Origin of the sequence: Prochlorococcus marinus CUG1417, assembly GCF_017695975.1 — a bacterium.
Taxonomy (GTDB): domain Bacteria; phylum Cyanobacteriota; class Cyanobacteriia; order PCC-6307; family Cyanobiaceae; genus Prochlorococcus_A; species Prochlorococcus_A marinus_AG.
Map to the genome: position 1 here is coordinate 519,045 of NZ_JAAORN010000001.1, position 115,343 is coordinate 634,387.

General features: G+C 31.8%; 123 protein-coding genes and 2 tRNA genes (2 of these 125 cut by a window edge). 64 read left to right on the forward strand and 61 right to left on the reverse strand.

All coding sequences use genetic code 11. The features are described from left to right. Positions 1-265, reverse strand: partial view of a non-canonical purine NTP pyrophosphatase gene (locus HA140_RS02930; protein ID WP_209039656.1) — the beginning only. The gene continues 320 nt to the left of window position 1, outside the view; 265 of the gene's 585 nt are visible here — the first part of the coding sequence; the start codon lies at positions 263-265; its stop codon lies off the left edge, out of view. Positions 266-591: 326 nt separating this feature from the next. Here HA140_RS02930 and HA140_RS02935 point away from each other — a divergent pair, with 326 nt between their 5' ends. The 8 genes from HA140_RS02935 to HA140_RS02970 all read left to right on the forward strand — a co-directional run bounded on the left by HA140_RS02935 (position 592) and on the right by HA140_RS02970 (position 7,573). Then, positions 592-903 carry a BMC domain-containing protein gene (locus HA140_RS02935; RefSeq protein ID WP_002807869.1) on the forward strand — a complete coding sequence of 104 codons (312 nt, stop codon included), beginning with the start codon at positions 592-594 and terminating at the stop codon, positions 901-903. A gap of 69 nt (positions 904-972) precedes the next feature. Continuing rightward, complete coding sequence (locus HA140_RS02940) at positions 973-2,388, forward strand: form I ribulose bisphosphate carboxylase large subunit (RefSeq protein ID WP_002805854.1); 1,416 nt, start codon at positions 973-975, stop codon at positions 2,386-2,388. A gap of 92 nt (positions 2,389-2,480) precedes the next feature. Continuing rightward, positions 2,481-2,822, forward strand: coding sequence for a ribulose bisphosphate carboxylase small subunit (locus tag HA140_RS02945; protein ID WP_011376108.1), 342 nt, complete (start codon positions 2,481-2,483; stop codon positions 2,820-2,822). Positions 2,823-2,903: 81 nt separating this feature from the next. Continuing rightward, positions 2,904-5,201: a carboxysome assembly protein CsoS2 gene (csoS2, locus tag HA140_RS02950; protein WP_209039657.1), complete on the forward strand. Its 2,298-nt coding sequence runs from the start codon at positions 2,904-2,906 to the stop codon at positions 5,199-5,201. 7 nt (positions 5,202-5,208) lie between these two features. Then, positions 5,209-6,738 carry a carboxysome shell carbonic anhydrase gene (locus HA140_RS02955; protein WP_209039658.1) on the forward strand — a complete coding sequence of 510 codons (1,530 nt, stop codon included), beginning with the start codon at positions 5,209-5,211 and terminating at the stop codon, positions 6,736-6,738. Between the two features lie 2 nt (positions 6,739-6,740). After that, positions 6,741-6,992, forward strand: a complete 252-nt coding sequence (locus tag HA140_RS02960; protein ID WP_002805244.1) for a carboxysome peptide A — start codon at positions 6,741-6,743, stop codon at positions 6,990-6,992. 18 nt (positions 6,993-7,010) lie between these two features. Beyond that, the gene (locus tag HA140_RS02965; protein ID WP_025969106.1) at positions 7,011-7,259 is read left to right on the forward strand and encodes a carboxysome peptide B; all 249 of its coding nucleotides are present in this window, start codon (positions 7,011-7,013) and stop codon (positions 7,257-7,259) included. Between the two features lie 74 nt (positions 7,260-7,333). Further along, entirely contained in the window at positions 7,334-7,573 is a 240-nt protein-coding gene (locus tag HA140_RS02970; protein WP_209039659.1) for a 4a-hydroxytetrahydrobiopterin dehydratase, read from the forward strand. 6 nt (positions 7,574-7,579) lie between these two features. Here HA140_RS02970 and HA140_RS02975 read toward each other — a convergent pair whose 3' ends face one another. The 3 genes from HA140_RS02975 to gloB form a co-directional block, all read right to left on the reverse strand. Further along, entirely contained in the window at positions 7,580-7,807 is a 228-nt protein-coding gene (locus HA140_RS02975; protein WP_209039660.1) for a DUF3136 domain-containing protein, read from the reverse strand. Between the two features lie 85 nt (positions 7,808-7,892). Continuing rightward, complete coding sequence (locus HA140_RS02980) at positions 7,893-8,285, reverse strand: Rid family detoxifying hydrolase (protein ID WP_209039661.1); 393 nt, start codon at positions 8,283-8,285, stop codon at positions 7,893-7,895. Between the two features lie 24 nt (positions 8,286-8,309). Then, positions 8,310-9,050 carry a hydroxyacylglutathione hydrolase gene (gene gloB, locus HA140_RS02985; protein WP_209039662.1) on the reverse strand — a complete coding sequence of 247 codons (741 nt, stop codon included), beginning with the start codon at positions 9,048-9,050 and terminating at the stop codon, positions 8,310-8,312. 40 nt (positions 9,051-9,090) lie between these two features. Here gloB and hisG point away from each other — a divergent pair, with 40 nt between their 5' ends. Genes hisG through HA140_RS03000 form a run of 3 tightly spaced genes read left to right on the forward strand, consistent with a single transcriptional unit; the run spans position 9,091 to position 12,068 of the window. Next, entirely contained in the window at positions 9,091-9,729 is a 639-nt protein-coding gene (gene hisG, locus HA140_RS02990; protein WP_209039663.1) for an ATP phosphoribosyltransferase, read from the forward strand. A 12-nt stretch (positions 9,730-9,741) separates the two neighbouring features. Beyond that, on the forward strand, positions 9,742-11,538 hold the full coding sequence (locus tag HA140_RS02995) for an ABC transporter ATP-binding protein (protein ID WP_209039664.1): 1,797 nt from the start codon (positions 9,742-9,744) through the stop codon (positions 11,536-11,538). Continuing rightward, entirely contained in the window at positions 11,538-12,068 is a 531-nt protein-coding gene (locus HA140_RS03000; RefSeq protein ID WP_209039665.1) for a GNAT family N-acetyltransferase, read from the forward strand. The genes HA140_RS02995 and HA140_RS03000 overlap by 1 nt, the downstream gene beginning before the upstream one ends. Here HA140_RS03000 and HA140_RS03005 read toward each other — a convergent pair whose 3' ends face one another. After that, positions 12,069-12,752, reverse strand: coding sequence for a TIGR04283 family arsenosugar biosynthesis glycosyltransferase (locus HA140_RS03005; protein ID WP_209039666.1), 684 nt, complete (start codon positions 12,750-12,752; stop codon positions 12,069-12,071). It lies immediately after the preceding gene. Beyond that, on the reverse strand, positions 12,745-13,365 hold the full coding sequence (locus HA140_RS03010) for a TIGR04282 family arsenosugar biosynthesis glycosyltransferase (protein ID WP_209039667.1): 621 nt from the start codon (positions 13,363-13,365) through the stop codon (positions 12,745-12,747). The genes HA140_RS03005 and HA140_RS03010 overlap by 8 nt, the downstream gene beginning before the upstream one ends. Positions 13,366-13,559: 194 nt before the next feature. Between HA140_RS03010 and dnaA the strand changes: the two genes are divergently transcribed. Then, positions 13,560-14,954: a chromosomal replication initiator protein DnaA gene (gene dnaA / locus HA140_RS03015; RefSeq protein ID WP_209039668.1), complete on the forward strand. Its 1,395-nt coding sequence runs from the start codon at positions 13,560-13,562 to the stop codon at positions 14,952-14,954. Positions 14,955-14,962: 8 nt separating this feature from the next. Here the strand turns inward: dnaA and HA140_RS03020 are convergent, their stop codons facing one another. After that, positions 14,963-16,192, reverse strand: coding sequence for a glutathione S-transferase (locus tag HA140_RS03020; RefSeq protein WP_209039669.1), 1,230 nt, complete (start codon positions 16,190-16,192; stop codon positions 14,963-14,965). 52 nt (positions 16,193-16,244) lie between these two features. On the opposite strand from HA140_RS03020, the gene gorA reads away from it, so the two are divergent. Then, positions 16,245-17,609, forward strand: a complete 1,365-nt coding sequence (gene gorA, locus HA140_RS03025; protein ID WP_209039670.1) for a glutathione-disulfide reductase — start codon at positions 16,245-16,247, stop codon at positions 17,607-17,609. Positions 17,610-17,611: 2 nt separating this feature from the next. On the opposite strand, the gene HA140_RS03030 is transcribed toward gorA, so the two are convergent. Next, complete coding sequence (locus HA140_RS03030; RefSeq protein ID WP_209039671.1) at positions 17,612-18,691, reverse strand: calcium/sodium antiporter; 1,080 nt, start codon at positions 18,689-18,691, stop codon at positions 17,612-17,614. Positions 18,692-18,809: 118 nt separating this feature from the next. On the opposite strand from HA140_RS03030, the gene pyrC reads away from it, so the two are divergent. The 5 genes from pyrC (at position 18,810) to trpA (ending at position 21,553) form a co-directional block, all read left to right on the forward strand. Then, positions 18,810-19,859, forward strand: coding sequence for a dihydroorotase (gene pyrC / locus HA140_RS03035; RefSeq protein WP_209039672.1), 1,050 nt, complete (start codon positions 18,810-18,812; stop codon positions 19,857-19,859). Between the two features lie 103 nt (positions 19,860-19,962). Continuing rightward, positions 19,963-20,048 (forward strand) — tRNA-Leu (locus HA140_RS03040). A 77-nt stretch (positions 20,049-20,125) separates the two neighbouring features. Then, positions 20,126-20,359 carry an NAD(P)H-quinone oxidoreductase subunit L gene (locus tag HA140_RS03045; protein ID WP_025892975.1) on the forward strand — a complete coding sequence of 78 codons (234 nt, stop codon included), beginning with the start codon at positions 20,126-20,128 and terminating at the stop codon, positions 20,357-20,359. A gap of 4 nt (positions 20,360-20,363) precedes the next feature. Further along, complete coding sequence (locus HA140_RS03050; protein ID WP_209039673.1) at positions 20,364-20,684, forward strand: DUF3007 family protein; 321 nt, start codon at positions 20,364-20,366, stop codon at positions 20,682-20,684. A gap of 26 nt (positions 20,685-20,710) precedes the next feature. After that, positions 20,711-21,553, forward strand: a complete 843-nt coding sequence (gene trpA, locus HA140_RS03055; protein ID WP_209039674.1) for a tryptophan synthase subunit alpha — start codon at positions 20,711-20,713, stop codon at positions 21,551-21,553. A gap of 83 nt (positions 21,554-21,636) precedes the next feature. Here trpA and HA140_RS03060 read toward each other — a convergent pair whose 3' ends face one another. Beyond that, on the reverse strand, positions 21,637-21,993 hold the full coding sequence (locus HA140_RS03060; RefSeq protein ID WP_209039675.1) for an AbrB family transcriptional regulator: 357 nt from the start codon (positions 21,991-21,993) through the stop codon (positions 21,637-21,639). Positions 21,994-22,090: 97 nt separating this feature from the next. On the opposite strand from HA140_RS03060, the gene HA140_RS03065 reads away from it, so the two are divergent. Further along, the gene (locus tag HA140_RS03065) at positions 22,091-22,360 is read left to right on the forward strand and encodes a YciI family protein (protein ID WP_209039676.1); all 270 of its coding nucleotides are present in this window, start codon (positions 22,091-22,093) and stop codon (positions 22,358-22,360) included. Positions 22,361-22,556: 196 nt separating this feature from the next. Here the strand turns inward: HA140_RS03065 and HA140_RS03070 are convergent, their stop codons facing one another. From HA140_RS03070 to hisIE, 4 genes are all read right to left on the reverse strand, one after another. After that, complete coding sequence (locus tag HA140_RS03070; protein WP_209039677.1) at positions 22,557-22,877, reverse strand: hypothetical protein; 321 nt, start codon at positions 22,875-22,877, stop codon at positions 22,557-22,559. Further along, positions 22,878-23,246, reverse strand: coding sequence for a YkvA family protein (locus HA140_RS03075; RefSeq protein WP_209039678.1), 369 nt, complete (start codon positions 23,244-23,246; stop codon positions 22,878-22,880). 37 nt (positions 23,247-23,283) lie between these two features. After that, a complete protein-coding gene (locus HA140_RS03080; RefSeq protein WP_209039679.1) occupies positions 23,284-24,207 on the reverse strand; it encodes a sigma-70 family RNA polymerase sigma factor in 924 nt (307 codons plus the stop codon). Positions 24,208-24,369: 162 nt separating this feature from the next. Continuing rightward, positions 24,370-25,029, reverse strand: coding sequence for a bifunctional phosphoribosyl-AMP cyclohydrolase/phosphoribosyl-ATP diphosphatase HisIE (gene hisIE / locus HA140_RS03085; RefSeq protein ID WP_209040229.1), 660 nt, complete (start codon positions 25,027-25,029; stop codon positions 24,370-24,372). Positions 25,030-25,092: 63 nt separating this feature from the next. Between hisIE and HA140_RS03090 the strand changes: the two genes are divergently transcribed. Then, the gene (locus HA140_RS03090) at positions 25,093-25,563 is read left to right on the forward strand and encodes a 6-carboxytetrahydropterin synthase (protein ID WP_209039680.1); all 471 of its coding nucleotides are present in this window, start codon (positions 25,093-25,095) and stop codon (positions 25,561-25,563) included. Positions 25,564-25,612: 49 nt separating this feature from the next. Here HA140_RS03090 and HA140_RS03095 read toward each other — a convergent pair whose 3' ends face one another. From HA140_RS03095 to HA140_RS03135, 9 genes are all read right to left on the reverse strand, one after another. Beyond that, positions 25,613-28,195 carry an ATP-dependent Clp protease ATP-binding subunit gene (locus HA140_RS03095; protein ID WP_209039681.1) on the reverse strand — a complete coding sequence of 861 codons (2,583 nt, stop codon included), beginning with the start codon at positions 28,193-28,195 and terminating at the stop codon, positions 25,613-25,615. Positions 28,196-28,262: 67 nt separating this feature from the next. Next, a complete protein-coding gene (petE, locus tag HA140_RS03100; protein WP_209039682.1) occupies positions 28,263-28,613 on the reverse strand; it encodes a plastocyanin in 351 nt (116 codons plus the stop codon). Between the two features lie 59 nt (positions 28,614-28,672). After that, on the reverse strand, positions 28,673-29,656 hold the full coding sequence (locus HA140_RS03105; protein WP_209039683.1) for an NAD-dependent epimerase/dehydratase family protein: 984 nt from the start codon (positions 29,654-29,656) through the stop codon (positions 28,673-28,675). A gap of 8 nt (positions 29,657-29,664) precedes the next feature. Then, entirely contained in the window at positions 29,665-30,705 is a 1,041-nt protein-coding gene (hemE, locus tag HA140_RS03110; protein ID WP_209039684.1) for a uroporphyrinogen decarboxylase, read from the reverse strand. 118 nt (positions 30,706-30,823) lie between these two features. After that, positions 30,824-33,088, reverse strand: a complete 2,265-nt coding sequence (gene glgB / locus HA140_RS03115) for a 1,4-alpha-glucan branching protein GlgB (protein ID WP_209039685.1) — start codon at positions 33,086-33,088, stop codon at positions 30,824-30,826. 59 nt (positions 33,089-33,147) lie between these two features. Then, the gene (locus HA140_RS03120; RefSeq protein WP_209039686.1) at positions 33,148-34,722 is read right to left on the reverse strand and encodes a CocE/NonD family hydrolase; all 1,575 of its coding nucleotides are present in this window, start codon (positions 34,720-34,722) and stop codon (positions 33,148-33,150) included. A 7-nt stretch (positions 34,723-34,729) separates the two neighbouring features. Next, a complete protein-coding gene (locus HA140_RS03125) occupies positions 34,730-34,924 on the reverse strand; it encodes a hypothetical protein (protein ID WP_374939235.1) in 195 nt (64 codons plus the stop codon). Between the two features lie 112 nt (positions 34,925-35,036). Next, the gene (locus HA140_RS03130) at positions 35,037-35,456 is read right to left on the reverse strand and encodes a DUF4332 domain-containing protein (RefSeq protein WP_209039688.1); all 420 of its coding nucleotides are present in this window, start codon (positions 35,454-35,456) and stop codon (positions 35,037-35,039) included. Beyond that, positions 35,446-35,910: a DUF2518 family protein gene (locus tag HA140_RS03135; protein ID WP_209039689.1), complete on the reverse strand. Its 465-nt coding sequence runs from the start codon at positions 35,908-35,910 to the stop codon at positions 35,446-35,448. The genes HA140_RS03130 and HA140_RS03135 overlap by 11 nt, the downstream gene beginning before the upstream one ends. Positions 35,911-36,025: 115 nt before the next feature. Between HA140_RS03135 and HA140_RS03140 the strand changes: the two genes are divergently transcribed. The 4 genes from HA140_RS03140 to HA140_RS03155 all read left to right on the forward strand — a co-directional run bounded on the left by HA140_RS03140 (position 36,026) and on the right by HA140_RS03155 (position 42,271). Next, entirely contained in the window at positions 36,026-39,922 is a 3,897-nt protein-coding gene (locus tag HA140_RS03140) for a translocation/assembly module TamB domain-containing protein (RefSeq protein WP_209039690.1), read from the forward strand. A gap of 66 nt (positions 39,923-39,988) precedes the next feature. After that, positions 39,989-41,299 (forward strand): glutamate-5-semialdehyde dehydrogenase, encoded by a 1,311-nt coding sequence (locus HA140_RS03145; RefSeq protein ID WP_209039691.1) that lies wholly within the window; start codon positions 39,989-39,991, stop codon positions 41,297-41,299. 11 nt (positions 41,300-41,310) lie between these two features. Then, a complete protein-coding gene (locus HA140_RS03150) occupies positions 41,311-41,673 on the forward strand; it encodes a dihydroneopterin aldolase (RefSeq protein ID WP_209039692.1) in 363 nt (120 codons plus the stop codon). A gap of 4 nt (positions 41,674-41,677) precedes the next feature. Continuing rightward, positions 41,678-42,271 (forward strand): esterase/lipase family protein, encoded by a 594-nt coding sequence (locus tag HA140_RS03155; RefSeq protein WP_209039693.1) that lies wholly within the window; start codon positions 41,678-41,680, stop codon positions 42,269-42,271. Here HA140_RS03155 and HA140_RS03160 read toward each other — a convergent pair. From HA140_RS03160 to HA140_RS03190, 7 genes are all read right to left on the reverse strand, one after another. Then, positions 42,261-44,351: a M3 family metallopeptidase gene (locus HA140_RS03160; RefSeq protein ID WP_209039694.1), complete on the reverse strand. Its 2,091-nt coding sequence runs from the start codon at positions 44,349-44,351 to the stop codon at positions 42,261-42,263. The two genes, HA140_RS03155 and HA140_RS03160, sit on opposite strands and share 11 nt — an antisense overlap. Before the next feature lie 13 nt (positions 44,352-44,364). Then, a complete protein-coding gene (locus HA140_RS03165) occupies positions 44,365-45,906 on the reverse strand; it encodes an NAD(P)H-quinone oxidoreductase subunit 4 (RefSeq protein ID WP_209039695.1) in 1,542 nt (513 codons plus the stop codon). A 79-nt stretch (positions 45,907-45,985) separates the two neighbouring features. Next, entirely contained in the window at positions 45,986-46,933 is a 948-nt protein-coding gene (thrB, locus tag HA140_RS03170; protein ID WP_209039696.1) for a homoserine kinase, read from the reverse strand. A 5-nt stretch (positions 46,934-46,938) separates the two neighbouring features. Further along, on the reverse strand, positions 46,939-47,976 hold the full coding sequence (locus tag HA140_RS03175; RefSeq protein ID WP_209039697.1) for a glucokinase: 1,038 nt from the start codon (positions 47,974-47,976) through the stop codon (positions 46,939-46,941). 10 nt (positions 47,977-47,986) lie between these two features. After that, complete coding sequence (gene thrS / locus HA140_RS03180; RefSeq protein ID WP_209039698.1) at positions 47,987-49,903, reverse strand: threonine--tRNA ligase; 1,917 nt, start codon at positions 49,901-49,903, stop codon at positions 47,987-47,989. A 3-nt stretch (positions 49,904-49,906) separates the two neighbouring features. Continuing rightward, entirely contained in the window at positions 49,907-50,923 is a 1,017-nt protein-coding gene (gene trpS / locus HA140_RS03185) for a tryptophan--tRNA ligase (protein WP_209039699.1), read from the reverse strand. Next, a complete protein-coding gene (locus HA140_RS03190; protein ID WP_209039700.1) occupies positions 50,913-51,335 on the reverse strand; it encodes a hypothetical protein in 423 nt (140 codons plus the stop codon). The genes trpS and HA140_RS03190 overlap by 11 nt, the downstream gene beginning before the upstream one ends. 165 nt (positions 51,336-51,500) lie before the next feature. Here HA140_RS03190 and HA140_RS03195 point away from each other — a divergent pair, with 165 nt between their 5' ends. Genes HA140_RS03195 through HA140_RS03215 form a run of 5 tightly spaced genes read left to right on the forward strand, consistent with a single transcriptional unit; the run spans position 51,501 to position 56,577 of the window. Beyond that, the gene (locus tag HA140_RS03195; protein WP_209039701.1) at positions 51,501-52,835 is read left to right on the forward strand and encodes a YcjF family protein; all 1,335 of its coding nucleotides are present in this window, start codon (positions 51,501-51,503) and stop codon (positions 52,833-52,835) included. 20 nt (positions 52,836-52,855) lie between these two features. Next, complete coding sequence (locus tag HA140_RS03200; protein WP_209039702.1) at positions 52,856-53,755, forward strand: metal ABC transporter substrate-binding protein; 900 nt, start codon at positions 52,856-52,858, stop codon at positions 53,753-53,755. Between the two features lie 3 nt (positions 53,756-53,758). Continuing rightward, positions 53,759-54,523, forward strand: coding sequence for a metal ABC transporter ATP-binding protein (locus HA140_RS03205; RefSeq protein ID WP_025979645.1), 765 nt, complete (start codon positions 53,759-53,761; stop codon positions 54,521-54,523). A gap of 12 nt (positions 54,524-54,535) precedes the next feature. Next, the gene (locus HA140_RS03210; protein WP_209039703.1) at positions 54,536-55,408 is read left to right on the forward strand and encodes a metal ABC transporter permease; all 873 of its coding nucleotides are present in this window, start codon (positions 54,536-54,538) and stop codon (positions 55,406-55,408) included. Beyond that, positions 55,405-56,577 (forward strand): DUF4336 domain-containing protein, encoded by a 1,173-nt coding sequence (locus HA140_RS03215; RefSeq protein WP_209039704.1) that lies wholly within the window; start codon positions 55,405-55,407, stop codon positions 56,575-56,577. The genes HA140_RS03210 and HA140_RS03215 overlap by 4 nt, the downstream gene beginning before the upstream one ends. A 6-nt stretch (positions 56,578-56,583) precedes the next feature. Here HA140_RS03215 and HA140_RS03220 read toward each other — a convergent pair whose 3' ends face one another. Together HA140_RS03220 and lepB are read right to left on the reverse strand one after the other, a co-directional pair. Further along, on the reverse strand, positions 56,584-56,919 hold the full coding sequence (locus tag HA140_RS03220) for a DUF760 domain-containing protein (RefSeq protein WP_012007422.1): 336 nt from the start codon (positions 56,917-56,919) through the stop codon (positions 56,584-56,586). Between the two features lie 45 nt (positions 56,920-56,964). After that, positions 56,965-57,549 (reverse strand): signal peptidase I, encoded by a 585-nt coding sequence (gene lepB, locus HA140_RS03225; protein ID WP_209039705.1) that lies wholly within the window; start codon positions 57,547-57,549, stop codon positions 56,965-56,967. 50 nt (positions 57,550-57,599) lie between these two features. Between lepB and menD the strand changes: the two genes are divergently transcribed. From menD to HA140_RS03245, 4 genes are read left to right on the forward strand one after another with little or no spacing between them, the layout of a single operon-like run. Then, a complete protein-coding gene (gene menD, locus HA140_RS03230; protein WP_209039706.1) occupies positions 57,600-59,363 on the forward strand; it encodes a 2-succinyl-5-enolpyruvyl-6-hydroxy-3-cyclohexene-1-carboxylic-acid synthase in 1,764 nt (587 codons plus the stop codon). Positions 59,364-59,398: 35 nt separating this feature from the next. Further along, the gene (menB, locus tag HA140_RS03235; RefSeq protein WP_209039707.1) at positions 59,399-60,256 is read left to right on the forward strand and encodes a 1,4-dihydroxy-2-naphthoyl-CoA synthase; all 858 of its coding nucleotides are present in this window, start codon (positions 59,399-59,401) and stop codon (positions 60,254-60,256) included. Between the two features lie 36 nt (positions 60,257-60,292). Then, complete coding sequence (gene glgA, locus HA140_RS03240; protein ID WP_209039708.1) at positions 60,293-61,744, forward strand: glycogen synthase GlgA; 1,452 nt, start codon at positions 60,293-60,295, stop codon at positions 61,742-61,744. 12 nt (positions 61,745-61,756) lie between these two features. Next, positions 61,757-63,130, forward strand: coding sequence for a UDP-N-acetylmuramoyl-tripeptide--D-alanyl-D-alanine ligase (locus tag HA140_RS03245; RefSeq protein ID WP_209039709.1), 1,374 nt, complete (start codon positions 61,757-61,759; stop codon positions 63,128-63,130). A gap of 1 nt (position 63,131) precedes the next feature. On the opposite strand, the gene glmU is transcribed toward HA140_RS03245, so the two are convergent. From glmU to aroA, 3 genes are read right to left on the reverse strand one after another with little or no spacing between them, the layout of a single operon-like run. Next, positions 63,132-64,481, reverse strand: a complete 1,350-nt coding sequence (gene glmU / locus HA140_RS03250) for a bifunctional UDP-N-acetylglucosamine diphosphorylase/glucosamine-1-phosphate N-acetyltransferase GlmU (RefSeq protein WP_209039710.1) — start codon at positions 64,479-64,481, stop codon at positions 63,132-63,134. 25 nt (positions 64,482-64,506) lie between these two features. Then, on the reverse strand, positions 64,507-65,412 hold the full coding sequence (locus HA140_RS03255) for an MnmC family methyltransferase (RefSeq protein ID WP_209039711.1): 906 nt from the start codon (positions 65,410-65,412) through the stop codon (positions 64,507-64,509). 12 nt (positions 65,413-65,424) lie between these two features. Then, positions 65,425-66,741, reverse strand: coding sequence for a 3-phosphoshikimate 1-carboxyvinyltransferase (gene aroA / locus HA140_RS03260; RefSeq protein WP_209039712.1), 1,317 nt, complete (start codon positions 66,739-66,741; stop codon positions 65,425-65,427). A gap of 130 nt (positions 66,742-66,871) precedes the next feature. Here aroA and HA140_RS03265 point away from each other — a divergent pair, with 130 nt between their 5' ends. From HA140_RS03265 to acs, 6 genes are all read left to right on the forward strand, one after another. After that, positions 66,872-67,600: a 2-phosphosulfolactate phosphatase family protein gene (locus HA140_RS03265; protein WP_209040230.1), complete on the forward strand. Its 729-nt coding sequence runs from the start codon at positions 66,872-66,874 to the stop codon at positions 67,598-67,600. Positions 67,601-67,630: 30 nt separating this feature from the next. After that, positions 67,631-68,458, forward strand: a complete 828-nt coding sequence (locus HA140_RS03270) for a carbon-nitrogen hydrolase family protein (protein WP_209039713.1) — start codon at positions 67,631-67,633, stop codon at positions 68,456-68,458. Continuing rightward, complete coding sequence (locus HA140_RS03275; protein WP_209039714.1) at positions 68,458-69,543, forward strand: N-acetylmuramoyl-L-alanine amidase; 1,086 nt, start codon at positions 68,458-68,460, stop codon at positions 69,541-69,543. Before HA140_RS03270 ends, HA140_RS03275 begins: the two co-directional genes overlap by 1 nt. Then, a complete protein-coding gene (gene murI / locus HA140_RS03280) occupies positions 69,540-70,334 on the forward strand; it encodes a glutamate racemase (RefSeq protein WP_209039715.1) in 795 nt (264 codons plus the stop codon). Before HA140_RS03275 ends, murI begins: the two co-directional genes overlap by 4 nt. A gap of 27 nt (positions 70,335-70,361) precedes the next feature. Next, the gene (gene sds, locus HA140_RS03285; protein WP_209039716.1) at positions 70,362-71,333 is read left to right on the forward strand and encodes a solanesyl diphosphate synthase; all 972 of its coding nucleotides are present in this window, start codon (positions 70,362-70,364) and stop codon (positions 71,331-71,333) included. Between the two features lie 95 nt (positions 71,334-71,428). Beyond that, entirely contained in the window at positions 71,429-73,411 is a 1,983-nt protein-coding gene (gene acs / locus HA140_RS03290; RefSeq protein WP_209039717.1) for an acetate--CoA ligase, read from the forward strand. On the opposite strand, the gene HA140_RS03295 is transcribed toward acs, so the two are convergent. Continuing rightward, positions 73,408-74,130, reverse strand: a complete 723-nt coding sequence (locus tag HA140_RS03295) for a DUF1350 family protein (protein WP_209039718.1) — start codon at positions 74,128-74,130, stop codon at positions 73,408-73,410. The genes acs and HA140_RS03295 overlap by 4 nt on opposite strands. 117 nt (positions 74,131-74,247) lie before the next feature. On the opposite strand from HA140_RS03295, the gene HA140_RS03300 reads away from it, so the two are divergent. Beyond that, positions 74,248-75,027 carry a 3'-5' exonuclease gene (locus HA140_RS03300; protein WP_209039719.1) on the forward strand — a complete coding sequence of 260 codons (780 nt, stop codon included), beginning with the start codon at positions 74,248-74,250 and terminating at the stop codon, positions 75,025-75,027. A gap of 30 nt (positions 75,028-75,057) precedes the next feature. Here HA140_RS03300 and HA140_RS03305 read toward each other — a convergent pair whose 3' ends face one another. Beyond that, positions 75,058-75,480: a hypothetical protein gene (locus HA140_RS03305; RefSeq protein ID WP_209039720.1), complete on the reverse strand. Its 423-nt coding sequence runs from the start codon at positions 75,478-75,480 to the stop codon at positions 75,058-75,060. Positions 75,481-75,578: 98 nt separating this feature from the next. Between HA140_RS03305 and hisS the strand changes: the two genes are divergently transcribed. From hisS to HA140_RS03325, 4 genes are all read left to right on the forward strand, one after another. Then, on the forward strand, positions 75,579-76,859 hold the full coding sequence (hisS, locus tag HA140_RS03310) for a histidine--tRNA ligase (RefSeq protein ID WP_209039721.1): 1,281 nt from the start codon (positions 75,579-75,581) through the stop codon (positions 76,857-76,859). A gap of 140 nt (positions 76,860-76,999) precedes the next feature. Then, a complete protein-coding gene (locus HA140_RS09370) occupies positions 77,000-77,149 on the forward strand; it encodes a hypothetical protein (protein WP_245156184.1) in 150 nt (49 codons plus the stop codon). A 2-nt stretch (positions 77,150-77,151) separates the two neighbouring features. Continuing rightward, positions 77,152-77,451, forward strand: a complete 300-nt coding sequence (locus tag HA140_RS03320; protein ID WP_209039723.1) for a TIGR02450 family Trp-rich protein — start codon at positions 77,152-77,154, stop codon at positions 77,449-77,451. Positions 77,452-77,587: 136 nt separating this feature from the next. Then, entirely contained in the window at positions 77,588-77,821 is a 234-nt protein-coding gene (locus tag HA140_RS03325; RefSeq protein ID WP_209039724.1) for a hypothetical protein, read from the forward strand. Between the two features lie 44 nt (positions 77,822-77,865). On the opposite strand, the gene HA140_RS03330 is transcribed toward HA140_RS03325, so the two are convergent. Beyond that, positions 77,866-78,042 (reverse strand): hypothetical protein, encoded by a 177-nt coding sequence (locus HA140_RS03330; RefSeq protein ID WP_209039725.1) that lies wholly within the window; start codon positions 78,040-78,042, stop codon positions 77,866-77,868. 330 nt (positions 78,043-78,372) lie between these two features. On the opposite strand from HA140_RS03330, the gene HA140_RS03335 reads away from it, so the two are divergent. From HA140_RS03335 to HA140_RS03345, 3 genes are all read left to right on the forward strand, one after another. After that, complete coding sequence (locus HA140_RS03335) at positions 78,373-79,431, forward strand: chlorophyll a/b binding light-harvesting protein (RefSeq protein WP_011818131.1); 1,059 nt, start codon at positions 78,373-78,375, stop codon at positions 79,429-79,431. 93 nt (positions 79,432-79,524) lie between these two features. Next, positions 79,525-80,913 (forward strand): sodium:solute symporter, encoded by a 1,389-nt coding sequence (locus HA140_RS03340; protein WP_209039726.1) that lies wholly within the window; start codon positions 79,525-79,527, stop codon positions 80,911-80,913. Positions 80,914-80,949: 36 nt separating this feature from the next. After that, on the forward strand, positions 80,950-81,207 hold the full coding sequence (locus tag HA140_RS03345) for a hypothetical protein (RefSeq protein ID WP_011862645.1): 258 nt from the start codon (positions 80,950-80,952) through the stop codon (positions 81,205-81,207). Here HA140_RS03345 and HA140_RS03350 read toward each other — a convergent pair. Beyond that, the gene (locus HA140_RS03350; RefSeq protein ID WP_209039727.1) at positions 81,204-81,863 is read right to left on the reverse strand and encodes a glutathione S-transferase; all 660 of its coding nucleotides are present in this window, start codon (positions 81,861-81,863) and stop codon (positions 81,204-81,206) included. The two genes, HA140_RS03345 and HA140_RS03350, sit on opposite strands and share 4 nt — an antisense overlap. A 74-nt stretch (positions 81,864-81,937) precedes the next feature. Between HA140_RS03350 and HA140_RS03355 the strand changes: the two genes are divergently transcribed. Then, a complete protein-coding gene (locus HA140_RS03355) occupies positions 81,938-82,480 on the forward strand; it encodes a GIY-YIG nuclease family protein (protein ID WP_032515764.1) in 543 nt (180 codons plus the stop codon). On the opposite strand, the gene HA140_RS03360 is transcribed toward HA140_RS03355, so the two are convergent. Both HA140_RS03360 and crtL read right to left on the reverse strand, forming a co-directional pair. Further along, positions 82,477-83,184: an SDR family NAD(P)-dependent oxidoreductase gene (locus HA140_RS03360; protein ID WP_209039728.1), complete on the reverse strand. Its 708-nt coding sequence runs from the start codon at positions 83,182-83,184 to the stop codon at positions 82,477-82,479. The two genes, HA140_RS03355 and HA140_RS03360, sit on opposite strands and share 4 nt — an antisense overlap. 7 nt (positions 83,185-83,191) lie before the next feature. Further along, positions 83,192-84,475 carry a lycopene beta cyclase gene (gene crtL / locus HA140_RS03365; protein ID WP_209039729.1) on the reverse strand — a complete coding sequence of 428 codons (1,284 nt, stop codon included), beginning with the start codon at positions 84,473-84,475 and terminating at the stop codon, positions 83,192-83,194. Between the two features lie 223 nt (positions 84,476-84,698). Between crtL and HA140_RS03370 the strand changes: the two genes are divergently transcribed. After that, a complete protein-coding gene (locus HA140_RS03370; protein ID WP_209039730.1) occupies positions 84,699-85,700 on the forward strand; it encodes an SDR family NAD(P)-dependent oxidoreductase in 1,002 nt (333 codons plus the stop codon). On the opposite strand, the gene HA140_RS03375 is transcribed toward HA140_RS03370, so the two are convergent. Then, the gene (locus HA140_RS03375) at positions 85,671-86,702 is read right to left on the reverse strand and encodes a mechanosensitive ion channel family protein (protein WP_209039731.1); all 1,032 of its coding nucleotides are present in this window, start codon (positions 86,700-86,702) and stop codon (positions 85,671-85,673) included. The two genes, HA140_RS03370 and HA140_RS03375, sit on opposite strands and share 30 nt — an antisense overlap. A 78-nt stretch (positions 86,703-86,780) precedes the next feature. Next, positions 86,781-87,347 carry an isochorismatase family protein gene (locus HA140_RS03380; RefSeq protein ID WP_374938796.1) on the reverse strand — a complete coding sequence of 189 codons (567 nt, stop codon included), beginning with the start codon at positions 87,345-87,347 and terminating at the stop codon, positions 86,781-86,783. A 119-nt stretch (positions 87,348-87,466) separates the two neighbouring features. On the opposite strand from HA140_RS03380, the gene HA140_RS03385 reads away from it, so the two are divergent. Next, on the forward strand, positions 87,467-87,919 hold the full coding sequence (locus HA140_RS03385; protein ID WP_025906563.1) for a Fur family transcriptional regulator: 453 nt from the start codon (positions 87,467-87,469) through the stop codon (positions 87,917-87,919). Between the two features lie 6 nt (positions 87,920-87,925). Here the strand turns inward: HA140_RS03385 and arsS are convergent, their stop codons facing one another. Both arsS and stpA read right to left on the reverse strand, forming a co-directional pair. Next, positions 87,926-88,858 (reverse strand): arsenosugar biosynthesis radical SAM (seleno)protein ArsS, encoded by a 933-nt coding sequence (gene arsS, locus HA140_RS03390; RefSeq protein ID WP_209039733.1) that lies wholly within the window; start codon positions 88,856-88,858, stop codon positions 87,926-87,928. 40 nt (positions 88,859-88,898) lie between these two features. Next, the gene (gene stpA, locus HA140_RS03395) at positions 88,899-90,119 is read right to left on the reverse strand and encodes a glucosylglycerol 3-phosphatase (protein ID WP_209039734.1); all 1,221 of its coding nucleotides are present in this window, start codon (positions 90,117-90,119) and stop codon (positions 88,899-88,901) included. Between the two features lie 163 nt (positions 90,120-90,282). Between stpA and HA140_RS03400 the strand changes: the two genes are divergently transcribed. From HA140_RS03400 to HA140_RS03415, 4 genes are all read left to right on the forward strand, one after another. Then, on the forward strand, positions 90,283-91,791 hold the full coding sequence (locus HA140_RS03400) for a hypothetical protein (RefSeq protein ID WP_209039735.1): 1,509 nt from the start codon (positions 90,283-90,285) through the stop codon (positions 91,789-91,791). A gap of 92 nt (positions 91,792-91,883) precedes the next feature. Then, positions 91,884-92,543 carry a hypothetical protein gene (locus HA140_RS03405; RefSeq protein WP_209039736.1) on the forward strand — a complete coding sequence of 220 codons (660 nt, stop codon included), beginning with the start codon at positions 91,884-91,886 and terminating at the stop codon, positions 92,541-92,543. Between the two features lie 71 nt (positions 92,544-92,614). Next, positions 92,615-93,943 (forward strand): O-acetylhomoserine aminocarboxypropyltransferase/cysteine synthase family protein, encoded by a 1,329-nt coding sequence (locus HA140_RS03410; RefSeq protein WP_011376198.1) that lies wholly within the window; start codon positions 92,615-92,617, stop codon positions 93,941-93,943. Positions 93,944-93,956: 13 nt separating this feature from the next. Next, positions 93,957-94,847 carry a homoserine O-succinyltransferase gene (locus HA140_RS03415; protein WP_209039737.1) on the forward strand — a complete coding sequence of 297 codons (891 nt, stop codon included), beginning with the start codon at positions 93,957-93,959 and terminating at the stop codon, positions 94,845-94,847. Positions 94,848-94,853: 6 nt separating this feature from the next. Here HA140_RS03415 and HA140_RS03420 read toward each other — a convergent pair whose 3' ends face one another. Then, positions 94,854-96,419 carry a SulP family inorganic anion transporter gene (locus HA140_RS03420; RefSeq protein WP_209039738.1) on the reverse strand — a complete coding sequence of 522 codons (1,566 nt, stop codon included), beginning with the start codon at positions 96,417-96,419 and terminating at the stop codon, positions 94,854-94,856. A 30-nt stretch (positions 96,420-96,449) separates the two neighbouring features. Further along, entirely contained in the window at positions 96,450-97,730 is a 1,281-nt protein-coding gene (locus tag HA140_RS03425; RefSeq protein ID WP_209039739.1) for an FAD-binding oxidoreductase, read from the reverse strand. 47 nt (positions 97,731-97,777) lie between these two features. Here HA140_RS03425 and HA140_RS03430 point away from each other — a divergent pair, with 47 nt between their 5' ends. Next, positions 97,778-98,932, forward strand: coding sequence for a sirohydrochlorin chelatase (locus HA140_RS03430; RefSeq protein ID WP_374938791.1), 1,155 nt, complete (start codon positions 97,778-97,780; stop codon positions 98,930-98,932). A 350-nt stretch (positions 98,933-99,282) separates the two neighbouring features. Then, on the forward strand, positions 99,283-99,540 hold the full coding sequence (locus tag HA140_RS03435; protein ID WP_209039741.1) for a DUF2811 domain-containing protein: 258 nt from the start codon (positions 99,283-99,285) through the stop codon (positions 99,538-99,540). On the opposite strand, the gene HA140_RS03440 is transcribed toward HA140_RS03435, so the two are convergent. Further along, positions 99,518-101,167: a GMC oxidoreductase gene (locus HA140_RS03440; RefSeq protein ID WP_209039742.1), complete on the reverse strand. Its 1,650-nt coding sequence runs from the start codon at positions 101,165-101,167 to the stop codon at positions 99,518-99,520. The two genes, HA140_RS03435 and HA140_RS03440, sit on opposite strands and share 23 nt — an antisense overlap. Before the next feature lie 106 nt (positions 101,168-101,273). Here HA140_RS03440 and HA140_RS03445 point away from each other — a divergent pair, with 106 nt between their 5' ends. Continuing rightward, positions 101,274-101,747 carry a pentapeptide repeat-containing protein gene (locus HA140_RS03445; protein ID WP_209039743.1) on the forward strand — a complete coding sequence of 158 codons (474 nt, stop codon included), beginning with the start codon at positions 101,274-101,276 and terminating at the stop codon, positions 101,745-101,747. A gap of 2 nt (positions 101,748-101,749) precedes the next feature. On the opposite strand, the gene HA140_RS03450 is transcribed toward HA140_RS03445, so the two are convergent. The 3 genes from HA140_RS03450 to gloA form a co-directional block, all read right to left on the reverse strand. Next, complete coding sequence (locus HA140_RS03450; RefSeq protein ID WP_209039744.1) at positions 101,750-102,142, reverse strand: LEM domain-containing protein; 393 nt, start codon at positions 102,140-102,142, stop codon at positions 101,750-101,752. A 2-nt stretch (positions 102,143-102,144) separates the two neighbouring features. Continuing rightward, positions 102,145-102,642: a VHS domain-containing protein gene (locus HA140_RS03455; RefSeq protein WP_209039745.1), complete on the reverse strand. Its 498-nt coding sequence runs from the start codon at positions 102,640-102,642 to the stop codon at positions 102,145-102,147. Between the two features lie 157 nt (positions 102,643-102,799). Further along, on the reverse strand, positions 102,800-103,189 hold the full coding sequence (gene gloA, locus HA140_RS03460) for a lactoylglutathione lyase (RefSeq protein WP_209039746.1): 390 nt from the start codon (positions 103,187-103,189) through the stop codon (positions 102,800-102,802). Between the two features lie 132 nt (positions 103,190-103,321). Here gloA and HA140_RS03465 point away from each other — a divergent pair, with 132 nt between their 5' ends. Then, positions 103,322-103,756 (forward strand): Tic20 family protein, encoded by a 435-nt coding sequence (locus HA140_RS03465; RefSeq protein ID WP_209040231.1) that lies wholly within the window; start codon positions 103,322-103,324, stop codon positions 103,754-103,756. Between the two features lie 27 nt (positions 103,757-103,783). Here the strand turns inward: HA140_RS03465 and HA140_RS03470 are convergent, their stop codons facing one another. The 5 genes from HA140_RS03470 to HA140_RS03490 form a co-directional block, all read right to left on the reverse strand. Then, entirely contained in the window at positions 103,784-104,056 is a 273-nt protein-coding gene (locus tag HA140_RS03470; protein WP_308788985.1) for a hypothetical protein, read from the reverse strand. A 64-nt stretch (positions 104,057-104,120) separates the two neighbouring features. Continuing rightward, a complete protein-coding gene (locus tag HA140_RS03475) occupies positions 104,121-104,705 on the reverse strand; it encodes a hypothetical protein (RefSeq protein WP_209039748.1) in 585 nt (194 codons plus the stop codon). Between the two features lie 54 nt (positions 104,706-104,759). Next, positions 104,760-104,960: a hypothetical protein gene (locus HA140_RS03480; protein WP_209039749.1), complete on the reverse strand. Its 201-nt coding sequence runs from the start codon at positions 104,958-104,960 to the stop codon at positions 104,760-104,762. Positions 104,961-105,229: 269 nt separating this feature from the next. Then, positions 105,230-105,952, reverse strand: coding sequence for a pseudouridine synthase (locus HA140_RS03485; RefSeq protein ID WP_209039750.1), 723 nt, complete (start codon positions 105,950-105,952; stop codon positions 105,230-105,232). A 458-nt stretch (positions 105,953-106,410) separates the two neighbouring features. Further along, positions 106,411-106,497: transfer RNA gene (locus HA140_RS03490), tRNA-Ser, on the reverse strand. A 393-nt stretch (positions 106,498-106,890) separates the two neighbouring features. On the opposite strand from HA140_RS03490, the gene HA140_RS03495 reads away from it, so the two are divergent. Continuing rightward, positions 106,891-107,727 carry an FkbM family methyltransferase gene (locus tag HA140_RS03495; protein ID WP_209039751.1) on the forward strand — a complete coding sequence of 279 codons (837 nt, stop codon included), beginning with the start codon at positions 106,891-106,893 and terminating at the stop codon, positions 107,725-107,727. A 237-nt stretch (positions 107,728-107,964) separates the two neighbouring features. Then, the gene (locus HA140_RS03500; protein WP_209039752.1) at positions 107,965-108,213 is read left to right on the forward strand and encodes a DUF1651 domain-containing protein; all 249 of its coding nucleotides are present in this window, start codon (positions 107,965-107,967) and stop codon (positions 108,211-108,213) included. On the opposite strand, the gene HA140_RS03505 is transcribed toward HA140_RS03500, so the two are convergent. From HA140_RS03505 to HA140_RS03520, 4 genes are all read right to left on the reverse strand, one after another. Continuing rightward, the gene (locus tag HA140_RS03505; RefSeq protein ID WP_209039753.1) at positions 108,210-108,437 is read right to left on the reverse strand and encodes a hypothetical protein; all 228 of its coding nucleotides are present in this window, start codon (positions 108,435-108,437) and stop codon (positions 108,210-108,212) included. The genes HA140_RS03500 and HA140_RS03505 overlap by 4 nt on opposite strands. Beyond that, the gene (locus HA140_RS03510; RefSeq protein WP_209039754.1) at positions 108,438-108,692 is read right to left on the reverse strand and encodes a high light inducible protein; all 255 of its coding nucleotides are present in this window, start codon (positions 108,690-108,692) and stop codon (positions 108,438-108,440) included. It lies immediately after the preceding gene. Positions 108,693-108,772: 80 nt separating this feature from the next. Continuing rightward, the gene (locus tag HA140_RS03515) at positions 108,773-108,943 is read right to left on the reverse strand and encodes a hypothetical protein (protein ID WP_209039755.1); all 171 of its coding nucleotides are present in this window, start codon (positions 108,941-108,943) and stop codon (positions 108,773-108,775) included. 132 nt (positions 108,944-109,075) lie between these two features. Continuing rightward, the gene (locus tag HA140_RS03520; RefSeq protein WP_011862700.1) at positions 109,076-109,177 is read right to left on the reverse strand and encodes a DUF4278 domain-containing protein; all 102 of its coding nucleotides are present in this window, start codon (positions 109,175-109,177) and stop codon (positions 109,076-109,078) included. A 303-nt stretch (positions 109,178-109,480) separates the two neighbouring features. On the opposite strand from HA140_RS03520, the gene HA140_RS03525 reads away from it, so the two are divergent. Further along, the gene (locus HA140_RS03525) at positions 109,481-109,675 is read left to right on the forward strand and encodes a hypothetical protein (RefSeq protein ID WP_011818162.1); all 195 of its coding nucleotides are present in this window, start codon (positions 109,481-109,483) and stop codon (positions 109,673-109,675) included. On the opposite strand, the gene HA140_RS03530 is transcribed toward HA140_RS03525, so the two are convergent. Together HA140_RS03530 and nrdJ are read right to left on the reverse strand one after the other, a co-directional pair. Further along, positions 109,672-109,938 carry an RNA recognition motif-containing protein gene (locus HA140_RS03530; protein WP_209039756.1) on the reverse strand — a complete coding sequence of 89 codons (267 nt, stop codon included), beginning with the start codon at positions 109,936-109,938 and terminating at the stop codon, positions 109,672-109,674. The two genes, HA140_RS03525 and HA140_RS03530, sit on opposite strands and share 4 nt — an antisense overlap. Before the next feature lie 88 nt (positions 109,939-110,026). After that, entirely contained in the window at positions 110,027-112,360 is a 2,334-nt protein-coding gene (gene nrdJ / locus HA140_RS03535) for a ribonucleoside-triphosphate reductase, adenosylcobalamin-dependent (RefSeq protein WP_209039757.1), read from the reverse strand. 133 nt (positions 112,361-112,493) lie between these two features. Here nrdJ and HA140_RS03540 point away from each other — a divergent pair, with 133 nt between their 5' ends. The 3 genes in view from HA140_RS03540 to HA140_RS03550 are tightly spaced (at most 51 nt apart) and all read left to right on the forward strand, a layout consistent with a single transcriptional unit that may run on beyond the window. Next, positions 112,494-113,189, forward strand: a complete 696-nt coding sequence (locus HA140_RS03540) for a class I SAM-dependent methyltransferase (protein ID WP_209039758.1) — start codon at positions 112,494-112,496, stop codon at positions 113,187-113,189. 31 nt (positions 113,190-113,220) lie between these two features. Further along, positions 113,221-114,858, forward strand: a complete 1,638-nt coding sequence (locus tag HA140_RS03545) for a peptide chain release factor 3 (protein WP_209039759.1) — start codon at positions 113,221-113,223, stop codon at positions 114,856-114,858. 51 nt (positions 114,859-114,909) lie between these two features. Further along, positions 114,910-115,343, forward strand: partial view of a CPP1-like family protein gene (locus HA140_RS03550; RefSeq protein ID WP_209039760.1) — the 5' portion only. The gene runs 241 nt beyond the window's last position; 434 of the gene's 675 nt are visible here — the first part of the coding sequence; it begins with the start codon at positions 114,910-114,912; its stop codon lies off the right edge, out of view.

Here is a 115,343-nt window from a genome sequence, read left to right on the forward strand (position 1 = left end):
CATATCGAGCAGAATATATACCTGGTCGTCCATCTAAGATATCCACTTCAAGCCCTGAATCGTCAGCTAATGCCCAAGTTTTTGTATCTAAAGCAGCTGCTTTTGCTTTTAAAAGTGCATTCTCAAAATATGTGTTTCCAGTCTCTTCGACATTTAAATACTCTGGTTGCTTCTGAACCTTTAAAGACAAAACATTAAGCATTTCCGAGATTTCAGAAACTTTGCTTTGGTTGCCACTAGCAATAGTTAGGACTGGAAGATTCAAAATAACGAATAAATTTATTGAATTATTATCTTACTTCAAAGTTAGATACGGAGACAGGAAAGGTTGAACATTCCACACCTGTGTAGACAGGGCCTGTCTCGTACGGAAATAACATAATGTAAATTTTTTCTTAATACAACAGTATGTTTTGATGCACTAACTAATTTGCATAAGTATTGACATATCAATAGTACCAAGGGTGATAAGTTTAACTTATGAATGATAGAAAAAACATTAATGGAGATTTTGTCGAAAATGCTTGACTTATAAGTACTTAATGAAGCATTCTTCGAATTGAACATTCCACATTTAGTATTTAGTAGACAATGGCTACAGAAACAATGGGTATCGCTCTCGGCATGATCGAGACACGCGGACTTGTACCTGCAATCGAAGCAGCAGACGCAATGACAAAGGCTGCAGAAGTTCGCCTTATTGGTCGTGAATTCGTTGGTGGCGGTTATGTCACAGTATTAGTTAGAGGCGAAACAGGAGCAGTTAACGCAGCTGTAAGAGCTGGTGCTGATGCTTGTGAAAGAGTTGGTGACGGCTTAGTTGCAGCTCACATTATTGCTCGTCCTCATAGAGAAGTTGAACCTGCTCTAGGTAATGGTGAATTTCTTGGTCAAAAGGACTAATTAAGTAAAGCAAGATTTATAAATTTTGCACAATAATTATTTTCCCTACACAGACCTAAATTTATCCTTATGAGTAAGAAGTATGATGCAGGGGTAAAGGAGTACAGAGATACCTACTGGACTCCTGAATATGTACCCCTAGACACCGATTTACTAGCCTGTTTCAAATGTACAGGTCAAGAAGGTGTTCCAAGAGAAGAAGTTGCAGCAGCTGTTGCCGCTGAATCTTCAACAGGTACTTGGTCAACAGTTTGGTCCGAGTTACTGACAGATTTAGAATTTTATAAGGGACGTTGTTATCGAATCGAAGACGTTCCTGGAGATCCTGAAGCTTTTTATGCTTTTATTGCATATCCTTTAGATCTTTTTGAAGAAGGTTCTATTACAAACGTATTAACATCTCTAGTAGGAAACGTTTTTGGATTTAAAGCTTTAAGACACTTACGTCTAGAAGATATTAGATTTCCAATCGCTTTCATCAAAACTTGCGGTGGTCCACCAAATGGAATCGTAGTTGAAAGAGATCGTTTAAACAAATACGGAAGACCTCTACTTGGTTGTACCATTAAACCTAAATTAGGATTATCTGGTAAAAACTATGGTCGAGTTGTATATGAGTGTCTTAGAGGTGGTCTTGATTTAACGAAGGATGATGAGAATATAAATTCTCAACCATTCCAGCGTTGGAGAGAAAGATTTGAGTTTGTTGCAGAAGCAGTTAAGCTTGCTCAGCAAGAAACTGGAGAAGTTAAAGGTCACTACCTAAACTGTACTGCCAACACTCCTGAAGAACTCTACGAAAGAGCTGAATTTGCAAAAGAGCTAGATATGCCAATCATCATGCATGATTATATAACTGGCGGTTTTACTGCAAATACTGGATTAGCAAACTGGTGTCGTAAAAATGGCATGCTTCTACATATTCATAGAGCGATGCATGCTGTTATTGATAGACATCCAAAACACGGTATCCATTTCAGGGTTCTAGCAAAATGTTTGAGACTCTCCGGAGGAGATCAATTACATACTGGAACTGTTGTTGGAAAACTAGAGGGTGATCGTCAAACAACTCTTGGTTATATTGATAACTTAAGAGAGTCATTTGTTCCCGAAGATAGATCAAGAGGTAACTTCTTTGATCAAGATTGGGGTTCAATGCCAGGAGTATTTGCTGTCGCATCAGGTGGTATTCATGTATGGCATATGCCTGCACTACTTGCGATTTTTGGAGATGATTCTTGTCTTCAGTTTGGTGGAGGAACACATGGCCATCCATGGGGTTCAGCTGCTGGAGCTGCAGCCAACAGAGTTGCTTTAGAAGCTTGTGTGAAAGCACGTAATGCTGGTCGCGAAATCGAAAAAGAGAGTAGAGACATTCTTATGGAAGCTGCTAAACACAGTCCTGAACTAGCTATCGCTCTCGAAACTTGGAAGGAAATTAAGTTTGAATTTGACACCGTCGACAAACTAGACGTTCAAGGTTAAACCAGATTTCAAAATGAGGAGATTTTTCTTCTCCTCAAACTTCTATAAATCTCGTTCTATTACGAGTAATTTCATTCTCATTTAAATTTATTATGCCTTTCCAGAGCACAGTAGGCGACTATCAAACAGTTGCAACCCTGGAAACATTCGGTTTCTTACCACCGATGACCCAGGAGGAAATATACGATCAAATTGCATACATTATTGCTCAAGGCTGGAGTCCTGTTATTGAGCATGTGCATCCTAGTGGAAGTATGCAAACTTATTGGTCTTATTGGAAGCTCCCATTCTTTGGGGAAAAAGATCTTAACTTGGTTGTAAGTGAATTAGAGGCATGTCATAGAGCATACCCTGATCACCATGTAAGAATCATCGGATACGATGCTTACACTCAAAGCCAAGGAACAGCTTTTGTAGTTTTCCAAGGACGTTAATTCTACTTTATGTAGTAAATATCTTTCTCCAAAAAATATTTTTGGAGAAAGTTTTTCAAAAGAGTTTCACATTTGAAGATTATGTCAAAAAAAACCAGTAGAGAGATTGCACTAGAAAGAAGAAAGGCGATGAGTGATAGCGGTAAAAAAGCTGCTGCTTATTCTTCAACTACGAAAGATAGAGTTCGATCTTCTCAAGATATACAAATTCCTGGGACTCAGTCTTCTCCTGATAATCAAAATATTTCTAAACCAGCTACAAAACATATTCCAAAAAATCAGGTAAATAGAAAGCCCTCTTCAGCAAATTTATCTAGTAAAGAGTTAGTAATAGAGAGAAGAAAAGCAATGTCTACCCATGGGAAATCGGCAGTAACTTCATCCGATAGAACTCGTACTGAGGTTAAAAAAGAAAGTCCTGTAAAGACAGTTATAACTACAACAAGCAAAAATTCAGAAGTTCAAAATTCACATAATACAGAAATTAAAACATCAAAACCAAACGCTAAAAGAAGAATTAATCAGAAGCGAAAGCCTATTACTAATACAAGCAGAGATATCGTTTTAGCGAGAAGAGAAGCTCAATCTAAGCATGGTAAATCAGCAACTAAACAAAATACCAGTGCGGCTTCTCTAGCTAGAAGGGGAGACCCAGATTTAAGTAGTAGAGAGATTTCTCAGAGAGTGAGAGAGCTAAGAAGTAAAACTGGTGCCACAGGTAAAAAAGGTAATGGTAAATGTAGGCCATGCGGTCCAAATAAAAATGGCGCTAAACAAAATATTGCTGATGCTAGCTGGAAAGTTGGCAAAAGTGAAACTGACTCAGGTCAAATAGTTACTGGAACACAAGCTAATAGATCTGTAAAAACTACAGGTAATGAAGCAAGTACATGCAGAACAGTCACCGGTACTCAATATATGGGAGCAGAAGTAATTGATCAATTTTGTCAAGATAGACCAAGTTATCAACAACCACTTAGATCTACTGTTACCTCTACCACATCAGGTAATAAAGTAACTGGAAATGAAGTCGGTAGATCTGAGAGGGTCACGGGCGATGAGCCTGGGACTTGCAAAAACCTTACAGGCACTGAATATGTATCGGCTAATCAATCACAGAAGTATTGTGGTGATGTTCCAAAAAATCCCTCAAAAGTGAAACATAGTACTACAACTGATGGATTAAAAGTATCTGGATCACTCCCTGGTAGATCAACTCTGGTTACTGGAGATGAATCAGGTTCTGGACATCAGTTAACTGGAGATCAATATCTTGGCTCAGAGCCAAATCCAAAAGGTAAAGCATTTGAAAAAGTAGGTAGTTACAACACTCTTAATGGGAATAATGTAACTGGTACAGGTGTAGGAAGATCAGACCATATGACAGGCAATGAACATGGGAGTTGCAAGAATGTAACTGGTGATGAGTATATAGGATCTCAACAATATGAGAAGTTTTGCGGTTCAAAACCAAAACCAGAAGCTAGAAAAGTAGGTTTAAGCCTTTCTTCAAAGTCAAATTTAATAAGCGGGACTATGACAGGAAGATCAAAAATAGTAACTGGAGATGAACCAGGTTCATGCAAAGTGCTAACAGGAACACCATACGCAGGCTTAGATCAGATTAATGATAATTGTAGTACCGAGATTTCTGAAGATATGAAATCCCGATCAACAGTTAATTCTGGAAATAATTCAAATGCCAGACTTACAGGACAACAACCAGGAATTGGCGGAGTAATGACAGGTGCTAAGAAAGGTGCTTGTAAAAACCTAACAGGGACTCCTTATGTTGGTGGAGATCAGTTCTCTCAAGCTTGTGATAATTCTCCACATGATACTGCTTATGCGAATCCGGAAAAGTCAGCAGGTAACTCTTGGAATGAATTCTCTGTTAAATCACCATCAAGAGACAAATATTCTGAAAAAAATACTCAAGGTGTTACCGGTAATGAATATGAAAATGGTTCAAAGGTAACAGGACCTTTTGATATGGCTGTTGATAAGGTGACTGGCACTGAAAAATTTAGATTTGAACCGAATAAAAATATTACTTATAAACAAAAAATGGAAATCGAAGAGGCCGACCGTGCTGCAAAGACACCAGAAAAAAGAGTCTCATCAAGAATTACTGGTGAAGGACAATCAGTAGGAAATGTAACTGGTGATGATTGGGATCGCGGTGATAAGGTAACGGGTACAGAGGGAGCTTCTTCTAGAAAGCGAAATCCTTCAAGAGCAGGATTGATGAGCGCAATGCCTCCTATGGAAGTTAAAAGAAATGAGGAAACAGAAAAACCAGATTTCTTGATAACTGGATCAAGTGGTAATACTCGTGAAGGACAACTTATTACCTTTTCAGGTGGTGCAAGAGGTTAAGTAAATAATGCCTTTAAGAGGACTGGCTAAAGCCAAGAACTTCACATTGGGGCCAACAGCTCCAATGAAAACTTTTACTGAAAATATCCAGATACAAACTAAAAAATCAAATAATTTCCGAAATTCTGGAAAGTCTCATAAATTAACTAATAATATCCAAAATGAAAATCTATTTAGGTACGAAAGCAAAATAAAAAGTGATTTTGACGAAATTGTTCCAACCCTAAAGGAAATTGCTCGAATACAACATCATGAAGATTTTATAACTAAAGCTCAGGTAATATCAAGAAAAAATTTAGGAATAGATCTGCCCCTTCATGTGCTAGATAAATCTTGGGTTAAACCTCTTGATATGAGAGCTCTATATGCATGGTGTGCTTTTAAACAACATGAGAAACTTAGTGATAATTTTTTTAATAATGATCCACTTGAAGGTGCTTCAGGAAGTAGAGGTGCGGAAGATTTTGAAAAATTTCTTTTAGATTGTGGAATACATTTACTTGATATAACTCCTTGTTCAGATGGGCGATTAGCTCATTCTGTAGCATATGTAATGAGAATACCTTTTAGTTCAGTAAGAAGAAGATCTCATGCTGGTGCACTTTTTGATATTGAAAATACAGTAAATAGATGGGTAAAAACTGAACACAAAAGATATAGGGAGAATGTTCCTAATGAAGCGCATAAAGATACCAGGTACTTAAAAGTTGTAACTTATCATTTTAGTTCTGTAGATCCTTTTCATCAGGGATGCGCAGCTCATGGGAGTAATGACGAGTTAGCTGCAGCAGAAGGTAGAAATAAATTATATGCTTTCAAAGAGGCAGTAGAGAATAGCTTTTGCTGCGGAGCTTCTGTGGATTTAATGTTAATTGGACTGGATACAGACACTGATTCATTAAAAATACATTTATCAACTATCGATGGCGGTATAGATTTAGAAAAAACTATTTCTACATTAGAAATTTATAATTCAACAATAAATTTTTCAAAAGAGGATGCAGAAAGAGAAATTTGCCAGATAATTTCTAATCAATCTTCAAAAGATAAACTGAGTGGACTAGAAAAATTTACGTATAAATTAATTGTTAATAATATTTCTCAAATTGACTATGTCAAAAGTTTTCATAACGGTTCTTATGAAGATATTGGTCATGCAGAGAGGTTTATTGGAGTTGGTATAGGTTTTAAAGAAGTACATCTCAGAAATTTAACTTATTTTGCTCATCTAGATACAGTCGAAGAAGGGGCACCAGATTTAGATGTAGGAGTTAAGATTTTTACTGGATTAAATGTTTCTCAAGATCTACCCATTCCGGTAGTAATAAGATTTGATTACTCTGGCAAAGTACCCGGCGCAAAAGAGAGAGCAATAAAAGATTGTGAAAGAGTTAATAATGCGATATCAATTAGATATAAAAATTTAGTTGATCAAGGTTTGTTACATACTTGCTCTACTATTAGAGATAGGGACAACATTCATTCCGCCCAAATTATTGGAATGTCTTTAGATAAAAAAACAGAGGAGGCTCACTAATTATGTTAATTTGCAAGGTTGTAAAACCACTTGTTTCTACCAATAGGATTCCAGGTTTTGAACATAAACATCTGCAGGTTGTATTAGATGGTTCCTCTAATAAAGTTGCAGTTGATGCTGTTGGCTGTAAGCCAGGAGATTGGGTTATTTGTGTCGGAAGTTCTGCTGCTAGGGAAGCAGCAGGAAGCAAATCTTATCCAAGCGATTTAACGATTGTTGGAATAATTGATCATTGGGATCCAGACAAGTCATAAAAAAGGAGGATATGAATTGTGGAAATTATGAAGGTATTAGGAAGGATGGTATGCACTCAAAGAGTGGCTGGCTTAGGTCATATGAATTTACGAATTTTAGAAAATAATAAAGGAAAGAAATTAGTTGCTGTTGATCCTGTTGGAGCCAGAGAAGGTAACTGGGTTTTTACTTCTAGCGGCTCTGCAGCTAGATTTGCGTGCCCTAATCCAGAAGTTCAAACCGATTTAACAATTGGCGGTATTATTGATTATTGGGAAAGTGATTAAAAATTTTAACTTCAAAAATTTATTGAAAAACTTTGTTGAAGGTATAGTGTAATTAGTCTCGAATAAAGAATTTGATGTGGGATAAAAGAGAATCACCTTTGAGGATTGAAAAAAGATTTGAATTTGAGCAATACTCAAAAATCAGTAAATTCATGGGGAAAATTGAGAAATTATGTGAAGAAAGGCATATCTATCCAAATATCAGCTTCGGTAAAAATTTTGTAAGTCTCTCAATATTTTTAGATAATAAAGAAATATCAGATATAGAAAAAGACTTTTCAAAGGATGTTGATAAATTTTATTTAGAAGATTAGTCCTTTTTAATAATTACTTGGCTTCGCAATATCTCTTTTGATTAAAGCCATTAAATATGTGGGAGCTTTATATCTACCAGGTAGACATCTATTTAAAGTTTCAAGATGCCCCCAACACACTGTCTTTTCTATATCTTTAACTGAGTTACCTTTTAAAATTAATAGTCTAAGAGCTTTGCAAAATAAAGGATAACCTGCTTCAAGTTCATCTATATTAAGCTTTGCTGCTGACATAGATCAAAGGTTAATTATTAGCTAATAATCTATACAACTATGGTGCAAAATTGGTTCATATTTCAAATTTCTCAATAATTAGAAACTAATCTAAAAATGCCACGCAATCTATCTCAACTAAAACTCCTTTTGGTAGAGATGAAACTTCCACACAGGCCCTTGCTGGTGGATTATTTATATTAAAAAAATCACTGTATATTTTATTGACAATTTGAAAATTACTTAAGTCGGTTAAGTAAATAGTCGTTTTTATTACATCCTCTATTCTTGCTCCACCAGCTTTAAGAACTGCTGCGAGATTTTTTAAAACTTGAACAGTTTCCTTCTCGATATCACCTAGACATGTTATTTCATTTAAAGCTGGGTCTATAGCAATTTGACCAGAACAATAGATAAAATCTCCAGCTTTTATTGCTTGATTATAAGGTCCGACTGGATCTGGAGCATTTGATGTTTTAATTACTTGTTTGGGAGACATTTGTTTAAGAAGATACTTATACATTTAAACCCATAAATCTTTATTTGCTCTTAAAAAAGTAAATTCTTCTAAATTTTTTGCTCTTAAGAAAAGGTTTATTTTCATCTCTTCATCAAGTAAAAATGGAATTGTCAATTCATTATGAGAAAGTTTTTTTTCAACTTCTGAAAGTTTATTTTTTATATCTTGATCTTTAGGCTTGAGATTCAATGCCCATAATATATTTGATTTAGTATATTCATGTGCACAATATACAAGGGTATTCTTTGGTAAAGATTTGATTCTTTCTAGTGAAGTATACATTTGTTGATAAGTTCCTTCGAAAATTCTTCCACAACCTCCAGAAAATAATGTATCACCAATAAAAAGAACAGGATTTTTACCATTCAAAAAGAAGGCAATATGTGAGCTTGTATGCCCTAATACTTCAATTATTTTTACTTCTTCACCTAAAATATTTAAAGTTTCACCATCCTCTACAGATACATTTTGAAAAGGTATTCGCTTTTTTTCTTTGGAGGAAGCAATTACCTTTACATTAGGCCATCTTTCAATAAGGGACTTAGTCCCCCCAATATGGTCTGAATGATGATGAGTTTGCAAAATAGCTTTTAAGTGAAAATTATTTTCATCTATATATCTAATTACTGGTTCGTGTACAGATGGGTCAACAACAACAACGGATTTATTTTTTACCCATAACCAAATGACGTTATCACTTAAAACTCTGAGTCCTATTATATTTCGAGCTTTATTTAATTCCATTGTTAACTTAGAATGAAGAATCCTTTGAAGAAATTGATCTATGTTTACTATAGCTTTACCAAAAGGAGCTCTGTTAAAAGATTCAATTTCTACTTTTAAAAAAGTTGGGTTAGATTTCTCTGACGCGTTGGACGAAAATAATAGATCATTAACTTTTGAATCAAGTTGCAAAAGGGCTAAAGCTTTATTAGTAAGAAATGGAGACGTTCCTGTTTATGTAAGTTATGGTCAGGCTGATTTGGGTATTGTTGGGTATGACGTTTTACGAGAATCTGAATTAACAGTCGCAAGATTACTCGATTTAGGATTTGGGGGTTGTAATATGTCGTTGGCGGTTAAGAAAAATAGCAATTATTCAAAACCAACTGATCTTCCAGCGAATTGTAAAGTGGCAAGTAAATTTGTAAAAACAGCAAGATCTTATTTTGATGAATTAAATATTCCTGTAGAAATAGTTCATTTGACAGGATCAGTCGAACTTGGTCCTATTACAGGTATGGCAGAGGCAATAGTTGATTTGGTGGCAACCGGAAAAACTCTTAAAGAGAATGGTTTAATTAAAATAGATGATATTTTCTACTCTACTGCAAGACTAATTGGCAATCCTTTATCTATGAGATTGGATGATAATCATCTCAGAGATACAATTTTATCAATAGAATCAAATAATGCTTTATAGAAGATTAGCTAAATGTTTTTTAAAGATTTTAGAAGGATTAAAAAGTTAGGTAAATATTTAACTAAAGATAAAAAAACGATATATCTAATCTTGATAGTTTTGTTACCTGTTTCTTTCTCTGGAGCTATTCAACCATTATTAGTTGGTCAAGCAATTACCATTCTCAAGAACGAAACTACTGATGTCTGGTTAAGTAAAACTTTCTTTGGGCAGTCAATAAATGCAATAGTCCTAACTTTATTTATTACTGTTCTTTTTAGATTAGTTCTGCAGGGATACCAAACTTACAATATCCAAGCAGTGGGGCAACGTTTGACAGCAAGAATAAGAAGAGAACTTTTTGATCATTCAATATCTTTATCTCTTAAGTATCACGATAAAATGCCTGTAGGAAAATTATTAACGCGATTAACAAATGATGTCGATGCTTTAGCTGAGGTTTTTGGTAGTGGGGCAGTTGGAGTCATTGCTGACTTCGTCAGTCTGATAGTAATTTCTTTGACAATGCTGTCAATTGATCGAGGACTTGCCATTTTATTACTTTTGACTCAAATCCCAGTCTCATATTTCATTATTTGGCTTCAAAAACGTTATAGAAGAGCTAATTATCAAGTAAGGGAAGAATTGTCTCAACTCAATTCTGATTTTCAGGAGAATCTTCAAGGTCTAGAAGTGGTTCAGATGTTCAGAAGAGAGGCTTTCAATAGCAAGAAATTTTCCAATACTGGAGTTGCTTATAAGAAAGCAGTAAATGGAACAATATTTTATGACAGTAGTATTTCAGCATTTATAGAATGGATTTCTCTTGCCGCGGTTTCCTTGGTTTTGGCAGTTGGAGGATATCTTGTTACCTCTGGAAATATTGGTTTAGGAACATTAACAACTTTTATTTTATATTCCCAAAGACTTTTTGAACCTTTAAGACAGCTTGCAGAAAGATTTACTCAGATACAAGGAGGTTTAACAGCTGTAGAAAGAATAAATGAATTATTGGATGAAGAAATACTAATTAAGGACTCTATTTCCGCAAAACATTTTTTAGAAAATTCTAAAAATGCAAATAAGAAATTTAAGGGGAAAATTGAGTTCAAGAACGTTAATTTTTTCTATAACGAAGGAGAACATATCATAAAGAATTTATCTTTCATAATCAATCCGGGACAGCATGTGGCTTTTGTAGGGCCAACTGGTTCAGGTAAAACTACCATAATAAGACTTTTGTGTAGATTATATGAACCTCAATCAGGCCAAATTTTAATAGATGATATAGATATAAAAGATATTCCTATTGCAACTCTTAGAAATATGTTGGGAGTAGTTTTGCAAGATACCTTTATCTTTAGTGGAAATGTCGCAGATAATTTGAAACTTAATTCGAATGTAGACAATCTTGAACTAGAAAATCTTTGTAACGAATTAGGTTTAGATAATTTGTTGAAAAAATTACCAGAAGGTTTGAACACCTTACTAAGAGAAAGAGGGGGGAATCTCTCGTCTGGTGAGAGACAACTCCTTTCAGTAGCTCGAGTAGCGATTAGAAATCCTGTTGTTTTAATAATGGACGAAGCAACAGCTTTTATGGATCCCTCTACAGAGGCTACTTTGCAGAAAGATCTTGAGAGAATCCTGTCAAAAAGAACAGCATTAGTAATCGCTCACAGATTAGCAACTATTGAAAGTTCTGATAAGATTTTAGTCTTAAGAGGGGGATCATTAGTTGAAGAGGGAACACATAGTGAATTGAGACTGAAAAGGGGTTTATATTTTCAGCTCTCTGAGCTTCAACAAAAAGGATTCGCGAATTTTTAATGATTTTTAGAAACCAAGGATCGTTAATAAAAAAATCAAATAGCATATCTAGGGATGAGCTGATAAATCTTTATGGTTTAAATTCTTATGAGTTCACTCAAATTAACAAAGAAGAAATATTTGTATGTAGTAAAAATAAAGGTTTAGATCTAATAGAACTAGATCAACTTTTACAAACTGTCGGTTGGAGCAGAAGACCTATAAGGAGAGTGAAAAGAGCTTTGGATTTTAGTATTTTGGTGGTTGGGTTGTGGCGTCATGATGATAAATTCCCCAGACTTGTGGGATTTGCAAGATGTACTGGAGATGGAATTCTAGAGGCAACAGTTTGGGATGTAGCTATTAACCCTGTCTATCAAGGACTTGGATTGGGGAAAGAACTAATGAAATACATCCTAAAAGAATTAAAAAATATTGGAATTTCTAAGGTAACCCTTTTTGCTGATGCTGAAGTGGTTTCATTTTACAAAAGACAAGGTTGGATATTAGAACCAAGAGGCTCTAAATGTGCTTTTTGGTATGCAAATTAATCATTTTTTATAATAGTCAGAATATATAGATTTTAACGACTCGCCTTTTAACCATCTTCTTCTATAGTGCCAGTTCCTAATTGCTTGGAGAAAAATATTAGTTCTTTCCCATTTTCTTGAACTTATTAAAATAGTCGAATTTAATTGTTTTAAATCTTTTTTATTGTTTAATCTCCTTAAAAAATCTACATCTTCCATCAGAGGTAACTTTTTAAAACCATTATTCTTAAAGTAAGTAGTCTTATTAATTATTAAACCTTGATCACCATAAGGTTGTTTAAGAAATTTACTTCTAAAATTTACAAAAATCTCGAGGATTCTATAGATTATTTTTTTGTTATTAATTTTAAATTTAAAATAGTAAATATAATTCTTGTCTCCTTTTAAAACTGAATTTATTTTTCTAAACCAATCATGAGTTAATCTTGTGTCTGCATGTAAAAACATGAGCCAGTCTCCTTTGGAATTTTTAGCACCTACATTTAATTGTAAACCTCGATTTTTTTCATTTAATTTAAATACTTTTGCTCCATAAATATTTGCTACATCAATTGTTTTATCTTCACTGCCACAGTCAACAATAATAATTTCTCCATCTTTTTGAATGATTGACAAGTCTGAAAGCAATAATGGCAAATTATTGGCTTCATTAAAAGTTGGGATTATAATCGAGATCTTAGACAAGTTGATTACTATTTTGAATATCAATTATTGTATCTATATCTATTTTTTTATCTAAAAATTTATATTTTAATTTTAAAGACGCAAAATTATCAATTGTATTTTGCAGAACGCTTTCTGTCCCCCACATAATATTGATAAAAGGTAAATATAGATGCATTGAGATTATTTTTTCTGATAAACCAATAAGCCAATATCCACCATCATTAGATGGGCCCAATATAAGATCATTTTGTTTTAGTTCTCTTAAAGTATTCAATAAATCTTGATGGCATAGATCTGGAAGATCAGTACCAATAAAAATAATATTTTTGATTTTATTTTGAGTACAAAATTTTTTGTTGATGATTATTTGCCTTTTCATTTTTTCGCCCAAGCAACCTTTGCCTTGTAAATTAAATTTTTGGATGCCTAATTCTTTAGACCATCTCCTACAATTTTTTTCCCCTAAACCAGATATAGCTATAGAAATATCAATTAGATTTGTTTCTTGGATAAATTTAGCAACTGAAATAGTATGTTTGGTCATCACACTTTGTACTTTTGCAGAATTACTTTTACCTATATCTTTTGATAACCTTGTTTTGCATCTTCCAAAACCATGCCATTTTGCCATGATAATAAGTAATGCTTTATCCAATACTTTATAGAAACATAAAATAATTATATTCATAAAAAGAAAAAAATATAAAAAATTTTTTTAATTTAGATCATGCATTGTTAAAAATTTTTAAATTTATCCTGATCTTGTGATTTGATAATGGCCAATTATTAAATTCCAATTAGATTAATAATCTAGATAATAAAATTTTGCAAGCAACTAATTCTATTTGGGCGGAAGTTCAACTATCACTCCAGAAAACTTTAAGTAAGCCCTCATTCGAGACATGGATAAGGCCTGCTAAATTTAATTGCTTTGAGAATGGTTTGTTGACATTAACTGCTCCAAATACATTTTCAAGTGATTGGTTAAGAAAGAATTATTGTGAAACTATCGAAAAAGCTACAAAAGAAATTTGTGGTCATGATGTAAAAGTTGTTTTTAAATCTGAAACAAACACCATAGACACCTTAACAAATAAAAAGAAACCAAATGAAGAGAACGTTAATCATAAAACAAAATCTTTTTTTAATAATACCCAAAATAATTCTTCAAAAAATCAATTCAAGAATCCTAACGGTTTAAACTTGCGTTACGTCTTTAAAAGATTTGTTGTAGGACCAAATAGTAGGTTGGCGCATGCAGCAGCTTTGGCAGTTGCCGAATCTCCTGGGAGAGAATTCAATCCATTATTTATTTGTGGTGGAGTAGGTCTTGGTAAAACTCATTTAATGCAAGCAATAGGTCACTATAGAGTAGAAATAGATCCAGATGCAAAAGTTAAATATGTATCTACAGAGACTTTTACTAACGATGTTATTAGTGGTATCAGGAGAGATGGAATGACAGCTATTCGAGATAAATATAGAAACGTAGATTTGATCTTAATAGACGATATACAGTTTTTAGAAGGGAAAGAGTATACACAGGAAGAATTTTTTCATACTTTTAACGCTCTTCACGAATCAGGAAGTCAAATCGTTATTGCAAGTGATAGACCTCCAAGTCAATTGTCGGGAATTCAAGAGAGATTAATCTCTAGGTTCTCAATGGGTATGACAGCAGATATTCAACCGCCTGATCTTGAGACTAGGACGGCTATTCTTCAAAAAAAAGCCGAACAAGAGAGCATGAGTCTTCCAAGGGATTTAATCCAATTTATAGCAGGAAGATTTACTTCTAATATTCGAGAATTGGAAGGAGCATTTACTAGAGCTGTCGCATTCGCATCAATAACAGGGTTGCCAATGACAGTTCAATCAATTGCTCCAATGCTTGATCCAAATAGTGTAGGAGTAGTTGTTACTCCAAAACAAGTTATTAATAAAGTATCTGATTTCTTTAAAGTTTCTACTGATGAATTGATTAGTTCAAGTAGGAGAAAACCGGTAAGTCAGGCTAGGCAAATAGGCATGTATCTTATGCGACATGGAACAAATCTAAGCCTACCAAGAATTGGAGATGAGTTTGGAGGTAAAGACCATACAACAGTTATGTATGCTATTGAGCAAGTTGAAAAAAAATTGTCTATTGATCCAAATATTGCGAGTCAAGTTCAAAAAATAAGAGATTTACTTCAAATAGATTCAAGAAAAAATTTATAGTTTTACGGTTAACTAGAAACAAAATTTCTAGGGTCTTGATCATATCTATGCCTGAAAGGTATCTTATCTATTTCATTGATATCACTGAGTGATTCAATTTTGTTTATTGATTGTCTCAATAACCTTGCTGAAATCAAAGGCATATCTCTTGGAACTGAGATTCTATTTTTTAAGTATCTTAAAGAGATCCCTGAAAGTTTTTTAGGGATTAGAACTTCGCCTGTGATCATATGGGTCAACGCTGATCTCAATGATTCTTCAAAAAATTCTTTATTGTGTGGGTTTACTTTTAGTAAATTGTTTTTATGCTTTATTACCCTTTTAAGAGCGATTTTAGCGAAATGTTCTGAATCATAATTTTTATTTAATTCATAATTACCTAGACCCTTTCCAGTATCTATTAGTTCAGAGAAAATAATCTGTTGTTCATTGCTTTCTTTATAACATCCACCCATTTGTGGGGGTAAATCATGGGAGTGAGTATGAAAGTCTCCTTGAGTGCCTCTATAAACACTTGTTCCTTCAAAAAGGGTGAGCCAGTTGTCTACATGACGGTAACTAGATCTTAAATTAAACCCTTTATAATAAGCTAATGAAGCATTCATTCTCTCCATATATGGAATAAAAATTATATCTCCAACACCAGGCTCTATATTACCCCTATTAGATACTGATGGATCAATAAACCCTGATTTTGATTTGCTTAGGATTTCATTGAGTTTAGAAATGGATTCTTTAAATCTTTTTTTTCTAAAAGAGTTATCTATAAAATTAAGGCTTTCTCGGCAGAGCCAGTTACACCAAGATCTGAAGATTTCTCTTTCTAATTCTCGAATTTTATCAAGGTTACGGGATGTTATAAATGATCCAAGTGCTCCAAATTCATTTTCTAAAAAAGCTATTATATCATCGCTTTCAATTACAACTTGCCCTTTAAATTCAATTGCGGGTAATTTACCCGATCTGACTTTATTGAGGTACCAACTTTCCTTTTGACCATAGCAAAACATATTTATTTTTTTGACTCTGTATGGAATTCTTTTAAATTCAAGCCATAACCATATTTTCTGACAGTAAGGACACCAAGAATGCTTATCTCTGTATAGGGTAACTATCACATCATTTTCAGTATGCCCAAATAATCTTAAATTTGAGTAGGAATTATTTATACCATTGACTTTATCAAGATCTTCAACTTCGAATTTATTTAAATCATCCCATGTCAAAATCCCATTCATTCTTTGAATTAAAGCTATAAACTAACGTTATAATAATTGATTAAAAAAAGTCTTGGAATTTGAATTCGATTTAATTGTTGTTGGAGCTGGATCTGGGGGGCTCGCGGCGGCTAAACGTGCAGCAAGCTATGGAGCTAAAGTTGCAATCGTAGAAGTAAATAAAATAGGAGGAACTTGTGTGATAAGGGGTTGTGTCCCCAAAAAATTGATGGTTTATGCAGCTAAATGTAAAGAAAATATGGATTCTTCTGAAGGATATGGATTAAAAAATGAAGGCATTAATTTTGAATCAAATATTTTATTGAAGAATGTTAGAAAGGAGGTTTCTAGATTAAGTAATTTACATAGAAATTCTTTAAATAAACTTAACATAACTATTTTTGAGGGCTTAGGAAGATTTACGAATCAAAATGAATTAGAAATAATTTGTCCAAAAACAAAGAAAATTAAAAACAAAATAAGTTCAAAGAAAATTCTTATTTCAGTTGGTGGTAAACCAAAGAAATTGGATATTCCTGGGATAGATTTGGCATGGACTAGTGATGATATTTTTGAATTAGAAAATTTCCCCAAATCAATATTAATAGTTGGAGGTGGATATATTGCTTGTGAATTTGCTTCTATTTTCAGAAATTTAGGCACTCAAGTAACTCAATTAATAAGAGGCCAACATTTACTTAATGGTTTTGATGAAGATCTTTCTCTCTGCCTAGAGGAATCGCCTACTTTTACTGAAATAAATATAATTTCAAATACTCAACTAAAGACTATCGAGAGGGTAAATGGAAATCTAGAATCTACCTTGGACTCGGGTGTTAAACTCCTAACTAACAATATCCTTATTGCTACAGGCAGAGAACCAAATCTTTTGCCTTTAAATTTAGATTTTTTAAATCTAAAGATGGATGGCCAATATTTAGATGTTGATGAATTTAATCAAACAAGCAACGCAAACATTTTTGCAATTGGCGACATTATAAATAAACCAAACTTAACTCCAGTCGCGATAGAACAAGGAAGAGTTTTTTCGGATAATTTTTTTAATGACCAAAAAAGAAAAGTAAATTATGAAAATATCCCTAAGGCCGTTTTTACTATTCCAGAAATTTCAACAGTTGGCTTAAGTGAGAGAAAAGCTATAGAAATTCACTCTGAAAAAAATATAAGAATTTTCAAATGCAAATTTACCCCTATGTCTAATACTTTTAAAGAGAATAAATCAAAATGTTTATTGAAAATTGTAGTTCATAAGTTAACTGATAAAGTCCTGGGATGCCATATGTTTGGAGAAACATCATCTGAGATTATTCAGATGGTATCAATTTCATTAAATGCAGGAATAACAAAAAAAGACTTTGATATTACTATGGCTTTGCACCCAACCATCTCAGAAGAGTTTGTGACTATGTATGGATAAAATTATGAATTAGAAAATTTTAATTTTTCTTGAGCAAATAGAATTACTATAAGTATTGAAAAGTAAATAAATAACCCTATCCTTAATTGTGAGAGATTACCAAATCCATTCAAAAAGAGTAACTTATCGAGAATGTAAAAAATATAAAAATTAATCAAAATAAATCCTTCAATTCTAGTAATTTTACCTTTGCTCCAGAAAATTGGTAAGCATGCGAAGGTAGTTAAAACCATAAATGGTAAGTCAACTTTTATTAGACTTTGTTCAATTGCTAAACCTTTAAATCCTGAAAAAATACTACAACTCCCAAGGATTAGAAGTTGATTGAGCAAATTACTTCCTATTACATTTCCAATCGCAAGATCTGTTTTGCCTTTAAACGCAGCAATTATTGAAGTCACTAATTCCGGTAAAGATGTTCCGGTGGCGACTATAGTTAAACCAATAACAATTTCATTTACCCCCAAAAGACTAGCAAGTGTTTGAGAACCATTTACTAAAATATTTGAACCAAAACTTAAAAGAAATATTCCCAAAATTAACTTTAGTAAGATATTAAGCTTCCCTTTATAATTTTCTTTAAATTCTTCTATCTCTGGTTCAGCATCTTTTGTCTCTTCTCCTTTCTCATTGATGGTAGTAATTTCCCATATTGTATTTAAGATTAAACAAAATATTAGAAAGACCCCTGCTTGAAATGTTAATAAGCCTGTTGATGCCATAGCCCAAACCGCACAAGAGATAGCCATTAATAGAGGCACATCTCTTCTTACTATTCTGCTTTTCACCTTAAGAGGTGTTATCAATGAGCTTATACCCAAAACTACTAGAATATTGAAAATATTGCTTCCAATTACATTGCTTGCCGCAATCGAATCACTGCCTTTTAAAATTGAACTTAAACTTACCAACAACTCAGGAGAGCTTGTTCCAAGAGAAACAACTGTTAATCCAATTACTATTTGAGGTATTCCTAAAATTAAAGATAAAAATATGGCCCCTTGAATAAAGAACTCTCCTCCAGCAAAAAGTAAAACTACTCCTAAAACTATTTCTATTATTGGAAATAAAAAATCACTCATATTTAGAATTTCATTTAGATAATAAGAATTTTTATAATTGGTTAATAACTATCCTCGAATATCTATAAATTATTGTCAATTTTAATTTGCTGTTAAAATTAATTAAATAGAAAAAATTTTGAAAACTTTAACCATAATAAAACCTGATGATTGGCATTTACATTTAAGAGAAGGTCTTGTATTAAAAAATATTATTCATTTTACTTCCGAGTTTTTTGGAAGAGCTGTCGTTATGCCAAATACTAAAACTCCCATTACATCTATTGAAAGAGCTAGATATTACAAGAAATCTATTGTTGAAGCTTTACCAGAAAGTTCTAAGTTTGAACCACTAATGACAATTTATCTTACAGATGATACTGATAAAGAAGAACTAATAAATGGTTTCAAAAATAATATCTTTTTCGCAGCAAAATTATATCCTGCCAATGCTACAACAAATTCCAGTTATGGAGTAAAGAAAATAGAAAATCTATATAAGATTTTCGAATCGATGCAAGATAATGGAATGCCTCTCTTGATTCACGGGGAAGTGACTGATTCTGAAGTAGATGTATTCGATAGAGAAGAAGTTTTTATAGATAAAGAACTCTCTCAAATAACTAAAAGATTTCCAAAATTAAAAATCGTTTTAGAACATATAACTACCTCATATGCAGTGGATTTTGTTCAAGAAAATAATATTGGAGCTACTATCACTCCGCATCATTTGCATATAAACAGAAATGCAATGTTTTTTGGAGGCTTAAATAGTGATTTTTACTGCTTACCAGTTGCCAAGAGGGAAAATAATAGACTCTCTTTAAGAAGAGCTGCAACAAGTGGAAAAAAATGTTTTTTCTTGGGAACTGACTCTGCTCCACACCTTAGGAAGTGGAAAGCTTTTTGTGGATGTGCTGGAATTTTTAATTCGCCAGTAGCAATAGAAAGCTATTTAACAGTATTTGAAGAAGAAGATGCTCTAGATAATTTTGAAAAGTTTGCAAGCTTAAATGGCCCTAATTTTTATAATATTTCCCCAAATTTAGAAAAATTAAAATTAGTGTCTAGACCCAATAAAGTAAAAGAATTTATTGATGTTGTTGAAGATGAAAATATTGTCGGACAAATAAAACCATTTCATGCAGGTGAAATTTTACGATGGCAGGTAGAAGGGATAGTAAATTAAAAAAAAATCAGATTTAATCAGACAATTAAAAGTGTAAATATTCAAATTTTTCTTGGTTAAATGGGTTGCTTTCGGCTACGATAAAAAAGCGCAAATTCCTTTTGGGAGTGTGGCGGAATTGGTAGACGCGCCGGACTTAAAATCCGTCGAGCGATTTAGCTCGTGGGGGTTCAAGTCCCCCCACTCCCATTATTTAATTATTTATTTTTAGTTCTGACGATAACTAACAATAGTTGTTATGTTTTAACTATAAACCATAAATCAAAATGGAAAGTTTTTTCAATAATTCATTCGCCACTTTAATTGCTTATATTGGAATTATTTCTACCTATTTATTGGTTATTCCATTATTATTATTTTACTGGATGAATAATAGATGGAATATTATGGGCAAATTTGAAAGATTAGGAATTTATGGCCTCGTATTTCTTTTTTTTCCAGGTTTAATTTTATTTTCTCCATTTTTAAATCTCAGACTAAAAGGAAGTGGTAAAGGGTAAATAATTGACTAAAGGTAAAGTTATACAAATAGGTTTATTTATTTCATTTATAGGATTAATTAGTTATGAATTTGCACCGCAAATTGGTATCGACAACTTTACAGCTACTACTCTCTCAAGTTGTATCTTGATTTTGATTGTTATTACTTGGGTAACATCTTACGTTTATAGAGTTGTAAATGGAAAAATGACTTTCATGGAACAAAGGAAACGTTATAGAAAAAAGTATGAAAAAGTTGTTAATGATAAACTAGAAACCAAATTCAATGCATTGTCAAAGGAAGAGCAGCAAAAACTAATGGAAGATTTAGAAAAAAATCCATAAATCTTTCATAGAAAAATCCAAAAATCATGAAAGATAACAGAATGAAAATTATTAAAAATGAATCTTTATCTAAGGTAGATGAGAAGTTTTGTGACTTAAAAAATAATAATAAATTAGCTTTAATGCCTTTCATAATGGCTGGGGATCCCAATATTGAAATAACGTCTGAGATCTTATTAAAGTTACAAGAAAATGGAGCTGACCTTATTGAATTAGGTATCCCTTACAGTGATCCACTTGCAGATGGACCTGTCATTCAAGTGGCGGCCTCTCGCGCCTTAAAGGCAGGTACTAACCCAAAAAAAGTAATTAAACTTTTAGAGTCTTTAAAAGGTAAGTTGAATATTCCCATCATCCTTTTTTCTTATTTAAATCCATTACTGTGTTTTGGCTTTGAAAAGTTTTGTGAGATGGCATCTAATGCTGGAGTTTCTGGACTAATAGTTCCTGATCTCCCTTTAGAGGAAGCTTATAAATTTTCTAAAACAGTTAGTGACCATTCTATGGACTTGATTTTATTGGTAGCACCAACTACTCCTTTTGAAAGAATGAAACAAATATCAAATCATACAAAAGGCTTTACTTATTTAGTAAGTGTTACAGGTGTCACTGGTGAGAGAAACAAAATGGAAAATAGAGTAGAAAAGCTCATTGCCAAATTAAAAGATGTAAATGACAATCCAATTGCTGTTGGTTTTGGGATATCCACCCCTGAACATGTTAATAAGGTTCGTAATTGGGGAGCAGATGGAGTAATTATTGGGAGTGCATTTGTAAAACGAATTTCTAGTTCAAGTGAAAAAGATGTCGTCTATCATGTTGGTGAATTTTGCAAAGAAATGCGTTTGGCAGCCGATCAAAAAAAATAAAATACAAAAAAAATCTATTAATTAAAAAAAATTATTTATATACAATTTATTTTAATAATGTATCCAATTTGTTTTTATTGTCTTTAAGATTCTTCCGTAGGTAATAATCTGATTTGTTTTCTTCCTAGCTTAATTTCAAATTCATCGCCTGCTTTTAAATCAAGAAGTGCTGTATAAGCTTTCCCAATTAGAAGATTTCCGTTGCCTTGAACTGTAGCTATATAACTAAGTTTTCTTCCTCCCTTACCAATACCTGCGACTCCAGAATCACCAAGATTAACTCCTTTTGCTTCTAAAAGTGCTTCATAAAATGCGGTAAAGTTTAAGCGTTCACCTCCGTTTTTCTTAGTGGAAACATATCCACATCCGCGAACTAGGTCAGATTTGCTAACATCACCAAGTTCTTTGACTTTTGCAAGGAGATCGCTTCCAGTTAGCATAATTAATTAAAAGAAAGTTGTATTAAATAACATAGCAATTTGTGTGTAATATATGCAATTATTTATTATGTATTTACTCTATATATTTATCTTTAAAATGGAAAAGTTTGTAGTTTTTGGAGAGTACTGTGAAGATGCAATTATTAAAAGGGGACCTTTTCGTGAACAACATCTTAATAGACTTAAAAACTTAAAAGATCAAGATATTCTTGTTACATTAGGGCCAACAAAATGTACCAAATATTTATTTGGAATTTTTAATGCTAATAATGAGAATGAGTTGAAAGATCTTATTGAGGAGGATATATATTGGGAAAAAGGTATATGGATTAATTATGATATTTATCCATGGATTCAAGCTTTTTAAATATAATTTACGAAAATATTTTTAGTAATTATTAACTAATAATTGAAAAAAAATAAATTTAAATGAAATTAAATAATATTTCTACTTTATTAATTTAATTATTTATCATATTTAGGAATTAAAGAAATATTTATTTTAAGGTTAGTTTTTAAGGAGTTATATTATTTTTAACTAAAATATCATATTTAAATAATATTTATTCACAAGTATCTTGTGTTATCTGGTTTACTAAAGAGTCGATATCTAATTGATTATATGGTGGTATTTGTTTTGTTTCTCGATTATCATCCTTGATATTGTTTAACCATTTTTGCTCAATCTTTATAAGATTTTTTGCAATATTGAACATCCCGCCTTTTTTATATAACTCTTTAATTTTGAGAATAATCTCAGTGGTTCTGCTTGATTTGATATTTAATTCATTTGCTAAATCTTTTTGGGTAAATCCGTGAGATTTTAACCAGTCTTTAATGAAGGCGATAAGTTCTTTTTCTTCCTGTATAGATAATTTACTCATTCAATAAAAAGGAAATAACTTATTAAGCTTATTCTCTGCTCTTGCTCTTATTGAAGGAGTCATGTATTTGCTCCATATACCGAGTACTGCTGTGAGGGCTACAAAATCATCACTAAAACCAACTAAAGGCATAAAGTCAGGGAAAAGATCAAATGGCATAATTAAATAGGCTAGCGCAGCCATTAATGAAACTCTTACTTGTGCTGGAGTATAAGGATCTAAAGCCATCTCCAAAACTTCTAAGGCAGGCTTGGCAATTGTTCTTCCTGCTTTAATAAGAATCTTGATAATGATATTTTCGTCAAATGTTGAACTTTCTAAAACTTCAGCATCATAGATTTTTTCTTGGGTTTTGTAATTGTCTTTCATCCTTATAAATGAAATTTAAATATTTTTAATGGAATTTTTAGCTAATACTATCAACTAATCCATTCTGTATTCCTGCTTTTCTAAGTTTTCTTAAAGCACGTTGAACAACTTGTCGGCAATATTCCCTGCTACAACTCATATGTCTTGCAACTTCAGCTAAAGTTCTCCATTCATTTGAGCCGTCTAAACCAAATCTTAGGCTTACTATTTTTCTTTCTTTTTCAGTTAAATTTGCTTTATCTAATAATTTCCAAGCAGAGGCGGTCCTTTCGGCTAATTCCGCTAACTCCATTGGAGCAACCTGATCACTCGGAAGGATGTCAACTAACTCGGAAGGATCTGATTTTGATTTGACAGTACCTTGGAGACTAACAGTGATGCTTCTCAATTCACAAGAAAGGAGTTCGTCAATTTCCTCTTTGGTTATTTTCATTTCTTTAGCTAGCTCATCACTACTGGGGGGAATACCCTTAAGTTGCATAAGCTTTGATTTCGCTGATCTTAGTTTTGTAAGTTTTTCATTAATGTTAACAGGGATCCTAATTGTTCTACTTTGAGTTGACAAAGCTCTATTTAGACCTTGCCTAATCCACCAATAAGCATAGGTAGAAAATCTATGTCCTCTAGAAGGATCATATTTTTCTACGGCTCTTGTGAGACCTAAGGTTCCCTCCTGAATTAAGTCCAGTAATTCTAATCCCTTCCCTTGATATCTTTTAGCAAGGTTGACAACTAGTCTTAGGTTGGCTGTTATCATCTCGTTTTTTGCTTTTTCACCAATTTTGATTTTTTTTCTTTCAGCTTCGGAATATTCACAAGCAGGCCCTTTGCCACCAGCCTCTTGACATCTATTGACAAGCACAACCATTTCTTGAACTTTTCTGCCCATTGTGAGTTCTCTTTCGGGAGTTAAAAGTTGATGACGACCTATTTCACCAAGAAAATCGCTTAATGAACTCACGATTTACCTCATTGTTGATATATTCAACTTATAGTCAATTCAGTAATAAGCCATACATGTAATAATTAATTAATAATTAATTAATAATTATTTATTAATTAATTATCATTTTTTTTTTCAAATTTTAGGTTAGGAAAACTATAAATTCTAAATTTTAATTATTTAACTTTTTCTTCTTGATTCTAAAACAGAAAGTACATCTCTCCACTCAACGCCTTTGTGCATAAGGGCTACTTGGAGATGATAAATTAAATCAGCAGCTTCATTTGAGATTGAATCTTTATCATTTTCTTTACAAGCCATTATAAATTCAGCGGATTCCTCTCCTATTTTTTTTAAAATAGTATTACTGCCTTTTGTTAATAAATGATTTGTGTAACTTTTTTCTGATGGATTTATCGATCTTTCGTTAATTGTATTGAATAATTCAGAGCAAATATTTGAGAAGGGAGTTGTTTTTTTCTCTTTTTTATCATTTTGATTAATTTGGATTTCGTTGAAAAAACAACTTTTTTCTCCAGTATGACATGCTCCTGAGCCATTTTGTTTAATCAAAATGATTAGTGCATCACTATCGCAGTCGAATCTTATTTCCTTAAGTATTTGGGTACTTCCACTTGTAGCTCCTTTTCTCCATATTTCTGATCTTGATCGACTCCAGTAATGAACGTTTTTGGTTTCGAGTGTCATTGCCAACGATTCTTTGTTCATCCAAGCAAGCATAAGAATTGATCCATCCAGCCAATCTTGTGCTATTGCAGGGATTAATCCATAATTATCAAAGCGTAGATCTTCTATCGAAAAATTAGTTGAATAAGTCATTATGATCGTTATGTTAAATCTTACTCGATGTGTTTTGTTAAAAATTATCCTAACAGTTAATTGATGAATATTCATTCTTTGAAATTTTCATGCAGCAAAAGTTACGAGGATTACCCCTGTTCACATAGGCAATGGCGCCATGAAGGTCACTGCAGATTTGTGCATGGGTATTCAAGATCATTTACCTTTTGGTTCACTGCAAAAAAATTAGACCTAAATGGTTTTGTTGTGGATTTTTCAAGCCTAAAGCCCTTAGAAAATAGACTAAAGGAGCAATTTGACCATACTTTTTTAGTAAATAAAGATGACCCTTTGTTGAATTACTGGGAAAAATTACATGACTTAGATGCTTTAGATCTGAGAATTATGGATAATGTGGGAATGGAGTTCACTTCTGAATTAATTTGGAGATGGGCTAATGAATTCTTGCTGGACAAGGATAAGGGTAGAACATGTTGTTGGAAAACAGAATCAAAAGAAAATAAATCTAATAAAGCAAGTTATGAGGAAATTCCTGATTGGTTTAAAACTTAGATTAAAGTTATTAAATTTCAATTCATGTGGAATTCTTTAATTTAGATCTTTAATCAACAATTATCTCTCCATTAACCAAATAGATATTAATCTCGTCTTTGTTTAGGTAATGATTATTCAATATATTTTTTGAAATTTTTGTCTCAATTTGTTTTTGAATAATTCTTTTTAAAGGCCTTGCACCATAGGCATGATCGAAACTATTTTCGACAAGTTTATTAATTGCCTCATCCGTAATTTTGAATTTTAAGTTTTTTTTGTTAAGTCTTTCTTCTAAATTTTGAAGCTGGATTTTTGCAATTTCTTTTATGTCATTTAATTCTAAATTATTAAAAATAACTATTTCATCAAGTCGATTTAAAAACTCAGGCTTGAAAAACCTTTTAAGTTCATTGTCTACAACTTTTTTGATTTCATTTGTATCTTCTTTTCTAACTGATAAATCATTTATTGATTGACTTCCTAAATTACTTGTGAGAACAATGATTGAATTTTTGAAATTGATTGTACGACCTTGCCCATCAGTAATGATTCCATCATCAAGAACCTGTAAGAGAATATCTATGATATCTTTATGAGCTTTCTCTATTTCATCAAGAAGTATCAATGAATAAGGATTTTTGCGTACAGCTTCAGTTAGTTGACCGCCTGATTCGAAACCTAAATATCCAGGTGGCGCACCTATGATTTTGCTAACTGAATGTTTTTCCATATATTCAGACATATCAAGTCTTGTAATTGAAGAATTTGAATCGAATATAATTTTTGCTGTTACTTTACTCAGCTCTGTTTTCCCAACACCAGTTGGACCTAAAAAAAGAAAACTGGCTAATGGTTTGCTTGGGTCATTAAGACCAGTCCTCGATCTTTTAATAGAATCTGCAACAGCACTAATTGCAGTATCTTGACCAATAATTTTTTCTTTAAGGATTGACTCGAGGGTTAAAAGCTTATCCTTCTCTGACTGATTTAAGTTCTGTACTGGAATAGAGGTCCACTTTGAGACAACTTCTGCAATATCATCAAAAGTAACCTCTTGCCTTAAAAGAGTCGTTTCTCCTTTTTTATGAGAATTAACTAAACATTCACTTTTCTCTTTCAATTTTTTTTGTAAAGAATTTAAAGTTCCAAATTCTAATTCTGCTGCTTTATTGAGGTCAAAACTTCTTTTGGCTTGATCTATTTGAAATTGAACAGTTTCAATTTCTTCTTTTACGGTGCTAATCTCATCAATTTCATCTTTTTCTTTTTTCCATTTAGCGCCTAATTCTGCCTGTTTATCTTTAAGGGATATAAGTTCATTATTGATTTTTTTTAATCTTTCTACAGAGAAATCATCTGTTTCTCTTTTTAAAGATAATTTTTCCATCTCAAACTGCAGAACTTTTCGATCAATCTCATCAATTTCTTCAGGTTTGGAAGTTATGATCATGTTTAATCTTGAGGCCGCTTCATCGATTAGATCTATTGCTTTGTCAGGAAGAAATCTATCGTTAATGTACCTTTCGCTAAGGGTTGCCGCTGCAACTAAAGCATTATCAGAAATTCTCACGCTGTGATGAACCTCGTATCTTTCTCTCAATCCTCTTAATATTGATACAGTATCATCTATTGAAGGAGCATCAATTTTTATTTTCTGAAATCTTCGTTCTAGAGCAGGATCTTTTTCTATATTTTGTTTATGTTCATTAATAGTTGTAGCACCAATACATCTAAGTTCTCCTCGTGCAAGCATTGGTTTCAATAGGTTGCTTGCATCCAAAGAACCTCCGCTAGCACCAGCTCCAACAACTGTATGAATTTCATCAATAAAAAGAATGATTTTCCCGTCTGATTCCTTGACTTTCTTAAGGACATTTTTTATTCTTTCTTCAAATTCTCCACGATATTTTGCCCCAGCTATGAGTGAACCCATATCTAATGAAATTAGTTGTCTATCTTGTAGTGCAGAAGGTACATCGCCATTAATAATTCTTTGAGCCAACCCTTCAACGATGGCCGTTTTGCCAACCCCAGGTTCTCCAATAAGAACTGGATTATTTTTTGTTCTTCTACTCAATATTTGAATTGTTCTTCTAATTTCTTCATCCCTACCAATAACAGGATCTAAGATCCCATCTCTTGCTGATTGGGTTAGATCAATACCATATTTTTCTAAAGACTCATTAGAAGTATCAAATTCGTTTTTTACTGCTGGATCTGACTTCATTTTCTTTATAGTTTTAAGAAATTCTGGAATAGATTTTTGATTTAAAATGTGAAATCCATATTTATCATCATAAGTGAAACCATAAACTAAGTGTTCTGTTGATATCACTACATCATCTAATGTATTTTTAATATCATTAGCTTTTAAAAATATTTTGTATAAAGTATCGCCAATATATAAATTATCTTGTTTATTTCTCATTTTTGCTTTCGCATTTAATGAAGAAATTATTTCTTTCTTAAGATCTTTGAGATTTACACTATTTTTTTTTAAGATCTTTTTTGTAAGGTTGTCTTGTTGTATTAGAGCTAATAAAAAATTATCTGAATCTACGTCTTGTTGGTGATTTTTATAAGCAATTTTTTTAGCAAAAATAAAACAGTTCCAAGCAGAATTTGAGAATTCGCTTGGAACTATTTTCATTAATCAAAAATTTAGGTAAGACTGTAATAAATATTAAGTAGAAAAAAGTACTTAACTACAAAAAGAATTACTCAACAATTACTTTACCTACCATTCCAGCTCCTCTGTGTGGCTCACAATAGTAATCATAAGTTCCTACAGTATCAAATGTTTCTTCCCAAGACTCTCCTGGGGCAAAAGCTAGATCTGCATGACTTAACTCCTCATGCCCATCGAAAACTGCATTATGGGGAGCTAATTTGTTATTGACAAATTTAACTGTATCTCCAGCACTAATGGTTACTGTACTTGGTTCAAATGCAAGCATTCCAGCATCAGTTCCAAGTTTTACTTCAACAGTCTTAGCTGAAACAGATGAAATTCCTAGACCTAGAGTTAAAACTATTGCGAATAACCCTGCAAAGATTGAACGTAACATAATTAAAATTTACTTATTTATACATATTACAAGGCTTTGGGAACCGAACTGTGAGAATTTTAATTGTTATTACAGCTTGGTAACTTAGATAACCTTAAAATATCTTTCAGTGTCTTGGCGTAACTTTTAAGTTTGAAAGTCTCAGGATTAGTGATGGTGACATGATTAAAGTCATATTTTTTGATACTGAAGCTATCCCAAGGAGTGGTTTGGATAGGGAGAATTCTTAATAATATTTTTAGAATTTTTTTTGTAAGGGGTATCGCAAAATATCTCCTCATATTGTTTCTCTTTAAAAGTGTAATTATGGCGTGATCAATTGAAATGAATTTCTGACCTAGTACAAATTTTCTAAAGCCTTTGTATTGTTCTTCTTTATGATTTTTAATTAGAAACCCACAAATTTGAGCAATATCATTTGCGTGTATAAAGTGAAATTTAGAATCGAGTTTTAAAAATCTTGCTAACCAAAGCCATTTCCTTATTTCTTTCAATCCACTAGTTAAATAACTCACAGGATATTTACTTTTTTTGCCAAGATTTCCTCCAAAAACTAGAGTAGGGAAAACAGCGAATGTTTTTTCTGCGTAGGAGCTTTCCCTAAGTCTCTGGAAACATTCATATTTTGTTTGTATATACTCTGTTCCATAAATCAATGATTCCTTCATTAATTCTGTTTGCGTGTCAAGAATGCTAGCTGTTGAAAAATAAATAATCTTTTCTAACTTTTCAATAGCAAGCATTTCAAGTAATTCTTCAAAAGCTTTAATATTTACTTCATAGGCTCTTTTTGGATCTCCCCAAGCTGTAGCAGTATGTATAAAATAATTAATTTGATTAATATCCTTTTTATATCTACTTGATTCCCTAATATCGCACACTAATAACTTGACTTTTTTATTTTCCTGAATAGAAATTGGTAAATTACTTTTATCTCTTACCATGAGATAAAGCTTGAATTTTGTGTTTTTTAAAAACCAATCAACTAAATATCGGCCTACACATCCATTAGCACCTGTAATTAATAAGTTTTTATATGCCAAGATTTTGACTAGTAAGTAAGTTTTTTCCCATGTTCAAAAAATGTTTGAGCATTTTCTTCTGGAGTCCCAGGTAAAATCCCATGGCCTAAATTAAGAATATATTTCCTGTCTTTAATTTTATTAAAAGTATTATCTATCCTTTCTTTTATTGATTCTTTGTTTCCGAATAAAATACCAGGGTCAACATTACCTTGAATTCCTATCCCATTAGGGATCCTTTTACAAGCCTCTTCAATATCTACTGTCCAGTCTAATGAAATAATATCTACGCCAGTTTTTGCCATTCTTTCTATCACTCCAGCACTTCCTGAAATGTATAGAATTACTGGTGTATCAGGGTAATCCTCTTTTACAATATCTACAACTTTTTTTTGATATGGCCCAGCAAAGATATCATAATCTTGTGGGCTTAGTTGACCTGCCCATGAATCAAAAATTTGTACTACTTGCGCTCCAGATTTAATTTGATATTTAAGATATTCACCAATAGATTTTGCAAAATGATCAAGTAATTTATGAAGTAAATCTGGTTCTTTAAAAGCCATTGATTTTATCAAAGAATAATTTTTACTGCTTTTCCCTTCAACAACATATGCCGCAAGAGTCCAAGGTGCTCCAACAAAACCTAAAACTGTTGCCTCATTATTGACATCTTTTTTTAGTGAAGAAAGAACTTGTCCTACAAAGCCTAAGCTTTCACTTGGATTTAATTCTTTTAAATTTTCAATTTGACTAAGGGTTCTTATTGGGTTCTCAATTATTGGACCTTTACTTTCTATTATTTCAAAATTAATACCCATTCCTGGAAGAGGTGTGAGAATATCTGAAAAAAGTATCACACCATCTGGTTTGAAAGCGTGAAAAGGCTGCATTGATATTTCATATGATAGTTCTGGATTCTCTGACCTCTCTCTAAAGCTAGGGTAACGCTCTCTTAAATCTCTATAGATTTTCATATATCTTCCTGCTTGCCTCATCATCCATACCGGAGGCCGATTTACTTTTTTACCTAATGCGGCAGAAAGAAGTAGTGGTAAATTTTCACCCATTTTTAAATTAGATTTGTTTTTTTAAATTTAAAATTCCAACTTAAAAATCCTACAATGCAAAGCATGTCAAAAGTGTTATGTGAACATTTATATGAAGTACTAAGTTAAATAAGCTTTATTATTTTTTTGCTTGATGTTTGAAGATACTTACGCTTAATGGGGGCAAAACAAGTTCTAAAGCATTTTGATAATCATGAATATTGTAATTTATAGATTCCTTACCGCCCATATTTCCTTTATTACTGCCTCCGTATCTAGATCCATCTGAATTAAATATTTCTTTATAGAATCCCTCAATAGGAACTCCCACCTTGTAAGAATCATGAGTATTAGGTGTGAAGTTAGCAACTATGACAAGCCACTCATTGGTATCGTTTTCTCTTCTCATGAAACTTATTACTGAATTTGATTTATCATTACAATCTATCCATTGGAATCCATAAGGATCAAAGTCATTTTTCCATAGTGCAGGTTCATTTTTATAAAGTCGATTAAGGTCGTCAATTAGGTTCCTGAGGCCTTTATGAGGTTCAAACTCTAGTAACTCCCATTGCAGATCATCCCAAACATTCCATTCTTGCCTTTGCCCAAATTCCATTCCCATGAAGATCGTTTTTTTACCAGGGTGGGTCCACATATAAGTTAGTAAAGCTCTGGTATTTGCATATTTCTTCCAGTCATCGCCAGGCATTTTATGCAAGAGATGACTTTTCCCATGGACAACCTCATCATGACTAAGCGCAAGCATAAAGTTCTCTGTATAGTTATACGTTATTGAGAAAGTTACACTATTTTGATGGAATTGCCTAAACCAAGGATCTATTTCAAAATAATCGAGCATATCGTGCATCCATCCCATATTCCATTTCAAGTTAAACCCTAGACCTCCCATGTCAGTTGGTTTGGTTACCATTGGCCAAGTTGTTGATTCTTCAGCGATAGAAAGTGCACCTGGGAAATGTTGGAAGAGTACATGATTAGCCTGTTGAAGAAATTTAACGGCTTCTATATTTTCATTTCCACCATTTTCATTGGGGATCCATTCTCCATCTGGACGTAGATAATCTCTGTAAAGCATTGAAGCCACAGCATCGACTCTTATGCCATCAATATGAAACTCTTCAAACCAATAAACGAGGTTGGCTACTAAGAAATTTCTTACTTCGTTTCTGCTGTAATTAAATATTAGGGTTCCCCATTCTTTGTGTTCACCTATACGTGAATCTCCATGTTCATAAAGATGACAACCATCAAAAAATGCTAAACCATGCTTATCTTTTGGGAAATGGCCAGGCACCCAATCAAGAATTACCCCTATCCCCTCTTCATGACATTTATTAACAAACTCTCTAAATTCATTTGGAGTGCCAAATCTACTAGTTGGTGCATACCAACCTGTAACTTGGTATCCCCATGAACCATCGAAAGGATGTTCAGATATTGGCATTAGTTCAATATGAGTAAATCCTCTCTCTTTTACATATGGAATGAGTTTCTCGGTTAATTCTGGATAAGTTAATAATCTTGTTCCGGGTTTTAAATCAGCTGCAGGCACTGGGTTTCTTGATTCACCATTGTCCTCAAGATATTTATTATCTGTTGATTCATGAAGCCAACTTCCTAAATGCATTTCATAAACTGAAATTGGCTTGTTAATTTGACTAGAAGAATCTCTATTTGAAATCCAAGAACTATCATTCCAATTAAAGTTTTTCAATTTTGAGACTATTGAACCATTTTGAGGTCTGATTTCATGCAGGAAACCATAGGGATCAGCCTTCTCATAAATATGACCTTGTTGTGTTCTTATTTCGTATTTATATGTGTCGCCTTCTTTCATTGTTGGCATGAAAAGTTCCCAAATTCCCCCTAATCTCTTCTGCATTGGATGATGTCTTCCATCCCAAGAATTTATATCTCCAATTATCGAGATTGATTTTGCGTTTGGAGCCCAAATGCAAAACATGACCCCTTTTTGATTCTTTTCTTCAATGAGATGTGCTCCCATTTTTTCCCAAATATGATGATGATTACCTTCTGCAAAAAGATGTCTATCAACTTCTCCCATCCACTCTTCTCTATATGACCAAGGATCATGTTGTGTATGTGTGATCCCTCCTCGTGAAATATTTATTTCGTAATTATAGTTTGGGTTTTCAGGCAGGATAGCTTCAAAAAGCCATTTATGGTTAATGTTTTCGGCCTTATAGGTATTGTTTTTAAAATTTATTTTAACTTCGTCGGCTTCAGGCATCCATACCCTTATTACCCATTGTTTTTCATAAAAATGAGGACCTAATATTTTTAATGGATTATCATTGCAACAATTTTCTAGGTTGATAGCTTCTGATTTAATCCAGTCTGCTTGAATTGTCTCGATCATGACTGGTAGATGTTAAGGATTAATAATATCAAACGATTAACCAAAAAATTAATTATTTATTAAAAAAAAGGGGTCATTTTCATAAATGTTTTATTAAGGCTAAAACTTATAGTAATAACTTTATGATTTGCTGAAGGCGCTCCAACATTTCCATCCCCAAATCCAGGATTAACTCCAATAGCGGGATAAGCTGCTGCAGATATTGATAAGCGAAGCTTGCTATCTTTAATCAAACAAATATTTGTTGGCTGCATTGTTATTTGATAAATGCAGTCTTCACTTATTTTAGAGTTTTTAACCCTTAAGAACCCTGTTGAAAATTGATTCACCTTTTCATTACCTTCCTCAACAAGAGACAAAGCAAGGCAGATATCAAAATTGGGCTGATCACTTTTTGCTTGGATTTCTAATGTGGGAACTCCTCTTAAATATTGATCTTCTTTAAAAGAATTGGTTTGAAAAACACCTACATCTAGTCGTTTGTCAATAATACTTCTATTAAACTTCCCAGGATTTGGACCTAAATGACCACCGTCAGATGGAGTAGGTCTCCATGGGTCATTAACAATTGTGAACCATCCTGATCCTTTTGAATTTATAGTCAGACTTCCATCTTCAGCTTCTACATTTGCAGTGCCATTGCTTTTGAGCCCAAAAATAAATTTAGGTTGAAATTTATTATCTAATTCTTCCCATTTATTTAATGTAATATTCCATATTTTTTTCTCGTTGTTAAAATTCTTAGAAATACAATTTTCATCTGATTTTAAATGTTTATCAAAAAATTTTAATAAAGATTCTTGAGATCCCTCCCACCAATTTAGATGTGTCGCATTCCCAATAATAATCTCTGGGGTTCCACCAGCTTCTTTGGATTTTTTATAAAGATCAAAGGCACCTTTTAAATGTGGATCCCAAAGTCCTCCAATAATTAACATAGGTCGTTTAATCCATGTTGAAATTGGTTTAAATTCTTCAAATGGGTAAGCATTATTTAAATTTTTAAGCCATTTCAAAACAAAGCTATTAGGATCGTATTTTTTTAAAGTATCAATTCCTTCCCTTAGGTAACTTTTATTTTCTAAGGCTAATCTGATCTTTTTCCACTCAAGCAATTTATTTTCTCTTTTCATTTTTAGTGCTGCGATTTGAAGTCCCCATGCAATATTGTTATGCCACCAATATGCTCCTCCATCTGAGCACCAATGATCCTTAATATTCATCCCAGTCATTGCTGGAGATAAGCAATCGGGCGGCTTTGAATTTAATTCACCAGTTAGTTGAGTAAATCCTTGATATGAAAAACCATACAAGCCAAGTTTTCCATTACATTCTTTTAGAGACCTTACCCATTCATGTGTTTCTGAAGTATCGCTAGCTTCTTGAGAAAAACCATTAAAAACCCCTTCAGAAGCACCCATACCTCTTACATCTTGAATTATTACCATATACCCTTTGGTAGCCCACCATTCCGGGTGAGAATAGGTAATAGTTGAAGCTATTTCCCTGCCATATGGTTGTCTCATCAATAATGCAGGCCATGGCCCATTACTATTAGGTAACCAAATCCTGGATATAAGTCTTACTCCATCTCTTAGTGTTAGAGAATTGTCAAACCATCTTGAACCAGACATTTAGGCTTTAGATAATGTCTGGGCAGTGCAGCCCAATGACATAAATTGAAAAGATCTCTGCGTTTACGGGAGTTAACTTTTTTTTATTTGATACATACTCTATAGCTTTATCTGAACTAGCTGAAATGCCTTTTGAATTAAACTCTCTAAACTTATTACATAAATTCCTAGCTTCGTTTGGATTCTTTTTTACAGTTTCCAATAAGTTAGATTGACTAAAAACAGGATATAAAGAATTAGAAAGCAAAAATAGAAAAAATAACAAATGTTTCATTATTACTAACTTTTTCTAAATTCTACAGTAAAAAATTTTTTTATCCAAGATTTCCAATAGATTCTTCGTTTTGACTAGCTTTTTTAATCCATTCTTTTAAGAGAGTAAAAGTTGTATCTGTCTCAGTTTTTACTCTAAGAGTTCTTTCTAATCTGCCAATTTTGCGTTCTAATTCGTAAGGGGTAGATAGTGATAATGATTTAAGAGAAGATATACCGCAATGTAAAAGTAGATATGCTTGCGGTGGAGAAATTCCAATTTCTTTTTTAAAAATTGCTATAGCTCTAATTTTCTTTAGATTATTCAATGTACATAGTGAAGATTTTCTCTGAATCTCATTTATGTCCAAGTCCGAAAGATTACTTAATTTTTCAAAGTCAGTTAGATTATTTTTAATAAAAAAAGATTTCTCATGTCTAAAATTAGTTGGCAAAAAATCTAAAAAGGTTTTACTTCCCATTTTTAATAGACTCATTCATTGTGACATTTTTCTGAACTTCTCCTATAACCACTGGTTTACTTACATCATCTGAAATTTTTTCGAGTTTTCTTATCTTTATTTTTACATTCGCACCAGATCTGCTACCTTTCCTTAAGTTTTCCGATAATTGTTCTAAAGTTGGTTCAATAGATTCTTCCGGAAAGTCATCATCTGCTTTGGCAATAATCAAATCGAACCCATTGTCATAAACAATTGGAACATATTTTGCACCTTCTATTACAACCTTTTCAGAGTAACTTTGTATAAATGCCCAACTACTTAAAGAAAGTAATAATGAAAAGATTGTCGCTCCAATTATTCGAAATTTAAAACCAAAATTAAATATAAAAGCTGCTATTGTGCAAATGAAAAGAAATATTCCGAAGAATCCAAAAATTTTGGGTGTGTTCTCTAATAGTTCAAAAAAAGACATTTAGTGGCTTTGACCTGATTAATTTCTTATATTTTGTAAGCCTACTCTATTTTTGGGTTCTAACTTGAAAAAAATTAGATCTCTAAATTTAAATACTAAGATACTTTTAGTAGGGATGCTTTTACCCTTAGGTTTTTTAGGCTCTTTTTTATTAAATAATTTTTTAAAAGAAACTTATATTTCTAGGAAATTAGATTTAGAAAAAAGTATTGAGAAAGTTTTAGATAAAAATGTTGATTTAGGCGATTATGTGGGGATAAGATTTCTAGGTTTTTCTGTGGGCAATTCAAAAATTAATGATAAAAAAAATATAGATTCTGAAATTAAAGCCAAAAATGTGTATGTGGGCATTATGCCTTTAAGATCTTTTTTAAAACAAAAATGGATTGTAAAAATAAGTCCTAAGGAAGCCGCCATAAATATAGACAGAGATTTTTTTAAAAGGGACGAATCTTATAAAAATGATCGAATTACAAAAAAATCACAAACAAAGTACGAATTGAACTTTAACTTAAATAAATATTCAATTCTAAGTCTTAAAAAATCAGGATTAAAAACAAAAGTAAAAGGTAAAGTTATTTATAAGTCGAGTAATAGAGAAATTATTGCAAATGTAAAATCAAATTTTGATGAAAAAGGGTTTTTAAAATTAAGGTTTAATAGAAAATTAAATAAAGACTTTTTATCTTTTGAGTTGTTTTCAAGGGGTTTAGATCTTGAGAATTCTGAATATATTATTGGTAAAAGAAAAATTATTTTTAAAAAAGGAAATTTTAAATCTAACTTTAAATTTTATAAATTACCAAATGAAACATTTTGCAAAGGACGATTTTCTTTTACTAATTTAGAAATAAAATCAGAAGCTTTCTCAGAGAATATAAATTCAGATTCAAATAGTTTTTTTTGTAAAGATAATAATTTAATTGGTAATTCAGAAAAATTAAATTATGGAACGTTGACTTCGAATTTTAATCTAAATATACCTTTTAATAGAAGTTCCAATAATATTGATCTAAAAGGAAGTATTGGATACATTAATAGCCTTAATCCAGATATCCAGTTGTCGGGTAATATCCCCTTTTGGTTTGATAGAAGAGGTATTAATTTTGGTGATATAGATACTAGTTTTAAAATAAATAGAACTCAATTATCTAATTTAAATATTTTCAGAAAAAATGATATAAGGGGTTTCATTACTGCTAAAGGAGAATTAAAAGGAAAAATTACTGATCCTGATATCTCGATAAACTTTAATCTTGATTACCCGCACTTTAGAGGTGTCCGCATTAGAGAAATATGGGAGGGTGATATTAAAAGTGAAAATAATGAATTTCTGCTTAATATGAAAAATAGATATTCTCCAATCCCTTCATTTCTTTCAATCAATTTTAATTCTGATCTAAAAATAAAAAATGCAAATTTTTTAAGAGTTTTTAATTCAAATAAAGGTACTATAAGCGTAGTGAAAGAGGATGATGATTATAATTGGCGAGCTGATAATTTTCCTCTTGATGAACTTGAATTATCTATAGACAAAAATCAATTCGATAGGATTGATGGAATTATTAATGGTAAGGGATCAATTTCGTCAGACCAATCATACTTTGATGGGCGAATTGCTTGGAGTTTGGGTAAATATGGGAATATTAATCTAGCTAATTCATTATTTGATTTCCGCGTCAAAGATAATTCTTTTTATATAAACTCTTCATTGTATCCAATTGATGGAGGAATAATTGAAGTTGAATATGATTCAAGTAAAAATAATTTAATTAATTCAGAATTCAAGGATATAAGCACTAGTTGGACAATCCTTACTGCAGTAGATATTTTTAACTTTGAGAATAAAAAAGTGATTCCTGTAAGTAAATCAAATATTTTGGATGATTTGGAAATAAATAAAGATCAAAAATCATTTAAAGAGAGGATTGATTTTATAAATAATTTTATTGAAAATAGTAATTTGCTAGATGACAAATTTAATTTGCAAAAATATTTTAATAAATTTAGAAGTAGATACAATGGGAAAATTACTATTCAGGGCGATAGACCAGCCAATTATAAATTGAATGCAAAATTAAATGGCTATCTTGATGTATCTAGAGACTTCTATAAGAATAAAAAAGAGGAATTTTCTATTGATTTGGAAGGAGGATTATTAACAGGGACAGGTTCTTTAAGAATTAAAAAATTTCCCTTAAGTGCAGCAAACATTTTTTTAAATAACCCCAGGGATTTTCTTGGAGGGTTGGATATAAATTTATTCTATGATCTTGATACGAAATCTTTCTCCAGCGATATTTTTTCCGATGGTTCATCAATTAAAAATAACATAATAATATTTGATAAAGGATTAGTTAAATTTAATAATTCTATTTTTGATATTGATTTTTCACTTCTAATAAATAATTCTGAAATTCCAATTACTTTTGAAGGCTCAATACCTATAAATAAATCTGATAACTTAGATCTAAGATTGATTGGGAATGGGAAATTTATTGAGTTAATAGATATTTTTGCTGATGAATACTTTACCTTTAAAAAAGGTGATGTGAATCTAAGAGTGATTCTACAAGGAACCTTAAATAAACCTGTATTAAATGGATTTATAGTAGTTAAAGATTCTGAAATTGATTTTTTAAACAATATAATAAAAGATATTAATAGTACAATAATCTTTGATTTTGACTCTCTAGAGATCAATAATCTAGAAGCAAAGACGGAAGATTCTGGAGAAATTTTTGTAAAAGGGTTTTTGCCTTTTTATAGTCATAATGATTCTGAGAATTCAGAAATTAATTTGATAACGAATAAATTTAATTTAAAGAAAGATAATTTTAATTTTTTAATAGATTCAGATATAGATTTAAGTGGATCATTTGAAAGCCCAATTTTGGGGGGATCTCTATCTTTTAATAATGGATTTATTAATTTAAATAGTACCAATCAAAAAAATAAAAAAGGAAAAAATCAGATTCGAAAGGAGGATGAAAAAGATTGGCCAGAACTCTATTGGAATAATAATGAAAATATTGAAATAATTTCAAATGAAACAATTTTGAATTCAGTTCTTTTGGGAGAAACTTTGCCTAATTATTTGGATAATTTGAGTTTTAATAATCTTAAATTAAAACTTGGTCCAGATTTTAAACTTCAATATTCAGAATTAATTCAAGCTTATTTAGATACCAAATTAGACCTTAATATAAACGGAAAGGTAGGCAAAGATTTAAATGCTAGAGGTCTAATTTATCTTAAAAAAGGTAGAGCTAATCTATATACTACTCCATTTAAACTTGATAAAAATAAAGATAATTATATTTTATTTGCATCAAGAAGTGGCGTCGTTCCATTTATTAATTTTTCTCTTGTTAGTAAAGTTCCAGATTCTATAATACCTATAAGTGAAAATAATCAGGATTTAAATATATCAGCTGATCTAGATGTGAATGAGACTTCTAGTGGTTTGGGATCATTCGGGATTGGCAATTCAAGGCTTATCAAAATTGAAGCGTCTTATGAAGGATTTTTAGATCAATTATCTTTTGCTGATGAAAATAGAAGAATCCAATTAAGGAGTACGCCAAGTTATAACAGATCACAAATAATTGGTTTGATTGGCGGTAACTCTGCAAATTTAATAAATAGAGCATTTATTTCTCAACTTAATAATGCTGATGCATTTAGTGAAAGATTTCAGTTATCTCTATACCCAGCATTAATAGAAAATAATGATTCATTAAATAATATTTTTTCTAATGAAAATTTAAATATAGAGAATGATGGTCAATCATCTTCTAATGAGGAATTTTCTTCTCAAGCTTGGGTAGCCGAAATAGGGCTTGATATTACTGACGCGATAAATTTTGCCTTCCAAACTGTTCCAGGTAGAGATGATATTTCACCTTTAGGAATTTTGACTTTTCAGGCAAATCCGAACTTAGAATTATTAGGTTCTTATGATTCCAATGGGGACTGGAAAAGTCAAGTTCAATTATTTTTTAGATATTAACGCAGAAAGAAATTTACTTTAAAGAATCGTTAATTTGAATTATTATTAGATTACCTAAAAAATATTATGGCTAATATCTTTGAAGTCCCTCAACCAGGTAATGATCTTCTAGAAAAAGCTGATAAAGTTCGTTTGGCATCAATAAAAATAAGTCAGACTGAAAATCAAAATAGAATTAAAGCCCTAAATTTTATGGCTGATTATCTAGAAAAAAATTCTAAAGAAATATTAGATGCTAATAATGAGGATTATTCAAGTGCAGAAAAAAAGGGTATTTCTAAGGCTTTACTTTCTAGATTGAAATTATCAAAAGCAAAATTAAATTCAGGTATTGAAGGAGTAAGAAAAGTTGGTGACTTGGCTGATCCTGTAAATCAAGTCCAAATAAAAAGAGAGCTTTCTAAGGGATTGGTCTTAGAAAGAAAAACTGTGCCAATCGGAGTCTTAGGGGTTATTTTTGAATCAAGGCCAGATGCCGTGATGCAGATTAGTTCTTTAGCCATAAGATCAGGTAATGGAGTAATGTTAAAAGGTGGTAGTGAAGCCAATTTAACAAATACTTCAATAGTGAGAGCATTGCAAGAAGGTTTAAATGAATCAGGCCTTGATAAAAATGCAATATGTTTACTAACAAGCAGAAAAGATAGCATGGCGATGTTAAATCTTGAGAAATATATTAATTTAATAATTCCAAGAGGGAGTAATCAATTAGTTAAATTTATTCAGGAGAATACAAGAATTCCTGTGTTAGGCCATGCTGATGGAATTTGTCACTTGTTTATAGATATTGAGGCAAATCTAGAAATGGCTTTATCAGTCGCTTTAGACAGCAAAATCCAATATCCTGCAGCATGTAATGCTATTGAAACTCTATTAGTCCATAAAGATATTGCTTCAGCTTTTTTAGAAAAGGCCATACCTTTGTTTAATTCTAATGATGTTAAGTTAATTGGAGATGAGAGATCAGTTGAATTAGGTTTAAAGTATGAGGCTAGTCTAGAAGATTGGGAAACTGAATATTTGGATTTAATTTTATCGATAAAAATTGTTGATGATCTTGAGGAAGCAATCACACATATTCAAAAATATAGTTCAAAACATACAGATGGAATAATTACTGAAAACTCAAAAACTGCCAATAAATTTATGAATGTAATTGATAGTGCAGGTGTTTTTCATAATTGCTCTACTAGGTTTGCCGATGGGTTTAGATATGGATTCGGAGCTGAAGTTGGCATATCTACTCAAACTCTTCCACCAAGGGGACCTGTAGGTCTAGAGGGTTTGGTAACTTATAAATATTTCCTAAAAGGTGATGGGAATATAGTTGATGATTTTTCATCGGGAAAGGCTTTCTATACACATAAAGATCTTTAAAACTTTTAAAGATGGAAACTTTTTTAAAAATTGAGAATATTAAACTTTGGGCCAGGGTTGGCGTTCTTGATAAAGAGAGAGAATTGGGACAACTATTTTCTTTAGATATATTTTTATGGACTAATTTTGAAAAATGTACAGTAAATGATGATATAAAAAAAACAGTTGACTATTCGAAATTAGTTCAAATTTTAAAAGATCAATCAAAGAAAATATATTGTTTTACAATCGAAAAATATTCCAACTCAATTTTAGAAATCATCGATCAGGAATTTAAGCTTTCTAAAATTAAAATTATTTTGACAAAATGCAATCCTCCAATCACAGGTTTCGATGGGAAGGTGTCAATAGTAAGAATTCTTGAAAATAATTAAAGTATTGGAAAAAAGAAATCCCATCTTATTGATTCATGGTCTTTGGAATACTTCAAGTATTTTTTCTTCTATTACTTCAAAACTTGATGATATTGGAATTGAATATTTTGCTCCAACGCTTAAACATTCATTTGGAATGACTTCAATTCTGGATTTGACTAATAAATTAAACGAATTGATTTTAGAGAAATATGGTTTAGAAAAAGAAATAGATATTTTGGGATTTTCTATGGGTGGAATAATTGGTAGGTACTGGCTTCAAAAATTTAATGGGTGTAAAAGAACAAGAAGATTAATATCTATAGGTTCCCCTCACAAAGGAACTTTAATGGCTCAATTAGTCCCTAAATACCCTTTTAGAGGAATATCAGAAATGAAAATAAATAGTAAGTTTTTAAGGGGACTCGCAAATAATGATTTTTTACTTGATGATATTGAGTGTATAAATTTCTTTACTTATTGGGATATCATGGTATTCCCTGGTTGGTGGACAAATTTAAAATTTGGGAAAAAAATATCAGTAAAAGTATATATACATAGAAATCTTGTAAGAAATGAATCTGCGGTTGATAAAATAATCGATGAAATTATTTCGTAGCTCCAGATAGACCTAAATGTCTTATTAAGGGATCTGTTTGTGGCTCTCTTCCCCTGAATAGTTTAAATATGTCTAATGGAGGTAAGCTTCCTCCCAAGCTAAGTATTGTATCTTTAAATTTCTTTCCTATAAACTTTAAATCTTCAGGGTTTTCTAAATCAGCTTCTTCGAACATTGAAAATGCATCAGCACTAAGAACTTCAGCCCATTTATATGAGTAATATCCTGCTGAATATCCTCCTGCAAATATATGACTAAAACAACAAAGAAATTGATCTTCTTGAATTGGTTCAATAACAGTAGTTTGTTTTGCGATTTCTCTCCTTATTTCGTCAGCTGTTTTGCCTTTGTGTTTATCAATATTACTGTGCAATCTGAGATCTGTAATTGCAAAATGAAGTTGTCTAAGAGTGGCCATACCACAATTAAAAGTTCTATTCTTTAGAAGCTTCTCAAAATTCTCATCTGATAATTTTTCTCCTGTTTTGTAGTGCCTAGCAATATTCATAAGTGTGTTTTTATTAAAACACCAGTTTTCCATAAATTGACTTGGAAGTTCGACTGCGTCCCACTCAACATTATTAATCCCAGCTGCTTGAGGAAGATTAACAGTGGTGAGCATGTGTTGAAGACCATGACCAAATTCATGGAACAGTGTCTGAACTTCTTCAAAACTCATCAAACTAGGTTTATCTTTTGATGGTGGAGTCTGATTACAAACCAGATAAGCTACAGGGAGGGTCTTTTTGCCAACATTATTTTTATTCAAACATTCATCCATCCAAGCCCCTCCTCTCTTTGATTCAGGTCTCGAATATGGATCGAGGTAAAAGGATGCTATTTTGATATCTTCCTTATTAAGGATATTAAAAAATAAAACATCTTCATTCCACCGAGGTGCCTCATCAGTTGCATCGACTACTTTAATTTCAAAAAGCTTTTCACTTAATTTAAATAAACCTTTCAAAACATCATTTAGTGGAAACCAAGGCCTCAAAGACTCTTGATCCAAATTAAGCTTTTCCTTTCTAAGAAGTTCGGACCAATAACTAATATCCCATGGCTCGATATTCTCTGATTTTGAAAAACCATTAGCTTTAGAAAACTTATTGAGAGTTTCCAATTCAATTTTCGCGGTTTTGAATGCTGGTTCTCTTAATTCTTCTAAAAGATTTTCAACATTTTTAATTTCTTTCGCCATTTTCGTTGACAAACTTAATTCCGCCCAACTTTTATAACCAAGAAGATTAGCCTGTTTAGTTCTAAGAGATAATATCTCTTCAATGATTTGAGAATTATTTTTTTCTCCTTGATAAGCCCTACCAACGAATGCCTTATATAGTTTTTCTCTAAGGTTACGGTCAGTGGCATATGTCATGAACGAAGTATAAGTTGGAATATCTAAACTTAATTTCCAAGGACCATTCTTAATATCAACTTCTCCATCAATTTTTAAGTGTTTGTGTGCAGAAATTGCCATCAATTCAAGAACTCGTTCAGGGAGTCCATCGACTTCAGATTTTTTATTTAATATTAAAAACCATTTATTAGTGGCATCAAGAACATTGTTGCTGAAGTCTGTTGATAGCTTTCCAAGCTTTTCTGAAATATTGTTGAATTCTTCTTGATCATTTTTTTGTAGTGAAATACCTCTATGTTGCATCTCGAGAATTTCTTTGTCTAAAATTCTGTTTTTTATTTGATCAAAGTTGTTTGTCTCTTTAAGCTTGACTAAAGAATTATAAATTATTTTACTTTGTCCGAATTTATTACTCAAGCTAATAATCTCGGGAAGAAATTTTGAATAAATATTTCTAAGACTTTCAGAATTATTTACAGCATTTAGATGACTTATTACTCCCCAACTCCATCTAAGAATTTCATTAACTTCATTTAAAGGATTTATTACCTTATCCCAATCTAAATCATTTTGAATCAAATAATTAGATAAATTTTTCTCTATGCTTTTGAAGTCTTCCGCTATCTTTTCTAGTACTAATGGAAATTGTTTACTTATGCTATCGGGTGTAAATTTTTTAAATTCTGGTAATTCTCCATATTTAAAAATTGAGGTATCCATTTATTAAAATAATTTAATTAACTAAGGTTGGAATTAATCCTACTAACTTAGCTAAAGTGAGCTGCTGACTGAGAGCATTGGTTGAAGATTCGTATAGATTTATGGCGATTTTTGGCCAAAACCCAATAACCAAAGTAGGTAACAATAAACTGAAACCAATTGTCAATTCTCTACCATTCATCTCTTTAACTGTAGCCAGTGCAGGAATTCTAGGGCCAAAGAATACTCTTCTACACATTGATAGTAGATATATTGGTGTTAGAACCAAACCCACTGCTGCAATTATAATAGTTATTGATCTAAAGATAGAGCTGAAGCCTTCTTGACTAGTGATACCTAAAAATACAGTTATTTCACTTATAAAACCGCTCATTCCAGGGAGTGCTAAAGAGGCCAAAGAGCTTGCCAAGAAAAAAGCAAAAGTTATTGGTAGGACCTTTGCTAAACCGCCCATATTTGGTATCGATAGAGTATTTGTTCTTTCATAGAATGAGCCTGTAACAAAGAACATCGCTGCAGCGATGAGTCCGTGACTAATCATTTGGAGCATTGCTCCACTTATACCTAGTGCATCTACTGCTCCTATCCCTAGTAGAACAAAACCCATATGACTCACTGAGCTACAAGCAATTCTCCTTTTAACGTTATCTTGTGCAAATGCATTTAATGCTCCGTAAATTATGTTAATGATTCCAAGAATAATTAATGCTGGTGCAATTTGAAGATGTACCTCAGGTAGAATTTGAACATTGAACCTCAAGAGAGCGTAGCCTCCCATTTTTAAAAGTATGCCAGCGAGTAACATTGAAACTGGTGCATTAGCCTCTCCATGTGCATCGGGTAACCAAGTATGTAATGGAAAGATAGGAAGTTTTACTCCAAAACCAATTAAAAATCCTAAATAAGATAATAAAGCTAAGCTGCCTGTCACATGTTTATTAGTTAACTCGGTAATATTTAAAGTAAAGGTATCACCACTCAAGGCAAGTGCTAACCCACTTATTAGTATTAATAAAGATGCTAAAGCTGTATAAAGGATAAATTTAGTGGCAGCATATAATTTCTTTTTCCCTCCCCAAATTGCAATAAGGAGATATACGGGAACTAACTCAAGTTCCCAAGCTAAGAAAAATAATAGGAAATCTTGAGAGAGGAAAACTAATGATTGAGCTGACGCTTGAACTAATAGAAGAGCAAAATATAAATTAGATTTTTTCTTGATTTTCCAACTTGCGGCAGCTGATAAAAATGTAATTAACCCACTCAAAGCTACTAATGGAGCAGATAATCCATCTACCCCAAGAGACCACTCTAAACCTATTGAGGGTAACCAGGAAGTTCTTTCTATCAGTTGTAAAGAGCTATCTGTAGTATTAAATTTTTGGAAAAGGACGCCGATTATTAGTAAAAAATCTATAAATAAAAAACTTAATGAGATATTTCTAGGGAGTGTATTATCTTCTCCTTCCTTAGAGCTCAAGAACGGCATTATTAATGCCCCAATTAAAGGCAGCAAAACAATTGATGATAGCCAAGGAAAAGATTCTAAATTCATTTATAGAATGAATAATTTTTTTATTCTAGTTGAAGAAGTACTAGCTTGAGACTATAACATTAAAAATGCCTAAGTAAAACTACTTACCAGAGATAGCGCTAAATTGACTGCCTGTTGTTTGAACGTTTAAGAATGGTGCTCTGCTTGCTACGCCTGACTTTTCCCATGCTTTTACCATAGCTTGACTAACGTTTTTACCATTTTCTTTTTTACATAAAGCTAAGATACTTGGTCCAGCACCACTAATTGCGCATCCTAGAGCACCTGCATTTAGTGCGGCATCTTTGACTTCAAGTCCGCCCTTAATAAGTTTCCATCTGTAGGGTTCATGTAGCTTATCAAACATTCCCTCTTTTATTAATTCTTCATTCCCTGCTTTTAATCCGTTTAGTAACAAAGTAAGTGCCCCCATATTTGTCACTGCATCAGATATAGGAATATTCTTTGGCATAACTTTTCTTGCTTCACTTGTGCTTAGACGAATTGCAGGTATTGCTACGACAGCTTTAATTGAATCATGCCAATCACATCTAATGATTCTCCATCTTTGAGAAGAAGACCTAGCTGTCAAACAAAGCCCACCAAGGAGAGAGGGGACTACATTATCAGGATGACCCTCTATATCAATGGCAAGTTCTAGGAGTTTTTCCTTAGATAGTGGTGAGTTCATTATGGCATTTGCTCCAATTAGTCCAGCAACTATTGCTGTAGCACTACTTCCAAGTCCTCGTGCAGGTGGTACGGCTAACTTAACTCTTGCTTCAAGTGCAAAAGGATTAATATTTGCACTCTGCCATACTTTCTGCGCCGCTCTAAAAACTAAGTTTTCAGGTCCCCCTCTTAAGTGATTACCATCTGTACTTTCCATTATTAAATCAAACCTATCTCCACCACCTTCAATTCTTGTAAAAATAAATTCATTGTATAAATCTAATGCTGCTCCAAGGCAGTCGAACCCAGGTCCCAAATTTGCAGTTGTAGAAGGTACTGTTACTCTTATTTTTTTACCTACTTCGGGAATAGACATTTTTGTTACGTAGTTTTTATAAGCATTTTTGCTCTACAGGCTGCACTAAAAAGTCCAAATTCTTCATCTAAAATTACGTTAATAGGTATTGTTTTAAGAATATCTTTTAATCTTCCTTTATCAAAAAATTGTTTCGTAAATAAATTCGATTTAAAGTTTTTGAAATGTTTTGGAGCAGTTCCTCCAGAAATCCATAACCCACCAAAGCATAATTCTTGAAGCGCGACATCTCCCAATAAGGAGGAATATGCGCCTAACCAAATCCTCTCAACTTCAATCATTAGCTGATCACCTTCTTTAGAAAGATTACAAATTTTTTCTGGTAGTTCTTTTCTCAAGGCATCAGAAATTTTAACTTCTTTGAAATATTTTTGTAGTGGATGGTTTTTAGCATCAGATTTGCTAAGTCTCCATTCGGCAATTCTTGATAAACCAGTACCACTTACAATTCTCTCACAAGATATCCTTTCAACATTTAAAGAATTTTTGAGCCAAACCTTTAGTTCCCATTCTAATTCTGACTTTGGCGAGTATTCAATATGCCCCCCTTCACTAGCTAAAACTTTTACGTTACTTCCTGAAATTATGCCTCTTGCAATTCCCAAACCAGTACCGGCACCAACAATGGTATGAAAATCATTATTAGCAACTCCAGAATAGGACCCATTTTGGATGGTAGAATATTGATCCTTTTTTAAATAAGGTATTCCATAAATTTGTACTGCAAAATCATTTATTAGTTCGCAGCTTTTTAAATTAAATTTCTTTTGTAATGTATTTCCAGAAATATTCCACGATAAGTTTATTATTTTTGCATTGTTGTTAGATAAAGGACCAGCTACTGCGAAACATGCAGAAGAAGGATGAGCAATATTTTTGCATTCATTTTTAAGAAAATCTTCTAGGATTAGATCAAAAGAATCCCATTCAGAAGATATATATTTCTTTTTGAATATTAATTTAGGCGAGTCATCATTTATTAATTTTTCGAAGATTCCCAAAAGAACCTTTGTACCTCCTAAATCACAAGCGAGAAAATTCATCTTTCCAAAATTATTCTATTCTTCCTTTCTTCTCTATAAGTTTGTCCATCAATTTGAAAAGATCATTTAGATTTAAAATTCCTAAATTTGTTCCATCTAAAGCTCTTAATGCGACCGAATTGATTTCCTCTTCTTTATCCCCAATAACTGCAATTAATGGAACTCTCCCAAGAGTTGCCTCTCTAATTTTATATCCTATTTTTTCATTCCTAATATCAACTTTAGAACGGTAACCATTATTTTTTATTAATTTATTAAACCTTAAACACTTTTCATTATTTCTATCGGTAATGCTTAATAAAATTATTTGATAAGGAGCGAGCCAAATTGGGAATTTCGCCTCATATTGTTCAATTAAGATTCCGATAAATCTTTCAAAGGATCCTAAAATTGCTCTATGAAGCATTACTGGGTTTCTTTTTTCATTATCAATATCTACATATGTTGCATCCAATCTAATAGGCATTGAGAAATCAACCTGAATAGTTCCGCATTGCCAGACTCTATTTAGACAATCTTTTAACGAGAATTCTATTTTTGGACCATAAAAAGCACCTTCTCCGGGTTGTAGCTCCCATTTAAGATTCTTATTATCGAGAGCTTTTGTAAGAGCCTCTTCTGATTTATCCCAAATCTCTTCACTACCTACCCTTTTTTCAGGACGAGTTGATAATTTAATAATGATTTCATTAAAACCAAAAGTTTTATAAACCTCGAAAACAAGATCGATAAAAGTAGATACCTCTTCTTGGATTTGCTCTTCTGTACAAAATATGTGCGCATCATCTTGAGTAAAGTTTCTTACTCTCATCAATCCGTGTAGTGCTCCAGAGGGCTCATTTCTGTGACAAGAACCGAATTCAGCAAGACGAATAGGTAAATCCTTATAACTTTTTAAACCTTGATTAAATACTTGAATATGGCATGGACAATTCATTGGTTTAATTGCATAAGTTCTATTTTCTGATGCGGTAGTGAACATATCTTCTCTAAATTTTTCCCAATGACCCGATTTTTCCCAAAGAGATTTATCAACAGCTTGTGGGGTTTTAATTTCTAAATAATCATTTTTTTTAAGTATCTCCCTTATGTATTTTTCCAAGACTTGGTAGATTGTCCATCCATTTGGATGCCAAAAAATCATGCCTGGAGATTCTTCCTGTATATGAAAAAGTGAATGTTTTTTCCCAAGTTTTCTATGATCTCTTTTCTCCGCCTCTTCAATTCTTGTTAAATAATCTTTGAGTTCTTTTTCTTTAGCCCATGCAGTTCCATATATTCTCTGTAATGATTCATTTTCGCTATTACCTCTCCAGTATGAACCTGACAATTTAAGTAATTTAAAGTGTCTCAAATGTCTCGTGTTAGGTACGTGAGGCCCTCTACACATATCGATATATTCTTCGTGCTTATATAAATTTATGAGTCCTTCTTCAGGAATTTCTTCAATTATTCTTAATTTAAAAGTCTCATCTCTTTCTTTAAAAGTTTTAATTGCCTCTTCTTTAGAAACTTGTAAAATTTCAACGTCATAGTTTGTTTTTATTAATTTATTAATTCTATTTTCGATTTTTATTAAATCTTCAGGAGTAAATCTGTATTCAGAGAAAATATCGTAATAAAAACCATCTTCAATCACAGGACCAATCGCCATTTTTATATCAGAGTAAATTTGTTTAACTGCATGACCAATAAGATGAGCGAAAGAATGTCTTATTATTTCAATTCCTTCTTTATCTTTTGATGTGATGATTACAACTTCGGAATCTTTATTTATGGGAATTGTTGCATCAAGAAGAACATCATTTACTTTCCCAGCAATTGTTGCTTTAGCTAATCCAGCGCCTATACTCTGGGCAATTTCTAGAATAGTTACAGATTTTTCGAAAACCTTTTTTGAACCATCAGGCAAGGTAATTATTGGCATAATCTATTTCTCCATTTCAAAAAATCCCAATTTTGATTTAACTCTTTTTAAAGTCTGATTCGCTAAATCTTCAGCTTTTTCCTTCCCTTCATTAAGGATTTTATTTAGTTGATAGGGATCATTAATTAATAATTTATATTTTTTCTGAATAGGTTCTAGTGATTCAATAAGTTGTTCGGTAATTAATTTTTTAAATGTCCCCCATCCAGTCTCTAAGAATTCATTTTCACATTGAGAAATTTCTTTGCCAGATAATATTGAATAAATCATCAAAAGATTTTTAGATTCTGGTCTCTCTGGGTTGTTAAATTCAATTCCAATATAACTGTCACTTTTTGCTCTTTTAATTTTTTTTGTGATTATTTCAGGAGGATCTAATAAGTTAATGCGACTGCCCTCATTTGGATCACTTTTGCTCATCTTTTTTGAACCATCTACTAAACTCATTATTTTTGAACCATTCTTCATGATGATTGGTTGAGGGATCTTTAAAATATTTTTATCCTTACTAAATCTGGCATTAATTCTCTGTTGTGCAATATCCCTCGCAAGTTCAAGATGTTGTTTTTGATCCTCACCTACTGGTACGAAGTCAGCATCATAAAGAAGGATGTCTGCAGCCATAAGTATTGGATAGTCAAATAATCCAATAGATACATTATTACCTTGTTGTATGGATTTTTCTTTAAATTGAATCATTCTTTCCATCCAATTTATTGGGGTCATGCAATTTAATATCCAACAAAGTTCTGAATGCGCTGAAATCTGACTTTGGACAAAAATTGAACATATATTTGGATCTATCCCACAAGCGACGTACAAAGCCGCTGTAGAGATAGTGTTCTTAGATAATTCTTTGGGATTATATGAGGCTGTTATTGCGTGCAAATCAACTACACATAGAAATGTTTCATATTGCTCTTGAAGCGTAACCCAATTATTTATGGCCCCAAGCCAATTCCCAATATGTAAATCACCAGTTGGTTGAACTCCCGAAAGAATTCTTTTTTTATTTGCCATCCTCTTCTACTTCGCTAGATTGGATCTCTTCGGTTGATGTACTTTTGACAGGTCTCGCAAAAGGGTCAGGTGCTGTTTTTGCCTTTTCTTCATAAGAATTTTGTGATTGTCTACTCGGAGAAGAGTTTTTATTATTTTTTGCATATTCTTTGATTGATTCAATCAATTTTTCGTCTTTGATCATTTCGCTAAGTGTTCTAACAGAGAAACCCAGAACTGCAACGGTAGATCTTAATTGAAAGGTCTCTTGTATTGATTTAACAGCTTTCATTTCGTTATCACTCAATCTTATGCGGAATCCTCCTCCATCTCTTCTGCCGCCCGATCTGTCTCTGAAATTAGATCTTTCATTATTAGAACGACCTCTGTAATTTTCTTGTCCAGGATTATTGCTGAAATTTGAATTAGACATCTTAATGTTTCTTAAGTTATTTAAATAGTCTATTAACTTAGCATCTTGTTATGCAATAAGTCTTTTTAAAAGGCTTAAATTTTTATCTTTTGATTAACGACTTATGAAATTTTGCTTTTCTCATTCACAACTTGCATTAAAATGAAATTAGAAAAATAAAGTATTGTGTTTGATATTAGTAAAGACAACCTTTTAAAGGATTTCATAAAGTTTCCAAAAAAAAATTTTCTTATTATTTTATTATTGTTAGGTTTTGGGGAATGGTTTGTTAGTGACTTAATTCATTTTGCAGGAGGCTCAATAGGATTTTTTGCGTTGTGTTTGGGTGGATATTTTTACTTGAAGAATGATAAACCTAAATTTAATGAGCCAAATAATTTAGATGGTTGGATAAATCTATGTAATGAAGATTTAAATTTTTTTGAAGAACTTGAAGCAACAAATGAATTAGAAAAACAGAATTCAAAAAGACAAAAAATACTTGAATCTATTCTTAATAGATGTGAAAAAGAAAAAATAAGTTGCATTGGACAAAAAGATTATCAAAGTTTTCAAACTGCTTTGAAAAGTAATTTCAAAGCAGATAAGTTTGACTTTGATTTATACGAAAAACTGCCTAAATACAATTCTTCTCAAGTTATTCCAGAAGAAGCTTTAAAGAGTGATGCAATCTTGTATTTTATAAAATTGCCTTTGTCGGCAAATGATTTTTTGTGGCTGGAAAAGTTTCCTAAAAATATGCCAATCTGGTTGGTGGCTTTAACTTCAAACCAAATAGAAGCCAAAAATCAAATAGAAGACCTAAAGTCTCAAATCTCAAGTGACTTTGTAAACAAAATTATTACTTTTGATGTGAATAAGAGTGAAATAACAAATATACCTTTTTCTTTAAGGAAGTTTTTCATAAGTTCATCTAAAAATATTGAAAATACAAAAAAAAGGCTCTTGAAAGAACTTCATGCCGCCTGGCAATCTGAAATTGAAGGTATAAGAAGGATGCAGTTAAAAGATATACAAAGAAAAAATCAAATTCTTGTTGCAACGACTGTTTTCTTATCTCCTATCCCATCAATTGATGTTATGGCAATGACAGTATTAAATTCTTTAATGATTAAAGAAATTAAGTCTATATGGGGATGTAATTGGACTCCTGAAATTTTAGATAAAGTATCCAAAGAGATTTTAAAGACTGCAATTGCTCAGGGAGTTATTGAATGGAGTGGACAGACTCTAATTGGCATAACAAAATTACATGGACCAAATTGGCTTGTCTCTGGAACATTTCAGGCTGTCAGTGCTGCTTATTTAACAAGAGTAGTATCAAGTTCTTTGGCTGATTTTATGGCAATAACAAAAGGAGTAGAAGAACCTGATTTGGATTTTATAAAGAAAAATTCTGAGAAAATTGTTGAAGAAGCTTTTGAAAAAGAAAAAATAAATTGGAGAGGATTTATTTCTGATCTCAGAAAACCACTTATGAAACTATCTTTTAATTCATAACCTTGGGATGAATGTTAAATATGAAAAAAAATATATTTTTTTTAAGTTTGATACTTCTGCTTTCTATTGCTTCAGGCTCATGCAAGAGAATATCAAATAAAAATGAAACTAAAGAAGTAATACTGGCAAGTTTCACTGTTTTGGCGGATATAATTAACAATATCGCTAAAGATGATTTTATTGTTAGATCAATAACGAAACCTGGAGTTGAAGTTCATGGCTATCAACCAACTCCAAGCGATTTGGTAAATGCCTCTAATGCTTTTGTTTTTATTGATAATGGATTTGGATTTGAATTATGGGCTGAAAAATTTGTTTCTAATTTAAAAGTTAAAAGAATTACTGTCGCGGAAGATTTGGATCCTATTTTTATTAGTGAAGATTTTTATAAAGGGAAACCCAATCCTCATGCCTGGATTTCTCCAAAAAGAGGGATCCTATACGTAGACATTATCGTGGATTCTTTATCAGAATTGAGGCCATCCAAAAGGACATTATTTGAAGAAAATGGAAAAATTTATAAAGATAAACTATCCAAAATAGATAAAGAATTCTCACTTTTTATTAATAACTTAAACAAAGACAGGAGGTATCTAGTAAGTTGTGAAGGTGCTTTTTCGTATCTAACAAATGATTATGGATTAGAGGAAGTTTATTTGTGGCCAGTTAATGCTGAGAGTCAAATTACTCCCAAAAAAATGGCAAGAACAATCTCACTAGTTAAAGAAAAAAATGTTCCATCTGTATTTTGCGAAAGTACTGTAAGTAATGAATCTCAAATGGTAGTTGCAAACGAAACTGGGGCTAATTTTGGAGGAAATCTTTTTGTTGATTCATTATCTGATGATAGTGGTCCTGCTAGTTCATATATGAAAATGCTTGAGCATAATTTGGAATTGATAAAAAAAGGACTTTTTTGAATTATGGAAACAATCAATTATCAAAACTTTAGGATTGAGGCAGAGAATATTTGCGTAGATTACAACGGTAAGGTGGCTTTGTATGATGCCAATTTAAGATTGCAACCTGGCCAGATTTGTGGGTTAGTAGGGATGAACGGGGCTGGTAAAACAACTTTCTTTAATGCTTTAACTGGATTTGTAAATATTTCAAAGGGAAAAATTAGAATAAATGGAGAGTCTGTAAGATCTGCTCAAAAAGATCAGACAATTGCTTATGTTCCTCAAAATGAGGGAATTGATAGTCAATTTCCAATAAGTGTTTGGGATGTAGTGATGATGGGAAGATATGGTTCGATGAATATTTTTAGGTGTCCTAGAGAGTCTGATGTTCAGGCGGTTAAAGATGCTATTGAGAGAGTTGATCTTACTGATCATTTATCTACTCCTATTGGAAACTTATCTGGAGGTCAGAGAAAACGAACTTTTTTAGCTAGAGCAATTGCGCAAAGAGCATCAATACTTCTTCTTGATGAGCCTTTTTCAGGTGTTGATATAAGAACTGAAAAACTTATCTCGGAATTATTTATTCAATTTAAAAATGAGGGGAAAACTATATTATTATCAACGCATGATATGATTCATGTCCGTGAATTTTGTGATTTGGTTCTTTTAATAAATAAAACTGTTGTAGCTTATGGTGAAACCTCTGAAGTGTTTACCCCTGAAAATATTACAACCACTTTTGGAGGGATCTCACCTGATTTCTTGTTTGGACCTGAATCCTAAATTTTAATTTATATGGAACTCTGTTCTTTTTTAACTTTAGATTCATTCATCACAGATCCTTTAACTCATGACTTTATGAGAAAAGCACTTCTTATGAGTTCATTAGTTGCAGCTGTTTGTGGTTTTCTATCAAGTTATTTGACTCTTAAAGGATGGGCTTTAATGGGAGATGCAGTGTCACATTCCGTAATGCCTGGTGTTGTGGTTGCTTATGCATTAGGTCTTCCTTTCTCATTAGGGGCATTTATCTTCGGAGTTGGGTCTGTAGCATTGATAGGGTTTATTAAGCAGAAATCCAGAGTAAAGGAAGATACTGTCATTGGGTTAGTATTTACTGGATTTTTTGCTCTTGGAATAGTATTGGTTTCTAAGATTAAAAGTAATATTGATCTGCACTCAATTCTTTTTGGTAGTCCATTAGGAATATCACTTTCAGATGTAAAACAAACTATATTTATTTGTTTATTGGTAGTGATCCTTTTATCAATTTTTAGAAAAGATTTAATGCTTTATTGTTTTGATCCTAGGCATGCAAAAACAGTTGGAATTAATGTATTTTTTCTTCATTATTTACTCCTCACATGCTTATCTTTGGCCGCTGTTGTTGGCTTGCAGTCTGTTGGAATTATTTTGGTAGTTGCAATGTTGATTACACCAGGGGCTACAGCATATTTACTTACGGATAGGTTTGATAATATGACAGTAATTTCAGTATTAAGTGCAATTATCTCAAGCCTTATAGGAATCTATGTTAGTTTTTGGTTTGATCTTGAAACAGGTGGATCAATTGTCTTAGCACAAACTTTTATATTTTTATTTGCTTTTTTATTCGCTCCAAGATACGGAATATTTAAGTTAAAGAAATTATTTGCTGGGTATAAATGATTGTGGTGGATGAAACTTTAAATAAAAAGTGGAATTGGTGGCCATTATTCCCCTTATATCCTTATGGAAACAAGAAAACAATTCTAAAAGAATTAATTACTGATCAAATATGGTCCTTGGAACAAATACAGGGACTTTATTATGTTGCGGTCCCAATAAGAATGACAGTAATAAAGGTCGATAATGGATTGATGCTAATAAACCCACTACCCCCAACAAAAGAATTAATAAATGAGTTAGAAAAATTAATTGCGATTCATGGCAAAGTAAAAACAATAATTCTACCGAGTGCATCTGGACTAGAACATAAAATTGGACTGCCAGGTCTTTCAAGAACTTTTAAAGATGCGGAAATTTGGCTTTGTCCTGGACAATGGAGTTTTCCCATAAATCTACCACTAGATTTTTTGGGAATTCCATCAAAAAGATCAAGAATACTGTTTGAGGAAGGTACTCCACACACAAACTACTTTAAATGGTCTTCATTAGGCCCTCTGAATTTAGGACTTGGAAGATATCAGGAGATAAGCTGTTTCCATTATCCTACAAAAACACTTCATGTGACAGACGCAATAGTTGGAATAGACTCCACACCACCTGAGATATTTGATTTTGATCCAACTCCACTTCTTTTTCATTCTAGAGAGAGAGGAGATGAACCTTTGATTGATTCCATCGAACATAGAAAAAAAGGATGGAAAAGGTTAGTCTTGTTTTCATCTTTTTTAAAACCAGGTAAATTAAATATTCCACCTTTAAAAAATATATTTAAGTATTCATTCAAAAAAGATCTGAGGAATTGGAGATCTCATTTCGGTATTTATCCCTTTTTATGGGACGAAGATTGGGAATCTTCTCTTGTTGAAATAATGGGTAAAGATACTCCTAAGATTCAAATTGCACCAGTTTTACAGAAATTAATTTTTCCGCGTTCAAAAGAAGTTTTACTCAAATGGTTAGAAAATATCAAGTGTTTTGAAGATATGGAATATTTAATTCCAGCTCATTTTACGGCCCCTATAAAATTTACAATAGAAGATTGTCAAAAATTAATTAATGAAATTAATTCCCAAAAGTGGGATAAACTTCCTGAGGATAATAAATTTTTGATGGGTTTATATAAAAAGTTGTTTGAACTAGGAATAATTCCTGAAGAAGTAAATCTTTAAAAACAATTATTCTTCAATGGACATGTTCTCATCATTTTTAAGAGTTTGTTCCAGCTCTTTTCTTTGCTCCATTTGTCTTAAGAAATATCCTGTCATCATTGCAGAAGATAATAAATTAGCAATATTGTCTTTTGAAGATGTTATTTTTACATCAAATTGATCTGAAGGAAGCATTCCAAGAAGGCCTTGAACATTATGCCTAATAATTTCTTGAATATCTTCACTAGCTGATTTTGCTACTCTTTGCAAAACTTCTGGAGATTGTTTTTGTAAATATTGGATTAAATCATTCTCATCGTTTGGATCATTATTTTCAGTAGCAAGAAATTCTGGATTAAACATTTCTACAACTTCAAGATATAAAAACCCTACAACATCACGTACCCATTAATCTAAATTATTAAGGGCAGGGAACCGAATAGGTCCAATTTTATTAAACGGCCAATATCTAAAAATAGCTTTACCAATAACCTTTTCATAGGGTAAAAATCCCCAAATATGTGAGTCCATACTGTTATTTCTATTATCTCCCATCACCCATAATGACTCTTCTGGGACAATAAAAGGCCCTATAGAATAATTAATATTTTTGTCAAAAACGTAATTTTTTTGAGCAATATCATTTAAGTAAAGGTTACCTTCTCTTACTTCTACTTTGTCTCCAGGTATTCCAATTACTCTTTTTATTAGTGCAGTATCTGCTTCGTAACCAGCATTAATTAATTGTTCCGGAACGTTAAAAACAACTATTTTATTTTTTAATTTTGAAAGATTTGATTTGGAAGTGATTTTGGGGGTTACCTTCTCAACAAGAATTTTATCTTGTATTTGAAGAGTTGGAAGCATTGAACCAGATGGGATCCATCTTGGCTCTATAACCTGCCATCGTATAATTAAAGCTATAGATATCCAGATTAAAAGATTTTTTAAATCCTTTAGTATTGAGTTTCTTTTTTCTTGAGTTGTAGACATGTTTTATTTAATTCAGTTATAAGGAAAATCCCAATGCATTTATATAAATTATGACATCATCTATTGAATGCAAAAATTTTCTGAGAAGTTTACAACTTTTGAATCTCTTAATTAAAATTGGAGTTCAAAATTTAATAATATGTCCAGGAAGTAGATCAGCACCCCTAGCGATAGCTGCTGGAGAATTAAATAAATTAGGACTGGTAAATATTTTCAATTCAATAGATGAGAGATCTGCGGGATTCCACTCTCTTGGGATCTCTGCTGCATCAGGTAATCTCTCTTTAGTTATTACCACTTCAGGGACTGCCGTAAGTAACTTATTGCCAGCAGCAGTTGAGGCAGACCGATCTTGTAAAGGTATTATATTTCTTACTGCTGATAGACCCTTAAGATTAAAAGATTGTGGCGCTAATCAAACAGTAAATCAAGAAGATTTTTTGACTTCAGTCTGCAGAAGGGTTTTAAGTACAAATCTAAATGGACTACATGAAACACAAGAAAACGAAATCTTGAATTTAGTTCGTATTACTGAGAAACAAATATCAACTTTCCCTGGGCCTATTCATTTAAATATTCCTATTGATAAGCCTTTAGGTATTTCACCCTTAAATAAAAAAAATGTTTTAGAGGTTTTTGAAAGGATTTATTTAAAGAAAAAATATATATTTCAGGAAGTTGAAATAAAATCTGATAAAAACAAATTCTTAGAAATTTCAAAAAGTTTAAATTTAGATGAATCCGGCATTATTTTGGTAGGTCCCTATCAAGGTTCTATAAATGATTTGATTTCTTTCAATAAATCTTTAGAAAGATTGCAAGAAATTACTGGTTGGCCAGTATTTGCTGATCCTGTTTCAGGAGTTAATTCTGATTTGAGAGGATTAGTTGTGAATTGGGAATTAGTCTTAAGAAAAAATAAAAATTCAATAAATTGTCATCAACTTTTGAGACTTGGACCTATGTCATCTTCAATTGATTTGGAGAAATTTTTAACAACTTTCGAAGGTATACAAATTCTTATAAAAGAAAAAAACTATAGAAAATTGGACCCAATAAAAAAATCATTTGAATATGATTTTGGGCTTTCAAATTTTACTACTCTATTGCTTGAAGAATTATCTATTAACGAGAAAAATAAAAAGTCTCTTACTCCAATGGCTTTAGACCTAATAGAGGAAGGCGAGCAAATTAAGGGATTTATAAAAGAGAAAATTTCTCAAGACAATCAAATCACTGAGTATATGCTTGCAAATCTTGTCCCAAAACTTTGGCCAGCTGAAAATCCTATAATGCTCTCCGCGAGTAGCCCGATTAGAGATTGGCTTACATTTTCTGAGAATGGTACTTTAACAAGAAATTGTTTCAGCTTTAGGGGCGCTTCTGGCATAGACGGTACTTTATCCCTTGCATTAGGTATTTCTAGAATTAAAAATCCTCTACTTCTTGTGACTGGAGATTTGGCTTTTATTTATGATATAAACGGTTGGCTGATTGAAAATTCAATCGACATGAATTTAACAATTCTTCTAATAAATAATAATGGCGGAAATATATTTAATCGTATTTATAAAAAAAATTTAAAAGAAGATGAATTAAAAAAACTGTTTCTTATGCCAAAAGAAATTAACTGGCCAAAACTCGCAGAGGCTTATCAGGTAAACTTTAAAAGCGTGGCAAATTTTAAAAAATTAAGAGAGGCATTCGATTGGAGCATTTCTATCCAGAAATCTGTAATAATTAAAGTTGATGTTGATCCAGAAAATGAAATTTGTGAAAAAAATGCCCTGCTAGAAAAAATAATTGGCAGTTAAATTTATCATTTTCTATTTTTGAATAACTAGATTTCATGAAAGTATTACCTGGTAAAACAACTTTAAATTGGTCAGAGTGCAAATCTTATGAGGATATATTGTTTCACAAATCAGATGAGGGAATTGCGAGAATTGCAATCAATCGGCCTGAAAAAAGAAATGCATTTAGGCCACAAACTGTAGATGAACTTATTGATGCATTTGATATCGTAAGAAATGATGAAAATATTGGCGTAGTTCTCTTTACAGGTGCGGGACCTGACAAGAAAGGTATTTATTCTTTTTGCTCTGGAGGTGATCAGAGTGTAAGGGGTAAAAATGGGTATAAAAATGATGAAGGGAAGCAGAGATTAAATGTACTTGAACTTCAAAGATTAATAAGAAGTTTGCCTAAAGTAGTTATTGCCTTAGTCCCTGGTTTTGCAATTGGAGGAGGACAGGTACTTCATTTAATTTGTGATCTCAGTATCGCCTCTGAAAATGCAATATTTGGTCAAACAGGCCCAAGAGTTGGTAGTTTTGATGCCGGTTTTGGATCTAGTTATTTAGCAAGGCTTGTTGGTCAAAGAAAAGCAAAAGAAATTTGGTTTTTATGTAGAAAATATAATTCCAAGGAAGCTCTTGAGATGGGCTTGATAAATGCAATTACAAAGATTGAAGAATTAGAAGCTGAGGGTGTAATCTGGGCAAGAGAGATTTTACGAAATAGTCCAACTGCTATTCGTATTCTTAAAGCTTCATTCAATGCGGAGAATGATGGGATTGCGGGTATTCAGGAATTGTCTGGATATGCAACTCAATTATTTTATTCGACTAAAGAAGCCCAAGAAGGTAGAGATGCCTTTCTTGAAAAGCGTCCACCAGACTTCTCTGATTATAAGTGGACATCCTAGTTTATTTTTCAAAAGAACTTTTTTAAACAATTATCAATGAGAATTCTTCTTGCCGCTGCTGAATGTGCTCCAATGATCAAAGTTGGAGGGATGGGAGATGTGGTTGGTTCGTTACCTCCATCTTTGATAAAACTTGGACATGATGTAAGGGTAATAATTCCAGGATATGGAAAATTGTGGAGTCTTTTAGAGGTATCGAATGAACCAGTTTTTAGAGCAAATACAATGGGCACTGATTTCGCCGTATATGAAGCAAAACATCCCATACATAATTATGTGATTTACCTAGTGGGTCATCCAACATTTGACTCTGACCAAATATACGGAGGCGAAAATGAGGACTGGCGCTTTACATTTTTTGCTAGTGCCACTGCAGAATTTGCATGGAATTGTTGGAAACCTCAAGTTCTCCATTGCCACGATTGGCACACTGGAATGATTCCTGTGTGGATGCATCAGGACCCGGAAATTAGTACTGTCTTCACAATTCATAATTTAAAATACCAAGGCCCTTGGAGGTGGAAACTTGAAAAAATGACTTGGTGTCCTTGGTATATGCATGGAGACCACACAATGGCTGCGGCAATGTTATATGCAGATAGGGTCAATGCTGTTTCTCCGACTTATGCAGATGAAATTAAAACCCATGAATACGGGGAAAGTCTAGAAGGATTACTTAATTACATTTCAGGAAAATTAAGGGGGATTCTTAATGGCATAGATCTTGATGAATGGAATCCAGCGAAAGATCCAGTTTTACCTGCAAAATTCAGTATTAAGAATATAGAAAATAGACTTGAAAATAAAAAAATTCTGCAGAGAGAAATGGGTCTCGAAGTTAATTCTAAAAAATATCTTTTAGGTATGGTCAGTAGGTTAGTTGATCAGAAAGGGGTTGACTTACTTTTACAAGTTTCAAGAAGACTTTTAGCATATACAGATTCTCAAATAGTTGTTTTAGGGACTGGAGATAGATATTTAGAGTCAGGATTATGGCAACTTGCATTAGATTACCCAGGAAGATTTTCTGTATTTCTTACCTATGATGATTCTTTATCAAGACTTATATATGGTGGTTCTGATGCATTCTTGATGCCAAGCAGATTCGAACCTTGTGGCATTAGTCAACTACTTGCTATGAGATATGGTTCTATTCCGATAGTAAGGCGAGTAGGAGGTTTAGTTGACACGGTTTTACCTCATGATCCAGAAAATAATAGTGGAACTGGTTTTTGCTTTGATCGCTTTGAACCCATAGATTTCTATACATCTTTAGTAAGGTCATGGGAGGCTTTCAGGCATAAAGATAGTTGGGAATTATTGCAAAAAAGAGCAATGAGCCAAGAGTTTAGTTGGCAAAGATCTGCACTAGAATACGAAATTATGTACAAAGATGTTTGTGGAATAAAAGAACCATCTCCAGATTTTGCTGAAGTTGAAAAATTCTCTTATGGACAATCGGCTGATCCATCTTTAAAAAAAGTATGACTTAATTTTTTAATGGAATTCTCGTTATCAGAATTAAATAATGTTTTGGGGGATATTAAAAATCTGAGTGAGGGGAAAAGAGATTCTCTAGGTTTTAAAAATATAAGTATTGATAGTAGAACTTTATTAAAAAATGATCTTTTTATAGCAATAAAGGGTAAAAATTTTGACGGGCATACTTTTCTTCCAGATGTTTTAGATAAAGGAGTTAAGTCAGTAGTAATTAAAAAAGGGATGCAGAGATTACTTCCTAGTAATTTTCCTTATTGGGTTGTTAATGACACATTAGAAGCATTTCAAAAATTGGCATTGCTAAAAAGAAAAAAATTAAATATCCCTATTATCGCTGTAACTGGTTCAGTGGGTAAAACAACAACAAAAGAAATGATTGGTGGAGTTTTAAAAAAACTTGGAAGAATTAAATTATCCCATTCAAATTTCAATAATGAGTTTGGAGTTGGTCTTACTATTCTTGCTACAGATATAAAAGATAAAGCTTTAGTTCTTGAGATGGGGATGAGAGGTCTTGGACAGATCGAAAATTTATCTAAATATAGTGAACCCGATATTGCAGTTATTACTAACATTGGTACAGCTCATATTGGATTGTTAGGTTCAAAAAAAAATATTACTTATGCAAAGTGTGAAATTAGTAAGTTCTTAAATCCCGAAGGAGTTGTAATAATTCCAGCAAATGATCCATTTCTAGAAAAAACTTTAAAAGAATATTGGAAAGGTAGACTTATTAAAGTGAAACTAATAAATATAGAAAATCAAAAGTCGAGTTTAAAGAAAGATGATAGTTTGCGAGGATTTTATAATCCTTCGAATAAAACAATATTAATTGAAGAAAATATCTTTGAAATTTCATCAGAGGGGTTTCACAATGCTTCGAATTTCTTATTTGCTTATGCAGTTGCTAAAGAGCTAGGCATTGATTTTGCAAGTTTTAATAAATTTGATTTTGTAAGTTTAGGTGGAAGAAATAAAATTCTTAAATCAGTAAAAACAACAATATATGATGAATCATATAATGCTTCGCCGGAGTCAGTAAAAGCATGTATTGAAAACCTACTTGAAAAACCGAGAAATAAATTTTTCATATTTGGAAGTATGCAAGAATTGGGAGATGAATCTGAAAAATATCATAAAGAAATATTCAACTTAATAAATAATTCGGAAATAGAAAAGTGTTTATTTGTTTGCGATAAAGAAAATGAAAAAATTTACTCCAATTATCTAAAAGATAACAATAAATTCTTAGTTTTAAATAATATAAAAGATGTACCTCAAGAGATAAACAAATCTACAAAAAAAGGTGATTCTATCCTTATAAAAGGGAGCAGATGTTGGCAACTTGAAAAAATTATTGAATTAATTAACTAAATCAGGATTTCTTTTTTTCCCAATTCTCTATATTTACTTGCTTAGTTCTTGAGATCGCTAATGAATTATCTTTAGAGTCTTTTGTGATCACTGAACCAGCTCCTGTTGTTACTGATTCCCCTAGATTTATTGGTGCTACAAAAACTGTGTTTGCTCCAATACTGGAATTTTTGCCAATTTTTGTTTGATGTTTTTCCTTCCCATCAAAATTTGCAGTAATAGTGCCTGCTCCAATATTTGTAGATCTTCCAATAATAGAATCACCAATATAACTTAGATGGTTTACTTTAGATTCTTCCTCTAGTTGACTATTTTTGATCTCAACAAAATTACCTATTTTGCTATAAGAAGATATTTTGGAATTAGGTCTTATATGACTATAAGGGCCAATTTTTATATGATCCATTATCTGAGAATCATAAACAGTAGAGTTTGAAATTTCACAATTTAATCCCACATTAGAATTCTCAATAAAAGCATTTGGACCGATAATGCAATGACTTTTTATTTTCGTATTTCCTCTAATATGTGTATTAGCCTCTATGATTACATCCTTACCAATTTCAGCTTCTTCACTAATTGAACAACTTGCTCTATTTATAAAAGTTACACCATTAAGCATATGTTTTTCTTTAATTGAATTCTGAATAAATTCCTCGCATTCTGACAGTTGAATTCTGTTATTAATTCCTTGAAGCTCTCCATTATCCTCTACCTCGAGACTTGAGGAATTTTTTAGCAGAGATATTGTATCTGTTAAGTAAATCTCTTTTTGATTATTATTGCTTTGCAAGGTATTAATTATTTCTGATAAGTTACCCCAGTTAAAACAGTAAATACCTGCATTGATTAATGGATTTTCTCTTTCTAGATCATCGCAATCTTTTTCTTCAACAATTCTCTCTATAAAACTCCCATTCAAAAAAACTCTGCCATATCCATGAGGATTTGTTTTCTTTGTAGTAATTAAAGAAACATCAGCATTTTTTGAATCGTGTAGATACAAAAGTCTTTTTAGAGTGCTAGGTCTAATGAGTGGCACATCGCCGTTTAGTACCAAAAGTTTTCCTGCATGTTTTTTTACTTCTTTACAAAGTACCTGGATGGCATGACCGGTCCCTGATTGAGGTTCTTGAACAACAACGTGGATTTTTTTATCGTTTGGGATTGACTTTTGTACTTCTTTTGATTGGTGTCCAGTAATTACGAAAATCTTATCGGGCTTTAATTCGACACATGAATCAATTACTCTTTGTAGAAGACTTTTGCCAGAAATTTTATGTAAAACTTTTGGCAATGAGCTTTCCATTCTAGTTCCCTTGCCTGCCGCTAATATCGCAACACTTAACATGTTTATTTGAAATCCTATTTTAAATCTAACTCTTAAAGGATAACTTCGTCATTCCCCACTTCTTTCTCCATTTATTTGTAGATAATAGATTTGAGAATAATTGCTCATCTAATCTTCTCCTAATTATATCTTCTTTACTTGAGTTCAAATCTTGATCTCTATATGGAATACTAGCTTTAGTTAAGAGATGTTCTTCTTCCATTAGAGATAACTTTTCAAAATTGAAATTAGGTTTCAATTTATTCTTATCAAATTTTGATATCGCGACAGTTCCCTGACTCCAAAAAGGTCTGTTTTTAAAACTTGGCTTAATAGTAAAAATTTCTAATCCAAGATCTCTTAGGGTTTTTCTTACTGCCGCTGATGAAGAATAAGTTATTAAATAACCATAAGGATTGAGATTATCTGTGACTTTGGATAAAAATTCAATCGTCCATACTTGTGGGCATTTTTGAGGAGAAAAACCATCTAAATAAATCAGATCGAATTTAATAGAGGAAGGAATAATGTTGATTTTTTTTCTAGCATCACCCCACAAAATACTGCATTTAAAAAATTGATCCTCAAAGTAATCTTTTCGATAAAGTGATTCAAATATTTTTTTAACTTTTGGATCCCATAATTTAAGGAAAGATTCATTTCTAAGCGAATATTCAAGAGGCTTTTTATCAATCTCCAATGCATACAAATTTAAATATGATTTTTGTTTAATTAATTCATTTAATAAAGAAGCGGAATTGTATCCTAAACCAAAACATATATCCAAAACATTAAGAGATTTGCCCTTAAATCTTTGCAAATTAGAAGTAGCTGTAAACTTTGACTTTGTTTCCTCTAATGCGCCCAATAAACTATGAAAGTTCTCTTGAAAAAAGACACTTCTTAATGAGTAACTACCATCTTTAGTTAAAACTTCTATTAATTCAGACAAAAACTTTTTAGGCTAGTTAGTTAGTTTGGCCAGCTCTTCCCAAAAAGTGGGATACGAGACGCCAGCAGCATTAGATCTCATTATTTTTGAGGTACCTTTAGCCAGAAGTGAAGCGATAGCAAGACTCATTGCTACTCGATGATCTGTCTCACTATCTACCTCCGCAGAATGAAATTTTGACTGCCCATTAATAATTAACCCATCCTCTTTTTCTGTTATTTCAGCGCCGAATTTTTGTAACTGTCGTGCCATAACTTTTAATCGATCTGTCTCCTTAACTCTTAATTCTTGTGCATCCTTAATTTCAGAAACTCCATTACAAAAACAGGCAGCCACAGTAAGGATAGGAATTTCATCTATAAGTTTTGGGAGAATATCTCCTTCAATAGTGAATGATCTTAAATTATTTGAAGTCTTTACTTTAATAGATCCAATAGGTTCACCTGCAATAGTCGATTTATCTAGGATCTCATAATTGCACCCCATCGAATCCATTACATTTAAAATCCCTGTTCTAGTAGGATTTAATCCGACATTCTGAATTAAAACCTCTGAATTTGGAACAATAGATGCAGCAATCATCCAAAAAGAAGCAGAGCTTATGTCTCCGGGAATCAATATTCTCTGACCAATTAAGTTGCTACCTGACTTGATAACTACATTCCTTCCTAATTCTCCTCTGATACTGATGTCTGCTCCAAATGCTTTTAGCATTCTTTCAGTGTGATCTCTTGAAGATGCTGGTTCAATTACAGAAGTTGTTCCAGAAGCATTGAGGCCTGCCAATAATATTGCAGATTTTACTTGAGCACTTGCAACTGGAGTTCCAATAACACATCCCTTAAGTTTTTTCCCATCAATTGAAATTGGAGCTTTGTTACCCCTTTCCCTTCCGTAAATTTTGCCGCCCATCAAAGATAAAGGTTTGCCAACTCTTCTCATCGGCCTTTCGTTAAGAGAAGCGTCCCCACTTAAGATGAAATTTTTACCTTCTTGTGAGGCTAATAAACCCATTAATAATCTCATAGTGGTTCCTGAATTTCCACAATTGAGAATTTCTTTTGGCTCTTTTAAACCATCAAGACCTAATCCTGAAATCGTAAAAGGCTCATTTTTTTTTATTTCTGGTATGTTTGCACCTAACTTTCTTAGACAATCAGCAGTTGAAAGTGGATCTTCGGAATGTAAGAACCCCTCAATCGTCGTCTCACCCTTAGCAATACTTCCTATTATTAGAGCTCTATGAGAAATAGATTTATCTCCAGGTACTTTTACTTTTCCTTTTAAATTAACTCCACCTTTTATTGTGCGGATATTATTCATTTTCAAATTAATTACTTGATAAAATTTCTGTAAAAACAAATTAGTTTTATATTATCAATAAGTTTGTTTTTTAAAAAAAAATAATCAAATTAAGTAACTGTTTTCTATAATAAAGATAGAAAAAAAGGTTTCGACTATTAATCTTACTTATTATCACGTTGCAAAGGATGTTCCTGAAAATAAACCTGACATCGCAGTGGTCATTGATGTTTTAAGAGCTACAACCACAATTTCTTGGGCTTTAAAAAATGGAGCTGATTCAATACAAGTTTTTGCAGATTTAGATTTATTAAAAGAATCTGCAATTAAGTGGCAACCTGAAAAAAGACTAATGCTTGGAGAGAGAGGTGGAAAGAAGATTGAGGGCTTTGATCTGGGAAATTCTCCTTTATCAGTTACAGAAAAAGTCGTTAATGGTAAAAGACTATTTATGAGTACGACTAATGGCACTAAATCATTGCAAAAAGTTCAAAATGCTAAGCATTTATTTGCGATGGGTCTTCCAAACAGGAAAGCAGTTGCCGAAAAAATCATTTCATTAAAAAGTGAAAATGTTTTAATACTTGGTAGTGGTTGGGAAGGTTCTTATTCTCTTGAAGATTCTTTAGCTGCGGGTGCTTTGGCTTCATACCTAAAACAGAACTGTGATTTCGAAATTAATATTCTGAATGACGAATTACAAGCTGCTTTGTCACTTTGGGATTTTTGGAAAAATGATATTTTGAAATGTTTAAAAACAGCAACCCATGGCAAAAGATTGACAAGTCTTGGAGATTATGAGGATGATTTTAAATGTTGTTCTGAACTTGATTGCTTAGATATTGTTCCAGCACAAGTTGAAAGAGGTGTGATTCGTGCCTCATGATTTACGAATTGGTTCACTAGGAGTAAAGTCTTGACTGATTTTTTGGTAGCTGCATTGCAAATTACGAGTACTTCAAATGTTGATGCAAATTTTATTGAAGCAGAGGAACAGATTGAATTGGCTGCTAGAAGAGGTGCTGAGTTAATAGGATTGCCTGAGAATTTTGCTTTTTTAGGAGGAGATGATGAAAAACTTAGATTAGCCTCTGAATTGTCAGAGAAGTGTGCAAATTTCCTAAAAACCATGTCACAAAGATATCAGGTATTTCTTTTAGGAGGAGGTTATCCCGTTCCTGCGGGTGATGACAGTCATACTTTTAATAGGTCAGCACTATTTGGGAAGGACGGACAGATTTTGGCAAAATATGACAAGATCCACTTGTTTGATGTTGATTTGCCAGATGGAAATTTATATAAAGAATCATCTACTATTTTATCTGGGGAGGAGTATCCACCTGTTGTGGATGTTCCGGGTTTATGCAAAATAGGATTATCGATTTGTTATGATGTAAGGTTTCCTGAACTTTACAGATATTTGTCTTCGAAAGGTGCAGAATTAATTATGATTCCGGCAGCTTTTACAGCGTTTACTGGAAAAGATCATTGGCAAATCCTTTTACAAGCGAGAGCAATTGAGAATACAGCATATGTAGTTGCTCCAGCTCAAACTGGGATTCATTATGGGAGAAGGCAAAGTCATGGCCATGCAATGGTAATTGACCCATGGGGTACAGTTTTGTCGGATGCTGGAAAAACTCAGGGAGCTGCAATAGCGCCTGCTGATAAAGAAAGAGTAAAGAAAATTCGGGAGCAGATGCCATCCCTGAAACATAGAAAAAATAAATTGTTTTCAAACTAATGATGAGGTTTTTAGATAATAAACTTTTTCGTTATTTATCGGTTTTTTTATTTTTAAATTCTTCAATACTCCCAGTTAAATCTTCAAGTGCTCTGGCAGCATGGGAAATAAAAAATAATGGTGTTTTAGAATTTAGAACGAAATCAAATACTAATTTAAAAGCATACTTTCAGAAGGCTAACCAAATATCTGGCGATAGATTCTGGATAGATTTTCCAGGAGAATTAAAAAATCCCAGAACAATAAAAGGTAATGGCCCAATAAAAGAAATTAGATTAGGCAAACCAAATAAGGGTAATACAAGACTAGTAATTGAATTTAAGGAAGAAACTTACTTGAAACCTTTGTCTTGGCGATTGGTTGGCTTAGATCAAAATAGGTGGAGAATAAAACTATTTGATCCTAAATATCCTTTTAAAAAGATTGGTGAAGGTCTAGTTGTTAAGAGAATAGGAAATATTAAAGAAAATCAAAACTCAATTCATAAGAAGAAAAGTAATTATCATTACCTGAAATTACCAGATGTAAAACAAAACAAATTTTCGGTTGTTATCGACCCAGGGCACGGAGGTCCTGATCCAGGAGCAATAGGTATTGGTGGTATTAGGGAAACTGATGTTGTACTAGAGGTTTCCAAAATAGTTAAAAATTTACTGTCTGAGAAAGGCGTCAAAGTAAGATTAACCAGAAAAAATGAAGTTGATTTAGACTTACCCCCAAGAGTTTCTTTTGCTAATAATACTGATGCAGATATCTTTGTAAGTATTCATGCAAATGCCTCAAGGGGGAAAAGAAGGGATATTAATGGATTAGAAACCTTTTACTATAGAGGATGGAGAGGTAGGTTACTTGCCAAAAAAATTCAAAAACAAATTCTAAGAGTTTCTCCTGGCAGTCCTGATCGAGGCGTTAAACAAGGTAGATTTTACGTAATTAAAAATACTAGGATGCCTGCAGTTCTTGTAGAAATTGGATTTCTAACGGGGAGATTAGATGCAAGGAGATTAGAAAAAACAACGCATCGAAAAAGATTAGCTTATGCAATTGCAAAAGGCATTCTCGAATATCTTTATAAAATAGGGTGAAGCTTAAAATAGGGATATTTGACAGTGGTATAGGGGGTTTTACTATCCTCAATTCTTTACTAAAAACACGTAAAGATGTAGAAGTGCTTTATTTGGCGGATACAAAAAGAATACCTTATGGCAGTAAAAATTTTAAAGAGATAAGATTAATTGCAAAGGAAATTTGCAATTTTTTTGTTGATAAGAATTTGGATGCACTTTTAATAGCTTGTAACACTACAAATGCATGTGCACTTGATATTCTGGAAGATAATTTAAAGATCCCTTGTTTTGATCTTATAAACTCAGTATCGGAAATAGTTGACAAACAAATAATTGGTGTTCTTGCGACTCAAACAACTGTTCGATCATCATATTACAAAAACGCTATAAATTCTAAAAAAAAGAATAAAAAAATATTTCAGCAAGAATGTCCAGAACTTGTATCAGAAATTGAAAAAGAAAAATTAAATCATGATAAGTTAAATTATCTTTCAGAGTTATACTTGAGACCATTAATAAATAAAAATATTGAAGAATTAATACTTGGATGTAGTCACTATCCTTTGATTTATGACTTTTTAAGAAAAAATTTAGATTTAAATATAAAAATTATTGATCCATCTGTAGCTTTAATAAAAAAATTTAATAAGTCTTTTGCTATTCCAAAAACTGTACGTTATGATCGTCTTTCTTATGAAAATGTAGATTTCTATGTTACTTCAGAAAAAGATATATTTTTGAAAAAAGTAAAATTTTGGTTTGAAATTAATAAAGAAATTAGGTTAGTAAACCTCCGAAGCAATGTTTGATTCTTTAATATATAGTTGAGGTCAATCATGAATACAGTAACAGAACTACTACAACCAGTTGAAAATGATCTTGATGATCTTATTCTTGAACTGAAAAATTTAATTGGAGCTGGTCATCCAATTCTTCAAGCAGCAGCAGAACATCTTTTTAGTGCTGGGGGTAAAAGACTTAGACCAGGCATCGTTTTGTTAATTTCAAAAGCAATATCACCTGAATTTATTTTAACCAATAGACATAAAAGGCTTGCTGAAATTACTGAAATGATTCATACAGCATCATTAGTTCATGATGATGTTGTTGATGAGGCTTCAACAAGAAGAGGAGTAGATACAGTACATAGTAGATTTAATACTAGAGTTGCTGTTTTAGCAGGAGATTTCTTATTTGCCCAAGCAAGTTGGCACCTTGCAAATCTTGATAATGTGAATGTAGTTAAATTACTTAGTAGAGTAATAATGGATTTAGCAGAAGGTGAAATTAAACAAAACCTAAATAGATTTGACTCTGCTCAATCTTTTTCAAAATACATTAATAAAAGCTATTGTAAAACTGCATCATTAATAGCAAATAGTTCTAAAGCTGCTGGAGTTTTAAGCGGTCTTAATGATGAAAACCTAACTTCTTTGTACGATTTTGGTAAAAATATTGGATTGGCTTTTCAAGTTGTAGATGACATACTTGATTTTACTGGAAATGATAAACAACTCGGAAAACCTGCAGTAACTGATCTTGCAAGTGGTTATCTTACTGCACCGGTTTTATATGCGTTAGAAGAAAATAAGAAATTATCTGTTCTTATTAACAGAGAACTTGCTGAAAAAGATGATTTAGATGATGCCCTAAATATCATTATGAATTCTAGTGCTATCGAAAGTTCCAGAAAACTAGCTGAAGATTTTGCAATGCTTTCTAAAGAAGCTCTAGTTTGGCTCCCTGATTCAGAATATAAAAGGGCTTTAATGGCCCTTCCGGAATTTGTCCTAAGCCGTATTTACTAGATTTTTTAAAAATAAATTATTAGAGCTAAATTAATATTAAAATTTTTGAAAACCATAAATTTTTCGACTAAATTTATTAAGCATAGATTTATTTAATGTCATTAGATAAGAAAAATTCAATTAATAACATACTTGAAGAAAAGAGAATTTTCCCGCCATCAAAAAAATTTGCAGAAAACTCAAATATTAGTTCTCAAGAAGAATTACTAAGTCTAAAAAAACAAGCGTCAGAGAATCCTATTCAATTTTGGGAATCTTATGCAAAATCTGAATTAGATTGGTTTGAGCCATTTCAAACTGTATTAGATTGTAAAAATGCGCCTTTTTTTAAATGGTTTAAAGAAGGGAAACTTAATATTACATACAACTGCTTAGATAGGCACATTAAGAAAGGGCTTGGAGGTAAGATTGCACTTATATGGGAAGGTGAACCCGGAGATAGCAAAAAATATACTTACGAAGAACTTCTAAAAGAAGTTTGTAAAGCAGCTAATGCATTAAAAGCAATTGGTGTAAAAAAAGGAGATTTGGTATGTATTTATATGCCTATGATTCCTGAAGCGATGTTTGCGATGTTGGCTTGTGCAAGAATTGGCGCGCCTCATTCAGTTGTCTTTGGAGGATTTTCTTCAGAAGCTTTAAAAGATAGGTTAATTGATGGAAACGCTAGATTTGTCATTACTGCTGATGGTGGCTTTAGGAAAGATAAGGTGATTGAACTTAAGCAAGCAGTTGATGCTGCAATTGAAAGTGGGGCATATAAAGTTGTTGAAAAAGTAATTGTAGTTCAACGATCCAAAAAAGATATTTCGATGGTTGATGATAGAGATTTTTGGTGGCACGAATTATTAAAAGATCAAAGAGATCAGTGTGAGCCAGAAATAATGAATAGCGAAGATAGACTTTTTATTCTCTATACTTCAGGCTCTACTGGAAAGCCCAAAGGTGTAGTACACACTACTGGTGGTTATAATCTTTGGTCCCATTTGACATTCAAATGGATTTTTGATTTGAAAGATGACGATATTTATTGGTGTACTGCTGATGTTGGTTGGATTACAGGCCATAGTTACATAGTTTATGGGCCCTTATCTAATGGCGCTACAACTTTAATGTTTGAGGGAGTTCCAAGACCCTCTAATTTAGGAGCTTTTTGGGAAATTGTTCAAAAATATAAGGTTTCTATCTTTTATACTGCGCCAACTGCAATAAGAGCTTTTATGAAGTCTGGGCGTGAAATTCCTGATAAATATAATCTTGAGAGTCTTAGACTTTTAGGTACAGTTGGAGAACCAATTAATCCTGAAGCATGGATGTGGTACAAGGATGTTATTGGTAATAATAAATGTCCCATAGTTGATACATGGTGGCAAACTGAAACAGGAGGTGTAATGATAAGTCCTTTACCTGGAGTGGTTGATACAAAGCCGGGATCGGCTACGTTCCCTCTGCCAGGAATCGAAGTTGAAATCGTCGATAAGAATGGAGATAAGGTTAAGGAGAACGAAGGTGGCTATTTAATTATTAAGAAACCATGGCCAGGAATGATGAGAACAATTCATGGCAACTCACAAAGATATTTGGATAGTTATTGGGAATATATTTCCTTTAAAGGAGAAAAAAATGTTTATTTTGCTGGAGATGGAGCACGCATTGATGAAGATGGTTATATATGGATTATGGGAAGAGTTGATGATGTTATAAGTGTTTCAGGACATCGGTTAGGAACAATGGAAATAGAATCTGCTTTGGTAAGTCATAAATCAGTTGCAGAGTCTGCAGTCGTTGGAAGAAAAGATGATTTAAAAGGTGAAGTTATAGTTGCTTTTGTATCTCTAGAGAAAGACGTGAACAGTTCTTCAGAATTAGTGGAGAATTTAAAGAAACATGTTGTTAATGAAATTGGAATTATTGCAAAGCCCGAAAAAATTATAATTTCTGACTCTCTTCCGAAAACACGTAGTGGAAAAATTATGAGGCGAATTTTAAGATCTTTGGCTGCTGGAGAAAAAATTAGTGGAGATATAAGCACTCTTGAAGATAGTTCTGTTTTGGAAAAGCTGAAAGAATTATCCTAATCAGATTCATCAATTAATTTGGAAATTTTTTTTATAGTATTTCTTTTGAATTCATCATCTGCCCAGTCTCCCAAAAAATTTTCTCTTAGTCCTGCGCTTGCAATTATAGTGTGTGTACCTTTTAACATTACCCCCTTAGAATTATCTTCTTTTCTTGCTTTTAGACAAGAAAATAATTTATCTGTTTGATCTAATTCGTCTGAGTTGAATTTTATTAGGAAGTTATTTTTTTGATTATATGTTTTTTCAATTAATCGCAAAGTTCTTTCAGGGCTTGGGCTGAATTCACTTTTGAATTCTAATTTTTGAGAAATTTGTTTCAATAATGGAATTGATTTGTTTGCGCTGAAGTTATTAAAACTAATTGATATGAATTTTTCGCAATTTCTTCCTCCGTCAGGTGAAATTAGATGAAGTTTACAGCCAAGGCTATGACCAATTCTTATTGAAGGAATTGATGCTCCTATTCTCTTGAATAAAGATATTCGGCAATTCTTGAAATCCCTCCATGCTTTAATAGCAAGTTGTTGGTGATCAAATTGTGGAGTGTATTTATATGCATGTACTGCATAGTTTTTTTTAATTAAACTCTCTATGAATCTTCTATAAGTTAAATCTGGTTTGGAAGCTAGATAACTTCCTCCAATAAATTCCACAATTTTTTTAGGATTTGAAGGCCAATAACAAAAATTGTTAAATTGATATTTTGTAAAAGTCATCTTTAATAAACTAAGAATGTTTCAAAAATTATTTTCTAATCATTTTTTTTAATTTATATTAATTTAAGAGAAATTTTTGTTAAATGCGTCAAGATAAATAAAAGTGTTTGCAGGTAATTGGAACAATTTAACAAAAAAGAATTAAATCAATTGGATTTTCTTCAGCGCCAAATTAATAGTAACCCCTCTGAAAAAAGTGTTACTTATCAAGATAAAAAAATTGAAAAAATTTTAATTCTTGATACTGAAACAACAGGTTTAGATGAAAATAAAGATGAAGTGATAGAGATAGGTTGTATTTTGTTTGATGTATCTTTTAAATGTGTACTTTCACAGGTCTCATTTTTATTCCCGGTCAATAATAATGAAGCCGAACATGTTAATGGTATATCTGCAGAAGTAACTAACATCTCGCAACCATGGGAAGATGGATTGAATTTCTTTTTAAAGCTTGTTGATTGTTCGGATTTCATCGTCGCACACAATGCAGAGTTTGATAAGAAATGGTTTGGGAAAGGAAGATTACCTAAACTTAATAAAAAATGGATATGTAGTTTAGAGGATATTAATTGGTCTTTTCAAAAATCACTAAAAAATAGACCCTCAGTAACTGATCTAGCTTTATCTTTTTCAATACCAGTTTGGAATTTACATAGAGCTTTATCTGATTGCTTTTATGTATCTGAGGTCTTCAAGAAATGCGATAATTTAGAAGAACTTTTACTTAAAGCTACTGAACCGAGGTTTTTATACAAGGCACTGATTAGTTACGAAGATAGGTCTTTAGCTAAAAATGCTGGGTTCAGATGGAATAGTCCTGTGCAAGGAGCTTGGTCAAGAAAATTAACTACTGATGAGGCAAAAAATCTTGATTTTAGAGTACAGATTTTGAATTAATATTCATTAAATTTTTGACTAAGAAAATATCTAGTGCGTCTTACAGGGCATCCATTTATTACCCATTTTATGTGCTCCAATACATCCGTATTTTGAGGCAGCCTTTTCAGCTTCTTGTTTAGAGTTAAATAGATCTGACATAATATTTTCTTTACTTGAGTTTGAAATTTGTTTGGAATGATTATGATGGTTGTTTTGAGAATTAGGTGAATACTCCCATATCCCCATAGTCGTTACACCCGCAGAGATGATTCCCATCCCTACTATTGATAAATTGACTATTCCCATTGCTACTGCCCCAAAAGAAAATACTCCCATCGGGACTATTCCAATACTTATTACTCCCATTGGCACTATTCCTATTGAAACTATACCTAGTGGCGCTATTCCAAAAGCAATTTTTTTTGGTTTTGTACCGCAATGCTGATTCTCTTTATTTTTATTAATTTCCAATAGTTTTTCTAAATGTTAAATTAAAATTATCTCACAGAACAACCGATCAAAAATTAATTTCTATTTGAATTAAAAATTTTGAATTATTTTCTAGAACTTTGGATAACCTAAAAAATCTTAGAGGAACAGTCGATCTATTGCCTGATCAATTAATAAAGTGGCAAAACGTTGAAAAAGTTTTATTAGAGCAGCTTGCAAGAGCATCCATAAAAGAAATAAGAACACCAATATTGGAAATGACCGAATTATTTATAAGAGGAATTGGTGAAGGGACAGATGTTGTCAGTAAGGAAATGTATACATTTCTTGATAGGGGGGAGAGATCCTGCACTCTTAGACCTGAAGGAACAGCCTCAGTGGCACGCGCATTAATACAAAATGGAATATCTTCTAATCCTCTTCAAAAACTTTGGTATATGGGACCTATGTTTCGATACGAAAGACCTCAAGCAGGCAGGCAAAGACAGTTTCATCAGTTAGGTGTTGAGTTTATAGGACACGATTCAGTAAGAAGTGATGTTGAAATTATTGCTTTAGCTTGGGATATCTTGGGTAAATTAGGAATAAAAGAACTTAATCTTGAAATAAATACGTTAGGCGATAGTAATGACAGATCAAATTTTCAAAAATCCTTTTTAAAATGGCTAGAAATAAATAAAAATTCTCTAGATTTAGATTCTCAGAATAGGATTAATAAAAATCCTTTGAGGATTTTGGATTCTAAAAATATTCAAACAAAAAAAGTTCTTGAAAATGCTCCAAAATTATTTAATTTTTTGTCTGAAAAAAGTCAAAAAAGATATTCAGACTTAAAAAAACAATTAGAGGTTTTAAAAATACCTTATGTGGAAAATTTTAATTTAGTAAGAGGTTTAGATTATTACACCCATACAGCTTTTGAAATTACTAGTGGTGCTCTTGGCTCCCAAGCTACAGTTTGCGGGGGAGGAAGATATGATGATTTAATTAAACAAATGGGAGGCCCAAATACCCCGGCAATTGGATTTGCGATTGGTCTAGAAAGATTGATTTTACTGGCAGGGAAAGAGCTTGAAGTTCCAAGAAATACCGATATTTATATTATTAATAAAGGCTTAATTGCTGAATCATTGGCTATGGATATATCTAGAAAATTAAGAAATTATGATTTGATAGTTGAATTGGATTTAAGTGGAGCCTCATTTTCTAAACAATTTAAAAAGGCAAATAAACTAAACTCAAAAAGTATTGTTTTAATTGGTGATGATGAGGCAGCTAAAAGAGAATTTACTATCAGGCTTTTTGATCAATCAGGAAATGGTAATAAAGAAGAGGTTATATCTTTTGACAATGATACTAAATTAGAAAAGTGGATTACTTATAACTTACTCGCGAAGTGATGCTTTTGAAGTTAGTAATAATTTTTCTTTTTATAATTATTTTTTTCAACTTTAGGAATTTTCTTAAATCAAATAGAAAACAAAAAATTTTGAAGGCTAAAAGATTAACAATTTTCAGTAAGAAGAATCTTAATAATTGGATGAATTTAACCAAAAAAGAACGTTACAACTTATCAAAACAAGATTCTGTTGACTATAAGGATAGAAGGAAACTTTTATTAGACGAAATTAGAAAAGAATATAAAAAAATATCTAGAGAAAATTCGGGTGAAAACATTAAGAAAAAATAATTATGGAAAAATTCTGGACTTCCAAGAAACCCATAAAGGGATTAAGACATTTTGTTTTGGTAAATGAGGTTAAAGAAGAAGGTAATATTATTTTTTTGATGGTTTCTGTAATTGATTCTGAAATTAGCTTTAAAATTACTTACGAAGAATTAATAAATAGTGGAAATTGGGACAAGGGTTGGATCAATCTTTCAAAGCATCAATCGATTACAGTAGAATACGTTAACTATAAATCCAGCAATAAAGAAGAGGGTATTGATGAGATATTTATTAATGAAGATTCTTTATTTAATATTTCTTAATTTTATTTAAATCTTTAAAATCTCTTTTCTTTGTAAATACTAGTTTTTTTGTTACTTAATAATTATTTAAAAGTTTTACCCCTTTCAAAAAAATAAAATTAACGTTATCAAGGATTAATAATATTTATTTAATTCAATGTTAGGGGATGTGTGGAGCTCATCTGAGTTGACCGCGGAAAAGCTGGGAATAACTGAAATCAAACTTTCTTTTTTACGTGAAAATGGAATACTCAAGCCTGGAATTCATTGGAAAAGCTCTCCACTCGGGCAGAAAAAACCTTGGAAACCCAAAGCGCTTTACAATATAAAAATGTGCAGACAAATAATTAATAAATTTTATTCTGAAGAAAACTATATTATTGCAGCCTAAAAAATAATATATTTTTTTATTAATTTGGGAAATATTCCAAATCTTTATTCTATTAGGTTCTCATCCTTACACTCAATTAGGGTATTTTGCAAAGTTGGATATAAGCTAATCATATTTATATATTGTTTTGATTTTCTGTAGGATTTTGCAGCCTTTTTGTAATGAACTTCAGATTTCATTTCTAGTGATAATTTTCTAGAAGACTCTTGAGAAGTAGTCATAATATTAGATGTCTCATCTCATATTTAATAATTGTTTGAGAATGAGGCAATAAATAGGATGGTTTAATGAAACAAAACATCGTTTAATGTCAGCAAAATGAAATTTATTAAAATTATTTGAATTGGAAAATAATGGTTTATTTTATGAAACTTATATCTCTAAGAATAATTTTTCTTCATTAAATCTACCTTCTTTGCTGTTGGATTGCCTTATAAAGATTTTTTGTTTAATAATTACTAGGATTACTAACCTTTACAATTTTGTTATTAATTCAACTGTTTGGTGAAATATAAAGTATTCTCAAAACGTTTAAGCTAATCAATTCCTAAATGCAAACCTATGGAAATCCAGATACTACCTATGGATGGTGGGCTGGTAATTCAGGTGTAGCGAATCGCTCAGGAAAATTCATTGCTGCTCATGTAGCTCATGCAGGATTAATTGTTTTCTGGGCGGGTGCATTCACCCTTTTTGAACTTTCACGATTTGACCCAAGCGTCCCAATGGGTCATCAACCTCTAATCGTTCTTCCTCATTTAGCAACTCTTGGAATAGGGTTCGATGCTAATGGCGTTGCTATGGGAGATACTAAACCTGTTCTAGCGATAGCAATAGTTCACTTAGTCTCTTCTATGGTTTTAGCAGCAGGGGGACTTTTACATTCTTTACTTCTTCCTGGAAATCTTGAAGATTCAGACGTGGCAAGAGCTAGAAAATTCAATATTGAATGGGATAATCCTGACAAATTGACATTTATTCTTGGTCACCATCTAATTATTCTTGGTTTCGCAGTTATTGCTTTTGTTGAATGGGCAAGAGTGCATGGAATTTATGATCCAGCTATTGGTTCTGTAAGACAGGTTGAGTATGAATTAAATTTGGCCAAAATTTGGAATCACCAGACAGACTTTTTGACTATTGATAGTCTTGAAGAAGTAATGGGAGGTCATGCTTTCCTTGCTTTCGTTGAGATTACTGGTGGTGCTTGGCATATTGCTACTAAGCAAGTTGGTGAATATACCAAATTCAAAGGTAAAGGTCTTCTCTCCGCAGAAGCTGTCCTCTCATGGTCATTAGCTGGAATAGGCTGGATGGCTATTATTGCAGCCTTCTGGAGTGCAGCTAACACAACAGTTTATCCAACTGAATTCTTTGGTGAACCACTTGAATTGAAATTTAGTATTTCTCCTTATTGGGTTGATACTGTTGATCTTCCTGATGGTGAGTACACTTCAAGGGCGTGGTTAGCTAATGTTCATTACTACTTCGGATTCTTCTTTATTCAAGGCCATCTATGGCACGCTTTAAGAGCACTAGGCTTTGACTTCAAGAGAGTTACAAATGCTATCAGTAATATTGATAGTGCAACAGTTACTCTTAAAGATTAATTCTTAAATTTAATTACTCATATCAAAAGGCTCCTCTTTAAGGGGCCTTTTTTATTTGAAAAATTTTGTTTATTAATTTAGATTTAGAACTATATGTTTTTGAAATCATTGAATATTTTTTCTTTACAGAATAAAGATATTTTTTCAAATTCTCTTTTAATAAGTTTTTTTGGATTATTAATAATATTTTTTTTGTTGATTTTTGGGAGGAAATTTAAACTTGCTGTACAACTTGAGAGGTTTGGCTTGCCGATAGCAGTTATATCAGGAATTTTAGGGATATCTATAGGCCCATTTGGAGCGATACACTTTTTGCCAAAAGAAACAATCAATGTATGGAGTAATTTTCCTACTCCTCTTTTATCATTAGTCTTCGCAACTTTAATGATGGGACGACCTATCCCTAATATAAATGGTTTAGTTAAACCAATTTTTAATCAATTTCTATTAGCTCTTTCCTTAGGTTTTGGACAGTTTTTTGTTGGCGGGTTAGTTGTTAGATATTTTCTGCCTCCGTCTATGGATACAAATCCTCTAATGGGATGTTTAATAGAGGTGGGTTTTGAGGGCGGTCATGGCGCTGCAACTATAATCGGCGAAAGTTTAAATAAACTAGGTTTCCCAAATGGTTTAGATCTTGGTTTAGCTATGGCAACAATGGGTCTTTTATCCTCTTCAATATTGGGTAGTATATTTATTTTTCTTGGTAGAACTTTAGGTATTTCAGATAATGAGGAAATTCTTGAACAAAAAGATATTGCAAAGGAAAAAAATAAGATAGGAATTTTTGCGGATTTAAGAATTTTTATAATAAATCTTGGATTCGCCGGCTTGGCAATTTCTTTTGGTGTTTTGCTCCTTAAATTTTTAAGGTCTATTTCAAGTTCTTTTGGTGACTTTTCAAAGGAAATTATTTTTTCATTACCAGTATTCCCTTTTATCCTTATAGGTTCGCTCCTTATAAGATATATTTTAGAGAAAACCAAAAATACAGAATTTATTTCAAATATTCTGCAAAGGGAGATTGGTATTTTATCTACAGATTTGTTGATTTTTACAGCTATGGCGAGTTTAGATATCGCAGTTGTTTTTGATAATTGGATACTTATTTTAGTGTTTACTATTTTTGGTTTATTTTGGAATTTAATTTGCATTGCTTATTTCGCATACTTTATTTTTGATGATTATTGGTTTGAAAAAAGCCTGATAGAGTTTGGGAATTCTACAGGTGTAGTAGCTTCCGGGTTACTTCTTTTAAGGCTTGCAGATCCTAAAAATCTTTCTAAGACTTTACCAATTTTTACGTCAAAACAGCTTTTCGCTCAGTTAATTCTTTCTGGTGGACTATTCACAGTTCTTGCACCATTAATGATTTCTAAAATTGGGTTAGATTATTGGACAGAAATTTGTGCCTTAATTACATTCGCAATTCTTTTTATTGCATTGATTTTTAATAAAATAGAGATGAAAAAGTTTCAATAACAACCCTAGAATGGTATTAGCCTAAATTTTATTTTAATGTCATTTACTCCCTACGATATTCCACCTCAAGAAAATAAAGGGAAGTGGTTTAGAAGTCATTTGCTGGGAAGGGAAATCGAACTAGGAGAATTGTATAGTCTTGGATCAAATGATTTAGATTTGCTAATGGCGGAGACTGCAGAAATTAGAAGCGATCTTGATTTTAAGGAAAAAAATATTGGAAAATTTAGGACCGCAGGATATTTTTTGGAGTTAGCAAGAATAATTGAAAAAAGGAAGTTGTTAGAAAGTTAATTAAAAGGAAAATAATTCTTTCTATAATTTGGTTCCCATAATTCGTATTTATACATTAAGGATTTAAATTCTTTATTTTTCTCAAATGAATCTAACCAGTTTTTTATTGCGGGTTCAAAATAATTTATCCTTTTTTGACTTTCACAAGCGATTCTAAATTGTCTTACAAAAGGCCAAACAGACCAATCAGCGATTGTCGGGCTATCTCCAAAAAAATATCTGTTTTCTGCAAGTAGTTCGTTCCATCTCTTTATAAATTTAATAGCATTTGTGAAATGAAATTCTTCATCACTATCTTTATATCGTGTGGCATATTTAAATCGATCTAAATGATATTTGAATTCGTTATCGTTTTCATTAATAATTTCAAAAATATCTTCTTTTTTGCTCTCAGGAAAATAAATTAATTTGATGTTTTCCTTTTTCGACTCTGAGAGAGCCCACATCATAATTTCAAGACTTTCTTCAATAACTTCACTATTTTTTTTTATCAGTATTGGAACCGTTTTCGACTTTGAATTATTTAAAAAATCTAAAGGTTTATTTTTTAAATCAATTTCTCTTATCTCTACTTTTATTTCGCAAATTAAAAGGGCCCATCTTGCACGAATTGCATATGGACATCTTCGAAATGAATATAAAATATCGTTTTTCATATTGTAAAAACTTTTAATTTCCCTAATTCTTTTAGTATTATTTAATTAGGAACAGTATTAATTTTACAACGCAAATGTCGGGATATGTTTACCTAATTAGAGTAGGAGACCTTTATAGGATTGGGAAAACAGATAATCTTGAAAAGAAAATTAAAAAATTAAAGCCAGATGAATTATTAACATCAATTATGACTAAGGAGCCAGAAACTCTTGAAGCAAGATTACTAAGAAAATATAAGTCGCAAAGAATTCCTGAAACTGGTTATTTAAAGCTTTCTAAAAGACAAATTAGAGAATGTAAAAAGCAATTTGAATTAAAGGGTAGCTTACCTCACACTTTAGATGCTGAAGTTTCTATAACTCTATTTGCATCTTTTTTATTGTTTTCATTAGGTTCTTTTATTTTTAATTATTTAAATTTTGGGTTTATAAGATCTATATCTTATTCTTTCGGAATGGCATCTCTACCAATGGTTATATTATTTATTACCGGTAGTTTTGGCGGATACTTTTCTGAAGATTTATCTCTTTTTTCATTGTTAACTAATCGAATAAAAGGTTTATTTATTGCAATTGCAATGCTTTCAATGGCTTACTTAATTTTTAATTTAGGTTAAATTTCATAGTTACAATTTAAGGCGATTTCAAATGGAACTGATTGGGTAGGTAACTTAAGAATAGTTGAGCATATTTCAGCAATATCTTCAGGTTGTGTCATGCTTGATTTGTCTAAAGAAGAGATATTTTGGGCCATTTTTGTATTAACCCAGCTTGGGCAAATTGCAGAAATCCTTATATTTTTATCCCAACCTTTATTTTTCATGGTTTGGCATAATCCCATCAAAGCAAACTTTGAAGAAGAATAAGCGGCTAAATCACCTTTGGATCTTTTCCCACTCATTGAAACTAAAACAATAATTCTTCCTCTTCCAGAGGTACATAAATGATCCCAAGAAAGCCTACACAAATGCCAAATTGCCAAAAAATTGATATTTAATGTATTTAAAATATCTTCTTCATCACCATCTTTGTATAAGAAAGGAACTTTCGATAATACTCCAGAACAATTTATTACTGAATCAAATCCTCCAAATTCATCTACGGTATTCTTTATCCAATTTTTGGCTGTAATTTTTTTTAAAGCATCATAGTGATTGATTATAATTTTCCCCTCCGGCCATTTTTTTGGATCAATAGCGCTTCCTTTTAATGATTCTAAATCTCTTATGCCAACACTGATTCTATTGCCTTCTTTTAATTCTTTATGTGCAATATTCAGTCCAATACCTCTATTGGCTCCACTTATTAATATGGTTCTCATTTTTTAACTATATGTTTGGAAATATTATCCTAAGTAACATTTTAAATTCTCTGCCATGCATAATCATAAGACCTTTCTTTACACTCCATGGAGCCTTAATAAACATTACGCACATAGCATAAACAATCTCTTTTAAAGAAAGAGTATCAGTTAGAAACCCATACCATTGATTTTTAGGTAGTTGGAAAAAACTGCCAAAAAATTCTCTCAATAGTTTCTCATCAAACCTCATGAGTTTTTCTAATCCAAATTGGTAAAGTGATTTCTTCCTAATTAATTCTTTTGACCATAAAGTTTCCCAACCTTTTCTAGCAATGTGATAGGTACTTAGATTTTTGTTTTTAATTGCTTCTGAGACTGCCTTGGCAACAAGTGGAGCTCTTCTTAAAACATTACCAATTAAATATCCAGATGCAGGATGTACCATTGAAGCAGCACCACCATACCCAAGTATTTGTTGTTTGAAATCTGGTATTGGCATATTCATAGGAAGAAATAAGCCAAGCTCTTCATGCTGCATGCTTGTGATTGATATATTTCGATAAGAAAGCCTCTTCTCTAGTCTCTCTTTTAAATTTTCCATTGTTAGTGGATTTACCAAACCAAGAGATGTCTCTTCAAGAAAATATTTCCCATCCCCCATATCCATGGCATAAAGAAAAGTTGGCGGTTCTTTTTTTTGCTCATCATTAAGATGGTCATTTCTATAGTCCATTAATACAAACTGCCCTTTCTTAAGTGGAGGTTTACTAAAATTACCTACTATCCCATAACAAGTTTGGACTGCTAAGGGACCACAGGATTTTAATTTAAGAAAAACAGGATCATACCCTGTTGCATCTACTACTAATCTTGCAGAGTAAGTTTTGCCATCTTTTGTAGTTACTATACTTTTGTATTTTTCAAAATGTATTTTGTTTGCAAAGCCTTGATGCCATTTAATAAAAGATTTATTGCATTCGTTAAACCAATAATTGTGGAGTTTCTTCTTATCAAATAGTCCATAATCTAGTGAATGTTCCGTGGCTTTATTCTCGTCGTCCTGCTCTTCTAAAGCACCATGCCCAAAAAAACTTACAGTATTCTTCCATCTATATTCAAGTAAATCCTGAAGCCCGAGTTGATCAACTTCTTTCCCCCAAATTCCATATGTATTTGGCCAAGGTTCATCTGGTCCATTTGGAGAAAGCACTTCAACGTCTAATTTTTCCTTCCCTAAAGCTGAGGCAATAGCCATGCCTGCAGGCCCTGCACCCAAAACAAGAACATCTGTCATATTTTCTTTTAACATTAAATATAAATCTTATGATTAAAGAAATTTATGGAACAAATTATTACCTCTGAGCCTAGAATTATATTTTTCATCCAATACATATAATGGGAGTAGATTAATAATAATCAAATTACTCAAATACTAGTGCCTAAGTTTTCAGTGTTTTAACAATAATTTATAAGATTACAAAATAAAAAAGTTTATTTATTTTTTTTATGATAAAAAAAATATAGGAATTTAAATGATTAAAAATAAAAATATTTTAATTACTGGAGGTAATTCAGGAATAGGTTTTTTTGCCATTATTAATTTACTGAAGACGAAAAATATTTTATATCTTGTAATAAAAAACGAATTTAGAAAAAATGAATTTCTCAGAAAAATCGAGAAACATTTTGATAAAAATTACCTTTGTAAATTTTTAAATATTATTGAAAATTGTGATCTTTCAGATCTAGAAAATATTAAAAAAATTAAAGATTACTTTATTAGTAAAAAGATTTTTTTAGATGTTCTTGTTTTAAATGCAGGATTGCAATATACAGGCTCTTTTTACCCTAAAGTATCAAAACAAGGCATAGAACTAACTTTTGCGGTAAATCATCTTGCTCATTTTTACTTGGTAAATGTCCTAAAAGATTTTATTAGAGATAAAGAAGAATCTAGGATCATTATTACATCATCGGATGTACACGACCCCAAAAGTTCAGGTGGCAGTATAGGAAAGAAAGCGGGACTTAATAACCTAGTTAATTTAAGAAAAAAAATAACTGGGCAATTTTTAAATTTTAATGCTGATGAAGCTTATAAAAATAGTAAGTTATGTAATATTTTGTTTGCTAAAGAACTTGAAAAAAAATTAAAAATTTCCTCTAGTAAAATTTCTGTAATTACTTGGGCTCCTGGTCTAGTAATACCAAATGATGATCTAGGGTTTTTTAGATATAGTAAGCGTTTTAACCTCTTTGGATATTTAATTTTTTCTAAAGCTGCAAAAAATATTTTAGGAATTTCTGAAAGTATAGAAAATGCTGGTAAGATACTTTCTGAAATTGTTTTTGATTCAAATTTAAATAATATTGGTTACGTTCATTTAAGTAATAAACTTATATCTTTTAAAAAACATAAATTAGTTGAAAGTAAGGTTAGTGATGAGGCAAATAATTCTGAGCTGGCTTCAAAACTCTGGATTTTAAGTGAAGAAATTTGTAGATCATTTGGCTTTGTTACTTTCAATATTTAAGGTTTGTGTTGGGAATGCAAACTCTATATTATTAACCGCAAATTCCTCAATAATTCTTAAATTTATAGATTGTTGAGCTTCCATTGCGGCGAGATAATTATTTGTTGGGATGTAATAAACTAGTTCGAAATTAAGACTGAAGTCGCCGAAATCTGTGAAATGACATCTATCAAAAGACGCATCTTTTGTCTCTTCAACTATTTTTTTAATTATTACTGGAATCAATTTCATAAGTTTTGGAGAAGTTTCATAAACAACTCCCAATTTATGCACTAACCTTCTTTTTTCCATTTGTGCGTAATTTGAAATTATTCCATTTGTAAGGGCGCTGTTGCTCATTACTATTACTTCTCCATTAATACTTCTTATCCTTGATGATCGTACTCCCACTCTCTCAACCATTCCGAGGACTCCATCAGATTTTATAAACTCACCTTTTTGAAAAGGTTTATCAAGCAAAATTGTTATATATTCAAAGAACTCCTGAACTGGATCTTTCAAAGCTAATCCTGCTCCAATACCTCCTGCACTTAGTAAAGCCCAAATAGCAGTCATTTGAACGCCTATATTTTGTAAGAAAAAAATTGAGCCAATAGTCCATGTTAGTGCTTTTATCAATGGAGTTAGTGAAGATACCATTGAACTAATTGAGGAATCATTAATTTTCGAGGTCGATTCTGTTAAAGATCTTATTAAAACTTTGTTTAGAGCTTTTATGATGATTATTAATATAAATAATTTCAAAATATTCAATAAGACAGAGATGAAAGTTGTTTCATCAGCAAAAAAATAGTCAATTGAAAAATAAAATGAGAGGAGGAAACCTATAGGTTTTATAATTCCAGAGATCACATCAAAAATAAAATCATCGAAATTTGTTTTGGTTCTTTTGGAAATCTTTTTAAAAAATATTTTTGAAACTTTTGAAATTATTATCGACAATAAAGTTCCAATAAAAAAAATAGATATTGCCAGAAGGAAGTTTTCAGTAACTAATTTCATATTCAAATAAACTCTTAAAATTTATCGCTAATAAAATTTTAAATTATCTCTAAAGAACAAGCCAGTCTTTATTTTTCTTTAACTCATTATTATGTTTCTAATTTCTTTAAATTCTTCTCTATCAGCAGTTTTGCATAATTCAAAAATTATTGATTCCGTTGTTGTTAAGAGCGCCCCACTCTGAGCCATTCTTTGTAATGCTATTTCATGATCTGCCCTATTTCGACTTCCCATGGAATCTGATATGAGAATAACTTCAAATCCTTTTTGTAAACAATCTAAGACTGTTTGTTGAATACAAATATGCGTTTCGATCCCACAAACTATCAAATTAGTAATTTTCTTATCTTTAAGTTCTTTTAAAAAATCGTCTAATTTAGCTAGGCTGAATTCCATTTTTTCAAATTTTCTAAATCCTGCTATGGGTGATAATTCAGGTATCGTTACTCCCAATTTGAGCGGATTCTGTTCAGATATAAATATATTTTCTTCTAAAATTTGGTAAGCATTTATTAGCTTTTTAATGTTTTTGATTATTGAATCCTTATTAAAAATTGGTCTTATTATTTTTTCCTGAATATCAATAATTATCAAGGCGTTTACTTTCGATGATAATTTTTCAGAAGAGATTTCTTGATCATTCATCATTTACACATAAAGATACATTTAACATAATGTTTTGAAGAACTTTAGTAAACATTTTAAATCAATAAGTTGTTTTACTCTCATCTAGAGTTATTATTGAGAATAGCTAATGGTTAATTTTGTCATTATCTTCTCAATACAAAGTCATCACATCTCCTCTTGGTGATGGATTACATAAAGATGGGAAGAGATTAACTCCTCAGAGGTTAAAGGTTCTTAATTTATTTGAAAATATTGGCTCTGGTAAGCATCTTAGTGCTGAAGAGGTTCACGAAAAGTTAGTTAAAACAAGCTCCAAAGTTTCACTAGCAACAATTTATAGAACTTTAAGACTTTTAGTACAAATGGGTTTGCTTCATGAGTTAGAACTCAGTGAGGGTGGACATAGATATGAATTGCTTAGTAACGACACACCGGATCATCATCATTTGATTTGCATTAGGTGTGGAAGAACAGAAGAATTCGAAAATGATGAGGTTTTAGAAGCAGGCAAAGTTGCAGCAAAAGTTAATGGTTTTAAACTAATTGAATCCTCTTTAAATGTAAGAGCAATTTGTCCCAATTGCATTTAGCAGGTTTTAACTTAAAGTCCCTCCGCAACTTGACCCTGCACCTGCAGTGCAAGCAAAACAATGTTCTTTTACAGCCACACTGTAGTCAAAAGTAAATGATTCATCCAACAGATCAAAAAGTGTCTTTGGTCCTTTATTCTCTCGGAAATTTAGCTGTTGGTTAAAGTCACAATCATAAATTTCTCCTAGCCAATTTACGCTAATTGTCTTCTTACACATTAGATTTTCTAAATTTTTTTCATTAAAATTTTCTTTTAGTAATTTGTAATAAGTATTTAGTTTCCCTTCTCTTCTAAGAGATTCTTCATATCTATTTATTGGCATATTAGTTATTGTGTATAAATTATTAAAAACGATATTGTATTTTTCGAATAGAATTTTTTTATAATCTCTCTCCAATATTTCCTGAGAAGGAGGAAGAATTGGGCTTACAGGATTGTAAACAAGGTTTAATTGTAATCCATTTTCTTTCTTTCCATATCCTAAATTATTAAGAATTTTTATGGCATTAATACTTTTTTCAAAAACGCCAAAACCCCTTTGAAAATCAACATTATTTTTTTCATAACAAGGTAGCGAAGCAGTAACAATCACTTTATTTTTTGCAAGAAATTGAGGAAGATCTTCATAACCTTCTTCAAAAAAAATTGTCAAATTGCACCTATCAATAATATCAACTTGTTTTGTATTCAAGCTGGTTATTAGGTTTTTAAATTTTGGGTGTAGTTCTGGAGCACCACCTGTAATATCTAAAGTCTTAATTTTGTATTTTTCAATTATCTTTGGAATAAGAGATATCATTTCATTGGACATCTTTTCAGTCCTTAGGGGACTCGAATTGACATGACAATGCTTACAAGCCTGATTGCATTTATAACCTATGTTAATTTGCAATGTTTCTATAGGTTCTTTATATATTGAGGGGAATTTTTCTTTCATGAATCTATTATTTATAAATTGTCATTCAAAAATAAAAAAGTCAACTATTTTTTTTAAAGTTTGATCTCTCATTAGCAAGTTCAATAAACCAACTTATGTATTCCTTGGGACCATTTTTAAAAACTATATCAAATTTTAAATTGTCATAAACGTCACTGATGCCTATTAAACCAGTTTTTTTTGTTGAGGGTCTTTCAACTTCACCAGAACTACTATCTACAAAAATTATTTTATTCTTAATCCCAAATTCATTACCTAATACTTGTATTAATTCTAGAAAAGACCTGTCACTTCCTCCTCTTGAATAACTTTTCTCATCATTATTTTTTTTTGATGTAACTGTGTCACCAACTCCTACAATCAAAGGCATATCTTCTTTTTGAATAGTTCTTTTGCATAAATCAATTTTTTCCGTAACAGAATTTGGAGAGTTTCTAAAATTAAAATTTCTTCCGAAAGGAGCCTTACCAGTTTTATCCGAAATAAATTTATTCAAAAGAAATAAAACTCCGGAATCTTTAACTGCTCCTTTAATAAGTAATTGTATGTCTGTTGATCCAATATCATCTTGAGAAGAAAGTTTAATTATTTCTCTACCATTTTTATTACCTAAATTTGGAGAAATATGAAGGAAAAATGAGTTTTTGAGGCCCTCGGATTCAGCTTTTAAAATGATTTCATTCATCATTTTTTCAAAACTAATTTGAATAAGTTTTCTTTTATCAGAATCTTCATAAACTAAATCAAATAAACTATTGAAATTAATCGTTGGCGAGAAGCGTGTTTCACATATTGATTTTACTGCGTGAAAATTGATATCCTCTTGGCTAAGTTCAGGAAAAATATTCTTAACTATATAATTAAATTTAGGTCTTATTAAACTAGGTACTTTAGATAAAAAACTAAGTTCTTTTTTTGAGACCCCTTCAAAACTTATTTCACCATTACTGTCTTGATACTCTACTCCACAGGCGGCTAAACCTCTTAAATATAGTTCTTTGTTTTTAGGCTCAGTAGTGCTGCTTAAACTCCTCTCTATTATTCTGTTAACTCCTCTTGGACCTTCATGTTCCCCGCAAGTTAATACAAAGAATTCCTCGGCAAATTCTTTTACTGCATATATATATTTTGATTCTAATTCTCTAGTCATTGGATCTTTAACTAAAGGGATACAAACTCCGTCAATGTCTTGAATAAATAAGATATTTTTAGAAGAAATTAATTGTTTTTGTTCATTTAAATTACTTGCCATATATTCCATATTTATAATTATTTTTCTTTAATTTAATTTACACTTTCTCAGGAATTATAAATTAAAAAACTCAATATTTTCAATAAATAATTTGCTATGGTCAGAAATTGCTTTAATGTAGAAAAATGTTGGTATGGGTAAGAAATTAAAAAAATTATCAATGTTTCCAAAAATGAAGAATAATTTCGTAGAAAACATCAAAGATGAAAAATATTTTTATTCATTGATTGAAGATTTAGAGAATAGCAAAGTTGGATTTTACAGTGTTGGTTTATATCCTGCATCATTAGCATACAACTGTGCTATGCATGGAAAATCAAATAATATTCTCTTGGCTCCTAGGGAAGATAGAGATTTGTTAGGTGCTTTCTCAAATGATGTTATTTCTGATATGGATAATGAGATTATTGAAAAGATTAAGAGAATGGGAAATTATTCTGCAGAGGGAAAAATAAAGTCTTTTGATCTAAAAGATCTTCTCTTGAAATGTGAGATAGTTATTCTTGCTTCAAATAGTAATCACATACAAGATGACGTTAAAAATGCTTTAGAACTCAGAAAATATTTAAAAAGAGAAAATGTGGTTCTTGGCTGTCTAGTCGGGTCTTTTTGTATTGATAATAAAAATAAAAACCCTTTTATTCTTTGTAATAAATATCCAAATTTAGCTTTTTTTACAGGATTTCATCGTCACGGAGCTTTACGAAATCCTAATGATAGTTTTACTGCAAATTTCTGCCATCCTAATGCCCTAACAGCATTAATAGGAGCACGCATTTTGAATCAATTATCACCGAAAATTCAAGTTTCTCCTGGAGTTCACAATATTGAATGTCAATATATAAAATCAATAAAAAATATCTCATCAATATTTGCAGGTTTTGTAAATAACTTTCATTCCGATAAGCCAGGAATGCTGCCTACCATTAATACTATTTTGTTAACTCAATGTTTAGATCAGGCTGCATCAGTATCAATAAAAGTTAGAAAAGAAAATAAATTCGAGAATAAATATCTTTCATTAAAAGAACTTGGTTATGGTGAAGAAATAATTAGTGCAAGGGAAATAATTAATGATAAATTTTGTGAAAAAGGAGATTATACTTTTTCTCAATTAAATGCTGTTAAGGCTGATGTCTTAGGGAGTATGACTCTACCAACTGAAGGAAAACCAACAAGGAATTTTCAAGCAGGACAAGTTTTATCAGATATGCTTTTGCAACTCAAAAGATGTCCAAAAGATGTCTCAGAATTTGTAAATTGGTGTAATAAATACTCTCTCAGTCAAGGAGGTTTAGAAGGTCTAAAATCTTTAAAATTTTGGCCAGACATTTGTAAAGAATTCAAAATCAAAAATAACAATTGTTCAATGATTAATCTGATTTATTTATGCTTTAACGCTAATTCAGAAGAAAAAAAAGAAATTTATAAGGTTTTAATTAGTTCAGAAGAAATCACTAATTTTTGTCAAGAATCTGTGAAATCTGAATTATCTTTCGAACTAAATGAAAAATTAAAAGGAGATTATTTTTTTAATGATATTGAAAACTTTTACAAGAAATTATTTATTAACAAAAAGCAAAACGCATTTAAAAAAAATAAATATAGTAATCAAATTTCTAAAAAAAATCCCAGCTATATCAATGTATTGAAAATTATTAATAAATATTTTAATAATTGATAATTTTTCTAATTTGCAAGAAAGCAAAGTTCTTAATTTATTTACGAATCTTGATTGCAGGGTTAGAATTATTATGGTTTAAAAGGTTTTTTTTGAAAAAGGAATTAACACATCGTTCACATGAACTTAAAGCTCTTGGTTGGAATCAAGAAGACTTAACAAGATACGAAGAATTATGGGACTACAGTCAAAGATGGGGATTAATAAATTTAGAAAGAGAAGACAGACAGTTTTTAAAGAAGGCAGAAAAGTTACTCCCAAAGATCCAAAATAAAAAGATATCCGTTAAAAAAACTATTGAAGAAAAATCTTATTATCTATGGTTAAATTTTTACCTAGATGAAATTAATATTTTTAGTAATTCTAATCTTCCAAAAAATAAATATGGTGTTTGGACACTCTTAATTGAAGAGGAAATAAAACTTCTTAAGGAATTACAACCAGTTATGGGTCTTCCAGATAATTTAAAAGCTAAGAATCTATTCGAAAATAGAAAAGAGCTTATAAATAAAGCTTTTAGCGAATTTGAGGCTAAGAACAATGATAAGGTTTTCAATTTTGATGAGGTTCTTAACAACTCTGAAAAAGATGTAAATAAAAATTGGAAATCAATTACTGAAAAAGATCCTGAGGCTAATAAAACTTTCCCCATAATCGATTTTGCAAATATTGAGAAACTTAGATCTGCTATAAAAGAAGATTTGAGTTTATATATGAAAGATAATTACCCCTCATTAAAAAAGGATTTATAAATATTTATCTTTTTTTTGTTTTTTTTTTGTACTTTTTTAAGTTAAATAGATAATAGTATTATTTTAAAATTTTGAGCAACCAAAAGTTCGAGACGCTTCAGTTACATGCAGGCCAAGTGCCTGATCCAACTACAAATTCTAGAGCAGTACCCATTTATCAAACTAGTTCCTATGTCTTTGATAATGCCGAGCATGGAGCTAATCTTTTTGGATTAAAAGAATTTGGAAATATTTATACTCGACTTATGAACCCCACCACAGATGTCTTCGAAAAAAGAATGGCAGCTTTGGAGGGAGGTATGGCAGCACTTGCAACATCCTCAGGTCAAGCTGCTCAATTCTTAGCAATAGTGAACTGCATGACAGCAGGGGATAATTTTGTCTCTACATCTTTTCTATATGGTGGGACCTATAATCAATTTAAAGTACAATTCCCAAGATTAGGAATAGAAGTTAAATTTGCAGATGGTGATAGTATCGATAGTTTTAGAAATAAAATTGATGATAAAACAAAAGCAATATATGTCGAATCAATGGGTAATCCTAGGTTCAATATTCCAGATTTTGAGGGACTCTCCGCTTTGGCGAAGGAGAATGGAATTCCTCTAATAGTGGATAATACCCTTGGTGCTGGTGGTGCTTTAATAAGACCAATTGATTTTGGAGCCGATGTTGTTGTAGAAAGTGCAACAAAATGGATCGGTGGACATGGAACAAGCATCGGTGGAGTTATTGTTGATGCCGGAACCTTTGATTGGGGAAATGGTAAATTCCCATTAATGAGTGAGCCAAGCGCTGCTTATCATGGGCTCGTTCATTGGGACGCTTTCGGTTTCGGTAGTGATATCTGCAAATCTTTGGGAGTACCTGATAATAGAAATATAGCTTTTGCGTTAAGAGCAAGACTTGAATGCCTCAGAGACTGGGGATCAGCTCAAAGTCCTTTTAATTCTTTCTTGCTATTGCAGGGTTTGGAAACTCTAAGTTTAAGAATAGAAAGACAAACTTCCAATGCTCTTGAATTAGCAAAATGGTTAGATTCTAATTCTAATGTAAGTAGTGTTAATTATCCTGGCCTAGAATCTGATCCATATTACTCTAGTGCTAAAAAATATACTACTGGAAGGGGAATGGGTTGCATGCTTATGTTCTCCTTAAATGGGGGTTATGAAAATGCAGTAAAATTTATTGACTCCTTAAAATTGGCGAGCCACCTTGCTAACGTGGGGGATTCAAAAACATTAGTAATACATCCTGCTTCAACAACTCATCAGCAATTATCTGAAGAAGAACAATTATCTGCAGGTGTGACTCCTACGATGGTAAGAGTTTCTGTAGGAATTGAACATATTGATGATATAAAAGCAGATTTCGAACAAGCACTTTCACAAATCACATAGGAAAGGAGATTTATTGGCTTTAATAATTCCTAGTAACTATCACAAGATTAGTGATGTTGAGAAAAATCATATATCTTGGATAGAACCAGAATTGGCAAAAAGACAGGATATACGTCCTCTTAGGATTGGTATTTTAAATATCATGCCTCTTGGCAAGCAGTATGAATTTAACTTACTACATCCACTTGGTTTGTCTCCTCTTCAAATTGAGCCAGTTTGGATAAAGCTTAAAACTCACTCTTATAAAACATGGGATCTTAATCATCTAAATAATCTATACATAACTTGGGAAGAAGCAAATAATCCAGAACCTTTAGATGGAATCATCATTACTGGAGCACCTATTGAGCAACTAGCCTTTGAGGAGGTTAAGTACTGGGATGAATTTGTGAAAATTGTAAATGAAGCCAGAAATTCTTGTGCAAGTACTCTTGGATTATGTTGGGCTGGCTTTGCTCTGGCTTATTTGGCAGGGGTTGATAAGCAAGTTTTTGATAGAAAATTATTTGGGGTATTCCCTTTAAAAAGTCTTGTCCCTGGACACCCTTTGATGGGGACACAAGATGATGAATTTATTTGTCCTCAAAGTAGATTTGCTGGATTACCAGATTTGGAAATGGAGAAGGCCCAAAAAGAAGGGAAATTGAATTTGTTGGCTTATGGAGAAGATGTTGGATATACAATATTTGAATCTAATGATCAAAAACAACTTATGCATTTAGGTCATCCTGAATATACGGTGCATAGAATTATTAGTGAAATTGAAAGAGACAAAGAAAAGGGAAATGTTCCTCCACCCGAAAATTTTGATCTAAATAGTTCAAAAACTGCTTGGAGATCCCATAGGAATTTGCTTTTTCAACAATGGCTTTGGTTTTGTTATCAACAAGTTAGTCTTAATTAACTTTTTTCAATGAGCGCTTTCCATCCCACCTAGTCTTTCAAATAAGTTAAGACTTTCTTTATTTAACCCTACAATTTCAACTTTAGAACCACCATTCTGGAATTTTCTAATAATTTGCTCAAGTGCAACAACGCCACTTTGATCCCAAATATGAGCTAAAGACATGTCAATTAAAATATTTTCTGGATGTTCATGAATATCAAATCCTTGTAAAAAATATATTTTACTTACAAAAAATAATTGTCCTTTTACTTTGTAGGTAGTTAAATTATTTTCTTTTGCTCTTGATACAGTTATAACTTTTGCAACTTTTCTGCTGAAAAGAATTGCAGCTAATGCAACTCCTGCAATAACTCCAAGTGCAAGATTATGAGGTTTTGTAAGCATAGTAACTGCAAAAGTCATGAGCATGACTGCAGTATCGCTTTTAGGTATCTTTCTAATATTTTTTAATCCATTTATATCTGCTGTACTTATTGCGATCGTTATCATGATTGCTACTAAAGCAGCCATTGGTATCGCTCCAATCCAAGACTTCAAGAGGATGATCATAATTAGTAGAGATATACCAGAGGAGAGGGTTGATAATCTAGATTTACCACCATTCTCAGTATTCATTACAGATTGCCCAACCAAGGCACATCCAGCCATCCCACCAAATAAAGATGCTACGATATTTGCGATCCCCTGCCCTCTTGCTTCTTTATTTTTATTAGAACTTGTATCAGTTACATCGTCTAAAATGTCTTGAGTTAAAAAGGTTTCCATTAAACCAACAAGAGATATTGCAAGTGAGGTCGGTAAAATTATCCCTAATGTTTCAAGACTAAAAGGTACTTTCCCATTTTCTATTGACCCAAAAGGAATAGAAATACTTGGAAATCCATCAGGTAATTTACCCAAATCGCTAACTGTTGGGACATCTAGATTAAAGAATATGCTTATAAGAGTTATTACTACTATTGCAATAAGTTGAGATGGAATTACTTTTGTGATTTTTGGAAGCCCATAGATAATTACTAATCCTAGGATTACGAGAATCCAAACTACTGGAATCTGAGAGTTGACTGGATATTGACTTAAAGTTTCTTCAACCAATTCTTTTGATTCTTTAATACCTATTCCTAACTGAGGTAGTTGTGCCTGAAATATTAAAAGAGCCAGTGCATTTACAAATCCACTTAATACTCCTGTTGGCACGAATCGCATTTGGTAGGCAAGTCTTAAATATCCCCAAAGAATTTGGAAAATTCCAGTTAATATTCCAGCTGCAATAAGATATGGAACTCCTAACCCAGGGGCTCGTGATTCTCCATAGGCAACAAGTCCAGTCATCAAAAGAGCTGTTGAACCCGTAGCAGAAGTGATCATCCCTCTTCTTCCTCCAACAATCGCAATTGTTATAGATAAGCAAAATGCACCAAAAAGGCCAACTTTAGGATCTACACCAGCTATACCTGAAAAAGCAATTGCTTCTGGGATCATTGCAAAAGCAACAACTAAGCCAGAGAGAATATTTGACTTTGGATCATCTAACCAATTTTTAGAAAAATATCTTGAAAAATTTGACATCGTAATTTTCTCTATATTTATGAAGTTACCTTATAAAGGAGGCAAAATACCTTGCGGATCAAAAATATTCTTTAAAGTTTTTAATTCATTCATTCTATTTCCAAAAGCTAATGTAAGTTCTTCCTCATGAGAATTTAAATGATTATGCAATTGGGCCAAGTGAATATTTGGATAAAACCTTTTTAGTTTACTCCACGATTTATAAATCCAGTTCAAAGCCACTTCCTTTTCTTGAAGATCATTTTTTTTCCATGATGTATATATCCATGGTTTCCAAGTGCTTTTTCTGTGAACAAAAAAGCTTGAGCCATTATTTAACTTTTTAGTTTTGCACCCTAGTTGTTGAGAAGCAACATAACAGGAATCATTAGGCTTATTGTCCATTATTTCATTCAAACATTTTATAAAAATTGGGATATCATTTTTTAAATCTTCTCCAAGTAGACTAATTACCTCAGAATGGTTTTTTGCATTAAGCTCATATAAATTCAATTCCTTCGGGAAGAAATTTATTTTGTTAAAGCTCTCATAAAATCTTTTTTCTAAAGCGGGAAATTTGTCTAGAGGCATTAAGGATTTTTCTGTTCTTTTATCCTCTAAATTATTTTTTAGTTCAGCAAAAACATATACGTAAATTTTTTGAGCATAAATCCATTGAAGACTAATATTTTCTGGAAATTCCTCTGATAGTTTTATTATTTCTGAAAGTTCAGCTAGATTTACAAATCCTTCAATAACCTTAATTGGATTAGATTGGAAAGTCTTAAGTTCTATCTCGGTAATAATTGAGAAGAAGGGTGCGGCTCCTTTAATCGCTTCCCAAATTAGTTGTTTTTCTGGATTTATTTGATTTTTTTTTAAAGAGATAAATGTGCCATTACCCAAGAAGCCTTTAATAGATTCAATATTATCAATAGCTAATCCATGGGCTCTACTAAGTGGACTTACTCCACCAGTAAGTATATAGCCAGCTCCTGGAAGTTTAGAAAGTCCAATAGGAAAACTTCGATCATGTTTTTGTAAATGATTTATTAGATCCCCCATTATTACTCCACCACCAATTGTTACTAAATTGCTTTTTCTGTCTAGGTGAATTTTGCTGTAATTTTTTCTTAGATCAAGAGTCGTAAAACCATTTTTAGCACAGCTAGAGGTTGTACCTCCACTACATACACAAAGATGCTCGAATTTTTCCTTAATGTAATTACCATTTTTAAATAAGGAATCATCAATGTCATAAATTAATTCCTTTAACTTTGCGTCCCTTGAGTTAATATTTGGAATTTCAAGCAAGTTATTATTATTTTTCACTACTGAATATTGTTCTTTACTATTATGGTATAAGTAATAACTTAATTTTGGATAATTTAGATTCGAAGTTAAATAATCAAGTCGCGATTCTTATCTGTGGACACGGGAGTAGAAATAAACTAGCCATTGCTGAATTTCAAGAATTAACTAAACTCATCCAAAAAAGATATCCATCTAGTTTAGTTGAATATGGTTTCTTGGAATTTGCCAAACCCTCTCTTATTGATGCTTTAGACAAGTTAAGAGGTCAGTCTATAAAAAAAGTAATTGCAATACCCGCGATGCTTTTTGCTGCTGGCCATGTAAAAAACGATATTCCTAGCCTACTCATGAATTATTCAAGTAAAACAGGTATTGAAATAATTTATGGAAGAGAATTAGGTATTAATAATTTAATGATTAGTGCAGCTTGTGAAAGAGTGAAAGATGTATTTAAACAAAATAATACTCTCAAACCTGAAGAATCATTATTAGTAGTTGTTGGAAGAGGCTCTTCTGACCCAGACGCTAATTCCAATGTTTCAAAAATTACGAGAATGATCGTAGAGGGTATTGGTTTAGGGTGGGGGGAAACAGTTTTTTCTGGAGTAACTTTCCCTCTTGTTGAACCTGGCTTGAAAAATGTTGTGAGACTTGGTTATAAGAATATAATTATTTTCCCTTATTTCCTTTTTTCAGGAGTGCTTGTCACAAGAATAAAAAGGCAAAGTGATTTGGTCGCGATTAATAATCCACATATTTCATTTATACATGCAAAATATCTCTCATCACAGTCTTATGTTGTCGATACTTTTGTAGAAAGGATTGAAGAGATTCTTAATAACGAGGATAAGAATTTTATGAATTGCTCAACTTGTAAGTATAGATCAAATTTATTTGGCTTTGAAAAAGAAGTAGGAATGATACAAGAAAGTCATCATGACCATGTACAAGGTTTGGGTATAAGCTGTGATTTATGTGATCCTGAATGCAATGGTGCTTGTGAAATACAAAATCAAATCCCACCTCATAAACAAGAAAAGTCAAACCTAGGAGAAGGCGATTACCCAGAACATGAAGATGTCGAGGCTCATCAACATGAACATAATCACCATCACCATCACCATAGTGTTTATCCAAATTCAAAACACCCGTTGGGCCCTGTCACGCTTCGCTTGCCTAATGAAGATCAAATCTTAAGAAAATCCGTTGAAAATAACTGAATCATCTGTCTCTTTCTCGACTAAGTCTTAATAGACTCACTATATATAAGTATTCTTAATATAAAATCTTCAAAGTATTTTGAATTGAATTTTCCACAATATAAAGGTCGTTTTCCACGTCCAAATCCACATTGGATTAGGAATGCCAGTATATTTCACAAAAAACAGGACTTCAACATTATTGTTGACTTTTTTTGAAGCCCTTACCAATTTCCTTTTTTAAAAAGTATATTTTTCAAAATTTAATTTATAACATGAGTCTCATATGATAATTTTAAAAGTTATCTTGCATATTTTTTTTTGACATTTAGAAAAAAACAAATAATCATAGTGATGTAGAAAAAAAGTTTATGGACCAAATTAGCCAACCAAATTTAAATGATAAGAAACTTACCGAGTGTTCTTCTAATAAAGTCTCTTTAGAGACAGAGCTTTCAGAAACTCTCTATAACACTATGAAAGATTTTGTATTAAGTAACCCAACTTGGGATCAATACAAGCTTATAAATTCAGCATTAGCAACTTTTCTGGTTCAAAACGGATGTACTGATAATTCTGTTTCAGAGATTTATTTAAATCAACTTTTTACTCCTTCAAAATCTTTTTAACATTTAGGCACGCTCTCCTACACAAGGCCATCATTGTAAGTGTAGGGCTTTGCCAAGATGAAGTTGGCCAACACGCTCCATCTAGTACAAGTACATTCTTGCATCTCCATATTCTATTAAATTTATCAACCACGCTATTTTCTTCATTAGTTCCCATTGGTGCTCCTCCAACTTCATGTATGTAATATCCTGGGGGAGGGGGACTACCTGAAAGTGCAATTAAATTTTTTGTAAATAAACTCCCTAATGGGATATTTATTAGTTCATCAATATTTTTTATTTCTCCATTTGCAGCTTTTATTGATTTTCGGATTGTGATTTCCATATGTTTTGCCATATTTAACTCATTCTCGCTCCATTCGAATTCAATGTAGGGAATTGGGATACCCCATTCATCTGTTTTTCTTGAGAGAGAAACTGAGTTTTCCTCTCTAGGAAGAACTTCGCCATGGGCGATAAGAAAGCCAATGGATGTGTTTTCGTCTTTTTGCAAAAATTTAGGTAACCCTAATCTATCAATTGCCCCCCAGATTCCATAACCTCTATGGAAATTTATGTCGTCAATTTCTGGTAAATTTGAACCAAATGGAATAAAGAAGCTGCCTGCTCCAGAAAGATTAGGAGGATTATCTGATGGTTTATCTAAGCTTTTTGTTTTTGGGACTGAAAAAAATCTACAGATAGATATATGATCCATTAGATATTTACCTAATTTTCCAGAATTATCTTTAAAACCTGAGGAATTTGATTCGTATTCTGAGTTCAATAGTATTCTCAGGGTTGAAATTGTTGATGCGCAAAGAAGAATTAAATCACAATTTAATACTTCTCTGTGACCATTTTCTAAGTTTACGATCGTTAGTTTTGATGCAAGCTCTGTTATCTTATTAATCTCAAAAGACTCCACTAGGTGATTAGAGATTATTTGCACATTACCAGTATTAAAAGCTTTTTCAAAAGTGCTTCCTAAACTAGAGGACTTGGGCCATTTTTTTTCTTTTACTGATGAATTACGGTCAAATCCTCTTGATTGGATAAATGGATAGTTTAATTTTGATTTTACTTTGCGGCCAAAAATATTTTCGTTTTCTGTAAGAGGGATGTCACCAATATATTTACCGTTTGGGACTTCCTTAATATCATCTTTTCGTCCATAGATTCCACATAGACTTTCAATGAAATCATAATGAGGGGATATTTCATCGTATGAAATAGGCCAGTTTGGTCCAAATCCGTCTTTTTCTGCTGGTTGAAAATCTTCTGAAGAAAGTCTTAATGTTATGCCTCCCCATGTTAATGATCTACCCCCATATTGTTTACCTTGAGTCCAAAGGAAGGGCTTTTTCTTGGGGAATTCATAAGGATGTTTCAATTCATTTGAATATAAATCAGGATTATTTTTCCAATACCCAGGATGTTGGCATTGATTGGCATGTTTTTTTGTTAAAAATCCTGATAATCTTTTTAATGTATTTTTTGGCTCATAATTGCTAGCCTCAAGCCTTTTAATTTTTGGTCCTGCTTCTATTACTAAAACTTTAATTCCCTGTTCTGCCAATGTAAGTGCAGCTATTCCCCCTGTAGCACCAGAACCAACAACAATTGCATCATAAGGACTTATATCCAAAACCTAATTCTTGATTAGTTATTTAAATAAATATAGCATTCAGTAAATAATTAATTTTTAGATTTCAGCTTAAGAAGTTAGAATTTGTTGAAATACTATTCAAAAAATGAGGCTTGTAATTATAACTGTTTTAATGATTTTTTTAATTCTTCCTTCTAGAAGTTTTGCCGCATTAGATTATGGTAAACAATCATTGGTAGGCGCAGATTTTTCTGGATCTGATTTGAAAGGAGCAACTTTCTATTTGACTGATTTACAAGACGCAAATTTATCAGATTGCGAGCTCCAAAATGCGACTCTTTATGGAGCAAAACTGAAAGATACTAATTTAAGTAACTCAAACTTAAGAGAAGTAACATTAGATTCAGCTGTTTTAGATGGAACAGATTTATCAAATTCTAACTTAGAGGATTCTTTTGCTTATAGTACACAGTTTGAAAATGTAAAAATCCAAGGGGCAGACTTCACAAATGTTTTTTTACCAAAAGATATTGTCAGGAAATTTTGTGAAAGTGCTTCTGGTACTAATCCATTCACAAATAGAGTCACCAGAGAAACTTTAGAGTGCGATTACATTTAAATTTATGCACATAAAAGTTCTTTTGTAATTTTTCTTTGTTTATAAAGTGATTTTCCAATAGGCCAGCCTAATGTAGATAAGTGTCTCATTAGAGGACTTGAATATTCGAAAGAAAGATTGTCTGAATATTTAAAATCTAGTTCTTTTAGAGTGGTTATTAATAAAAATAGATCTTTCCTATTGCCTTTTTTCATATCCAATAAAATTAATGCTTCACTTGATATTTTTTTTTCTAGGACCTTATCATTTTCAGCAAAACCAACTTTAAGTGAATTAAATTCATCAGAATAAAGAGTATAAATTATTCCATCTTTGAATTTATCTGCATTATTAACTTCATTAAAACTTGATGATATGAATTTTTTATATTCTTTTTTAATTTTTCTTTTATTCATAATTATTGGATTTCATTCTGAGCTATTTCGTATTTTTCCAATAAATTGTTAACTTCTGCTAGTGCAATCCTTTTTTGACAGGCCGAATCATATCTATTTATTGCTATTGAAGGAATCGAACCTTTGCTTTTCATTTCCCTTATGCCAGTTTCTAGACACTGAAAAGCAACACTCGATAGATCTCGGCCCTCTGCTGCCGCCCAAACTTTCAAAAGATAAGTAAGATTCGATGGTACAGAGATCTGCACTTTGTTTGAATTTGAAGTATTTAATGCAATATCATCGAGACTAATTTCTTTTGAGGAAATAGTTTCTTTAACTTTTCTCTTCAAAAATTTTACTTGGCTTATAGCGTCCTCTTTATTCTTTATTTTTTGCTCTATTTTAAAAAACTCTTCTTCAGAATTGATTAAAGCTTCTAATGCCCATTTAGCATCATCTTTCGCTACGGCGGTTCTATCAAGCCATTCATCTCTTATCTTTGACCAATTACTAGGCATAAGCTTTATACGATAATTCTATGATATATAAATCTAAATAGATTGTCTACTTAATCTATATAGACTTAGAATAGATTATTTAAAGTAATATGTTTAATTTTTTAAGAATTCCTTATCTTTAAATAATCTTTTATAGTAATTAAAAACTTCCGAGCTTTTAATCTCTTTCAATAAGTTCAATTTTATATCCATCAGGATCCTCAATAAAAGCCAAGACAGTTGTACTGTTTTTCATTGTTTTTGGTTTGGTTGTTACTTTACAGCCATTATTTTCTAATCCTTGGCAAATAAGATGAATATCTTCTACTCCAATAGCAATATGACCATATTTATCTCCAAGTTCATAGTCTTCTGACTTTTTGTCCCAGTTATAAGTTAATTCAATTACGGTGTTTTCTTTTTCTGAACCATAGCCAACAAATGCCAAAGTGAATTTCCCATGAGGGTAATCTTTTTTTCTTAATAAATTCATTCCTAATCTATTGACGTAGAAATCTATGGATTTATCTAAATCTCCAACTCTTAACATTGTGTGAAGTATACGCATTTTGAATTATTAACCTTAATAAATTATCCAATATATAATGACCATCTGCAAAAGTTAACATTTTGGGGGCAAAGTCTTAAATTAATTTCAGAAATATTAGGTTAAAATATGAGTATAAATTCTAACAATATATTGAATCAGATATTCCAGAGAATTTCATCAGTATTTTTGTATACTTTGCCGTTAAAGGCATCAATACCTTTTGGATATTATTTGTTCTATAAATATTCTTTTTTAAAAATATTATTATTACTAACTTTTCCAATAGCAATAATTGAAAAATCTTTGCCTTTTGGTGGTTTTTTATTGTTTTTAATTTTGTTTGCTGGATTAGCAAGAAATCCAAAAGTCCCGTATTTTGTTAGATATAACTCATGCCAAGCATTACTTATTGATATAGCTTTGATAATAATTTCATACCTCTTGAGAATATTTCCCATAGTTGAATTAGGCTCAATTATTTTTATATTTATGCTCTGTATTTTTATTTATTCGATTTCTCAATGTATTTGTGGAATTGAGCCTGAAATACCCTTAATTAGTAAATCTGTAAGGATGCAAATTTAAAAAGATTTATAGATTTACTGACTTTCTTTAACACTCATTCAAAATAGATTCCCATCTTTGTTGACTTGCCTTTATTGCTTGCATTGGTGGATCAGCTCCCTCAATTTCAAAGGCTTTAATTAATGATTTATTAGCTAGCAAGCCTAATCTTGCAGCCTCTCTTTGCCTAGAGCATACTTTTTCCCTTGATCCCTCTTTTAGATTATTTTCGATTTCTTTAAGAATCTGGCTAGCTTCATTCGATTTAGAATAAAAATCATTCATATATGTATCGAGTGCAGTATCCGCTAAAATTCCCACTGGATATATTATTGTGACTAAGCACAATATAAAACTTGTAAATATAAATATTTTCATGGGAATCTTAAGTAAATTTTTTGTCCGATCTTTTTAAGACTAAGTAAAAGCTAATAACGCTAATTGTTCCAGAAGGGCCTATTAAAACATGCCAAAATTGATCGCCACTAATTGATAGATTTGTTCCAAATAAAGTCGTAAAAAAAATCCCAAATATTGGGTAAAGCACAAACATCCAATCTTTAAAAACTCTTTGCCAATTTGTTATTAGAAAGATACTTATTATTACTTGAAAAAGAAGAGCAATAGTTTTATCAAATAAAGAATATGAGATTATTGAAAATAAAGAAATACAAAAGTTAGTTGTTTGAATAAATTTATTTTTTATAACTGATATTGATAAACATGATAGACCCAAAGATAGGAAAGAATAAAATAACCAATTAAATAAAGAGGAATGATCTACATAAATCCAAGATGTATTTGTATGATCAATCATTTCCGAAATGGATGCTAATCCAAGAAAAATAAAACCTAAAGGTATTAATTTATAGTTGATTATATGTTTGAATTTATCGATTGATCTAATTCCTAATATTATTGGGATGATTGCCGCCTGAAGATGGGCTAATAATAAAATTGAAAAAAACAAAATTAATTCTTAAACTCAATTCATCTAAAGTTTAAATATAAAAACTTTTTCAGGTTAATTTAGTAGAGAAAAATACCATTGGCCTATTACTATAATTAAAATAGTAACAACAAAAGGGAAAGCAGGATATCTTGTTTGAAAATTAGCAGGTGGCCATGGAGACCAAGATATTAATCTTCCTTGAGCTTCATTTCTGGAGTTTAAAGTTTTTTTCTTTTTTGGAGCTGATGTTTCTGTCGCAAATCCTTTACTCATTTCTAAGACAAAAACATATTTTAACAAAAACAAAAAAAATGTTGATAGTTTTTTTTTATATTTTTTCTAAATTTTCTTTTGATAGGAGGAAGTGTTTTCATACTCATGTTACCCCTCATGCAAGCTAGTTTCTAAAATAGTTTTCCCATTTTATAAAAATTGATCTGATGAGGTTTAATTAAAACAGTGAGCAACTTTAAATTTTGATAATAGTCGAGTAAATCGGATAAAAAGCATTAAATTTAATTTTTTAATCTTTAGATTTTTGATTAGTCAAATGTTTTAAAAGAATTTTCTAGTAATTCATTTAATTCTAAAAGTTCTTCTTTGGTAAATTCACGATATTTTCCTGTGGGTATGTCTAAATTAATATTCATAATTCTCACACGTTTTAGTGATTGCACTCTGTAACCTAATGCCTCACACATACGTCTAATCTGACGGTTAAGTCCTTGAGTTAGTATGATCTTAAATTTTTTCCCCCCCAATTGCTTTACGAAACAACGCCTAGTTACGGTGTCTAAAATCTCAACACCATTGCGCATACTTTGAATAAAGTCCCTATCAATAACACGATTAACGCTTACGATGTATTCTTTTTCATGATTATTTCTAGCTCTTAGTATTTTATTTACAATATCTCCATCATTAGTTAAAAAAATTAGGCCCTCACTTGGCTTATCCAATCTTCCGATAGGAAATATTCTTTTTGGATAATTAATAAAGTCTATAATATTAGCGGGCTCTACTTTTCTATTGGTTGTGCATACAATTCCAACAGGTTTATTAAAGGCTAAGTAAATTTTCTTTTGTTTTGTTGATTTATCTATTCTTTGACCTTCTACTTTAACTTGATCCCCTTCCTCTAGCTTGGCACCTATTCTGGAAATTTTACCATTAATGGTAACTTTCCCTTCCTCAATTAGTCTATCTGCCACTCTTCTAGAACAGTAACCGACTTGACTTAAATATTTGTTTAATCTGGTAGCCATTTTGAATATTTTTTTATATACGATAAAAATAATTTTATAGGAGCTTATTTTAGATTGACTGTCAACCTTGATATTTTCATGGAAGAGCCCCTAGTTAAGCCAAATCTTTTACTTTAGTAATGAAAAACTTTTCGAAACCTTGTAAAAAAAAATATAATATGAAAAAAAACTAACTTAAGAATAATTGTAAATAAGTTAGTTTTAGACAACGGAGGGGGTGGGATTATTTTCAAGTCAAAATGACGAGCTATGACAACCTATGACAGCAAAAATCTGAAATCGATTGTTAAATCTGCCAACAAATCTGCCAACAATTTATTGACGATGTATGAAGTTAAATGATGAGTTATGACTAGGCTAAGAATCATTTATTTTGCAAATTCTGCTTTATATCTAGTATTAAAATAATTCTGAAAGCGTATGAAGGCTTATGACGATATGTGACTTCTTTCTAAAAACGGAGGGGGTGGGATTCGAACCCACGGTGCCCTTGCAGACACGCTAGTTTTCAAGACTAGAGCCTTAAACCACTCGACCACCCCTCCAGGAGAGAAATATTAAATTTTAGCTTCCTAATTATAACAAAAGGTGGTTGATTTTTTCGGAAAAAGTTCGGAAACGCATGTGAAGTTAGATATGAAAGCTATTGCCATAACTAAACATAAATCAAATTTTCAAGACTAGAACCTTAAACCACTTGAACACCTCTCGAAAGGAGGAAATTCTTTTAATAAATTAAAAGCCTTAAGTAAGGTATTTATTTATTTTTTTTTTTATTTTTTGATTAGCTTTTTAAGGTGAAAAGCAAAGTAGTAAATTATAGTAATAACAAAAATCTTTAATTTATGAGTTTTATTAAAAAAAATATATTTTCAAAGTTTTTAAGAGCTACTAAAAGGCCACTATTTTATTGCTCTCTTTTGATTAAGAGTTTATTAATGAGGTTTTTTAAGATAAAGGTTGAGATAAATAGAAATCCAATAGAATGGGCATTTCTTCTCTCGAATCTATCAAAATTTAATTTAGGAGATGATTTGTTTATAAATTCTAAAAAAAAGAAAAAAATTAATCAAAAGATAGTATTCCTTGATATTGGAGCAAATGATGGAACCTATGCTCCAAGATTTTTAGACAAATTTTGTAAAGATAATAATTTAGATCTTACATTATATGCTTTAGAACCAATCAGGAGTAATTTTAAAATACTTGAAAAAAATCTTGAAAATTTGAAAAATATAAATGCTTATCCATTTCTGTTGGGTGCTAGTGATCAGAATCAAAAAACTATTATCTATCATGCCCATCGAGCCAAATGGCATTCTATCCCAAACAATGAATTTAATAAAAAAGCATCTGGCATTGAAGAAGAAATAAAATTAATCAAGATCGATGATTTTGTTAAAGATAAATTATTAGATAATCCATCTTTAATTATAAAAATTGATGTTGAAGGTTATGAATTAAATGTTTTAAAAGGAATGCAGAATATCTTGGAGAACCAAATTCCTGAAGCAATAATTTTTGAAACAGATTTAAACAAAGAATATATACAGCACTCTTACTTCCCAGAAATGCACGACTTTTTAGATAGATATAATTACAAATGCGCTAAGTTTTCGAATCAAAGTACTAGGAGAAACTGGATTGAGAAAGGGACATTTAGGATGAGTGAATTTGATGCGATTTATGTGAGGGGTAATAAAAATCCCTCCATATATTCTGCTGCAATAGATAATCATTTTAAGGATGTAGAAACATCAAAATCTAGATTATGAATTTTAGAGTTAATTTATTCTTTTAATTTCTAATATCTTTCAAAAATTCAAATCCAAGAAATTTCAACACTCAATTTACTTTTATTTGGAGTTAATTTCTTAATTAATGGTGCATAAAGCTAATCTGGTCAAGACATTCATTATTTAAAAAGAATGAACACTTGTAAGAGTTTTAGATGATTTATCTATCTGCAATAAGTAATGTAATTTAGTGAAAATTTTTCTAAAATTTTGAATATGTACAAATTTACTTTAATTAATAAGGACAGATCAAGAATAAAAGTCTTTGAACCATTTGAAAATGTTTCTAGTCCTTCGCTAAACATTGATGTAATGATGATTTCTTATGGTTGTGTCTATAAAAGATCAAGTAAAGCAGTAATGAAAGGTAGCAGAGTAGAGACAATAGAAAATGCAAGAAAAGAATATAAACAGCTATTAGAAGAAGGTTGGAAGAAGACTAGCATTTTTAGAAGTTATTTTTAAGGATAAAAGTCAACTCTCCAACGCATTACGCAATAACTTAAAGCGTTATATCCATTGCAATTCCAGAACTTGAATATTTTTACAGAGAAATGATGAAAACCAGCATCATTAAAAAATGCCCAGCCAAAATAAATAGCAAATGCAGCTACAACGAAAGCAGCATATTGAAGCCAATGTATTCCAGAATCGTCTACACCGTTTTCATCAAAATTTGAATTACTCATTTAAAGGATTGGATATGCTATCCATCCAAATAAGCTGTAATTAATAATAACAGCCATGAAGCCGATCATTGCCAGCCTTCCATTTGTTCTCTCTGCAATAAACCAATAGCTATTTGGCCATTCAAATTTAGAAGTATTAGATATTTGACCTTCTGAAAATATGGTTTCTGCAGGGGCATTATCCTGATCAAGAAAATAATTACTATCTGGGTAATAGCTTTCGCTTCGAATATTGTCTTCTTTTTTTTCAATCATTTTATTAAAATTTGAATTTCATATATCTTAAAAACTAAAAAGGCAAAATAGGGTAAAAACATGTTTAATATCAGTCAAATCTATTTTGCACCCAAAAAGAATAATCCAAAGTTGACATTTTGTTGAAATAAACCAAATAAGTTGTTACCGACTATGGCAGCTATTATTAAGACGAAGGCAACAATGGCAAAAAGAGCACTTACGTCTTTTATGTCATAAGGCGCTTTAAATAAAGGTTTCTGGTCTGCCATGGTTATGAGATCTATAAACGCAATTAAATCACATTACTTTAATACTTATTAGAAGTATTAAGTAATTTTTTAGATTAAGTTTAGACAAAAAAAAACCACTAAAAGTGGTTCTTTTGTAATTACATAAATGAACTAACTTGTGTAGGCTTTTCCTCTATAAGTAAGTTCGTTGTGCTGCTTTTTAGCTGCTTCTTTGTTCTGGACGTACTTTTGTCCTCTGTAAATTAGAGTCATCTTTAAGCTCCGGTTTCGCTTAAGTCCCCGTTCCATGGCTTAAGTCGATTTGCGGCTTGCTATACGCAAGTTGAACGTTTTGGTAGCGGTTGCTACAATTTAATACTAACATTCAAGAAAATTATTTGTCTAGGTCTTTGATAAATTAACTTAATAATTTAAAACGAAATAGTTTCCTACTAAAGATATTTATGTTTTTCTTTATGTAGTTTCTTGCAGGTTACATTTTGTGCGTTTTTGAGAAGTATTTTTTATTTAATGAACTTTTAAATGTAAAATTCTTTAGATTATAAAATTTGTTTTATGTTTTCTAGAAGCAAAAAACCTACAGTAAAAAAATCTGCAATAGTTGAAGAGACTCCATTATTTGCTCAATTACTACCATTCGCAAACAGAATGAATGATAAGGTTCAATTGGTAAATGCTTTGGCTTTTACTTTTATTATGGGATTCTCAATTTTTGGAATTGCCCTATGGAAACTATCAGGGCTGACCTAATTAATTAATTTTTGCAAAGCTTCAATTTTTGATTCTTTGTTTTTAATTATGGTTATTAACCATTTAGAGGCTAGCCCTCTGGATATTGATCTGTTTTTCAGAAATCTACATATATAAACATGTAGATTTTTTTCGTTTTTGGAGTTAAATTTTTCCTCAAAATCTAAGATAGCCTCTTCTGATGTTCTTTTTCTTAGCTCATCAACTAATGCATGACTAGAGGAATCATTAAATAAGTTCCCAATATTTAAACTTAATGTCATAAAAAATTTATGTCCCTATTTAAGAGGTAGCCATAAATTAAATTATTAAAAACTAATTTATATTTTTTATTTACAAATAATTCAAAATTTAATCTTTTGGTTTAGCCAAAGGAAGTAAACACTTATCTGAATCACAACCTGCTGGTCCTGCTTCAGATAGTTCTCCAACATCATATTTATTAAGAGCGTCAAAGAAATCGTTGTTAACTTTCCTTTCTATTACTTTATTTTGCAATAATATATATTCCTCTTTACTTATTGGTTCAAAGGGTAATCTCGGAAAAGTAGCATTGGCACTAAATCGAGCTAGCAATGCCGCTGAAATATATCCCTCATTATTTTCTATTGCATTATGAATAGCCTTAGCTAAACCTTCGATTTCATTTTCTCTGAATTCTATAGTTGCAGAGGTATTATGCTCTGTGTAAAATTTCTGCACTTGCATGTAAAAATCAAATTGAGCTAATGCTGAGAAATTATTAATGTCTATTTGGTCTGCGCCGTCTATATTCGCCCAACTAACTTCTGTAGGGATTTCAACTAACCATTCTGTGCATCTTGGATCAAATGGATTATCGAGCAAGCAGCCATTTTCATCTTTATCAGACTGAGATGGAACAACTGAGTAACCATAATCCATGCAAGCTAAAGCGATTGGATCATTTTTCCTGAAAGTTATTCTTCTTATGAATCTTTGAGCCTTTGGAGGATGCCATCCTGGAGCTGCTCCAGTAAGAAGACTTTTAGTCCCAGCAGGCTGAACTGTTGTGCATCGATTTGGTCTTCTTAGATTATGCTTATCACAATATTCCCAAACAGTTTCTTTTACTATCTCTCTCCAAGAATTTAAGAATTTAGCTTCCTTCTCTTTGAAAGCCTTTCCTTCTTCGCTATTTGGTCTTCCTGCTTCCCACCACTTCAACCATGGTGTCCCAAACGCATGGACGCAGAAATCAAATAACCCAGTGAAACTTACCCCTACAATAGGATCATATTCCCTACTTTTTCTGTAACGCTCAACTTCAAACTCATGATTGAGTAAGCATGCTACCGAAAGAGCTGCAGCTTTAAAAGCCTTTTTTTGATCTTCAAAATTTTCAGGATCAATCTGATTTAAATGAACCTCAGCCAAATTGCAATGAAAATCATTTCCTAAGATCTCGCCGCAAGGGTTTAGTCCATATCTGCTCATCCTGTGATCTAGCTCTTCTTTGGAAAAAGGACCATAACTACTATTTATCCAATTTCTCGCTTCATCTTTACCTTGTTCTGAGTAGATTTCAATAAATTCCTTTCTCAATTCATCATCTTTGAGAATATCTGCATTTGACCTTGCGATTGCTTCGGGTGCAAATTGAATAGCTCCCTCACCTGAATGGAATTGTTTTGTTACAGCATCCAAAACAGTTTGGTAAGTCGGTTTTGTATGGTAAACCCTGGTATGATTTGCCATCCTTAGGGCATCTTTTTCAGGATCTATTCTCCAATTGCCGTTCTCATCTTGACTCCATAAATTTTCTTTTGCCGATGCTGCTTCCTTATCATCTGAAGCAAACTGTCTCATTCCAGCACTTCTTCTTATATTCCCGGCAACTATGGTTACTGCAGCTTCATCAATTAATAAACAACACTCTACTGTACTTAATTTCCTGCCGATTGCCTTTCCAAGAAGTGATGCGACTCTTGAGTAGAGATCTTTCAATTTGATGGGATTTGCCATCCCACCAAAACCTTTTAATGATTCTCCAGCAGGCCTAATATCTTCCAAATTAATATAAACATCAATTTCGCTTTCAAGACTTTGGTTACTTGATGCTTCAAGAAGATATTTATAGCTATCTACCCACCCTCTTCTGCTATCTCCCACTTTAATATGAAGATCTTTTCCTTTGATTTCTAATGATGATTCTTCTACTCTTTTATCTTTAGGAGTTATTCCAACTTCACTAACTGATTTAATATTTATTTTGTTTATTACCGTAGGTAGTTTATTTATAAAATGAGGCTCAATTATTGCACCTGTTCCACAGCCCATCATTGCTAAGTCCATCATCAAAGCAAAGGCTTCCCAATCAATCAAGTTTGTTGAAGTACAGTTGTATGCCCCAGAGAAATTTTGGTTTTTATTAATCCAAGGAGTTCCTCCAATCCATAACCATCTCCCTGAAGGCTGGGCTTTTTGGTTACTTTGCATTTCTCTCATTAGGATCAATTCTTCATCAGAAAGTTTTCCTAATTCTTTTAATCCCGATAAATTTCTTTCGCCTACTTCACTCCAGTTCTCCCTTTTCCCAGAGGTGGTTTTCCTGCTGTAAGATCTGAAAAAAACAGGATAAGCAGCTGGCGCAGTCTTTGGAAAATCATCTTTTTTAAGATTATTGGAATTGCTCTCTGAAGAAGCTTTATTTGGTGCAACAGTCACGATAAAAAAACTATGTAAATAACCCGTACTGGAAGAATAACTCTACCTGTGGCGTCTGCAACTATTCTTACCACTATTTAACGGTTTGTGTAGAATTATGTTTAATATGTAATTCTTTTTTTCAAGAAAGGATATGGAAAGAATACCTGAACCTGAATTGATGGAAGAAAAAGAACAGGTCATTTCTTATGATGAAGCTGATTTTTCAGAAGGGGAAGTTAATCTCATTAATCAAATAAATCATTATCTTTTGAGAAAAAATATTTCTTTAGGTGAAAGTGATTTAATAGTTGATTTAGGATGCGGCCCAGGAAATATTTCTGAGAAGTTAGCAATAAAATGGCCTAATACTGAAGTAGTTGGAATAGATGGTTCAAAAGAGATGATTTTGAGAGCAGAATATAATAAAAATATCTCTAATAATAAAAAAAAACTAGAAAATTTACGTTACATTTGTTCTGATATAAAAGACATTAAATCTAATAATTTTTTACTTAAAAAAGGCATTAGTTTACTCGTAAGTAATAGCTTGATCCATCACATTACCAATCTTGAAGATTTCTTCAACACCATAAGAAGTTTGTCTAGTAGTATCACTATAAATTTTCACAAGGACTTGAAAAGGCCATTAGATGAAAAGTCCGCTTTAGAACTCAAAGCACAATGTTCAACAAAATATAATGAGATTTTAACTAATGATTATTATGCATCCTTGAGAGCTTCTTATACTTTTAAAGAGTTGAAAAATTTCACTTTAAAGAATAATCTATCCTCTTTAGATGTGTTTGAAGACGGTGATAAATATTTAATAGTTTATGGTAATGTTTAAGAACTAAGTAAAAGGTACTTATATTAAATAGATGAACTTAGGTACTAAAATTTTACATAATAAAGAAATACTGGATGCTGTAAATAAAAGAAGAAATTTTGCCATCATTTCTCATCCAGATGCTGGGAAAACTACTCTTACTGAGAAACTTCTTTTATATGGAGGTGCCATTCAACAGGCAGGAGCAGTAAAGGCTAGGGGTAATCAGAGAAAAGCTACGTCAGACTGGATGGAACTTGAGAAACAAAGAGGTATTTCTATTACATCAACTGTATTGCAATTTGAATATGAAAGATCAGTAATCAATTTATTAGATACTCCAGGTCACCAAGACTTCTCAGAAGATACTTATAGAACATTAGCTGCTGCTGATAATGCAGTTATGTTAGAAGATGCTGCTAAAGGATTAGAGCCTCAAACTAGAAAATTGTTTGAAGTTTGCAAGATGCGAAAAATACCAATATTTACTTTCATAAATAAAATGGATAGACCAGGAAGAGAGCCATTCTCTTTACTTGATGAAATCGAATCAGAACTTGGATTAAATACTTTACCTATTAACTGGCCAATTGGGAGTGGCGAAGAATTTAGAGGAGTTATTGATCGATTTTCGAGAGAGGTGATTTTATTTGATAAAGCCGTGAGAGGAAAGCAATCGAATGAGAAAAGGTTAAGTCTTGAAGATAAAGAGATATCAAAATATGTAGAGAGAGATTTACTTGAAAACTCACTTGAAGAATTGGAGGTCCTTGATGAGGCAGGATCGAAATTTGAAAAAGAAAAAGTTTTTAATGGCTCTTTAACCCCAGTTTTCTTTGGATCTGCTATGACTAATTTTGGTGTAAGGCCATTTTTAGATAGTTTTTTAAAAATGGCTCAAAAACCAACTTCAAGAAATAGTAATAAAGGCGATGTTGAACCTGCAAGCGATGAATTTAGTGGGTTTGTTTTTAAGCTTCAGGCGAATATGGATCCAAAGCACAGAGATAGGGTTGCTTTTATAAGAGTTTGTAGTGGCAAATTTGAAAAAGATATGTCAGTTAAGCATTCCAGAACTGGGAAAATAATCAGATTATCAAGACCTCAAAAAATATTTGGACAAGATAGAGAAGTAGTAGATGATGCATATCCAGGAGATGTTATTGGCTTGAATAATCCAGGCATGTTTTCTATTGGAGATACTCTTTATACTGGTTCATATCTGGAGTACGAAGGTATACCATCATTTAGCCCTGAAATATTCAGCTGGCTAAGAAATCCAAATCCCTCAGCATTTAAAAACTTTAGGAAGGGTGTTAATGAACTTCGTGAAGAAGGTGCTGTTCAGATTCTTTATGACTTTGATGAGAGCAAAAGAGATCCTATACTCGCAGCTGTTGGTCAGTTGCAGTTAGAAGTTGTAACTCACAGGTTAAAAAGTGAATATGGTGTAGATGCAAATCTTGAATCAATGCCATATCAATTGGCTAGATGGGTTTCTGATGGATGGCCAGCAATTGAAAAACTAGGGAGAATATTTAATTGTAAAATAGTTAAAGATTGTTGGAATAGGCCAGTTATTCTTTTTAAAAATGAGTGGAATCTAAATCAATTTGTTGAAGACAATAATCAATTATCTTTAAACAAAGTCGCACCTGTTGTTAGTGGAGTCGAACCAATTGTTTTATAAAGTCTTAATGAATTATAAAATTGGTTAATCTGTTAGTATTGGAAAAAAATTTTGGAATCAAACAGTAGTAAAAACAATAGCGAAAAATCACCTTATGAAATTTTAGGTGTTGATGAGGGTGCCGCTTTTGAGGATATTCAGAAGGCCAGAGACCTTAAAGTGAGAGAGGCTGGTGAAGATTTAATTTTGAAAGCGAAAATAGAATCCTCCTTTGATCAATTGCTTATGGGGAGTTTGAAAGCTAGGCAATCAGGAAATGTAAGCTATGAAGCCGTGAGTGCTTCAAAAAAAGAAAAACAAATTAATCAATTTGCCAATAACAATTTTCCACTGTTATCTAAGATAAAAAATTTAAATAATAACTCTAATAACTCAAATCAGTATAGTCTGCCCAAAATAACCCCCCCCTCATTTGATAATCTTTCAATAAAAATATCTGTAGGGCTTTTATTTTTGATTTTGTTATTTATTAGTCCAGACTCTAA

Bases quoted from the DNA above. Each gene is read 5' to 3' on its own strand.
- thrS (WP_209039698.1), bottom strand. From the start codon at position 49,903: ATGCCAATAATTACCTTGCCTGATGGTTCAAAAAAGGTTTTCGAAAAA.
- HA140_RS03505 (WP_209039753.1), bottom strand. From the start codon at position 108,437: ATGAGTAATTCAAATTTTGATGAAAACGGTGTAGACGATTCTGGAATA.
- csoS2 (WP_209039657.1), top strand. From the start codon at position 2,904: ATGTCAAAAAAAACCAGTAGAGAGATTGCACTAGAAAGAAGAAAGGCG.
- petE (WP_209039682.1), bottom strand. From the start codon at position 28,613: ATGTTACGTTCAATCTTTGCAGGGTTATTCGCAATAGTTTTAACTCTA.
- HA140_RS03455 (WP_209039745.1), bottom strand. From the start codon at position 102,642: ATGCCTAGTAATTGGTCAAAGATAAGAGATGAATGGCTTGATAGAACC.
- HA140_RS03320 (WP_209039723.1), top strand. From the start codon at position 77,152: ATGGAAAAATTCTGGACTTCCAAGAAACCCATAAAGGGATTAAGACAT.
- HA140_RS03020 (WP_209039669.1), bottom strand. From the start codon at position 16,192: ATGAATGGGATTTTGACATGGGATGATTTAAATAAATTCGAAGTTGAA.
- HA140_RS03360 (WP_209039728.1), bottom strand. From the start codon at position 83,184: ATGAGAACCATATTAATAAGTGGAGCCAATAGAGGTATTGGACTGAAT.
- HA140_RS03515 (WP_209039755.1), bottom strand. From the start codon at position 108,943: ATGGCAGACCAGAAACCTTTATTTAAAGCGCCTTATGACATAAAAGAC.
- HA140_RS03435 (WP_209039741.1), top strand. From the start codon at position 99,283: ATGGACCAAATTAGCCAACCAAATTTAAATGATAAGAAACTTACCGAG.
- HA140_RS03150 (WP_209039692.1), top strand. From the start codon at position 41,311: ATGGAAACTTTTTTAAAAATTGAGAATATTAAACTTTGGGCCAGGGTT.
- acs (WP_209039717.1), top strand. From the start codon at position 71,429: ATGTCATTAGATAAGAAAAATTCAATTAATAACATACTTGAAGAAAAG.
- HA140_RS03175 (WP_209039697.1), bottom strand. From the start codon at position 47,976: ATGAATTTTCTCGCTTGTGATTTAGGAGGTACAAAGGTTCTTTTGGGA.
- HA140_RS03205 (WP_025979645.1), top strand. From the start codon at position 53,759: ATGGAAACAATCAATTATCAAAACTTTAGGATTGAGGCAGAGAATATT.
- HA140_RS03140 (WP_209039690.1), top strand. From the start codon at position 36,026: ATGCTTTTACCCTTAGGTTTTTTAGGCTCTTTTTTATTAAATAATTTT.
- HA140_RS09370 (WP_245156184.1), top strand. From the start codon at position 77,000: ATGAATTTAACCAAAAAAGAACGTTACAACTTATCAAAACAAGATTCT.
- HA140_RS03190 (WP_209039700.1), bottom strand. From the start codon at position 51,335: ATGTCTAATTCAAATTTCAGCAATAATCCTGGACAAGAAAATTACAGA.
- HA140_RS03445 (WP_209039743.1), top strand. From the start codon at position 101,274: ATGAGGCTTGTAATTATAACTGTTTTAATGATTTTTTTAATTCTTCCT.
- HA140_RS03070 (WP_209039677.1), bottom strand. From the start codon at position 22,877: ATGAGTAAATTATCTATACAGGAAGAAAAAGAACTTATCGCCTTCATT.
- sds (WP_209039716.1), top strand. From the start codon at position 70,362: ATGAATACAGTAACAGAACTACTACAACCAGTTGAAAATGATCTTGAT.
- stpA (WP_209039734.1), bottom strand. From the start codon at position 90,119: ATGGAATATATGGCAAGTAATTTAAATGAACAAAAACAATTAATTTCT.
- lepB (WP_209039705.1), bottom strand. From the start codon at position 57,549: ATGTCTACAACTCAAGAAAAAAGAAACTCAATACTAAAGGATTTAAAA.
- HA140_RS03355 (WP_032515764.1), top strand. From the start codon at position 81,938: ATGTCGGGATATGTTTACCTAATTAGAGTAGGAGACCTTTATAGGATT.
- HA140_RS03120 (WP_209039686.1), bottom strand. From the start codon at position 34,722: ATGTCTGGTTCAAGATGGTTTGACAATTCTCTAACACTAAGAGATGGA.
- HA140_RS03145 (WP_209039691.1), top strand. From the start codon at position 39,989: ATGGCTAATATCTTTGAAGTCCCTCAACCAGGTAATGATCTTCTAGAA.
- HA140_RS03495 (WP_209039751.1), top strand. From the start codon at position 106,891: ATGAGGTTTTTTAAGATAAAGGTTGAGATAAATAGAAATCCAATAGAA.
- HA140_RS03065 (WP_209039676.1), top strand. From the start codon at position 22,091: ATGGAAAAGTTTGTAGTTTTTGGAGAGTACTGTGAAGATGCAATTATT.
- HA140_RS03135 (WP_209039689.1), bottom strand. From the start codon at position 35,910: ATGTCTTTTTTTGAACTATTAGAGAACACACCCAAAATTTTTGGATTC.
- HA140_RS03200 (WP_209039702.1), top strand. From the start codon at position 52,856: ATGAAAAAAAATATATTTTTTTTAAGTTTGATACTTCTGCTTTCTATT.
- HA140_RS03345 (WP_011862645.1), top strand. From the start codon at position 80,950: ATGTCATTTACTCCCTACGATATTCCACCTCAAGAAAATAAAGGGAAG.
- HA140_RS03010 (WP_209039667.1), bottom strand. From the start codon at position 13,365: ATGGCAAAATGGCATGGTTTTGGAAGATGCAAAACAAGGTTATCAAAA.
- HA140_RS03510 (WP_209039754.1), bottom strand. From the start codon at position 108,692: ATGATTGAAAAAAAAGAAGACAATATTCGAAGCGAAAGCTATTACCCA.
- HA140_RS03165 (WP_209039695.1), bottom strand. From the start codon at position 45,906: ATGAATTTAGAATCTTTTCCTTGGCTATCATCAATTGTTTTGCTGCCT.
- HA140_RS03525 (WP_011818162.1), top strand. From the start codon at position 109,481: ATGTTTTCTAGAAGCAAAAAACCTACAGTAAAAAAATCTGCAATAGTT.
- HA140_RS03275 (WP_209039714.1), top strand. From the start codon at position 68,458: ATGATGAGGTTTTTAGATAATAAACTTTTTCGTTATTTATCGGTTTTT.
- HA140_RS03130 (WP_209039688.1), bottom strand. From the start codon at position 35,456: ATGGGAAGTAAAACCTTTTTAGATTTTTTGCCAACTAATTTTAGACAT.
- HA140_RS03545 (WP_209039759.1), top strand. From the start codon at position 113,221: ATGAACTTAGGTACTAAAATTTTACATAATAAAGAAATACTGGATGCT.
- HA140_RS03380 (WP_374938796.1), bottom strand. From the start codon at position 87,347: ATGAATGATCAAGAAATCTCTTCTGAAAAATTATCATCGAAAGTAAAC.
- HA140_RS02955 (WP_209039658.1), top strand. From the start codon at position 5,209: ATGCCTTTAAGAGGACTGGCTAAAGCCAAGAACTTCACATTGGGGCCA.
- hisG (WP_209039663.1), top strand. From the start codon at position 9,091: ATGTTTACTATAGCTTTACCAAAAGGAGCTCTGTTAAAAGATTCAATT.
- HA140_RS03540 (WP_209039758.1), top strand. From the start codon at position 112,494: ATGGAAAGAATACCTGAACCTGAATTGATGGAAGAAAAAGAACAGGTC.
- hemE (WP_209039684.1), bottom strand. From the start codon at position 30,705: ATGGGTGAAAATTTACCACTACTTCTTTCTGCCGCATTAGGTAAAAAA.
- HA140_RS03420 (WP_209039738.1), bottom strand. From the start codon at position 96,419: ATGTCAAATTTTTCAAGATATTTTTCTAAAAATTGGTTAGATGATCCA.
- HA140_RS02980 (WP_209039661.1), bottom strand. From the start codon at position 8,285: ATGTCTCCCAAACAAGTAATTAAAACATCAAATGCTCCAGATCCAGTC.
- HA140_RS03160 (WP_209039694.1), bottom strand. From the start codon at position 44,351: ATGGATACCTCAATTTTTAAATATGGAGAATTACCAGAATTTAAAAAA.
- HA140_RS03520 (WP_011862700.1), bottom strand. From the start codon at position 109,177: ATGACTCTAATTTACAGAGGACAAAAGTACGTCCAGAACAAAGAAGCA.
- HA140_RS03215 (WP_209039704.1), top strand. From the start codon at position 55,405: ATGATTGTGGTGGATGAAACTTTAAATAAAAAGTGGAATTGGTGGCCA.
- HA140_RS02960 (WP_002805244.1), top strand. From the start codon at position 6,741: ATGTTAATTTGCAAGGTTGTAAAACCACTTGTTTCTACCAATAGGATT.
- HA140_RS03030 (WP_209039671.1), bottom strand. From the start codon at position 18,691: ATGAGTGATTTTTTATTTCCAATAATAGAAATAGTTTTAGGAGTAGTT.
- HA140_RS03350 (WP_209039727.1), bottom strand. From the start codon at position 81,863: ATGAAAAACGATATTTTATATTCATTTCGAAGATGTCCATATGCAATT.
- HA140_RS03060 (WP_209039675.1), bottom strand. From the start codon at position 21,993: ATGCTAACTGGAAGCGATCTCCTTGCAAAAGTCAAAGAACTTGGTGAT.
- HA140_RS02995 (WP_209039664.1), top strand. From the start codon at position 9,742: ATGTTTTTTAAAGATTTTAGAAGGATTAAAAAGTTAGGTAAATATTTA.
- HA140_RS03000 (WP_209039665.1), top strand. From the start codon at position 11,538: ATGATTTTTAGAAACCAAGGATCGTTAATAAAAAAATCAAATAGCATA.
- HA140_RS03500 (WP_209039752.1), top strand. From the start codon at position 107,965: ATGTACAAATTTACTTTAATTAATAAGGACAGATCAAGAATAAAAGTC.
- HA140_RS03335 (WP_011818131.1), top strand. From the start codon at position 78,373: ATGCAAACCTATGGAAATCCAGATACTACCTATGGATGGTGGGCTGGT.
- trpS (WP_209039699.1), bottom strand. From the start codon at position 50,923: ATGGCAAATAAAAAAAGAATTCTTTCGGGAGTTCAACCAACTGGTGAT.
- menD (WP_209039706.1), top strand. From the start codon at position 57,600: ATGACATCATCTATTGAATGCAAAAATTTTCTGAGAAGTTTACAACTT.
- HA140_RS02945 (WP_011376108.1), top strand. From the start codon at position 2,481: ATGCCTTTCCAGAGCACAGTAGGCGACTATCAAACAGTTGCAACCCTG.
- HA140_RS03325 (WP_209039724.1), top strand. From the start codon at position 77,588: ATGTTAGGGGATGTGTGGAGCTCATCTGAGTTGACCGCGGAAAAGCTG.
- HA140_RS03090 (WP_209039680.1), top strand. From the start codon at position 25,093: ATGAATATTCATTCTTTGAAATTTTCATGCAGCAAAAGTTACGAGGAT.
- HA140_RS03340 (WP_209039726.1), top strand. From the start codon at position 79,525: ATGTTTTTGAAATCATTGAATATTTTTTCTTTACAGAATAAAGATATT.
- HA140_RS03530 (WP_209039756.1), bottom strand. From the start codon at position 109,938: ATGACATTAAGTTTAAATATTGGGAACTTATTTAATGATTCCTCTAGT.
- gloA (WP_209039746.1), bottom strand. From the start codon at position 103,189: ATGCGTATACTTCACACAATGTTAAGAGTTGGAGATTTAGATAAATCC.
- HA140_RS03485 (WP_209039750.1), bottom strand. From the start codon at position 105,952: ATGGCTACCAGATTAAACAAATATTTAAGTCAAGTCGGTTACTGTTCT.
- HA140_RS03295 (WP_209039718.1), bottom strand. From the start codon at position 74,130: ATGACTTTTACAAAATATCAATTTAACAATTTTTGTTATTGGCCTTCA.
- HA140_RS02940 (WP_002805854.1), top strand. From the start codon at position 973: ATGAGTAAGAAGTATGATGCAGGGGTAAAGGAGTACAGAGATACCTAC.
- menB (WP_209039707.1), top strand. From the start codon at position 59,399: ATGAAAGTATTACCTGGTAAAACAACTTTAAATTGGTCAGAGTGCAAA.
- HA140_RS02935 (WP_002807869.1), top strand. From the start codon at position 592: ATGGCTACAGAAACAATGGGTATCGCTCTCGGCATGATCGAGACACGC.
- HA140_RS03245 (WP_209039709.1), top strand. From the start codon at position 61,757: ATGGAATTCTCGTTATCAGAATTAAATAATGTTTTGGGGGATATTAAA.
- trpA (WP_209039674.1), top strand. From the start codon at position 20,711: ATGAAAGATAACAGAATGAAAATTATTAAAAATGAATCTTTATCTAAG.
- crtL (WP_209039729.1), bottom strand. From the start codon at position 84,475: ATGTTAAAAGAAAATATGACAGATGTTCTTGTTTTGGGTGCAGGGCCT.
- HA140_RS03400 (WP_209039735.1), top strand. From the start codon at position 90,283: ATGAAGAATAATTTCGTAGAAAACATCAAAGATGAAAAATATTTTTAT.
- HA140_RS03095 (WP_209039681.1), bottom strand. From the start codon at position 28,195: ATGAAAATAGTTCCAAGCGAATTCTCAAATTCTGCTTGGAACTGTTTT.
- hisIE (WP_209040229.1), bottom strand. From the start codon at position 25,029: ATGACTTATTCAACTAATTTTTCGATAGAAGATCTACGCTTTGATAAT.
- arsS (WP_209039733.1), bottom strand. From the start codon at position 88,858: ATGAAAGAAAAATTCCCCTCAATATATAAAGAACCTATAGAAACATTG.
- HA140_RS03480 (WP_209039749.1), bottom strand. From the start codon at position 104,960: ATGAGTAAAGGATTTGCGACAGAAACATCAGCTCCAAAAAAGAAAAAA.
- glgB (WP_209039685.1), bottom strand. From the start codon at position 33,088: ATGATCGAGACAATTCAAGCAGACTGGATTAAATCAGAAGCTATCAAC.
- HA140_RS03075 (WP_209039678.1), bottom strand. From the start codon at position 23,246: ATGAAAGACAATTACAAAACCCAAGAAAAAATCTATGATGCTGAAGTT.
- glmU (WP_209039710.1), bottom strand. From the start codon at position 64,481: ATGTTAAGTGTTGCGATATTAGCGGCAGGCAAGGGAACTAGAATGGAA.
- HA140_RS02975 (WP_209039660.1), bottom strand. From the start codon at position 7,807: ATGTCAGCAGCAAAGCTTAATATAGATGAACTTGAAGCAGGTTATCCT.
- HA140_RS03330 (WP_209039725.1), bottom strand. From the start codon at position 78,042: ATGACTACTTCTCAAGAGTCTTCTAGAAAATTATCACTAGAAATGAAA.
- HA140_RS03375 (WP_209039731.1), bottom strand. From the start codon at position 86,702: ATGAAATTAGTTACTGAAAACTTCCTTCTGGCAATATCTATTTTTTTT.
- HA140_RS03450 (WP_209039744.1), bottom strand. From the start codon at position 102,142: ATGAATAAAAGAAAAATTAAAAAAGAATATAAAAAATTCATATCATCA.
- glgA (WP_209039708.1), top strand. From the start codon at position 60,293: ATGAGAATTCTTCTTGCCGCTGCTGAATGTGCTCCAATGATCAAAGTT.
- gloB (WP_209039662.1), bottom strand. From the start codon at position 9,050: ATGGAATTAAATAAAGCTCGAAATATAATAGGACTCAGAGTTTTAAGT.
- HA140_RS03370 (WP_209039730.1), top strand. From the start codon at position 84,699: ATGATTAAAAATAAAAATATTTTAATTACTGGAGGTAATTCAGGAATA.
- HA140_RS03210 (WP_209039703.1), top strand. From the start codon at position 54,536: ATGGAACTCTGTTCTTTTTTAACTTTAGATTCATTCATCACAGATCCT.
- thrB (WP_209039696.1), bottom strand. From the start codon at position 46,933: ATGTCTATTCCCGAAGTAGGTAAAAAAATAAGAGTAACAGTACCTTCT.
- HA140_RS03220 (WP_012007422.1), bottom strand. From the start codon at position 56,919: ATGTTTAATCCAGAATTTCTTGCTACTGAAAATAATGATCCAAACGAT.
- HA140_RS02970 (WP_209039659.1), top strand. From the start codon at position 7,334: ATGTGGGATAAAAGAGAATCACCTTTGAGGATTGAAAAAAGATTTGAA.
- HA140_RS03045 (WP_025892975.1), top strand. From the start codon at position 20,126: ATGGAAAGTTTTTTCAATAATTCATTCGCCACTTTAATTGCTTATATT.